General features: G+C 73.6%; 105 protein-coding genes, 2 pseudogenes and 1 riboswitch (2 of these 108 cut by a window edge). Of the genes and pseudogenes, 66 read left to right on the forward strand and 41 right to left on the reverse strand.

Features of this window, described 5'->3' with window-relative positions:
• Positions 1 to 961: the 3' portion of a dihydrodipicolinate synthase family protein gene (locus EV376_RS16690; protein ID WP_130324317.1), read on the forward strand. Its footprint begins 191 nt before the window's first position; only the last 961 of its 1,152 coding nucleotides appear in the window; its start codon lies beyond the left edge, outside the window; it ends in the stop codon at positions 959 to 961.
• Positions 958 to 1,761: a sugar phosphate isomerase/epimerase family protein gene (locus tag EV376_RS16695; protein WP_130324319.1), complete on the forward strand. Its 804-nt coding sequence runs from the start codon at positions 958 to 960 to the stop codon at positions 1,759 to 1,761. The genes EV376_RS16690 and EV376_RS16695 overlap by 4 nt, the downstream gene beginning before the upstream one ends.
• Positions 1,762 to 1,826: 65 nt before the next feature.
• Here the strand turns inward: EV376_RS16695 and EV376_RS16700 are convergent, their stop codons facing one another.
• The 3 genes and pseudogenes from EV376_RS16700 to EV376_RS16710 all read right to left on the reverse strand — a co-directional run bounded on the left by EV376_RS16700 (position 1,827) and on the right by EV376_RS16710 (position 4,645).
• Positions 1,827 to 2,147 carry a hypothetical protein gene (locus EV376_RS16700; protein WP_130324321.1) on the reverse strand — a complete coding sequence of 107 codons (321 nt, stop codon included), beginning with the start codon at positions 2,145 to 2,147 and terminating at the stop codon, positions 1,827 to 1,829.
• A gap of 367 nt (positions 2,148 to 2,514) precedes the next feature.
• Positions 2,515 to 3,027 (reverse strand): annotated as a pseudogene (locus EV376_RS16705) (FUSC family protein); the annotation flags it as partial.
• A 28-nt stretch (positions 3,028 to 3,055) separates the two neighbouring features.
• Positions 3,056 to 4,645: an LLM class flavin-dependent oxidoreductase gene (locus EV376_RS16710; RefSeq protein ID WP_130324323.1), complete on the reverse strand. Its 1,590-nt coding sequence runs from the start codon at positions 4,643 to 4,645 to the stop codon at positions 3,056 to 3,058.
• Between the two features lie 129 nt (positions 4,646 to 4,774).
• Between EV376_RS16710 and EV376_RS16715 the strand changes: the two genes are divergently transcribed.
• Positions 4,775 to 5,317: a MarR family winged helix-turn-helix transcriptional regulator gene (locus EV376_RS16715; RefSeq protein WP_486482657.1), complete on the forward strand. Its 543-nt coding sequence runs from the start codon at positions 4,775 to 4,777 to the stop codon at positions 5,315 to 5,317.
• A gap of 35 nt (positions 5,318 to 5,352) precedes the next feature.
• Here EV376_RS16715 and EV376_RS16720 read toward each other — a convergent pair whose 3' ends face one another.
• The gene (locus tag EV376_RS16720; protein ID WP_130324327.1) at positions 5,353 to 6,579 is read right to left on the reverse strand and encodes a PucR family transcriptional regulator; all 1,227 of its coding nucleotides are present in this window, start codon (positions 6,577 to 6,579) and stop codon (positions 5,353 to 5,355) included.
• Positions 6,580 to 6,663: 84 nt separating this feature from the next.
• Here EV376_RS16720 and EV376_RS16725 point away from each other — a divergent pair, with 84 nt between their 5' ends.
• Complete coding sequence (locus EV376_RS16725; protein WP_130324329.1) at positions 6,664 to 7,755, forward strand: ferredoxin reductase; 1,092 nt, start codon at positions 6,664 to 6,666, stop codon at positions 7,753 to 7,755.
• Positions 7,756 to 7,768: 13 nt separating this feature from the next.
• The gene (locus EV376_RS16730) at positions 7,769 to 8,911 is read left to right on the forward strand and encodes an acyl-CoA desaturase (protein ID WP_130324331.1); all 1,143 of its coding nucleotides are present in this window, start codon (positions 7,769 to 7,771) and stop codon (positions 8,909 to 8,911) included.
• 5 nt (positions 8,912 to 8,916) lie between these two features.
• On the opposite strand, the gene EV376_RS30205 is transcribed toward EV376_RS16730, so the two are convergent.
• Positions 8,917 to 9,111: a hypothetical protein gene (locus tag EV376_RS30205; protein ID WP_165437925.1), complete on the reverse strand. Its 195-nt coding sequence runs from the start codon at positions 9,109 to 9,111 to the stop codon at positions 8,917 to 8,919.
• A 44-nt stretch (positions 9,112 to 9,155) separates the two neighbouring features.
• Between EV376_RS30205 and EV376_RS16735 the strand changes: the two genes are divergently transcribed.
• Positions 9,156 to 9,335 carry a helix-turn-helix transcriptional regulator gene (locus EV376_RS16735; protein ID WP_486482658.1) on the forward strand — a complete coding sequence of 60 codons (180 nt, stop codon included), beginning with the start codon at positions 9,156 to 9,158 and terminating at the stop codon, positions 9,333 to 9,335.
• Positions 9,336 to 9,583: 248 nt separating this feature from the next.
• Here EV376_RS16735 and EV376_RS16740 read toward each other — a convergent pair whose 3' ends face one another.
• Positions 9,584 to 10,531 carry a helix-turn-helix domain-containing protein gene (locus tag EV376_RS16740; RefSeq protein ID WP_165438016.1) on the reverse strand — a complete coding sequence of 316 codons (948 nt, stop codon included), beginning with the start codon at positions 10,529 to 10,531 and terminating at the stop codon, positions 9,584 to 9,586.
• An 89-nt stretch (positions 10,532 to 10,620) separates the two neighbouring features.
• Here EV376_RS16740 and EV376_RS16745 point away from each other — a divergent pair, with 89 nt between their 5' ends.
• The 5 genes and pseudogenes from EV376_RS16745 to EV376_RS16765 all read left to right on the forward strand — a co-directional run bounded on the left by EV376_RS16745 (position 10,621) and on the right by EV376_RS16765 (position 17,091).
• A complete protein-coding gene (locus EV376_RS16745; protein ID WP_130324335.1) occupies positions 10,621 to 11,880 on the forward strand; it encodes an MFS transporter in 1,260 nt (419 codons plus the stop codon).
• 182 nt (positions 11,881 to 12,062) lie between these two features.
• A pseudogene (locus tag EV376_RS16750) lies at positions 12,063 to 13,444 on the forward strand (IS1380 family transposase).
• Positions 13,445 to 13,628: 184 nt separating this feature from the next.
• Complete coding sequence (locus EV376_RS16755) at positions 13,629 to 13,814, forward strand: hypothetical protein (RefSeq protein ID WP_486482659.1); 186 nt, start codon at positions 13,629 to 13,631, stop codon at positions 13,812 to 13,814.
• 101 nt (positions 13,815 to 13,915) lie between these two features.
• Positions 13,916 to 15,406 (forward strand): ATP-binding protein, encoded by a 1,491-nt coding sequence (locus tag EV376_RS16760; RefSeq protein ID WP_130324337.1) that lies wholly within the window; start codon positions 13,916 to 13,918, stop codon positions 15,404 to 15,406.
• A 50-nt stretch (positions 15,407 to 15,456) separates the two neighbouring features.
• The gene (locus EV376_RS16765; RefSeq protein WP_130324339.1) at positions 15,457 to 17,091 is read left to right on the forward strand and encodes a glycosyltransferase 87 family protein; all 1,635 of its coding nucleotides are present in this window, start codon (positions 15,457 to 15,459) and stop codon (positions 17,089 to 17,091) included.
• Here the strand turns inward: EV376_RS16765 and EV376_RS30210 are convergent.
• The 7 genes from EV376_RS30210 to EV376_RS16795 form a co-directional block, all read right to left on the reverse strand.
• Positions 17,048 to 17,224, reverse strand: a complete 177-nt coding sequence (locus tag EV376_RS30210) for a hypothetical protein (RefSeq protein ID WP_165438017.1) — start codon at positions 17,222 to 17,224, stop codon at positions 17,048 to 17,050. The two genes, EV376_RS16765 and EV376_RS30210, sit on opposite strands and share 44 nt — an antisense overlap.
• A 94-nt stretch (positions 17,225 to 17,318) precedes the next feature.
• The gene (locus EV376_RS16770; protein ID WP_130324341.1) at positions 17,319 to 18,038 is read right to left on the reverse strand and encodes a class I SAM-dependent methyltransferase; all 720 of its coding nucleotides are present in this window, start codon (positions 18,036 to 18,038) and stop codon (positions 17,319 to 17,321) included.
• Between the two features lie 201 nt (positions 18,039 to 18,239).
• Positions 18,240 to 18,839 carry a class I SAM-dependent methyltransferase gene (locus EV376_RS16775; RefSeq protein ID WP_130324343.1) on the reverse strand — a complete coding sequence of 200 codons (600 nt, stop codon included), beginning with the start codon at positions 18,837 to 18,839 and terminating at the stop codon, positions 18,240 to 18,242.
• A gap of 50 nt (positions 18,840 to 18,889) precedes the next feature.
• Positions 18,890 to 19,318 carry a carbonic anhydrase gene (locus EV376_RS30915; protein ID WP_486482660.1) on the reverse strand — a complete coding sequence of 143 codons (429 nt, stop codon included), beginning with the start codon at positions 19,316 to 19,318 and terminating at the stop codon, positions 18,890 to 18,892.
• A 1-nt stretch (position 19,319) separates the two neighbouring features.
• Positions 19,320 to 21,089, reverse strand: coding sequence for a sulfate permease (locus tag EV376_RS16785; RefSeq protein ID WP_130324345.1), 1,770 nt, complete (start codon positions 21,087 to 21,089; stop codon positions 19,320 to 19,322).
• A complete protein-coding gene (locus EV376_RS16790) occupies positions 21,086 to 21,676 on the reverse strand; it encodes a rhodanese-like domain-containing protein (protein ID WP_130324347.1) in 591 nt (196 codons plus the stop codon). The genes EV376_RS16785 and EV376_RS16790 overlap by 4 nt, the downstream gene beginning before the upstream one ends.
• A gap of 77 nt (positions 21,677 to 21,753) precedes the next feature.
• Positions 21,754 to 23,088 (reverse strand): MBL fold metallo-hydrolase, encoded by a 1,335-nt coding sequence (locus tag EV376_RS16795; protein ID WP_130324349.1) that lies wholly within the window; start codon positions 23,086 to 23,088, stop codon positions 21,754 to 21,756.
• A gap of 171 nt (positions 23,089 to 23,259) precedes the next feature.
• Between EV376_RS16795 and EV376_RS16800 the strand changes: the two genes are divergently transcribed.
• The 6 genes from EV376_RS16800 (at position 23,260) to eccB (ending at position 29,586) form a co-directional block, all read left to right on the forward strand.
• Positions 23,260 to 24,084, forward strand: a complete 825-nt coding sequence (locus tag EV376_RS16800; protein ID WP_130324351.1) for a GntR family transcriptional regulator — start codon at positions 23,260 to 23,262, stop codon at positions 24,082 to 24,084.
• 76 nt (positions 24,085 to 24,160) lie between these two features.
• Positions 24,161 to 24,427 (forward strand): metal-sensitive transcriptional regulator, encoded by a 267-nt coding sequence (locus EV376_RS16805; RefSeq protein ID WP_130328698.1) that lies wholly within the window; start codon positions 24,161 to 24,163, stop codon positions 24,425 to 24,427.
• Between the two features lie 259 nt (positions 24,428 to 24,686).
• Positions 24,687 to 25,079: a DUF302 domain-containing protein gene (locus EV376_RS16810; protein WP_130324353.1), complete on the forward strand. Its 393-nt coding sequence runs from the start codon at positions 24,687 to 24,689 to the stop codon at positions 25,077 to 25,079.
• A 256-nt stretch (positions 25,080 to 25,335) separates the two neighbouring features.
• Positions 25,336 to 26,721 carry an MBL fold metallo-hydrolase gene (locus tag EV376_RS16815; RefSeq protein WP_130324355.1) on the forward strand — a complete coding sequence of 462 codons (1,386 nt, stop codon included), beginning with the start codon at positions 25,336 to 25,338 and terminating at the stop codon, positions 26,719 to 26,721.
• Between the two features lie 90 nt (positions 26,722 to 26,811).
• A complete protein-coding gene (locus EV376_RS16820; RefSeq protein ID WP_207228180.1) occupies positions 26,812 to 28,089 on the forward strand; it encodes an MFS transporter in 1,278 nt (425 codons plus the stop codon).
• Between the two features lie 162 nt (positions 28,090 to 28,251).
• Positions 28,252 to 29,586 (forward strand): type VII secretion protein EccB, encoded by a 1,335-nt coding sequence (gene eccB, locus EV376_RS16825; RefSeq protein WP_486482661.1) that lies wholly within the window; start codon positions 28,252 to 28,254, stop codon positions 29,584 to 29,586.
• A gap of 9 nt (positions 29,587 to 29,595) precedes the next feature.
• Here eccB and EV376_RS16830 read toward each other — a convergent pair whose 3' ends face one another.
• Complete coding sequence (locus tag EV376_RS16830) at positions 29,596 to 30,201, reverse strand: class I SAM-dependent methyltransferase (protein ID WP_130324357.1); 606 nt, start codon at positions 30,199 to 30,201, stop codon at positions 29,596 to 29,598.
• Positions 30,202 to 30,402: 201 nt separating this feature from the next.
• On the opposite strand from EV376_RS16830, the gene EV376_RS16835 reads away from it, so the two are divergent.
• The 4 genes from EV376_RS16835 to EV376_RS16850 are packed head-to-tail and all read left to right on the forward strand — an operon-like array spanning position 30,403 to position 34,046.
• A complete protein-coding gene (locus EV376_RS16835) occupies positions 30,403 to 31,446 on the forward strand; it encodes a zinc-binding dehydrogenase (RefSeq protein ID WP_130324359.1) in 1,044 nt (347 codons plus the stop codon).
• Positions 31,443 to 32,261, forward strand: coding sequence for a sugar phosphate isomerase/epimerase family protein (locus EV376_RS16840; protein WP_130324361.1), 819 nt, complete (start codon positions 31,443 to 31,445; stop codon positions 32,259 to 32,261). Before EV376_RS16835 ends, EV376_RS16840 begins: the two co-directional genes overlap by 4 nt.
• A complete protein-coding gene (locus EV376_RS16845) occupies positions 32,258 to 33,607 on the forward strand; it encodes a trehalase domain-containing protein (protein ID WP_486482662.1) in 1,350 nt (449 codons plus the stop codon). Before EV376_RS16840 ends, EV376_RS16845 begins: the two co-directional genes overlap by 4 nt.
• A 37-nt stretch (positions 33,608 to 33,644) precedes the next feature.
• The gene (locus EV376_RS16850; protein WP_130324363.1) at positions 33,645 to 34,046 is read left to right on the forward strand and encodes a DUF2267 domain-containing protein; all 402 of its coding nucleotides are present in this window, start codon (positions 33,645 to 33,647) and stop codon (positions 34,044 to 34,046) included.
• 7 nt (positions 34,047 to 34,053) lie between these two features.
• On the opposite strand, the gene EV376_RS16855 is transcribed toward EV376_RS16850, so the two are convergent.
• Both EV376_RS16855 and EV376_RS16860 read right to left on the reverse strand, forming a co-directional pair.
• Complete coding sequence (locus EV376_RS16855; RefSeq protein ID WP_130324365.1) at positions 34,054 to 35,280, reverse strand: serpin family protein; 1,227 nt, start codon at positions 35,278 to 35,280, stop codon at positions 34,054 to 34,056.
• Positions 35,281 to 35,311: 31 nt separating this feature from the next.
• Positions 35,312 to 35,896: an NUDIX hydrolase gene (locus EV376_RS16860; RefSeq protein WP_486482663.1), complete on the reverse strand. Its 585-nt coding sequence runs from the start codon at positions 35,894 to 35,896 to the stop codon at positions 35,312 to 35,314.
• 49 nt (positions 35,897 to 35,945) lie between these two features.
• On the opposite strand from EV376_RS16860, the gene EV376_RS16865 reads away from it, so the two are divergent.
• Positions 35,946 to 36,428, forward strand: coding sequence for a type II toxin-antitoxin system PemK/MazF family toxin (locus tag EV376_RS16865; protein WP_130324367.1), 483 nt, complete (start codon positions 35,946 to 35,948; stop codon positions 36,426 to 36,428).
• Between the two features lie 424 nt (positions 36,429 to 36,852).
• Here the strand turns inward: EV376_RS16865 and EV376_RS16875 are convergent, their stop codons facing one another.
• On the reverse strand, positions 36,853 to 37,503 hold the full coding sequence (locus EV376_RS16875; RefSeq protein WP_130324369.1) for a GGDEF domain-containing protein: 651 nt from the start codon (positions 37,501 to 37,503) through the stop codon (positions 36,853 to 36,855).
• 182 nt (positions 37,504 to 37,685) lie between these two features.
• Between EV376_RS16875 and EV376_RS16880 the strand changes: the two genes are divergently transcribed.
• The 5 genes from EV376_RS16880 (at position 37,686) to EV376_RS16900 (ending at position 41,848) form a co-directional block, all read left to right on the forward strand.
• The gene (locus tag EV376_RS16880; RefSeq protein WP_130324371.1) at positions 37,686 to 37,925 is read left to right on the forward strand and encodes a DUF397 domain-containing protein; all 240 of its coding nucleotides are present in this window, start codon (positions 37,686 to 37,688) and stop codon (positions 37,923 to 37,925) included.
• A 111-nt stretch (positions 37,926 to 38,036) separates the two neighbouring features.
• The gene (locus EV376_RS16885; RefSeq protein ID WP_130324373.1) at positions 38,037 to 38,924 is read left to right on the forward strand and encodes a Scr1 family TA system antitoxin-like transcriptional regulator; all 888 of its coding nucleotides are present in this window, start codon (positions 38,037 to 38,039) and stop codon (positions 38,922 to 38,924) included.
• 98 nt (positions 38,925 to 39,022) lie between these two features.
• Positions 39,023 to 40,069: a LacI family DNA-binding transcriptional regulator gene (locus EV376_RS16890; RefSeq protein WP_130324375.1), complete on the forward strand. Its 1,047-nt coding sequence runs from the start codon at positions 39,023 to 39,025 to the stop codon at positions 40,067 to 40,069.
• Positions 40,070 to 40,071: 2 nt separating this feature from the next.
• Positions 40,072 to 40,275, forward strand: coding sequence for a hypothetical protein (locus EV376_RS16895; RefSeq protein ID WP_130324377.1), 204 nt, complete (start codon positions 40,072 to 40,074; stop codon positions 40,273 to 40,275).
• Positions 40,276 to 40,390: 115 nt separating this feature from the next.
• Positions 40,391 to 41,848, forward strand: a complete 1,458-nt coding sequence (locus tag EV376_RS16900) for a serine/threonine-protein kinase (RefSeq protein ID WP_130324379.1) — start codon at positions 40,391 to 40,393, stop codon at positions 41,846 to 41,848.
• Between the two features lie 38 nt (positions 41,849 to 41,886).
• On the opposite strand, the gene EV376_RS16905 is transcribed toward EV376_RS16900, so the two are convergent.
• Positions 41,887 to 42,579: a carbon-nitrogen hydrolase family protein gene (locus EV376_RS16905; protein ID WP_207228184.1), complete on the reverse strand. Its 693-nt coding sequence runs from the start codon at positions 42,577 to 42,579 to the stop codon at positions 41,887 to 41,889.
• Between the two features lie 96 nt (positions 42,580 to 42,675).
• Between EV376_RS16905 and EV376_RS16910 the strand changes: the two genes are divergently transcribed.
• From EV376_RS16910 to EV376_RS16925, 4 genes are all read left to right on the forward strand, one after another.
• Entirely contained in the window at positions 42,676 to 43,476 is an 801-nt protein-coding gene (locus tag EV376_RS16910) for a DedA family protein (protein WP_130324383.1), read from the forward strand.
• Positions 43,477 to 44,043: 567 nt separating this feature from the next.
• Complete coding sequence (locus EV376_RS16915; RefSeq protein WP_130324385.1) at positions 44,044 to 44,634, forward strand: hypothetical protein; 591 nt, start codon at positions 44,044 to 44,046, stop codon at positions 44,632 to 44,634.
• A 143-nt stretch (positions 44,635 to 44,777) separates the two neighbouring features.
• Positions 44,778 to 45,200: a protein-tyrosine phosphatase family protein gene (locus tag EV376_RS16920; RefSeq protein ID WP_130328702.1), complete on the forward strand. Its 423-nt coding sequence runs from the start codon at positions 44,778 to 44,780 to the stop codon at positions 45,198 to 45,200.
• 83 nt (positions 45,201 to 45,283) lie between these two features.
• The gene (locus EV376_RS16925; RefSeq protein ID WP_130324387.1) at positions 45,284 to 45,529 is read left to right on the forward strand and encodes a hypothetical protein; all 246 of its coding nucleotides are present in this window, start codon (positions 45,284 to 45,286) and stop codon (positions 45,527 to 45,529) included.
• Positions 45,530 to 45,758: 229 nt separating this feature from the next.
• Here the strand turns inward: EV376_RS16925 and EV376_RS16930 are convergent, their stop codons facing one another.
• From EV376_RS16930 to EV376_RS16940, 3 genes are all read right to left on the reverse strand, one after another.
• The gene (locus EV376_RS16930) at positions 45,759 to 48,032 is read right to left on the reverse strand and encodes an excinuclease ABC subunit UvrA (RefSeq protein WP_130324389.1); all 2,274 of its coding nucleotides are present in this window, start codon (positions 48,030 to 48,032) and stop codon (positions 45,759 to 45,761) included.
• Positions 48,033 to 48,244: 212 nt separating this feature from the next.
• Positions 48,245 to 48,973, reverse strand: a complete 729-nt coding sequence (locus tag EV376_RS16935) for a class I SAM-dependent methyltransferase (protein ID WP_130328703.1) — start codon at positions 48,971 to 48,973, stop codon at positions 48,245 to 48,247.
• Positions 48,974 to 49,122: 149 nt separating this feature from the next.
• On the reverse strand, positions 49,123 to 50,559 hold the full coding sequence (locus EV376_RS16940; protein WP_130324391.1) for a glycine hydroxymethyltransferase: 1,437 nt from the start codon (positions 50,557 to 50,559) through the stop codon (positions 49,123 to 49,125).
• 18 nt (positions 50,560 to 50,577) lie between these two features.
• Positions 50,578 to 50,669: riboswitch (ZMP/ZTP riboswitch) on the reverse strand.
• A gap of 145 nt (positions 50,670 to 50,814) precedes the next feature.
• Here EV376_RS16940 and EV376_RS16945 point away from each other — a divergent pair.
• A complete protein-coding gene (locus EV376_RS16945) occupies positions 50,815 to 51,684 on the forward strand; it encodes a metallophosphoesterase family protein (RefSeq protein WP_130324393.1) in 870 nt (289 codons plus the stop codon).
• A gap of 49 nt (positions 51,685 to 51,733) precedes the next feature.
• Here EV376_RS16945 and EV376_RS16950 read toward each other — a convergent pair whose 3' ends face one another.
• Together EV376_RS16950 and EV376_RS16955 are read right to left on the reverse strand one after the other, a co-directional pair.
• A complete protein-coding gene (locus EV376_RS16950) occupies positions 51,734 to 52,234 on the reverse strand; it encodes a hemerythrin domain-containing protein (protein ID WP_130324395.1) in 501 nt (166 codons plus the stop codon).
• A 112-nt stretch (positions 52,235 to 52,346) separates the two neighbouring features.
• A complete protein-coding gene (locus EV376_RS16955; protein WP_130324397.1) occupies positions 52,347 to 53,828 on the reverse strand; it encodes a S8 family serine peptidase in 1,482 nt (493 codons plus the stop codon).
• Positions 53,829 to 54,105: 277 nt separating this feature from the next.
• On the opposite strand from EV376_RS16955, the gene EV376_RS16960 reads away from it, so the two are divergent.
• The gene (locus EV376_RS16960; protein WP_130328704.1) at positions 54,106 to 54,336 is read left to right on the forward strand and encodes a hypothetical protein; all 231 of its coding nucleotides are present in this window, start codon (positions 54,106 to 54,108) and stop codon (positions 54,334 to 54,336) included.
• 95 nt (positions 54,337 to 54,431) lie between these two features.
• The gene (locus EV376_RS16965) at positions 54,432 to 55,406 is read left to right on the forward strand and encodes a non-homologous end-joining DNA ligase LigD (protein ID WP_130324399.1); all 975 of its coding nucleotides are present in this window, start codon (positions 54,432 to 54,434) and stop codon (positions 55,404 to 55,406) included.
• Positions 55,407 to 55,488: 82 nt separating this feature from the next.
• Here the strand turns inward: EV376_RS16965 and EV376_RS16970 are convergent, their stop codons facing one another.
• The 5 genes from EV376_RS16970 to EV376_RS16990 form a co-directional block, all read right to left on the reverse strand.
• Positions 55,489 to 57,363 carry a Xaa-Pro dipeptidyl-peptidase gene (locus EV376_RS16970; RefSeq protein ID WP_130324401.1) on the reverse strand — a complete coding sequence of 625 codons (1,875 nt, stop codon included), beginning with the start codon at positions 57,361 to 57,363 and terminating at the stop codon, positions 55,489 to 55,491.
• A gap of 73 nt (positions 57,364 to 57,436) precedes the next feature.
• A complete protein-coding gene (locus tag EV376_RS16975) occupies positions 57,437 to 58,483 on the reverse strand; it encodes a hypothetical protein (protein ID WP_130324403.1) in 1,047 nt (348 codons plus the stop codon).
• Positions 58,483 to 58,980, reverse strand: a complete 498-nt coding sequence (locus tag EV376_RS16980; RefSeq protein ID WP_130324405.1) for a SigE family RNA polymerase sigma factor — start codon at positions 58,978 to 58,980, stop codon at positions 58,483 to 58,485. Before EV376_RS16980 ends, EV376_RS16975 begins: the two co-directional genes overlap by 1 nt.
• Positions 58,981 to 59,252: 272 nt before the next feature.
• On the reverse strand, positions 59,253 to 60,818 hold the full coding sequence (locus tag EV376_RS16985) for a pectate lyase family protein (protein WP_130324407.1): 1,566 nt from the start codon (positions 60,816 to 60,818) through the stop codon (positions 59,253 to 59,255).
• 188 nt (positions 60,819 to 61,006) lie between these two features.
• A complete protein-coding gene (locus tag EV376_RS16990; protein ID WP_130324409.1) occupies positions 61,007 to 61,513 on the reverse strand; it encodes an Lrp/AsnC family transcriptional regulator in 507 nt (168 codons plus the stop codon).
• A 72-nt stretch (positions 61,514 to 61,585) separates the two neighbouring features.
• On the opposite strand from EV376_RS16990, the gene pdhA reads away from it, so the two are divergent.
• The 4 genes from pdhA (at position 61,586) to EV376_RS17010 (ending at position 66,829) form a co-directional block, all read left to right on the forward strand.
• Positions 61,586 to 62,776: a pyruvate dehydrogenase (acetyl-transferring) E1 component subunit alpha gene (gene pdhA, locus EV376_RS16995; protein WP_207228561.1), complete on the forward strand. Its 1,191-nt coding sequence runs from the start codon at positions 61,586 to 61,588 to the stop codon at positions 62,774 to 62,776.
• Positions 62,776 to 63,780, forward strand: a complete 1,005-nt coding sequence (locus EV376_RS17000) for an alpha-ketoacid dehydrogenase subunit beta (RefSeq protein ID WP_130324413.1) — start codon at positions 62,776 to 62,778, stop codon at positions 63,778 to 63,780. Before pdhA ends, EV376_RS17000 begins: the two co-directional genes overlap by 1 nt.
• 76 nt (positions 63,781 to 63,856) lie before the next feature.
• On the forward strand, positions 63,857 to 65,197 hold the full coding sequence (locus EV376_RS17005) for a dihydrolipoamide acetyltransferase family protein (RefSeq protein WP_130324415.1): 1,341 nt from the start codon (positions 63,857 to 63,859) through the stop codon (positions 65,195 to 65,197).
• A 369-nt stretch (positions 65,198 to 65,566) separates the two neighbouring features.
• Positions 65,567 to 66,829 carry an Ig-like domain-containing protein gene (locus EV376_RS17010; protein ID WP_130324417.1) on the forward strand — a complete coding sequence of 421 codons (1,263 nt, stop codon included), beginning with the start codon at positions 65,567 to 65,569 and terminating at the stop codon, positions 66,827 to 66,829.
• A 105-nt stretch (positions 66,830 to 66,934) separates the two neighbouring features.
• Here the strand turns inward: EV376_RS17010 and EV376_RS17015 are convergent, their stop codons facing one another.
• Positions 66,935 to 67,954: an SMP-30/gluconolactonase/LRE family protein gene (locus tag EV376_RS17015; RefSeq protein ID WP_130324419.1), complete on the reverse strand. Its 1,020-nt coding sequence runs from the start codon at positions 67,952 to 67,954 to the stop codon at positions 66,935 to 66,937.
• A 262-nt stretch (positions 67,955 to 68,216) separates the two neighbouring features.
• Here EV376_RS17015 and EV376_RS17020 point away from each other — a divergent pair, with 262 nt between their 5' ends.
• Positions 68,217 to 68,579: an STAS domain-containing protein gene (locus EV376_RS17020; protein WP_130324421.1), complete on the forward strand. Its 363-nt coding sequence runs from the start codon at positions 68,217 to 68,219 to the stop codon at positions 68,577 to 68,579.
• Between the two features lie 142 nt (positions 68,580 to 68,721).
• On the opposite strand, the gene EV376_RS17025 is transcribed toward EV376_RS17020, so the two are convergent.
• Together EV376_RS17025 and EV376_RS17030 are read right to left on the reverse strand one after the other, a co-directional pair.
• Complete coding sequence (locus EV376_RS17025; protein WP_130324423.1) at positions 68,722 to 69,099, reverse strand: FKBP-type peptidyl-prolyl cis-trans isomerase; 378 nt, start codon at positions 69,097 to 69,099, stop codon at positions 68,722 to 68,724.
• A 151-nt stretch (positions 69,100 to 69,250) separates the two neighbouring features.
• A complete protein-coding gene (locus EV376_RS17030; protein WP_130324425.1) occupies positions 69,251 to 69,826 on the reverse strand; it encodes a DoxX family membrane protein in 576 nt (191 codons plus the stop codon).
• Positions 69,827 to 70,039: 213 nt separating this feature from the next.
• Between EV376_RS17030 and EV376_RS17035 the strand changes: the two genes are divergently transcribed.
• A complete protein-coding gene (locus tag EV376_RS17035) occupies positions 70,040 to 70,738 on the forward strand; it encodes a CBS domain-containing protein (protein WP_130324427.1) in 699 nt (232 codons plus the stop codon).
• A 137-nt stretch (positions 70,739 to 70,875) separates the two neighbouring features.
• On the opposite strand, the gene EV376_RS17040 is transcribed toward EV376_RS17035, so the two are convergent.
• Positions 70,876 to 71,349, reverse strand: coding sequence for a universal stress protein (locus EV376_RS17040; RefSeq protein ID WP_130324429.1), 474 nt, complete (start codon positions 71,347 to 71,349; stop codon positions 70,876 to 70,878).
• A gap of 227 nt (positions 71,350 to 71,576) precedes the next feature.
• Here EV376_RS17040 and EV376_RS17045 point away from each other — a divergent pair, with 227 nt between their 5' ends.
• On the forward strand, positions 71,577 to 72,539 hold the full coding sequence (locus EV376_RS17045) for a TerC family protein (RefSeq protein WP_486482664.1): 963 nt from the start codon (positions 71,577 to 71,579) through the stop codon (positions 72,537 to 72,539).
• Here the strand turns inward: EV376_RS17045 and EV376_RS17050 are convergent.
• Positions 72,520 to 73,251, reverse strand: coding sequence for a helical backbone metal receptor (locus EV376_RS17050; protein ID WP_130324431.1), 732 nt, complete (start codon positions 73,249 to 73,251; stop codon positions 72,520 to 72,522). The genes EV376_RS17045 and EV376_RS17050 overlap by 20 nt on opposite strands.
• A 143-nt stretch (positions 73,252 to 73,394) precedes the next feature.
• Between EV376_RS17050 and EV376_RS17055 the strand changes: the two genes are divergently transcribed.
• Together EV376_RS17055 and EV376_RS17060 are read left to right on the forward strand one after the other, a co-directional pair.
• The gene (locus tag EV376_RS17055; protein WP_130324433.1) at positions 73,395 to 74,258 is read left to right on the forward strand and encodes a PDDEXK family nuclease; all 864 of its coding nucleotides are present in this window, start codon (positions 73,395 to 73,397) and stop codon (positions 74,256 to 74,258) included.
• Between the two features lie 250 nt (positions 74,259 to 74,508).
• The gene (locus EV376_RS17060) at positions 74,509 to 75,759 is read left to right on the forward strand and encodes a hypothetical protein (protein WP_130324435.1); all 1,251 of its coding nucleotides are present in this window, start codon (positions 74,509 to 74,511) and stop codon (positions 75,757 to 75,759) included.
• A gap of 184 nt (positions 75,760 to 75,943) precedes the next feature.
• On the opposite strand, the gene EV376_RS17065 is transcribed toward EV376_RS17060, so the two are convergent.
• Together EV376_RS17065 and EV376_RS17070 are read right to left on the reverse strand one after the other, a co-directional pair.
• Complete coding sequence (locus EV376_RS17065; protein ID WP_130324437.1) at positions 75,944 to 76,288, reverse strand: histone-like nucleoid-structuring protein Lsr2; 345 nt, start codon at positions 76,286 to 76,288, stop codon at positions 75,944 to 75,946.
• A 150-nt stretch (positions 76,289 to 76,438) separates the two neighbouring features.
• Entirely contained in the window at positions 76,439 to 77,080 is a 642-nt protein-coding gene (locus tag EV376_RS17070) for a response regulator transcription factor (protein ID WP_130324439.1), read from the reverse strand.
• A gap of 68 nt (positions 77,081 to 77,148) precedes the next feature.
• Between EV376_RS17070 and EV376_RS17075 the strand changes: the two genes are divergently transcribed.
• The 5 genes from EV376_RS17075 to lon all read left to right on the forward strand — a co-directional run bounded on the left by EV376_RS17075 (position 77,149) and on the right by lon (position 82,669).
• Positions 77,149 to 77,874, forward strand: a complete 726-nt coding sequence (locus EV376_RS17075; RefSeq protein WP_130324441.1) for a sensor histidine kinase — start codon at positions 77,149 to 77,151, stop codon at positions 77,872 to 77,874.
• An 85-nt stretch (positions 77,875 to 77,959) separates the two neighbouring features.
• Positions 77,960 to 78,829 carry a manganese catalase gene (locus tag EV376_RS17080; RefSeq protein ID WP_130324443.1) on the forward strand — a complete coding sequence of 290 codons (870 nt, stop codon included), beginning with the start codon at positions 77,960 to 77,962 and terminating at the stop codon, positions 78,827 to 78,829.
• 67 nt (positions 78,830 to 78,896) lie between these two features.
• Positions 78,897 to 80,003: a putative manganese transporter gene (locus EV376_RS17085; RefSeq protein ID WP_130324445.1), complete on the forward strand. Its 1,107-nt coding sequence runs from the start codon at positions 78,897 to 78,899 to the stop codon at positions 80,001 to 80,003.
• 48 nt (positions 80,004 to 80,051) lie between these two features.
• Positions 80,052 to 80,294 carry a hypothetical protein gene (locus EV376_RS17090; protein WP_130324447.1) on the forward strand — a complete coding sequence of 81 codons (243 nt, stop codon included), beginning with the start codon at positions 80,052 to 80,054 and terminating at the stop codon, positions 80,292 to 80,294.
• Positions 80,295 to 80,332: 38 nt separating this feature from the next.
• Positions 80,333 to 82,669 (forward strand): endopeptidase La, encoded by a 2,337-nt coding sequence (gene lon, locus EV376_RS17095; RefSeq protein ID WP_130324449.1) that lies wholly within the window; start codon positions 80,333 to 80,335, stop codon positions 82,667 to 82,669.
• A 295-nt stretch (positions 82,670 to 82,964) separates the two neighbouring features.
• Here the strand turns inward: lon and EV376_RS17100 are convergent, their stop codons facing one another.
• On the reverse strand, positions 82,965 to 84,767 hold the full coding sequence (locus tag EV376_RS17100) for a DEAD/DEAH box helicase (RefSeq protein WP_130324451.1): 1,803 nt from the start codon (positions 84,765 to 84,767) through the stop codon (positions 82,965 to 82,967).
• 111 nt (positions 84,768 to 84,878) lie between these two features.
• On the reverse strand, positions 84,879 to 85,742 hold the full coding sequence (locus EV376_RS17105; RefSeq protein ID WP_486482665.1) for a hypothetical protein: 864 nt from the start codon (positions 85,740 to 85,742) through the stop codon (positions 84,879 to 84,881).
• 136 nt (positions 85,743 to 85,878) lie between these two features.
• Between EV376_RS17105 and EV376_RS17110 the strand changes: the two genes are divergently transcribed.
• The 8 genes from EV376_RS17110 (at position 85,879) to EV376_RS17145 (ending at position 94,624) form a co-directional block, all read left to right on the forward strand.
• Positions 85,879 to 87,033: a histidine kinase gene (locus tag EV376_RS17110; RefSeq protein WP_130328707.1), complete on the forward strand. Its 1,155-nt coding sequence runs from the start codon at positions 85,879 to 85,881 to the stop codon at positions 87,031 to 87,033.
• The gene (locus tag EV376_RS17115; RefSeq protein WP_130324453.1) at positions 87,030 to 87,635 is read left to right on the forward strand and encodes a response regulator transcription factor; all 606 of its coding nucleotides are present in this window, start codon (positions 87,030 to 87,032) and stop codon (positions 87,633 to 87,635) included. Before EV376_RS17110 ends, EV376_RS17115 begins: the two co-directional genes overlap by 4 nt.
• Positions 87,636 to 87,884: 249 nt before the next feature.
• Positions 87,885 to 88,634 (forward strand): ABC transporter ATP-binding protein, encoded by a 750-nt coding sequence (locus EV376_RS17120; RefSeq protein WP_207228563.1) that lies wholly within the window; start codon positions 87,885 to 87,887, stop codon positions 88,632 to 88,634.
• The gene (locus tag EV376_RS17125; RefSeq protein ID WP_486482666.1) at positions 88,631 to 89,443 is read left to right on the forward strand and encodes an ABC transporter ATP-binding protein; all 813 of its coding nucleotides are present in this window, start codon (positions 88,631 to 88,633) and stop codon (positions 89,441 to 89,443) included. Before EV376_RS17120 ends, EV376_RS17125 begins: the two co-directional genes overlap by 4 nt.
• Entirely contained in the window at positions 89,440 to 91,332 is a 1,893-nt protein-coding gene (locus tag EV376_RS17130; protein WP_486482667.1) for an AMP-dependent synthetase/ligase, read from the forward strand. Before EV376_RS17125 ends, EV376_RS17130 begins: the two co-directional genes overlap by 4 nt.
• Positions 91,329 to 92,213 carry a branched-chain amino acid ABC transporter permease gene (locus EV376_RS17135; RefSeq protein WP_130324459.1) on the forward strand — a complete coding sequence of 295 codons (885 nt, stop codon included), beginning with the start codon at positions 91,329 to 91,331 and terminating at the stop codon, positions 92,211 to 92,213. The genes EV376_RS17130 and EV376_RS17135 overlap by 4 nt, the downstream gene beginning before the upstream one ends.
• Positions 92,210 to 93,310: a branched-chain amino acid ABC transporter permease gene (locus EV376_RS17140; RefSeq protein ID WP_130324461.1), complete on the forward strand. Its 1,101-nt coding sequence runs from the start codon at positions 92,210 to 92,212 to the stop codon at positions 93,308 to 93,310. The genes EV376_RS17135 and EV376_RS17140 overlap by 4 nt, the downstream gene beginning before the upstream one ends.
• Before the next feature lie 15 nt (positions 93,311 to 93,325).
• Positions 93,326 to 94,624: an ABC transporter substrate-binding protein gene (locus tag EV376_RS17145; RefSeq protein WP_130324463.1), complete on the forward strand. Its 1,299-nt coding sequence runs from the start codon at positions 93,326 to 93,328 to the stop codon at positions 94,622 to 94,624.
• 58 nt (positions 94,625 to 94,682) lie between these two features.
• Here the strand turns inward: EV376_RS17145 and EV376_RS17150 are convergent, their stop codons facing one another.
• Complete coding sequence (locus tag EV376_RS17150) at positions 94,683 to 96,899, reverse strand: glycoside hydrolase family 43 protein (protein WP_130324465.1); 2,217 nt, start codon at positions 96,897 to 96,899, stop codon at positions 94,683 to 94,685.
• A gap of 274 nt (positions 96,900 to 97,173) precedes the next feature.
• On the opposite strand from EV376_RS17150, the gene EV376_RS17155 reads away from it, so the two are divergent.
• The 4 genes from EV376_RS17155 (at position 97,174) to EV376_RS30920 (ending at position 101,888) form a co-directional block, all read left to right on the forward strand.
• The gene (locus EV376_RS17155; RefSeq protein WP_130324467.1) at positions 97,174 to 98,136 is read left to right on the forward strand and encodes a DUF5715 family protein; all 963 of its coding nucleotides are present in this window, start codon (positions 97,174 to 97,176) and stop codon (positions 98,134 to 98,136) included.
• A gap of 4 nt (positions 98,137 to 98,140) precedes the next feature.
• Entirely contained in the window at positions 98,141 to 99,751 is a 1,611-nt protein-coding gene (locus tag EV376_RS17160) for an asparagine synthase-related protein (RefSeq protein ID WP_130324469.1), read from the forward strand.
• Between the two features lie 51 nt (positions 99,752 to 99,802).
• A complete protein-coding gene (locus tag EV376_RS17165; protein WP_130324471.1) occupies positions 99,803 to 100,627 on the forward strand; it encodes a MerR family transcriptional regulator in 825 nt (274 codons plus the stop codon).
• A gap of 601 nt (positions 100,628 to 101,228) precedes the next feature.
• Positions 101,229 to 101,888: a linear amide C-N hydrolase gene (locus EV376_RS30920; protein WP_486482668.1), complete on the forward strand. Its 660-nt coding sequence runs from the start codon at positions 101,229 to 101,231 to the stop codon at positions 101,886 to 101,888.
• 59 nt (positions 101,889 to 101,947) lie between these two features.
• Here the strand turns inward: EV376_RS30920 and EV376_RS17175 are convergent, their stop codons facing one another.
• Positions 101,948 to 103,378, reverse strand: coding sequence for an LVIVD repeat-containing protein (locus EV376_RS17175; protein WP_130324473.1), 1,431 nt, complete (start codon positions 103,376 to 103,378; stop codon positions 101,948 to 101,950).
• A gap of 143 nt (positions 103,379 to 103,521) precedes the next feature.
• Positions 103,522 to 104,949, reverse strand: a complete 1,428-nt coding sequence (locus EV376_RS17180; protein WP_130324475.1) for an LVIVD repeat-containing protein — start codon at positions 104,947 to 104,949, stop codon at positions 103,522 to 103,524.
• Positions 104,950 to 105,089: 140 nt separating this feature from the next.
• Between EV376_RS17180 and EV376_RS17185 the strand changes: the two genes are divergently transcribed.
• The 5 genes from EV376_RS17185 to EV376_RS17205 all read left to right on the forward strand — a co-directional run bounded on the left by EV376_RS17185 (position 105,090) and on the right by EV376_RS17205 (position 111,188).
• A complete protein-coding gene (locus EV376_RS17185) occupies positions 105,090 to 105,773 on the forward strand; it encodes a DUF305 domain-containing protein (protein WP_130324477.1) in 684 nt (227 codons plus the stop codon).
• 28 nt (positions 105,774 to 105,801) lie between these two features.
• Positions 105,802 to 107,031, forward strand: a complete 1,230-nt coding sequence (locus tag EV376_RS17190) for a sensor histidine kinase (RefSeq protein ID WP_130324479.1) — start codon at positions 105,802 to 105,804, stop codon at positions 107,029 to 107,031.
• 76 nt (positions 107,032 to 107,107) lie between these two features.
• Entirely contained in the window at positions 107,108 to 107,773 is a 666-nt protein-coding gene (locus tag EV376_RS17195; protein WP_130324481.1) for a response regulator transcription factor, read from the forward strand.
• 146 nt (positions 107,774 to 107,919) lie between these two features.
• Positions 107,920 to 108,708, forward strand: coding sequence for an ABC transporter ATP-binding protein (locus EV376_RS17200; RefSeq protein WP_130324483.1), 789 nt, complete (start codon positions 107,920 to 107,922; stop codon positions 108,706 to 108,708).
• The gene (locus EV376_RS17205; RefSeq protein ID WP_130324485.1) at positions 108,705 to 111,188 is read left to right on the forward strand and encodes an ABC transporter permease; all 2,484 of its coding nucleotides are present in this window, start codon (positions 108,705 to 108,707) and stop codon (positions 111,186 to 111,188) included. The genes EV376_RS17200 and EV376_RS17205 overlap by 4 nt, the downstream gene beginning before the upstream one ends.
• 163 nt (positions 111,189 to 111,351) lie before the next feature.
• Here EV376_RS17205 and EV376_RS17210 read toward each other — a convergent pair whose 3' ends face one another.
• Positions 111,352 to 112,716, reverse strand: a complete 1,365-nt coding sequence (locus EV376_RS17210; RefSeq protein WP_130324487.1) for a serine/threonine-protein kinase — start codon at positions 112,714 to 112,716, stop codon at positions 111,352 to 111,354.
• Between the two features lie 539 nt (positions 112,717 to 113,255).
• Between EV376_RS17210 and EV376_RS17215 the strand changes: the two genes are divergently transcribed.
• Positions 113,256 to 113,300: the beginning of an RNA polymerase sigma factor gene (locus tag EV376_RS17215; RefSeq protein ID WP_130324489.1), read on the forward strand. The gene runs 576 nt beyond the window's last position; only the first 45 of its 621 coding nucleotides appear in the window; the start codon lies at positions 113,256 to 113,258; its stop codon lies beyond the right edge, outside the window.

Consider the following 113,300-nt stretch of genomic DNA (forward strand, 5'->3'; position numbering starts at 1 on the left):
CCGGCACCTGTGGTCATACGGCTTCGGCGTCGCCGAGGCGATGGACACCGCCCAGCGCGGCATGGGCATGGACTACGCCGCCGCGCGGGAGTTGGTCCGCCGCTCGGCGCAGGCGGCCCGGGCCGAGGGCGGCGCGATCTGCGCCGGCGTCGCCACCGACCAACTGCCGGCCGGCCCGGCCACCCTCGACGAGATCCGCAAGGCGTACGCCGAGCAGCTCGCCGACGTGCAGGACGCCGGCGCGCGGCCGGTGCTCATGTGCAGCCGGCACCTGGCCGCCACCGCCCGGTCCGCCGGCGACTACCTCGACGTCTACGGACGGCTGCTGGCCGACGCCGACGGCCCGGTGGTGCTGCACTGGCTCGGTCCGGCCTTCGACCCGGCGCTCGCCGGCTACTGGGGCGACGCCGACCCGGCCCGGGCCGCGGACACCGTGGTCGCGCTGATCGACGCGCACACCGCCAAGGTGGACGGCGTCAAGCTGTCGCTGCTCGACGAGGACTTCGAGGTCGCGCTGCGCCGGCGCCTACCGGCCGGGGTGCGCCTCTACACCGGCGACGACTTCAACTACCCGGCCCTGATCGGCGGCGACGCCGAGGGTCACTCCGACGCGCTGCTCGGCGTGCTGGCCGCGATCGCCCCGCCCGCGGCGACCGCGCTGCGCGCGCTGGACGGCGGCGACCTGGCGGCGTACGACCGGATCCTGGCGCCGACGCTGCCGCTGGCCCGGCACCTGTTCGGCGCACCCACCTTCTACTACAAGACCGGCATCGTGTTCCTGGCCTGGCTGGCCGGCCACCAGGACCACTTCACCATGGTCGGCGGTCTCCAGTCCGGCCGGTCCCCGGCGCACCTCGGCCGGCTGCTGCGGCTCGCCGACGCGGCCGGGCTGCTGCCCGACGCCGACCTGGCCGCCCACCGGGCGCGGGCGTTCCTGACCACGGCGGGGGTGGCGCAGTGAAGCGGTTCGCGCTGAACTCGGCGACGACCAAGCGGTGGCCGCTGCCGGAGCTCGTCGCGGGCTGCGTCGACGCCGGGGTCTCCGGGGTCGGGCTGTGGCGGGAGGACCTGGCCGCGTACGGGGTAGGGGCGGCCGCGGCGCTCGTGCGCGACGCCGGCCTGAACGTCACCTCGCTGTGCCGTGGCGGCTTCTTCGACCGGCCGGACTGGCTGGCCGACAACCGGCGGGCGATCGACGAGGCGGTGGCGGTGGGCGCGCCGGTCCTGGTGCTGGTCTCCGGCGGGCTGCCCGCCGGCAGCCGGGATCTCGACGGTGCCCGGGCACGCGTGCGGGAGGCGATCGGCGAGCTGGTGCCGTACGCCCACGTGGCGGGTGTCCGGCTCGCCGTCGAGCCGCTGCATCCGATGTTCTGCTCCGACCGGTGCGTCGTGGCGAGTCTCGGCCAGGCACTGGACCTGGTCGCCCCGTACCCGGCGGAGGCGGTGGGCGTCGTCGTCGACACCTACCACCTGTGGTGGGACGACCAGGTGTGGGCGCAGATCGCGCGGGCCGGCCGGGAGGGGCGCATCGCCTGCTTCCAGGTCGCCGACTGGGTGACGCCGCTGCCGGCCGGCGTCCTGCTCGGCCGCGGGCTGCCCGGGGCCGGCTGCGTCGAGCTGCGCCGGTTCCGCGAGGCCGTGGACGCCGCCGGGTACACCGGCCCGGTGGAGGTGGAGGTCTTCGCGGAGGAGGTCTGGGCCCGGCCCGGCCGCGAGGTGCTCGACGAGGCCGTCGCCGGCTACCTCCGGCACGTGGCCTGAGCGGTGTGCCGCCCGGCTGCCGGCCCACCTCGGGCCAGGCGGTCCGGGCGGCCGGCACGGCGCGCTCAGCAAGCCTGCTCGAAGACCTCGCGAACCGTGGCGTTGGCCTCCCGCTCGTCGTAACCGAGGCTGGTGAGCAGGTCCGTGGCCATGGACCGGAGCTGGGCCACCACCACGCCGCCGGAGAATCCCACCCCCTCGGCGTACGCCTCGGCGGCCCGACTGACCACCTTGCGCCCCAGCTGCTCGGACCGGTTCGTGCGGACGTTGGACTCCGCCTCGATCTGCACCTGGGCGAGGGCGTCGCTGAAGGAGTGCACCGCGGCCGGCAGTCCGGGCGGCATCGGTTCGCCGTCGCGCACGGCGGTGGCGGCCCGCCGCACCATCTCCTGACTGCTGTGGATGATCCTGGCCAGGTACCGCGCCCCCCCGCCGGTAATGCTCGAACTCCGCCCGGCTGTGCCAGCGAATCGGCGAGACGGCCACCGCCTCCTCGGCGCCGGAGAGGGCGTCGTTGAGCAGGGTGAGCTGGGACTCCACGTCACGCAGCCCGTCGCGTGCCTGGTTCAACCCGTCGGCGTCGCCGGCGGACATCGCCTCCGCCGTGGTCTGGAGCTGTTGGATCAGGTCCGCGAAGAGCGGACGGGCGGCCCGCTGGATGATCCGCAGCGGGTTGGCCGGCAGCACGGCCACGACCACGATGGCGGCCACCCCGCCGACGATGGCGTCGATGATCCGGGGCGTCTCCAGGCCGCTGCGCTGCGCGGGGGTGGCCGCGGCGATGAGCACCGCCGTGCCGCCGGCCTGGCTCACCACCTGCCCGCCCCGGCTCAGGGTGAGGCCGAGCAGGATGGCCGCGGTCACCACGACACCGGTCTGCCAGGGGCCGGTGCCCATGAACGCGATCAGGGCGTCGCCGACCACGATCCCGGCCAGCACCCCGAGCAGCAGCTCGACCGTGCGGCGGGTGCGGCGCCCGATGGCGGCGGCGATGGTGCCGACGGCGGCGGTCGGCGCGAAGATCGGCTGGTCGTGGTGCAGGATCTCGTGCGCCACCGTCCAGGCCAGCGCGGCGGCCACGCCGGCCTGCGCGGCGAGGATCGCGTACAGCTCGAGTGTCCGGCGCCGGTCACCCCAGCCGACCCGGCGGCTCAGGCCGCCGGTCACCCGGGCCACGGCGCTCACCAGTGAGTCGCCCGCGCCACGTACCCGGCCGCCCAGTCCGCCCGCCGCTGTCACGCCGCCTACTACCCCGGCGGGCTGCACTCATTCCCTACGCCGCCCTCCAGGGAGCTCAGGACAGGCCGAGGCGGGCGATCGGCTCGACCAGCTCGCGCTCCTCGTAGGCGAGGTGGGACAGCAGCGTGTCGCTGAGCAGGTCGACCGCGGCGCGCAGCTCGGCCATGCCGTCGGGCACCGACACGAACGCGACCAGGGCGCGGTCGAGGCGCTCCAGCACGTCGTGGATGAGGTGGTGCTCCTGCTCGAGCCGGTCGATCACCGGGGCGAGCCGGTCGTCGCCGGCCCGCAGGTGGGGGAAGAGCCCCCGGTCCTCGAGCGTGTGGTGGGTGGTGACGATCCGGCAGTACGACTCGCAGTACGTGCCGAGGGTCCACTTGTTCTGCCGCATCGTCATCGTGTTGATGTGGGACCGGGCCCGACCCGCGTCGATCGTGCCGGCGGCCACCTGCTCGATGAGGTCGTAGATCTGCGCCAGCTCGCCGCGCAGCCCGTCGTGGACCTCGACGAGGTGCTGGGCGGTGGCCAGGTCGTGCGCGGTGTAGGTGCGCTCGGGATCCGGTGCGGGGCCGGTGGGGCGCGCGGACTCGTCCCAGACCTGGACCTCGCCGCGGCGGACGCCGTCGTCGGGCGTCGGCACGACGGTGAACGAACTCCGCCCGGCCGCCGTGGCCCGGGCACCGGCCCCCTGTGGTGGTGTGTCGCCGGGCCGCTCCGCGGCTCGCGTCGCCGTGGTGGTCCCGCTCGCCGCCTCCGCCTTCCGCTCGGCGGCCACCAGCTCGCGGACGGCCGGCGCCACCTCCTCGGCGAAGCGGCGCAGGTCGTTGGGGCGGTCACTGCCGAGGATGAACGTGCTCACGCCCTCGGTGAGAGCGAGGTCGGCCAGTTCCTCGGCCCACTGCTCGGCCGGCCCGTTGAGGGGGCCGCGGGCGGCGTCGGTGAACTGGCCGTTGACGTTGAGCAGCCGCCGGATGTCGGCCGGTGCGCGGCCCGCCTCCCGCGCGGCCTCGTCGATGATGGCGTTGCCCCGGGCCAGGTCGCCCGGCTTCAGGTACGCCAGGCTGGGCAGCCAGCCGTCGGCGCGCCGCCCGGTCAGGGCGAGCATCCGCGGCTTGTACGCGCCGAGCCAGATCCCGACGTCGTGGGCCGGCGCGGGACCACGCTTGGCGCCCACCACCCGGTGGAACTCGCCGGCGACCCGGACACCGCCGCGCTCGTCGGCGGCCCAGAGCTGCCGGATGATCTCGATCGCCTCCTCCAGCGCCTGCACGGCCTGGCCGGGGGTGAGCCGCCGGCCGCCCATCGCCTCGATGGCGTCCCAGAACGCGCCGGCGCCCAGACCCAGCTCGATCCGGCCGCCACTGAGCAGGTCGAGGCTCGCCACGCTGCGGGCGAGCACGGCCGGCGGCCGCAGCGGCAGGTTGGTGACGTTGGCGGCCAGCCGGACGGTGCTGGTGCGGGCCGCGACGAAGCTCATCAGCGTCCAGGTGTCCAGGAACGCCGGCTGGTACGGGTGGTCCTGGAACGTCACCAGGTCCAGCCCGACCTGCTCGGCCAGCGCGGCGAGCGCCACGACCCGGTCGGGGGCGGCGTTGGCGGGCGTGAGGAACGCCCCGAATGTCAACGGGTGCCCGTAGTCGCTCATCCCCGATGTCTCCTTCCCCCGCGGGCGCTCACCGGCCCGGCGCCGACGACTACCCGCTGACCGACAGATAGTATGTCGCGCAGAACATCTATCACCAACAAAGTTGACATCTTCAGCTATTCTGTCGGTGTGACCGGCGCGACCATCGGGACGGACCCGTCCGAGGACGACCTCGGCTGGCTGCTGGGCGTGGTCTTCCGGGCCCACCTGAAGGCCGCCGAGCGGGCGCTCGAGGGGATACCCGGCGGGCCGCGCGGCTACCAGGTGCTCGCCGCGGCCGTTCGCGAGCCGGTCCGCAACCAGGGCGCCATCGCCGCCGAGCTCGCCATCGACCGGACCGTCCTCACGTACCTGATCGACGACCTGGAGCGGCGTGGTCTCGTCCTGCGCCGGGCCGACCCCGCTGACCGGCGCAGTCGCCTGGTCTGCGCCACCGACGAGGGCCGGGCCGTCTGGCGGCGGCGGCGGGAGGCGCTCCGGCACGTCGAGTCCCACCTGCTCGCCCCGCTCGACCGGGCCGAGGCGGCCACGCTCCAGGCGCTGCTGCGGCGCGTCGCCGGTGCGGCGCAACGCCGCGATCCCGTGGCCGACCTGTGCCAGGTGGTCGACGAGGTGCGGTCGACGGAGGGCGGGGCCGCGCCCGGGACAGGATCTTCAGGGTCGACCGCGTGACCCCGCGGGCGCGCGACGGCGACCCGGGGTGACGCTCACGGCGCGGCCGGAAGCGGCCCGGCCGCGAGGGCGATGGTGAGGTCGAGCACCGTACGCGGGTCGGTCAGCCGGTTGCCGTAGAGCTCGCGGAGCTGGCTCATCCGGTAGCGCACCGTCTGCGGGTGTACGAACAGGTCGGCGGCGACGTCGTCGCGCCGGCCGTGGTGCATCAACCAGGAGCGCAGCGTCTCGGCGAGCCGGGCGGCGGTGGCCGGCGGCAGCGACGCCAGCGGCTGCAGCACCCGGGCCCGCAGGTCGGCGAGCGCCTCGGTGTCGGCGCTGACCAGCAGACGCACCAGGTGGCACTCGGTGTCGAGCGGTTCGCCGGCCTCGGGGTACTCGGTGCCCAGCGCGACCAGCCGGGTGGCCCGCCGGTAGGAGGAGGCGGCCTGCGTCCACGGCCGCGCGGGCCCGAGCACCGCGCGCCGGCCGTGCAGCGTACGGGCGAGCAGCCGGCGCCGGTCGCCGTGCATGTCCGGCACGAGGAGCACCGCGGTTTCCGCGCCCGGCTCGCTCCCCGGCAGGTCGTCGCCGCTCTCCAGGGTCTGAGCCGGCAGCAGGGCGAGCGCGGCGCGCAGGTTCGCCTGGGGCAGGAGGACGACGGTGAGCGTCTGCGGTGGCGACCAGTCGGCACGTTCGGCGCTGCGCAGCAGCACGTCCTCGGGCTCACCGGCGAGCAACTGCTGGGTGAGGCGTTCCAGGTTGCGGCGGTGCGCCCGGCCGGCGCTGGCCAGCTCGTCGGCGTGCCCGGCGACGCTGGCGGCGGAGAGTTCGTCGATGTAGGCGAACATCAGCTCGGCGAACTCGGCGACCGTCGCCGCCGGCAGCCCGCCGCGCACCGCGATGGTCGACATCTCCCGCCAGGTGACCCGCGCCCCCACCCGGTACGCGGCCTGCAGCGCGTCCATGCTGCGCCCGGAGCGGGCCTCTCCGCTGCCCAGGGCGTACGCGGCATCGAGGGCGGGGACCAGGGGCGTGCTCGGGTCGGAACCGGAGGAGGGCTCGACCAGCTGGAGGAAGGTGCCGAGGGCGATCTGCACGGCGTTCTCGATCTTGTGCCGCATCTGGCCGGTCAGGGTGCCGGAGTAGCTGGGCACCTCGGCGGTGATCGCGGTCACGATCCGCTCGGCGAGCAGCGGCAGCCGATCACGCAGCTCGCCGGCCACCCGCTCGTCCAGATCGAGACCGGCGGCCCGCCGGGTCGCCTCGGACCGTTCCGGCACGTTTGTTCCTTCCGCACAAGTAGAGCAGCCCGGTTCACCTTCGCGGGCCAAGATTTTATGCCATTGTGCCGCGACCATCGGGGTATGACCACCACGGTGCCGCGCCCACCCGAGTCGACGCCCGTGCGGCGCCGGATCCTGCGGCTCGCCGCGGCGGTCACCACGCCGCTGCTGCCCGACGACTACCTCGACCTGGTCGCTCCGCTGCGCTCCGGCGCCGACCTGCGAGGCCGTATCGTCGCGGTGCGTCCAGAGACCCGGGACGCCGCGACGGTGGTGATCAAGCCCGGACGGGGCTGGCGGGGACACGTCCCCGGGCAGTACGTCCGGCTCGGCGTGGACGTCGACGGCGTACGCCAGTGGCGGGCGTACTCGGTGACCTCCGCCCCCGGCCGGCGCAACGACCCCATTGCGATCACGGTCAAGGCGATCCCGGACGGGGTGGTCAGCAACCACCTGGTCCGGCGCGTCCGGCCGGGCACGATCGTCCAGCTCGACCAGGCCCAGGGCGACTTCGTGCTGCCGCCCGCCGTTCCGCGGCGGGTGCTGCTGGTGACCGCCGGCAGCGGGATCACCCCGGTGATGGGCATGCTGCGCAGCGGCGTCCTCGCCGGAGCGGAGGTCACCCTGGTCCACTCGGCGCCCACCCCGGCGGACGTCGTCTTCGGTACGGAGCTGCGGGACCTGGCCGCCGCCGGCGCGCTGCGACTGGTGGAGCGGCACACCGACCGTGACGGCCAGCTCACCGCCGCCGACCTCGCCGGCATCGTCCCCGATCACCTCGACCGGGAGACCTGGGCGTGCGGGCCGATCGGGCTGCTCGACGCCCTGGCGGAACACTGGACCGCCGCCGGCCGCGCCGACCGGCTGCACACCGAGCGGTTCCGCCCGACGGTCATCTCTCCCGGCGAGGGCGGCACCGTCACCTTCGGCCGCACCGGCGTGACGGCGGACGCCGACGGCGCCACCCCGCTGCTCGACGTCGGTGAGGCGGCCGGCGTACTCATGCCGTCGGGCTGCCGGATGGGCATCTGCTACGGCTGCGTGCTGCCGCTGCGTCAGGGCGCGGTTCGCGACCTGCGCAACGGGGCACTCACCACGGCGGTGCCCGGCGACGGCGTACTCATCCAGACCTGCGTGTCGGCCGCGGCCGGCCCCTGCGACCTCGACCACTGACCCGGAGGCCGACGTGACAGTCATCCAGCGCAAGCCCGTCAACCCGATCGCCCACCTCACCGCCGAGGACATCGAGGTCATCGGCAAGGAGCTCGACGCGATCCGGGACCGGGTCCTCGCCGAGCGGGGCGAGCGGGACGCCCGCTACATCCGCCGGGTGATCAAGACGCAGCGGAGCCTGGAGATCGGCAGTCGGGCGGTGCTGCTCGTCTCGCTCTTCCCGCCCGCCTGGATCGTCGGGACCGTCGGCCTGTCGATCGCCAAGATCCTGGAGAACATGGAGATCGGGCACAACGTCCTGCACGGCCAGTGGGACTGGATGCGCGACCCGAAGATCCACTCCACGACCTGGGAGTGGGACCACGTCTCGCCGGCCGACCAGTGGAAGCACTCGCACAACGAGCTGCACCACCGCTACACCAACGTGATCGGCAAGGACAACGACCTCGGCTACGGGATCATGCGCGTCGACGAGGACCAGCCGTGGCACCCGATGCACCTGGGCCAGCCGCTGTGGAACTTCATCAACGCCTGCTTCTTCGAGTACGGCATCGCCGCGTACGACCTGGAGCTGGGCGAGAACCTGAAGAACGGGCGGCACAAGGACCCGGCGTTCCGGGCCCGGGCCCGGGCGGTCGGCCGCAAGATCCGCCGTCAGGTCCTCAAGGACTACGTGCTGCACCCGCTGCTGTCCGGCCCGTCCTTCCTCACCACGCTCGCCGCGACCTTCACCGCCAACCTGGTCCGCAACCTGTGGAGCCACTCGGTGATCATGTGCGGGCACTTCCCGGAGGGAGTCGAGACGTTCGCGAAGACCTCGATCGAGGGCGAGTCGCGCGGCGAGTGGTACCTGCGGCAGATGCTCGGCTCGGCCAACATCAGCGGCAGCAAGCTGATGCACATCATGACCGGGAACCTGTCCCACCAGATCGAGCACCACCTCTTCCCGGACCTGCCCAGCAACCGCTACGGGGAGATCGCCCCGGAGGTGCGGGCCCTGTTCGACCGGTACGGCCTTCGCTACACCACCGGCTCGCTGCCCCGGCAGGTCTTCTCCGCCTGGAAGAAGGTCTTCCGGCTCTCGCTGCCCAACCGCAAGCCGCGAGGACGGGTCGACGGCACGCCAGCCCCGGCTCTCGCCACGACGGGTGCCTGACCGCATCAGTCCCTGATCGTGACCGAAACCTGCCGTCGCTTCGCGTAGACGAACCGGACCAGCATGACCTCCAGCATCCCGTAGTCGACCTTCGTCAGCTCGGGAAAGCCTCGCTTGAGCAGTGCGGTCCGGACGTCCTGGAGCAGTTCGTCGTCGAGCCGCTGGTCGTCATCCCGGTAGGGGATCGGGTAGTTCGACATCCGGTGCCTCCGTTCAGGCTGCGATCACATACGGCAGCGCCGAGTTGCAGGAGCGCCTCGGTGTCTCCCGGGCGCGCATCGTGCAGATCGTCTCCCGGCCCGACTTCCCGGAGCCCTTCGACCGGCTGGCCGGGGGAGCGGTGTGGCTGGTGGAGGACGTGGAAGCCTGGATCACCGAGCACCGGCCGCACCAGGCTCGGGGCGCTGACCCGGACGAGCGCTGAGCCGGCACGAGCGGTTGTGCTTACGGTCGCGAGGTGAAACTGGTCGCCCTGTCCGACATCGCCGAGCTTCTAGGCGGGGTGTCACGTACCAGGGCGACCGAGATCGTCCGCCGGTCCGGGTTCCCCGAACCGATCGACGTCGTCGGCAACGGTCGGATACGAACCTGGGCGCGCTTGTCGGGCTCACTCCGCCAGGCCGTCTGCGACCTCGCCGGGGACGACGAGCAGCGCATCGCGTACGCGTCCGGTCAGTCGCCGAGAAGCGCGTCGCCGCGCGCGGTGCGCACGTAGAAGACGAGCCGACCGGCCCGTTGCCGAGTGACCAGGCCCGCGGCCGCGAGTCGCGAGAGATGGGCCGAGACTCCGCTCGGGTTCAGCCCGGTACGGCGGGCCAGTGTCGTCGTCGACGGGGTCGCCAGCTCGACCAGCAGGGTGGCACGAGCCTGGCCGAGCACCGGGGCGAGATCGGCCGCTGGTGGGCCGTCGATCCACATCGAACCCACGCCCCGGGCGGGATATCGCAGCACCGGAGCCCAGGGCTCGGTCGCCTTGACGAAGACGTTCGGCCACGCGAACAGCGACGGCACGAGCACCAGGCCGCGCCCGCCGAGTTCGTAGTGCAGGTCCAGGTTGGGCCGGTTCACCGACAGGACGTCGTCGGACCACGAGATCGCGGGATCGAGTTCGGAGAACATCCGGTGCGGGCCCGCGTCGGCCAGTTGCCGTGCGCGGAACATGACGTCGCTTTCCAAGATGCCGCGCATCTTCCCCCAGTGCGGCGCTAGCGCGAGGCCCCAGTAGGTCCGCATCTGGTTGACGATCATCGGAAGGGTGCGGCGCGGGGCGCGACGCAGCTCCGACAGCGAGGCCGGCAGCCGGTCGCCGTACACGGCCGCGAGTTCCTTGCGTATGACCGCCGCTGGCGTTTCCCGAACGGCCGCGAACTCCACCTCGGGCTCGGCGACGGGCGAGTGCGGCGCTGGCGCGAGGAAGCCCGGCAGCTTGCGTTCCGGCGTGATCACCAGGTCGTGCAGCTGGCGCAGCTCGGGTGAGGCCAGCACTGCCTGCCGGTGGCGGCTCACCCATGGCAGGTGTACGGCGTGCGCGCCGGGATCGCCGAGCACCCGGAGGCTCGCGACGACCTCCCAGGCAGGGGAGATCGCGAACCTGACGCTCGCGAGATCGGCCAGGGACAACGACATTCCAGCATCAGATCGGCTCCACGAGGATTCATCGTAGTCTGAATCGTTGGCACGGGTAGGCGGCCGGCACCGAGGGTTCGGGCATGTCGATCCAGCACGCCCCCCGCCGTGAGTCCGACGCCCGGACCTTGCCTCGTGACTTCACTCGCTACCTCGTCGCCGCCGTGGCGGCGAAGTGGGGCTTCAACATCGCCAAGGTCGCCGTCCCGCTCGTCGCGATCACGTCGCTCGGCGCTGGTCCGAGCGCGGTGGGCGCACTGGCCGCCGCCGGCACCGCTCCCTTCCTGTTGCTTGGACTGCCGGCGGGTGCGTGGCTTGAAAGCGTCGCTCGTCGTCCGGTCATGGTCGCCATGGATCTGGTCCGGTTCGCGCTCATCGGCTCGGTACCGGTCGCCGCCGCCTTCTCCGCCTTGACCATGACCCAACTGTGGATGGTGGTGTTCCTCAACGGCGTCGCGACCGTCTTCTTCGACGTCGCGATGCAGAGCCACCTGCCGGATCTTGTCGGCGGTGGGAACGGCGCACGCCTGGTCGCGGCCAACGGCCGGCTCGGCATCGTGGAGCAGGTGGCGTTGGTCGGCGGTCCCGCACTGGCCGGCTGGCTGGTCGGCCTGTCGACAGCCTCGGCGGTTCTGATCGCGACGGCACTCGGCTATCTCTGGTCGGCGCTGTGGATCCGGCGCATCGAGCAGCCGGAGCCACGACGGGTCGAGGTCGTACGACGCTCGCTCGCGATCGAGGTGCGGGAGGGCCTGTCGTTCGTCCGGCGCAACGACACCCTGCGCGCGATCGCCGTCGCTGGAGCGCTCGTGAACTTCGCGACCGCGGGCACGGTCGCGATGCTGCCGCTCATCCTGGTCCAGGAACTGCACTGGTCGGAGACCCATCTGGGTTTGTTCCTCGGTTCTGGCGGAGCCGGTGGCCTGCTCGGAGCGTTCTTCGGGCAGCGGGTGTCGAGGGTCCTGGGTGCCGGTCGCTCGGTGCTCCTGATCGGGCTGGTGATCGCCCCGGTCTCGTTCGTGCTACCGCTTGTCGGTCAGGCCGTTCCCGGGCCGGTCGCCGCGCTCGCGTGGGCACTCGTGATCTTCAAGGTCGGCTTCGACAGCGTGGTTCTGATGTCGTTCCGCCAGCACGTCACGCCTCCGCGGCTACTGGGACGCGTCAACGGCACTCTGCGCGTGATGTTCAGCGGTGCGCTCACGCTCGGCGCGGCGGCGGCGGCATCCGTCGGCGATCTCTCCGGCCCGCGTACCGCCACCTGGGTCGCCTGCGCCGCGCTCGCGCTGGTGTGGGTGCCGATCCTGCGTTCCCCGATGCGCCGGCAGACCCTCGACGGATCATGAACCTCCTGCCGACCCACGCCGATCATCCGCCCGCCATCCCCGGCAAGCTAGCCTCGGCCTTTCACGGCGGTCGTGATCTTGGATGGCTGGCGGGTGGGTAGATATGGCGAAGTGCCTGCCACGTAAGGAAAACTGCCCGGTGTCGAGTCGTGCAGGTTCCCCGTGTGAGAGGCACTTCGTAGGTGCAGATTACCGAGTGGTCCAAGGGCTTGTCCGTCGAGGCAGGTGGCCGTGGCGTGGTGTCGCACGTCGGAACGGCGCTGCTGCGGCTGCTGGCTGATCGCAGTGGGTTGACACAGGCGTTGTCGGCGGCGGTGGCCCGGCGGGGGTTCGCCCCGGGTCGGGACCGGGGCAGGGTGCTGGTCGACCTGGCGGTGATGATCGCTGACGGCGGTGAGGCGATCGCGGATATCGACGTACTGCGCCATCAGGGCGAGGTGTTCGGCCAGGTCGCGTCACCGGCGACGTGTTGGCGGGCCCTCGACGAGGTCAGCGACGTGCAGGTGCGGCGCATCAGCCGGGCACGGGCGAAGGTCCGGGCCCGGGTGTGGGCGTTGTTCGGGCAGGTCCCGGCTGCGTATGCCGCTGGCCGCAGCCTCGGCGACGACCTCGTCGTGCTGGACGTGGACTCCACGATCGTGCTCGCCCACAGCGACAAGGACGGCGCCGCGGCCACCTACAAGCACACCTACGGGTTCCATCCGATCTTGGTGACCTGCGACAACACCGGGAACTGCTCGCGATCCGGCTGCGGCCGGGTAACGCCGGGGCGAACACCGCCGCCGACCACCTCACCGTCCTCGCGGAGGCGTTCGCGCAGGTCCCGGCCGCTGACCGCAGGAACCTGTTGGTGCGTGGCGACTCGGCCGCCGCCACCCACACAGTCCTCGACTGGCTGACCGCGCAGAACGCCAAGCGTGGCCGGGTCGTGGAGTACTCGCTCGGCTGGTCGATCGGCGAGGCCGAACGCGCCGCCATCAGCGCGCTGCCGACCGCGGCCTGGTCACCGGCCCTGGCCGCCGACGGCGGCGTCCGCGACAGCGCCCAGGTCGCAGAGTTGACCGGCCTGCTCACCCTGGCCGGCTGGCCGCCCGACATGCGGGTGATCGTGCGTCGGGAACGACCACACCCCGGCGCCCAGTTATCGCTGTTCGAGGAACGCGACGGCTGGCGCTACACCGCGTTCGTCACCAACACCACCGTCGGCAACTTGCAGTGGCTGGAAGCCCGCCACCGCGCCCACGCCCGCGTCGAAGACCGCATCCGCTGCGCCAAAGACACCGGACTGGGCCGGCTGCCCTCCCGCGAGTTCGCGATCAACACCGCCTGGTGCCAGATCGCGGCCATGGCCTGCGACCTGATCGCCTGGCTACAACTACTCACCCTCGACGGCGATCTGGCCAAAGCCGAACCGAAACGACTGCGCTACCGCCTGCTACACACCGCCGCCCGCCTCACCCGAGGCCAACGCCGCCGCCGACTACGCATCCCATCGACCTGGCCCTGGGCCGACCAGATCACCGCCGCGTTCACCCGGATCGCGGCGATCCCCGCCCCCGGCTGACCAGCTCAGCCCCGTCCCAACAACCGGAGGAACCAAGGAGACCACGCCCACCGCCGCGACAGACGGCCCACCACCATGCCCTCGACCCAAACGCACCGAACAACAGCGACCAAAGACGCAGGGCCGAAACCGCCGACCTCAGCCGTGAACGATCGAGGCTAGTACTAGCGGAAATTGCCCGCAGGTGGCGGCCGCGCTGGGCATGAGCGACGAGGACCTCGCCAACTGGGTCGGCACCCTCGACCCCACCCGAGCGGTACGCATCCAGCAGGCGTACCCGCTCGCGTTCTTCGACCTGCACCTACGCCACCGGGGGCACCTGCTCAACGGCCCGAACCCGGCCTTCCCGGAAGTGCAATTCATCGTCTGAGGCGTTCCGAACAGCTCGAGCCTGGGCCGGTGATCGGTGGCGGTTGGTCGGTCCCGGTGTCAGACTCGGGCTGGTCACTGCCGCACGGAGGGCGTGGGATCATGCCGGACCAGCAGCACCGGCCGGGCGCGGACAGCGTGGAGCGGTTCGGCGCCCGGGTCACCATCGACGATCCGGTCGGCGCGTTGGCCGCCGCCCGCTACCGGCCGGTCGAGCTGCGGCTCACCGGGCCGCTGCCGTCGCCGATCCAGAGTGTCCGCCTCACCGCGCACACGGTGGACGGTGCCTGCCGGCTGTCCGCCGAGGTCCGCGCCACCGGTGTCCTCCCGGCGGGGGCCGTGCGCCTGCTCGCCCTGGGTGTGGCCGGCCCGGCCGGCTGGCTGCTCGCCCGGCACCTCACGGCCGACCCGGACGGGCCGCTGGCCCGTCGCGCGGGACGGCTCGTGACGGAGGCGTCCCGGCGGTTCGGCCGGCAGCCGGGCACCGCCGTGGCGGACCGGCCACGCCCGGTCGATCCGGCCGCCGCCGAGGTACGCGGTGAGGCGGCGGCGCTGGGCCTGCGCGCCGAGCCGGACGTGACGACCGTCGAGGACGGACGGCTGCTCACCCTCCGCGCCACCGTGCCCGCCGACGAGGTCGGCGTCGCGCACCTGCGCGCCCTGGTCGGGCTCGCCCTGCAGGCCGTCCGGGACCTCGCCGGCGACGACCCCGAGCCGCGGGTGCTGCGCGACCGGGCGTACGTGCTGCGCCGAGCCCGTGCCGCCGCGTCGGTCCGGCCGGCCGGCAGCGAGGCGGTGACGCTCGACCAGGTGGGCGGCCTCGACGACGTGGTGGCCCGGTTCCGGGAGATCGCCGTGTCGTTCCGGCACCCCGACGTGATGGCCCGCTGGGGCGCCCGCCGGCCGCAGGGCATCCTGCTGTACGGGCCGCCGGGCACCGGCAAGACCATGCTGGCCCGGGCGCTCGCGAACGAGATCGGCGCGGACTTCCGCGAGATCCGCACGCCGGAGATCCTCGACAAGTGGCTCGGCGGGTCGGAGCGCAACATCAAGCAGATCTTCCGCGAGGCGCGCCGCTACCGGCAGCCGACGGTGCTGCTGTTCGACGAGTTCGACAGCATCATCAGCTACGCCGGGGCCGGCGGCGACGCGGCCAGCCAGGCGGTCAACGCGGTGGCCGGCATCTTCAAGCAGGAGATGAACACCCTCTTCGAGGAGAACCCGAACGTCATCGTCGTGGCCACCACCAACTTCCCGCAGCGGGTGGACGCCTCGCTGGTCCGGTCGGGACGCTTCGACGTGAAGCTGTCGATCCCGCCGCCCGACGAGGCCGGCCGGGCGGAGATCATCACCAAGATGATCCGGGACCTCGTGGACCGGCACGAGCGGCCCGGCTTCCGGATGTTCGCCGACGACGTCGACCCCGCCGCCCTGGCCGCCGAGAGCCCCGGCCTGACCGGCGCGGACATCCGGGAGGCGCTGCGCCGGGTCCAACTCGCCAAGGCGATGCGGGAGGCCACCGGCGGCCGGCCCGCCGGCCCGATCCACCAGGCCGACCTCCGCGCGGCCGTCGAGGGCCTGCGGCGGGGCTGACCCGCGACGCCCGGTCCACGATCACCCGTCGCCGGCCGTAGACTGCGCCCGTGCGGGATCGACGGGCGGCTGCGCTCTGGTCGGCGTTCGCGCTGCTCGCCGCGGGGTCGTCGGCGCTGGTGGCGCTCCGCCCGGATCGCCTCTCCGACCTGCACATCTACCGGGGCGCGCTGCTGCATCTGCAGGGCGGCCGACCGCTGTACGAGTTCGTCGCCGACAACGGCGGCCCGTTCACCTACCCGCCGTTCGCGGCGCTCGTGCTCTGGCCGGTCGCCGCCGTGCCGGAGGGCGTGGCCCAGACCGCCTGGCTCGTGGTCACCTGCCTCGCGGTGGTCGCGATCGCCTGGCCGGTGGGCCGGATGCTGACCGGGCCCGGGGCGCGGCGCCGGCTCGTCGTACCGGCGGTCGCCTGCGTCCTGATGCTCTCCGCCCCGGTGCAGAGCAACCTGCGCTTCGGCCAGGTCAGCATCCTGATCGTCCTGCTCGCGCTGCTGGACGGGGCGGGCGTCGTTCCGGCCCGGTGGCGGGGCGTCCTCGTCGGCGTGGCCGCCGCGGTGAAGCTGACGCCGCTGCTGTTCGTCGTCCACTTCCTGGCCGCCCGGCGGTACGGCGACGCCGCCCGGGCGATCGCCGCGTTCGTGGCCTGCGGCGCGGTCGGTGCGGCGGTCCTACCGGCGGCGAGTTGGACGTACTGGACCGAGGCGGTGCGCAACACCTCCCGGATCGGCAACCTCGCCTCGCTGGGCAACCAGTCGGTGCACGGGATGCTGCTGCGGGTCGGTGTTGAGCCGGCGGCACTGCCGGCGGTCTGGCTGGCGCTGGTCGCGGCGATCTGCGCGGTGGCGCTCTGGCGGGCCCGGCAGTTGGTCGACGAGCACCGCACCGGGCCCGCCGCGGTGCTCGTCGGCTGCGCCACCGTCGCGGCCTCCCCGGTCTCCTGGACCCACCACCAGATCTGGCCGGTGCTGGCCGCGATGCTGCTGATCGGTGGTCACGGCCAGGCCCGCCGGGTCGGTGGCGTCGCCCTGCTGGTGGCCACCGTGGTCTCGCTCGGGGTGGTCCTGGCTCCCGTCTCGAGCCGGCCGGGGGTCCAGTTCCTGTTCGAGAACGCGCGGGCCATCGGGGTCGTCGTGCTCTGCCTGACCGGCTTCGGTGGCGTGGCCGTCGTGGCGGCACGCTCGCGGCGCCGGGCCGGCCGGGGGAGCGCCTGGGCCCGGGTGGGCGCCGTCGCGGCCGGGGCGCTGGCGATCTTCGCCGTGCAGCCGCTGCCGGCCGGCGCCGACCCCACCTTCAAGGCGTACACGATCTCCGACGTGGACAACCCGCGGTACTTCTTCGTCTGCCGCGGGCCGGCGCAGTGCGCGGCGTACGGGGGCGACACGCCGGTGACCTTCGGCACCCGGGCGGAGCCGACCAAGATCCGCGTCAACGGGGTGGTGTCGCCGGCGGTGGCCCGGCTGGAGTACCACTCCGCCCCGGGCGGCGCGCCTCGCGTCATCCCCCTGCTGGCGGCCTGGCCGGGCTCGCGGGTCTTCTCGTTCCGATCGGCCACGATGGCGCACGGCCGGTTGATCGCGTACGACGTGGACGGGCGGCCGCTCGCCGAGTACGCCGACGAGTTGACCGCGCCCCGCCACCGCGTCAGCGCCCCCGCAGTGACCCCCCGGTCGCCTGCCGTGCCTTGACGAACGCGAAGACGACGACCACCACCAGCGCGATCGCGCCGATGATCACCAGCCAGCGGACCGCCTCCAGGAGCAGCCCGAGCAGGACGAGCACGCCGGCGACGATGCCGACGGCCCACAGCACTGCCCGCATCTCGACCTCCCTCCCGCCACCCCGCGTACGCGAAGGGCACCGGCCACCTTCCCGGCCTGGCCGGCAACATGCCCGGCGAGCCGGAAATCGGCGCTCAGACCGGAGCGTGCGCGACGTAGACCGTGTTGGCGGACTCGCCGCCGGTCAGCGGGTTGGGAAACCGGACGACGTGGGACTCCGCCGCCGTGAACACCCCGGCGAGCACCTCCTCGAACGCCGGGTCCGGCGGGTCGTCGGACCAGAGCGCGAACACGCCCTCCGGGCGCAGCGACGCCGCGAGCCGGCGCAGGCCGGCCGGAGTGTAGAAGGCGGCGTGGCTCGGGTGCAGCACGTTGCGCGGTGAGTGGTCCACGTCGAGCAGCACGGCGTCGAACCGCCGCCCCGGGTGTTCCGGGTCGAGGCCGGCGTCGCCGGCCACCGCGGCGAAGAAGTCCGCGCGGGCGAAGCGGGTCCGCGGGTCGGCGGCGAGCCCGGCGGCGAACGGCAGCAGACCCCGCCGGTGCCAGTCGATCACGTCCTCGATCGCCTCCACGACCAGCATCGAGGCGACGCGGTCGTCGGCCAGCACCGTCCGGGCGGTGAAGCCCAACCCCAGGCCGCCGACGGCCACGTCGAGGGCGCGCCCGGTCAGGGGAGCGAGGCCCAGGCGGGCCAGTTCGATCTCCGCGACCGGGAAGAGGCTGGACATCAGGAACTCGTCGTCGAGCTTGACCTCGTACACCTCGACGTCGAGCGCCGGGTCGCGGCGCCGGCGCAGACTGATGGCGCCGATCGGGGTCTCCCGCCAGGCCAACTCCTCGAACCGTACGCCCATCGCCCGGATGCTACCGGTGCCGCGGGCCCGGGGCTCGCGCCGCGCGGCCGGCGTCGCCTTCGCGGTGGCGGCGGATATGAGCGGTGGTCCGGCGTCGCGCGACGGCGGGGCGGCGGGGAGTAGGCGCCCTCCGGCGAAACCCGGCATGGCGAACCCTGCCGGCTCATCCGGCGACCATGGGGCCCGGTCCCGGCGACGTTCTCAGGGCCTGGTCGCGGCGACCACCGTGTCCAGCGCGTCGACGGTGCGGCCGTCGACGGCGACCGGTCGCCGGGCCGTCTCCGCGCGGTGGATCCGGAGACCGGCGAGGCTTGCGACGACCGCCTCCGGGGTGAGCAGGACGGCGGGGTCCTGCGGCCCACCGGTGCCGCCGCTGAGGTTGGCCACGTCGTGCCCCACCACGAACACCGTCCCGCCGGGGCGGACCGCGTCCGTGGCGCGGGACAGCACGGCCGCGAGGTCGGGTGCCGGCAGGTGCAGGTAGGCGATGAGTACGAGGTCGAACCCGCCGGCCGGTGGCGCGTACGCGGTGACGTCGGCGACCTGCCACCGGACCGTCACGCCGCGCTGACGGGCCAACTCACGTCCCCGGTCGGCCGCGACCGCGGAGAAGTCGACCGCCGTCACGTCCCAGCCGCGTTCGGCGAGCCAGACGGCGTTGCGTCCTTCACCGGCGGCGAGGTCCAGCGCTTGGCCCGGCGGCAGGTCGGCCAGCTCCTCCACCACGAACCGGTTCGGCTCGGCGGTCCACACCAGGCCCGGTGCGGCGGCGTACCGGGCGTCCCATTCCTTGCTGTCCATCCTGCTGATCCTCTCCGGGCGACCGTGGCGATCACCCCATCTTCGCGGACCTACGGCACCGACTGGCCGTCGGCGGAGGCCGAGGCCACCTCAGCGACGAGGAGCGGAGCCCAGCACCGGTCGCCACACCGGTCGGCGTGGACGGCCAGGATCCTGGTGCCGGGTAGCCGCTCGGCCAGCCGGTGCAGGCTCCTCCTCAGCTGGTTCCGCTGCTCGTCGTCGGAGACCGGGTTCCCCGCGCAGTCGGAGTGGCCGGCGATGACGAGCGTGCCGCTGCCGTGCGCGCGCCGGGAGACCTCCACCTTCTCCAGCAGGACCTCCAGGCATCGCTCACCGGTCGCGGCCAGCAGGGCCTCCGGTCCCGGCTCGGTGATGGTGTCGATGTACTCGACGCCGAGGTGGTTTCGCATCCACTCGCTGAGAGGTTGCTGGATGCGCCCGTCGATGCAGGTGAAGATCGTCGCAAACCGATCAGGCATCTCACACCACCTCTTGGGGGACCGGCGGTCGGCCGTGCTCGGACGGCTCGGCACGCGACCGGTCGGGCGGCTCGATCCCCGCCGCCGCGAGCGCGGCGCTCACGTCGCTGTGCACGCGGCCGGCTTCCCGCATGGGACGCCACACGCCGGCCCGACCGAGCAGGTCGCGCACCGGCCCACGAACTGTGGCCAGATGCAGGGCCACGCCACGGGCGTCCAGGCGCTCACGCAGTTCCGCCAGGGCATGTGCGCCGTCGGCGTCGGTGTCGCTGATGGCGCTGGCGTCGAGCACGATCACCTCCAACCCGTCCCGGTCCTCGGCCAACGCGAGTAGCCGGTCTTCGAGGAGCTGGGCGTTGGCGAAGTAGAGCGGGCCGTCCACCCGGTTGATCGCCACCCGCGGATCGGTGACCAGGCCGGCGTACCGGACCACGTTGCGGTAGGTGTCCGTGCCCGGTACCCGCCCGAGTTCGGCGGTGTGCGGCCGGGCGGAGCGCCACAGGAAGACGCCGAGGCTGAACGCCACGCCGGCCGCGAGACCGGGCTCGACCCCGAACACCAGGGTGACCAGGAACGTCAGGCTCAGGGTCAGGCCGTCGGAGCGGCGGGTCCGCCACGTGGTGACCGCGCCCCTGCGGTCGACCAGACCGAGTACGGCGACCACCACGATCGCGGCGAGTACGGCCTTGGGCAGGTGGTAGAAGGCGGGCGTCAGTACGAGCGCCGTGACCGCCACCATCACCGCGGTCAGCACGGTGGCCACCGGGGTCCGGGCCCCGGCGGAGAAGTTGACCGCGCTGCGGGAGAAACCGCCGGCCACCGGGAACGCCTGGAACAGTCCGGCCGAGACGTTGGCCGCCCCGACCGCCACCAGTTCCTGGTTCGCGCCGACGTGCTGACGTGACTTCGCCGCGAGGGCCTTGGCCACGGCGATGCCCTCCATGTACGCCACCAGCGCGATGGCCACGGCGGCAGGCAACAGCGTCTGGATGTCCTGAGCGGACAGCGCCGGCAGCGCGGGCGCCGGGATCCCGCCCGGAACGTCGGTGAGGATCTTCACCCCGCGCTCGCCGAAGGACAGTGCGGCGCTGACCGCGGTGACACCCGCGACGACGAGCAGCGCCCCGGGCAGCTTCGGCACGTACCGGCGCAGCAGCACGAGTCCGGCGACACTGGCCAGGGAGACGAGGATCGTCAGTCCGTGCGCGGTGGTCGCCGAGTGCCAGACCGCCTCGACGATCTCCGGGAAGGTCTCCGCCCGGCCGGCCTTGAGTCCGAACAGGTCCTTGATCTGGCTGGCGGCGATGACGATCGCCGCGGCGGAGGTGAACCCGGACAGCACCGAGTGGGACATGAAGTTGACCAGCACCCCGAGGCGCAACACGCCCATCAGCAGCTGGATCGCGCCGACCAGCAGCGCGAGCAGACCGGCCAACGCCGCGTACCGGGCCGGGTCGCCGTCGGCGAGGGGAGCCAGTGCCGCGCTGGTCATCAGCGCGGTGATGGCCACCGGCCCGACGGCGAGGGAGCCGGAGGTCCCCAGCAGCGCGTAGACCAGCAGCGGCACGATCGAGGCGTACAGGCCGGTGACCGGCGGCATGCCCGCCAGCGCGGCGTAGGCCATGCTCTGCGGAATCAGCATGACCGCAACGGTCAGTCCGGCGATCAGGTCATGGCGCAGGGTCGCCCGGTCGTAGTTGCGCAGCCAACCGAGCAGCGGTACGACTCGCGCCAGGCCGGACCGGTCCTGCTGGATGTAGGTCGCGCTCATGCACCCCTCCCGCCGGTACGCAGTCGCGCGAGGGAGGTGTTGACGTCGCAGCCCGCCCCGCGGTTGTACGGCAGGCGGGACAGCATCGCGCCCATCGCGCAGGTGTTGGTCAGCGCCGCGAAGGTCAGTCCGGCGCCGATGAAGCCGGCCACGAACCGCGCCGACGGCACCCAGATGCTGGCCACGACCGAGAGCAGGACGATGCCGCCGGCGATCAGGCGGACCTGGCGCTCCAGGCTCCACCGTTCCCGGCCCCGCTCGACCGGCCCGCCCGCGGTGATCCAGGCGTTCATTCCGCCGGAGATCACGGTGGCGCCGGGGAGGCCGGCGTTGACCAGCTTGGTGCAGGCCTGGGTGGCGCGGTTGCCGGACTGGCACATGAGCAGCATCCGGCCGCCGGCGTCGTTGACGATCCGCCCCAGGTGCGCGTCGACCTGGTCCAGCGGCAGGTTGATCGAGCCGGGGACGTGGGCGGTCTCGAACTCGCCGGGCGTGCGCACGTCGACGATCAGGGTGTCCGGGTTGTTGGCGATCAGCGCGCGGGCGGTGGCGATGTCGACGGCGGACGATGCGTTCTTCGCGGTCACGTTGCACTCCTCGTGAGTTGTCGGGTGGTGGCCCGGCGGGGTGGTGCAGGCCACCCCGCCGGTGGTTGACGAGATGGTCAGGCGGCGCGGGCGGCGGCCACGTCGGCGACGCCGGCACCGGTCAGCACGACGGGCCGGTAGCCCGCACGGGCCAGCAGAGTGGCGGCGATGGCGGCGCGTCGACCGCTGCCGCAGGCGATCAGCACCGGACGCTCCGGATCGATCTCGGCGGGGACGCCCTCGGTGACCAGGTCGGGCAGGAAGCGTTCCACCGCCGCGTCCAGCCGCACGGCCGCGCGTTCGTTGGGCATCCGCACGTCGAGCACCTGGGCGGCGGGGTCGGCCAGCCGATCGACGAAGGTGCGAACGTCGACCAGTTCGAACTGGTCGGTCGCGGCTTCGCCCAGGTCGCGGACCACACCGCGGACGCTGTCGATGCCGATCTGGGCCAGCTGGGTGACCGGCTCGGTGAGGTCCTGGCCCGGCTCGGCCACCAGCACGATGGGCGCCTGGTACGGCAGTAGCCAGCCGGCCCAGCTGCCGAAGTCGTCGGCCACCTCGATCCCGACCGAGCCCGGCAGGAGACCAGCGGCCTGCACCGAGCGCGGCCGAACGTCGAGCAGCTGCGTCCCCTCCGGCTGATCGGACAGGTCCGTCAGGCCGATCTCGGGCACGGTCAGCTCGGGCATCGGCGGCACGCCCAGCGTGTTCGCCGGACCCATGTACTGGTAGAACGCCGGAATCGGCATCGGCTCGGCGAGCAGCCGGTCGGCGAACTGCTCCACGTCGCCGACGCCCAGCAGTGGGTTGCTCTCGAGTTCCTCCCCGATGGTGGAGGTGTAACGGCCGGCGCCGGTGGCGGTGCAGAACGAGCCCTCACCGTGGGTCGGAAGCAGGGCGATGTCGCGGGGCAGGCCCGCCAGCCGGTGCAGCGAGCCGTACTGCAACTTCGCCAGCGTGCGGGCACGGGCGGGGCCCAGCAGGTCCGGTCGACCAGCGGAGGCGACCAGCAGACTGCCGCCGGAGAACACCGCCACCGGCTCCCCGTCGATGAGGACCAGGTAACTGGTGTGTTCCGGCGTGTGGCCGGGGGTGTGGATCGGGCGGATCGTCAGGCCCTCGGCCTTGATGTCCTCGAGATGGAACGCGGCCGTGTGCGGATAGGCCGCAGCAGCCGCCGCCGGCAGCACCAGCTCGGCGCCGGTGCGCAGCGCCGCCTGTTCGCCCCCGGAGACGTAGTCGTTGTGCAGGTGGGTCTCCAGCACGAACCGCAACTCGACGTCGCGTTCGGCAGCTTCGTGCAGGAAGCGGTCGATGTCACGTTGCGGGTCGACCAGGACGCCCTTCCCCGCGTGGGTCAGCAGGTACGTCTGGTCGCCGAGGCCCGGCGTGCGGAATGACACGAGATCCACGGTTACCCCTCCTCTCGGACCCCCGGCATATACCCCCGGGGGTAATCGAGTTCGAGTATGTACGAATGAACGGACAACTGCAAACGGTGTGCCCGCGACCGCCATCCCAGCCCTGCGGCCCGCCCGCTAGGCTTGTCCGGTCAACCAGACAAGTCGTGTGAAAATGGCTAGGTGCCCGTGGCTGACCAGGACAGAGCGCGTCCCCTTGACCGCAGCAGCCCGCTCCCGCTCTGGGCGCAGCTGTACGACGACCTCCTGCGGCGCCTGGGGGCCCGCGCGTTCGGCCGGGCGTTCCCCGGCGAGCACCAGCTGGCTGACGAGTACGCCGTGAGCCGGCACACCGTGCGCGAGGCGCTGCGGCGCCTGCGCCAGGCCGGCTTCCTCGAATCCGGGCGCGGACGACGCACCGACGTGCGGACGGCCCGCATCGAGCAGCCACTCGGTGCGTTGTACTCGCTGTTCAGCGAGGTCGAGGCCCGCGGCATGCGCCAGCGCAGCGAGGTGCTCGCCCGGGAGGTGCGCCTGGATCCGGCGGTCGCGACCCGGCTCGGCATCGACCCCGACACCGAGTTCGTGTACCTCGAACGACTCCGCTACGCCGACGAGCAGCCACTGGCCTTGGACCGCACCTGGCTGCTGGCCTCGCTCGCGCGGCCGCTGCTGGGCGCGGACCTGACCGCGACGGGGGTCTACGCCGAGCTCGCCAAGCTTGGCGGCGTACGGATCACTGGAGGTCAGGAGCGGATCCATGCCGTGGCCCCCGCCGCGGATCAACGCCGCCTACTCGGCCTGGGCCGAGACGTGGCGCTGCTGGCCATCGACCGGATCGGCTCGGTCAACGGTGATCCGGTCGAGTGGCGTGAGACGCTCGTGCGCGGCGACCGCTTCAGCATCGTGGCCAAGTGGGCTCCCCACACCGCATACCAGATGGCTGTCGCCGACGGCTCCCCGCTCGGCTCCGTCCCGATGGGATCCGCATACCCCCTGGGGTATTAGGATAGATGATCTTGGCATGCCGCGAGCTATACCCCCCGGTGTACCCTTGAGCTGGAAAGATGGAGAGGGGTTGGAGATGCAGGTCGACGAGAATGCGGTCGGCGACGTGATTAAGCGGCTTCGCCGCGCCGAGGGCCAGATCCGGGGCGTCATCGGGATGCTCGAAGACGGTCGAGACTGCGCCGAGGTGGTCACCCAGTTGGCGGCGGTCTCCCGTGCCCTGGACCGGGCCGGCTTCAAGATCATCGCTAGCGGGCTGCAGCAGTGCGTGAGCGGTGCCCACGGCGAGGATCAGAAGGCCAATCTCGAGCAGATGGAGAAGCTGTTCCTCTCGCTCGCGTGACCAGTCCCACGCCTGCGCCGCCTGCTCGCCACCGACAGGATTCACTGCGCGGCTGCCCCTCTCGCCGCGGGAGATGAGCTTCCCGTTCCTTGACACCTGCCAGCCGCGCGACGACATGTGGCTGCTCAAGCGGTACGGCCTGCCGCCGCTGTGCTGGCACGGCATGCTGCGCGGCCTGGCCTGACGAGGCGGCGAAACGGCGGATCACCGGGTGTCGGTCGCCCGTGACCGGCACCATCTCAGCAAGAGGGGAGCGGAGATGGGTTACGCGATGAAGGTCCGACTGTCGGCCGCATTCGGCCCGACCGTCGAGCGGGTCCGTGCCGCGCTGAAGGCCCAGGGCTTCGGCGTGTTGACCGAGATCGACATGCGGGCGACGCTGCGGGAGAAGCTCGGGGTCGAGGTCGAGGAGTACGTCATCCTCGGCGCCTGCAACCCGCCCTTGGCGCACCGGGCGCTGGAGGCCGACCGGAGCGTCGGCCTGCTCCTGCCGTGCAATGTCGTGGTTCGTGCCGACGGGCCCGACGCCACGGTGGTGGAGGCGCTGGACCCGCAGGTGATGGTGCGGTTGAGCGAGGCGGACGAGTTGCGGGCGGTGGCCGACGAGGCGACCCGGCGGCTGAGCGCCGCCCTGGGTGAACTGTCCGGCTGACAGATGACCGGGGCGGGCGGCGGCCGGCCCCCTCGCCGCGGCGCGGTTTCTGGTGCGCGCCGGCGTCGACGCGTGCTCCGTCACGGGCGGTACCGGCGGATGGGTGTGCGCAGTGGCCGTCCCCTGGCGCGGGGCGTGCCCGCCTGACGCCGCCGAAAATCCCGCAAGCACGGCATTTTTGGGCGGGGGACATACCCCCCGGGGTATGCGCTACAGTAGGTGCATCGCCACCCAGCACAGCGAAGGAGTGCGGTACATGTTGTTCACGCAGTACTACCTGGACTGCCTGTCCCAGGCGTCGTACCTCGTCGCGGACGACGCGAGCGGACGGGCCGTGCTCGTCGACCCGCGCCGCGACATCGATGAGTACCTGGCCGACGCCCGGGCGCGGGGACTGACCATCGAGGGCGTCGTCAACACCCACTTCCACGCCGACTTCCTCGCCGGCCACCTGGAGGTCGCCGCCGCCACCGGCGCCTGGATCGGCTACGGGCAGCGGGCCGAGACCGAGTACCCGATCCGCAAGCTCGCCGACGGCGAGCGGATCAGCCTCGGCGACGTCACGCTGGAGATCATGGAGACCCCGGGCCACACCCCGGAATCCATCAGCCTGCTGGTGTACGAGCACGCCGACGACCCCGTGCCGTACGGCGTGCTGACCGGTGACGCCCTGTTCATCGGTGACGTCGGCCGCCCGGACCTGCTCGCCTCGCTCGGCGCCACCGCCGACGAGCTGGGTCGGATGCTCTACGACAGCGTGCAGCGCAAGCTGATGGGCCTGCCCGACGAGGTGCGGGTCTTCCCGGCCCACGGAGCCGGTTCCGCCTGCGGCAAGAACCTCTCCACCGAGCGGCAGTCCACGATCGGCGAGCAGCGCCGCACCAACTACGCCTGCTCACCGATGAGCGAGGAGCAGTTCCTCGCCCTGGTGACCGCCGGGCAACCGTCGGCACCCAGCTACTTCGCCTTCGACGCGGTGCTCAACCGCAAGGCCCGGGAGCTGTTCGACCACACCGGCGCACCGCGCCCGCTGGGCGTCGCCGAGTTCGTCGAGGCCCGGGCGCAGGGCGCGGCGGTGGTGGACGCCCGCGACCCGCAGGAGTTCGCCACCGGGCACGTGCGGGGGTCGATCAACGTCCCGGCCGACGGCCGGTTCGCCGAGACCGCGGGCAGCGTGCTCACACCGGACCGCCGGCTCCTCGTGGTCGCTCCGCAGGACCGGGAGGAGGAGGTCGTCGTACGCCTCGCCCGGATCGGCTTCGACCGGGTTGTGGGCTACCTGCGCGAGCCGGAGGGCGCGTTCCGGGAGATGGTCATGGACATCGCCCGGGCCAGCCGGGTGACCGCCACCGAACTGCGCGAGACCCTGGATCGGCCCGAGCCGCCGGTGGTCCTCGACGTGCGCAACGCCGGCGAGCGGGAACAGGGGACGGTCGAGGGCTCCCTCCACATCCCACTGGCCGAGCTGCCGCGCCGCCTCGACGAGGTGCCGGCCGACCGGCCGGTCGTGGTGCACTGCGCGGGCGGCTACCGCTCGTCCGTGGCGGCGAGCCTTCTGCGTAGCTCCGGCCGGGCGGATGTCTCCGACCTGCTGGGCGGGTACGGCGCCTGGCAGAGCAGCCTGGACCACGCCGCCGCCTGAGGCGGGTGGACGAGAGCAGGCAGGTGACCGAGGGCTGTCGCCCTCGGTCACCTGCCTGCTGATCGGAGCGGTTAGAGATCGGAGAGCACCGTGGTACTGAACGCGTCGGCCGCCGGGCCGCGACTCGGCCTGCGGGCGAACGCCGCCCAGTTCCTCCTCCTCGTCGCGGTCAACGCGCTCGTCGGCGGGCTGCTGGGAACCGAGCGCACGGTCCTGCCGCTCCTGGGCGAGCAGGAGTTCCGCCTCGCCGCGTACACGGCCGCACTGACCTACATCCTCGCGTTCGGCGCCACCAAGGCCGTGACGAACTTCTTCGCCGGCACCCTGTCCGACCGGTACGGCCGGCGCCCTGTGCTGCTGGCCGGCTGGCTGGTGGGCATTCCCGTACCCCTGCTGCTGATCTGGGCGCCGAACTGGAGCTGGGTGGTGGCGGCCAACGTCCTGCTCGGGGTCAACCAGGGCCTGACCTGGTCGACCACGGTCATCATGAAGATCGACCTGGCAGGTCCGCGTCGCCGGGGCCTCGCGATGGGACTGAACGAGGCTGCCGGTTACCTCGCGGTGGCGGTCACCGCGCTGGCGAGCGGCGCGTTGGCCGAGCGTTACGGCCTGCGCCCCGCGCCGTTCCTGCTCGGCGCCGCCTACGTCGCCCTCGGCCTGGGCCTGTCGCTCCTGGTCGTCAAGGAGACCCGGGGGCACGCTCACCACGAGGCGTCGACCCGGGTGGCGCACGCCGGCCTCGCCACCCGGAAGATCCTCGGTCTGGTCAGCTGGCGGGAACCCGCCCTCGCCTCGGCGAGCCAGGCCGGTCTCGTCAACAACCTCAATGACGGGCTCGCCTGGGGCCTGTTTCCCGTCCTGTTCGCCGCCGCACACCTCTCGCTGCCCCGGATCGGGCTCCTGGCGGCCATCTACCCGGCAGTCTGGGGTTTCGGCCAGATCCTGACCGGCCCGCTGTCCGACCGGATCGGACGCAAGCCGCTCATCGTCAGCGGCATGTTCACCCAGGCCGGGGCGCTCGGTCTCGTGGCGGGCGCGGAGACGTTCGAGGGTTGGGCCGTAGCGGTCGCCCTGCTCGGTGCGGGCACCGCCATGGTGTACCCCACCCTGCTCGCGGCGATCGGTGACGTGGCACATCCGGCCTGGCGGGCCCGCGCCGTCGGGGTCTACCGGCTCTGGCGCGACGGCGGCTTCGCGGTGGGCGCCCTGACGGCCGGGGTCGTCGCCGACCTCGTCGGCATCCGCGGCGCGACCTGGACCGTGGCCGTGGTCACCGCCGTCTCCGGCCTGCTCGTGGCGATGCGGATGTACGAGACGCACCCGCGCGGCACCCGGGGAACCGACGCCCGGCCGGTCCCGGCGGAGTGAGACGGCCGGCCGCCACTCGGGATGCGACCGCCCGCCCGCGACGCAGGGTCGTCGGTACATCGACGGAACGCTATCCTGTCCGCCGGGCCCGTCACCGGAAGGAATCCGATGCCGTCGCGGCAGGACCAGCTGCACTCGTACCAGTTCACCGTTTAGCGGGCGGTGGCCGCGCTGGTGATGCGGGAGACGGACCCGGCGCAGTCGCCGTTCCGGCGGCTGGCCGGCGCCGGCCTGGCCAGCGCCCTGGTGGCGGCGATCATCCTCGGCGGCTTCGCGCTGTACGGGTTGTTCGCCGGCGGCGGGAGCAAATGGCGAGACGAGGCGGCGGTGATCGTGGAGAAGGAGTCCGGCGCCCGGTTCGTCTACCGGGACGAGAAGCTGCACCCGGTGCTCAACTACGCCTCGGCGCTGCTCATCATCGGGTCGGAACGGCCGAAGACCGTGCTGGTCTCCCGGCGGTCCATCACCGGGGTGCCGCGCGGGCTGCCGCTCGGCATCGCCGACGCGCCGGATTCGCTGCCCGGGCCGACGGCGCTCTCCACCGCCCCGTGGACGGTCTGCTCGGTGACCGGCGGGGACGGTGTCCGGCCCGAGGCCCGGTCCGCCGTGCTGATCGGCGTGGACGTCCCCGGCGGCCGCCCGCTCGGCGACGAGGGGCTGCTGCTGCGCCATCCCGACGGCGGGCTGCACCTGGTCTGGCGGCAGCGCCGCCACGCGATCCGCGACCCCGACCGGGTGCTCGCCGCGCTCGCGGCCACCCGCGCGCGGGCCGTCCCGGCGGCGCCCGCCCTGCTGCACGCGCTGCCGGTCGGGGTCGACCTGAAGCCGCCGGCCCTGCCCGGCGAGGGGCAGCCCTCGGCCCGGGTGCCCGGCGCCCGGGTCGGCGACGTCTACCTGGTGCGCAACTCCGGCGGCGGCCGGCAGTACGCGGTCGCGCTGCGCGACGGCCTGGCGGGGATCACCGAACTCCAGGCCGGCCTGCTGCTGGCCAGCACCGGCCAACGGGAGCCCGAGCCGATCACGCTGGGCCGCTTCGCGGCGCTGCCCAAGGTGGTCGACCTGACGCCGACCGGGCCGGCGGCCCCGCCGGCCGTGCCGCCTCCGCTGGCCGCGCCGGAGGACGGGCTCTGCGCCCGGGTCGGCGAGGACGGCGGGGTGGCCGATGTCCGGCACGGCGTACGGCTGCCCGACCTGGCCGCCGCACCGCGGTCCGGGTCACCGGCGGCGGTCGGCGGCGTGCTCGCCGATCACGTCGTGGTGGAACCCGGGCGCGGCGCGGTGGTCGAGGCGGTCGCCGCGCCGGGCGCGACCGGCGGCGCGATCTGCGTGGTCACCGACCTCGGCCGCCGGTACGTGCTCGCCGGGGCCGAGGTGCTCGGCATGCTCGGTTACCGCGACGTGCGTCCGGTCCGGTTGCCGGCGAGCCTGGTCAGCCTGGTGCCGCCGGGCGCCACCCTCGACCCGGACGCCGCCCGGGTGGTCGCGACTCCGGCGTGACCGGGACGCTCACTCAGCGGGGCGGCGCAGCAGGGTGACGGCGAAGCCGCTGTCCTCGCGCCACGGGCGCAGGTCCCAGGTCGCGAAGCGGTGCTCGCGGCGCAACCCGGCGGCGGCCGTGTCGTCGTCGAAGTCGGCCAGCCGGTAGCCCCGGTCGAGGCCGAAGCCGACCGCCACCACACCGTCGGGTCGCAGGTGCGTGGCGACCCGGCGGAGCACCTCCGCCTCGGTGCCCGGCGCGACGAAGGCCATCACGTTGCCGGCCACCACCGCCGCGTCGAACGGTTCCGGAACGCCGGCGGCGGCCAGGTCCAGCTCGGCCAGGTCGGCGACGAGCCAGCGGGGACCGGGGTGGTCGGCCCGGGCCGCCTCGATCAGGGCCGGGTCGGCGTCGACACCCACCACGGTGTGGCCGCGCGCGGCCAGCGCCGCGCCCACCCGCCCGGTGCCGCAGCCGGCGTCGAGGATCCGCGAGCCCGGCGCCACCAGCGCGTCCACGAGCCGGGCCTCCCCGGCGAGGTCCGCGCCCTCGGCGGCGAGCCGCCGGAACCGGTCGATGTACCACTGCGAGTGCTCAGGCCCGGTCTCGGTCACCCAACGCGTCGGCTTCCCCATGCACCTGACCGTAACCACCCCTCGCGATCTTGCACTGCCGGCCCTCGTTCTGCGAGCTTTACGGCTTGTGTCGGGGCGGTAAGCGCAAGATCGCGGGGGAGTCGCGAGACATATTATAGATTCACCCGCATCGTGATCAATTACGCGACATATAAGTATTTTTTGCCTACGATGGAGCCCAGTGCTACCGGGATGTGACTCATGGTCAACTGGGTTGTCTCGCTGGCCGGGCCGCGACAGATCAGTCTCCAGCCCTGCCCCCCGGATCCGCTCGGTCCCGGTCAGGTCCGCGTCCGCACCTGCTACTCCGGCATCTCTGCGGGCACCGAGCTCACCCTCTACCGGGGCAGCAATCCCCGCCTCAGCAAGGACTGGGACGACGGCACGCGGATGTTCGTCCCCCGGCAGACCGCCGTGCCGTACCCGCTGGTCGGCTTCGGCTACGAGGAGGTCGGTGAGATCGTCGAGGTGGCCGGCGACGTCACCGGCCGCAGGCCCGGGCAGGTGGTCTGGGGCATCTGGGGGCACCGGGCCGAGGCCGTCGTGGCCGCCGGCGCGGTGCACCCGCTCCCCGCCGGGCTCGACCCCCTCGCCGCCGTCTTCGCCCGGCCCGGCGCGGTCGCGCTCACCGCCGTCCTCGCCGGCGACCTGCACCTGGGGGACTGGGTGGGCATCTTCGGGCAGGGCGTCATCGGGCTGCTCGCCACCCGGCTCGCGGTGCTCTCCGGCGCCCGGGTGGCCGCTGTCGACCGGGTGCCGACCCGCCTGGCGCACGCCACCCGCCACGGCGCCCGACTCGCCGTCGACGCCACCACCGAGTCGGCCGCGGCGGTTCTCCGCACGGCCACCGACGGCCGCGGCGCCGACGTCTGCCTGGAGCTGTCCGGGGCGTACCCGGCGCTGCACGAGGCGATCCGCGCCACCACCCACGCCGGCCGCGTCGTGGCCGCCGGCTTCTACCAGGGGCAGGCCGACGGGCTCGGCCTCGGGGAGGAGTTCCACCACAACCGCATCCAGCTGGTGGCGGCCCAGGTGTCCGGGCCGACCCCGGCGCCCGGCCTGGCCGGCCGGTGGACGGGTGCGCGGGTCGCACACACCTTCATGGACCTGGTGGCCGAGGGCAGCGTCGACCCGCTGCCACTGGTGAGCCACGTCGTCGACGCGGGCGCGGTGGCCGACGCGCTCGCGCTGCTCGACCGCGGTGACGGAGACGTCCTCCAAGTAGTCCTGAGGTTCCGACGATGACCATCCCGCTGGCCTGCCAGGAGCAACTCCTGCCGGGCGACGACCTGATCCGCAAGTACGCCCTCGCCACCGCGCTCGGCTACCAGGGCATCGAGCTGCGGGGGCGCGGCGACCTCGCCTTCGCGCGCCGGCTGCCCGAACTGCGCCGGGCCCGCGCCGCCGGCGTGGTCCTGCCCACCGTGTGCGTGGAGATGGACCACTTCATCGGCGACTTCGACCCCGAGCGGTCCCGCGACGCCGTCCGCAACCTCCGCTCCCAGCTGTCGGTGATCGCCGAGCTCGGCGGCGTCGGGGCCATGACGCCGGCCGCGTGGGGCATGTTCTCCCGCCGGCTGCCGCCGTTCGAACCGCCCCGGTCCCCGGCCGGCGACCGGCAGGTGCTCCTGGACGCCCTGGGCGAGCTGGGCGAACACGCCCGGGCCGCGGGGGTCACCCTCTTCCTCGAACCGCTCAACCGGTACGAGGACCACATGGTCAACCGGCTCGACGACGCGGCCCGGCTGTGCGCCGCCGTCGGACTGCCCTCGGTACGGGTGGTCGCCGACACGTTCCACATGAACATCGAGGAGGACGACGTCCACGCGGCCCTGCACGCGGTCGCGCCGTACCTCGGGCACGTGCAGATCAGCGACTCCAACCGGCACCAGCCGGGCGCGGGCCACCTGAACTGGCCGGCGCTGCTGCGTACCCTGCACGAGATCGGCTACGCCGGCTGGCTGGCCGTCGAGTGCCGCCTGCGCGGCGACCCCGTCCGGGCGCTGCAACAGGCCGCCACCGTGGTGCGCCGCGCCCAGCCGGGACGGACGGCGGCGTGAGCGCCGGGAACGCCTCCGGATCGGGCGTGGCGGCCGGGGCCGACCCCCGGGTCCTCCGGGCGGTCGCCGTCGCCACGCTCGACCGGAACTGGGAACACGACCACACCGTGCCCTCGCGCACCCTCTACCCGCACCAGTGGAGCTGGGACTCGGCGTTCACCGCGATCGGCTGGTCCCACGTCCGGCCCGCGCGCGCCTGGCGGGAACTGGCCAGCCTGTTCCGCGTTCAGTGGGCGGACGGGCGGGTGCCGCACATCGTGTTCAACCCGGCCCGGCGCGCCGGGTCGTACTTTCCCGGGCCCGAGTTCTGGGCCTCGGCGTGCACCGACGGGGCGCCGGACACCGCCACGTCCGGCCTGGTCCAGCCGCCGGTGCACGCGCTCGCCGCGTGGCTCGCGTACCGGCGCGCCCCGTCCCAGGCGGCCCGCGCGGCCCTGCGCCGGCTCTACCCGCGGCTGGTCGCCCAGCAGCGGTACCTGGCGGCGCTCCGGGACGTCGGCGGCGGCGGGCTCGCGTGCATCGTCCACCCCTGGGAGTCCGGGTTGGACAACAGCCCGGCCTGGGACGCCCCGCTGGCGGCGGTACGGGCCGACGCGGCCGTCATGCGCGCGTACCGCCGGCACGACACCGCCCACGCCGACGCCGCGCACCGCCCCACCGACCTGGACTACGCGCGGTACGTCGCGATCGTCGCCGCCTACCGGGAGGTGCGGTACCGGGACGGCCGACTCGCCGACCGGCACCCGTTCCTGGTGGAGTGCCCGCTGTTCAACGCGGCCCGGGGCGGTGCGGAGCACGCCCTCGCGCACATCGCCGAGGTCGTCGGCGGCGACCCCGGCCGGCACCGGGAGCGGGCCGCCGCGATCACCGAGGCCGTCGTCGACCGGCTGTACGACCCGGCGACCGGCCTGTTCCACCCGCGTGACCTGCGCACCGGGCGCCTGCTGCCGGCCCGCACGGCGCTCGGGCTGCTGCCGCTGGTCCTGCCCGGCCTGCCGGCCCGGCCGGTGGCCACGGTGCTCGCCGGGGCGTGCTCGCCCCGGTTCGGGCTCGGTGCCCGCATGGAGCGCCCGCTGCCCAGCCACGACCGGACCGCGCCGGACTTCGAGCCGCTGCGGTACTGGCGCGGCCCGAGCTGGCTGAACCTCGCCTGGCTGCTGCGCCGTGGCCTGGTGACGCACGGCCGGGCGGATCTGGCGGCCGGCCTGCGCCGGTCGATGATCGACCTGGTGGCGCGGGCGGGCTGCCACGAGTACTTCCACCCGGACACCGGCGCCGGGCTCGGGTCACCGGCGTTCGGCTGGACCGCCGCGCTCCTGCTCGACGTCCTCGCCGAGGAGGACTGACGCCGTTTGCGGCGGCCCGGCGCGGGTAAGCCGCGCCGTGCGGTTTCCCCTCTTCGTCGACGCGGTGGCCCGCCGCGCGGGACTGCCGACCAACCAGGCCGCGACCCTCTCCCGCGCCGTGCTGCAGACGATGGTGGAGCGGATGACCGGCGGGGAGGCCGCCGACCTGGCCGGGCACCTTCCGGACGAGGCGGGCGACTACCTCGCCGAGCCCGGCACCGCGAGCGGCCCGCCGCCGGCCATCGGCCCGGTCGAGTTCCTGCGCCGGGTCGGCGAGCGGGCCGGCGTGGACGACGAGACCGCCCGGCTCGGCACGGCGGCCGTGTTCGCCACCCTGCGCGAGGCGGTGACCGTCGACGAGTTCCACGACATGGTGGCGCAGCTGCCCCGCGACTTCGACGGCATGACCCAGCCGATCCCGCGCCCGCCCGACTGGTGAGCGCGCGCTACCAGGCCTCGGACGGGTCCGCGAGGTCGGCCTCGGGCAGCTCCTCGGGCTCGGCCACCCACGCGGAGAAGACCGGCAGGCCGTGCCACGGCCCGCCGGACCGTTCGTCGGTGGCGACGGCGACGACCGCGTACGGGTGGGCGAAGCGCAGTTCGGCGGTGCGCCGTACCCGCTCCGGCGGCAGGCCCGTCGCCACGGCGAACCCGGCGACGGCGGCGGCCTCGAAGCCGTACCGGCCGTAGCGGGCGGCAGCGGACTGCACGGCGTCGAACGGAAGGTCCGGCCGGCGTAGGAGGTCGCGTACGGCGTCCGCGGCGGCGGCGAACCCGAGCCCGGCCGGGGACAGGTCGTGCCGGCTCTCCGCCGACCAGCAGGGCAGCACCGCCGTCACCCGCTCCTCGCGGGTCTCGAACGTGTGCGCCGTCTCCTCCCGCAGAGTCCACAGCGGGGCGTCGCCCAGCGGCAGGTCGTAGAGGGACCGCCGGTCCTCGTGCCCGCCGGCTGCGCGCAGCGCCTGCTCGTGGGCCGCCGCGAGCACCTCCCCGGGCGCCACGTCGGGCGCCGCCGCCACCGACACGACGAGCAGCCCCGGCCCGTCCTCCCCGGCGGGACGGGCCGGCGCGGCGTGCCCGACCACGTCCCCCGCCGGGCCGGCGGCGATCCAGGCCCGATGGCCGGACGGGGGCGTGCGCAGCACCCGCCGTAGCCGGCCGGACCACGCGCTGCCCGGGCCGAGTGCGCTCGCGTCGGCGACCTCGAACGGGTCCACCCAGGACACCCGGGTCGCCAGCGCGCTGGCCAGCACCAGCAGCACGTCCGGCGTCAGGGTCAGCGGGAACGTCTCGATGAGCCCGAGGCTGTGCTCGCGCGCCCACGCGTCGGCGGTGGCCTGGTCGGGCAGGGGACCGGTCCGCGTCGACGGCGGCAGGCCGGCCCGCCAGGCGGCGAGGCCGGGCGTGTCGAGGGCGGCGTCCTGCCAGAGGGCGGTCGCGGCGCCCACCAGCGGGTGCGGTGCGGCCAGCAGTGCCCGGGCGGCGTCGGCGGCGGCCTCCGCGTCGGTGCCGAGGACCTCCTCCAGCCCGGCCCGGGTGGCGCCGGTGGCGGCGGGCGCGACCAGGGCCAGCAGCAGCCAGGCCCCCAGCGGGGAGGCGACGTGGTGCCCGCCGCCGGCGGTGGTGTGCAGGCGGTGGGCGTAGCGGGCGACGCAGGCGGGGATGTCGGTCATCGGTCCACTCTGCCCGCTGCGGGCGGTCGCGTCACGACCAGAGTTCGAACGGCTCGTCGATCTCGTCCCCGGCGAGGAAGGCGGCCAGCAGCTCCGGCAGCCGCCCCGGGTAGAAGCGGTCGCGGCCGGTCACCACCTCGGCCACCGGCCACCACCGGAAGCCGAAGTAGTCCTCCCGCTCGTAGTCCAGCCGGTCCGTCTCGTCGACGTCCGGGCCCGGCCGGTCCAGCCGGACCGCCATGATCACCTCGTCCTGCAGGTGCCGGCGCTGGCGGTGCCGGAAGCTGGCCCGCCGGCGCCAGGTGGGCGCGCCGATCAGCGCGGGGTCGACCACGATGCCGGTCTCCTCGCGCAGCTCGCGGATCGCGGTGTCCCGGTACGTCTCGCCCGGGTCCATCCCGCCGCCGGGCAGCTCCCACCAGGTGCCGAGGCCGGGATGCTCGGGGTCGCGGGTGTGGAACAGCAGCACCCGCCCGGCGGCGTCGAGCACGACCAGGCGTACCGCGCGACGCTCGACCACCGGGTAGTCATCCGGCAGTTCGATCACGATGCCCGGCCCCCGCGGGTGGAAACGGTCATGGTGCCGATCATGGCCGGTGCCGGGACTCGCGTCCACCCGGCTCCTCCCGGTGGTGCCGTCCCGGTCGAACGTTAGGCTGCCGGCCGTGGCAGGTCTTCTGAGGAACGTGGCCGCGCGACTCGGCGCCGCCATCCCGACCCCGCGGCGTCCTGGCCCCGCGCCGGCCCGGGTCGCGCGACCGCGCCAGGTCGCCGCGCTGCAGCGTCGTCAGCTCTCGTACGCGCCGGAGCTCGACGGGCACGCCGACCCCGGGGAGATCGTCTGGACCTGGGTGCCGTACGAGGACGACCCGCGGCAGGGCAAGGACCGGCCGGTGCTGGTGGTGGGCCGGCACAGCCGCACCCTGTACGGGCTGATGCTGTCCAGCCAGGCGGACCGGGACGGACAGCGGCACTGGCTCGCCCTGGGGCCGGGCGGCTGGGACCGGGACAGCCGGCCGAGCTGGCTCCGGCTGGACCGGGTGCTGACCATGCGGGAGGACAGCATCCGCCGCGAGGGCGCGGTGCTGGACCGGGAGCGGTTCGACCGGGTGGCCCGGGCGCTGCGCGCCGGCTACGGCTGGCGCTGACCGCCCGACTGCCGGTCGCCGCGCCGCACGGCGTCGGTGTCGACGGGCGAGATCGCACGCCCCCGCGCCGGCGGCGGGGTCAGGCCGGCTCGCGGCTGGGGCCGACGGCGGCGCCGGTGGTGTCCGGCGGCGGATACGGCCGCTCGGCCAGCAGCCGGGCCAGGTGCGCGCTGTTGAGGGCGAGCGCCTTGGTCGTGCGGCCGGTGGTGTCCGGCTTCGGCCGGGCGTCGATGTAGTCGACCTTGTGCAGCGCCTCGCCGACCCAGTACGTCGCCCCGGCGGCCGGGCAGGTGAACCCGAGTTCAGGACCAGGGCGCGGACGGTCGTCACGGCGGCTTCCTCCCGGCGGCGGTCGGGCGATCCCGCCGACATACCCCGGGCCGGGCGCGGGGACACCTCCTGCGTACGCTCGTCTGACCCTTGCTCAGCGGTCGCCCGCACCCGCGCTGTCGAGCAGTTCCCGGCGCGGGTGGGCCGACCCGATGCTCTTCGCCCGGTACATCGCCGCGTCGGCCCGGTCCAACGCTTCGGTGAGCTGGCTCGGGCAGGTGACCGGCGCCAGCCCGATCGAGGCCGTCACCCGCAGGCTCACCCCGCGCAGGGGGATCGGCGCGGAGACGACGTCGCGCAGCCGGTGACTGGCGTGCTCGAGCCAGCGCCGGTCGGCGCCGGGCGTGGAGAGCAGCCCGGCGAACTCGTCGCCGCCGAGCCGCGTCACCGGGTCGTCGCCGGCGAAGGCGGCGAGCCGCTGGGCGACGCTGATCAGCACCTGGTCGCCGGCGGCGTGCCCGTACCGGTCGTTGATCTGTTTGAAGCCGTCGAGGTCGAGGACCACGGCGATCAGCGGTCGCCCGTCGGCCCTGGTGAGCAGCGCGGCGGCGAGCCGCTGGAAGGCGCGTCGGTTGGGCAGGCCGGTGAGCGGGTCGTGGCTGGCCGCGTGGCGTTCGGCGGCGAGCTCGGCGTGGAGGACGGCGATCTCCGCTTCGGCGCGCACCGCCCGGCGGTGCAGCTGCCAGGACGTGGCCAGGGCGCCTGCGGCGCAGATGCCGGACGCGATCGTCAGCGGATCCGGCACGAGCCCTCCCGTCCCGACGCCCCCGGCACCGCCGGCGGTCACCGACCCCGTATTTCCCCTGGTCGCGGCCCAGGTTCAGGTGACACACAGTGAGCGGCTCGACACCGCTCATGTCCGCTATCATGCTCGCTGTCCGATGCAGATGCAATAGCAGATGCACGTGCAGAAAGCGAAGGACGCGCATGCAGCCGCCACCCAACGGCGTTCCCATCCACCACCTGCCGCCGCTGCGATGGCAGAAGAGCCGCCGCAGCAACCCCAGCGGCAACTGCGTCGAGCTGGCCGAACTCCCTGGCGGTGCGGGCATCGCGGTCCGTAACTCCCGGCACCCCGACGGTCCGGCGCTCATCTACACGGTGGACGAGATCGCGGCCTTCGTGCTCGGTGCCCGGGACGGCGACTTCGACCACCTGATCGGCTGATCCGCCGCCCCGCCGTCCAGAACGATTCCCCTCACTGACCGTTCATGGCATGCTTACACGTCGGTCGGGTAGCTGCCCGGCCGGCGAGGTCGGGCCTGCGGAGGGGCGGCGGTGGCGACGATTCCGGCCGAGAGCGGTCCGGCGACCGGCCCGACCGTCCTGCGCATGATGCTCGGCGCGCAGCTGCGCCGGCTGCGTGAGTCCCGCGGGGTGACCCGCGAGGGCGCCGGCTGGGAGATCCGCGCCTCCGAGTCGAAGATCAGCCGGATGGAGCTGGGCCGCGTCGGCTTCAAGGAGCGCGACGTCGCCGACCTGCTCACCCTCTACGGGGTCACCGACGAGCAGGAGCGGGAGGTGCTGCTCAAGCTCGCCCGGGACGCGAACAGCCCCGGCTGGTGGCACCGGTACGGCGACGTGCTGCCGTCGTGGTTCCAGGCGTACCTGGGGCTGGAGGCGGCGGCCGCGATGATCCGCACGTACGAGGTCCAGTTCGTGCCCGGCCTGCTGCAGACCCGGGAGTACGCGCGGGCCGTCGTGCTCCTCGGCCACGGCCGGGCGGCGCCGGCGGAGATCGAGCGCCGCGTGGCCCTGCGCATGCAGCGGCAGCGGCTGCTGCACCGGGAGGACCCGCCCCAGCTGTGGGCCGTCGTCGACGAGGCGGCGCTGCGCCGGCCGATCGGCGGCCCGCGGGTGATGCGCGAACAGTTGGCGGCGTTGATCGAGGCCACGAAGACGCCGAACGTGCGGCTGCAGGTGATGCCGTTCGCGGCCGGCGGGCACGCCGCCGCCGGCGGCGCGTTCTCCATCCTGCGCTTCGGCGACGCGGACCTGCCCGACATCGTCTACATCGAGCAGCTCACCAGCGCGATCTACCTCGACAAGCGCGAGGACCTGGAGCACTACGCGTTGGCGATGGAGCGGCTCTGCGTGGAGGCGGAGCCGCCGGAACGCACCCCCGAGCTGCTCGCCCGCATCCTGGACGACCTGCCCGCGCAGTGACGGGCGGCCGCACCCGCCCACTCTTTCGCATTGACGGGTGAGCCCCGTGTGGATAGGCTCTGGATCGATCCAGACTGAATCGATCCAGAGGATGTCCCGTGAAGCCGACCCTGCAGGCCGTGGCCGATGCGGTGGGAGTGTCCCGCAGCACGGTGTCCAACGCGTACGGCCGGCCGGACCAGCTCTCCACTGCACTCCGGGAGCGAATCCTGGCCACCGCCCGCGAGATGGGCTATCCGGGCCCCGACCCGACCGCCCGCTCGCTCCGGCGCGGGTACGTGGGCGCGATCGGGGTGCTGTTCACCTCCCGGCTCTCCTACGCCTTCACCGACCCGTTCGCCGTCCGCTTTCTGGCCGGCGTCGCCGGTGCCGCCGAGGGGCACGGGACCAGCCTGCTGCTGGTGCCGCTGTCGGGTGACGCGGCCGACGCCCGACGCGCCATCGAGAACGCCGCCGTGGACGGCTTCTGCGTCTACTGCGCCGGCCACGAGAGCTGGGCGCTCGACGCCATCCGGGCCCGCGGCCTGCCGTACGTCACCACCGCGCCCCGCCCCGACGCCGGTCCCGACGAGCGCTACGTCGGCATCGACGAGCACGCGGCCGCCCGGGAGATCGCCCGGCACGTGGCCGCCCTCGGCCACCGGCGGGTGGCCCTGCTCGGCGACTCGGTGCTGCCCGGCGTGCCCAGCGGGGAGCTGCGGCTCGCCCGCGTCGACGAGGTCCCGCACACCGCGACCCGGGGCCGGCTCGCCGGCTTCGCCGACGCGTTCGCCGAGGTGGGCGTCGCCTGGCCGGAGCTGACCGTGCTCAACGCGACCGACAACAGCCGCGCGGCCGGCGCGGCCGCCGTCGCCCCCCTGCGCGCCGCCGACCGGCCGCCCACGGCGGTGCTGGCCTGCTCGGACGTGCTCGCCCTCGGCGCGCTGGACGCCCTCGCCGACGGACCGCCGGTGTCGGTCACCGGCTTCGACGACGTCGCCGAGGCGGCCGCCGCCGGCCTCACGACCGTGCGCCAGCCCGCCGAGGAGAAGGGGCGGATCGCCGCCCGGCTCCTCCTCGATCCCCCCGCCGACCCCGCAGCCCGGCAGGTGCTGCTGCCCACCGCGCTCGTCGTCCGATCCTCCACCCGACCCGTTGGGAGTTGACCATGGAACAGCCCGCCGGATTCTTCCTCGCCGTCGACGCCGTGACCCGGCACGTCACCTCCGCCCGACCCGACGCGCCCGTCCAGCCCGAGCGCCGACGCGACCCCAGGCTCGCACCCACCCGGCGCGTCGCCGCCACCGCCCTGCGCCGGCTCGCCGACCGCATCCAGCCGGCCACCGCGCCCGCTCCGGCCCGCTGCGGCTGATCCCGCCGGCGGGCCGAGGGACATTCGGTGATCCGGGGTACGGACCGGTCACCCGCCTGACCGCCATGCGTCACCGGGTGGTGACACGCTTGGTCGGCCAGGCAGACTGGAGCTGATGTCCGCGTTCACGACCAGCCTCCGGCTGCACGACCGGTACGTCCTGCGCGAGCCCATCGGCCGCGGCGGGATGTCCGAAGTGTGGCGCGCCGACGACCAGGTGCTGCACCGGGCGGTCGCGGTGAAGGCGCTCGTCGCGGACCTGGCGGCCGATCCGCAACTACGGGCCACCATCCAGCGCGAGGCCCGCGCCGCCGCCCGGCTCAACCACCCGCACGTGACCCAGGTGTACGACTACGGCGAGGCGACCCTGCCCGGGGGCGTGGTCGTGCCGTACCTGGTGATGGAGCTGGTCGAGGGGCGCAACCTCGCCGACCGGCTCGCCGCCGGCCCGCTGCTCTGGCCCGACGCCGTCCGGATGGCCGGCCAGGTCGCCGGGGCGCTCGCCGCCGCCCACCACATCGGCGTGGTGCACCGCGACGTCAAGCCCGGCAACGTCATGCTCACCGCCACCGGCGCCAAGGTGCTCGACTTCGGCATCGCCGCGCCGGCCGGCCCCGACCACCCGCTGGCCGGGCAGACCGGCGACCTGTTGCTGGGCACTCCCGCCTACTTCGCCCCGGAGCGGATGCGACCCGGCCCGCCGAACCCGGCCAGCGACGTGTACGCCCTCGGCGCGCTGCTCTACCGCACCATCACCGGCCGGGGCCCGCTACCCGTGGACAACTGGCAGGACGCGGTCAGCGTGCACGCCCGGGCCGTACCGGTGCCACCGCCGGACGTTCCCGGCCTGCCGGCCGACGTCGCGCGCCTCATCCTGGCCTGCCTCGCCGCCGACCCGGCCCGCCGCCCCACCGCCGCGCAGCTCGCCGCCCACCTCCGCGCGGTCCGCCCGGCCAACCCGCCGACCGCGGTCCTGCCGTCCGGTTCCGGGCCGGCGGGCGCCCCGCCGACCGCGGTCCTGCCGTCCCGCCCGGCGCCGGCGGCGCCTGCTCACCCGACCCTGGTCGACCACCGCCCCGGGGCGGACCGGCGTGCCCTGCCACCGCCCCCGCCACGCGCCCGGCGACGGCCCGTCACCGCCCTCGTCGCCGTCGGTCTCGCCGTGCTCCTCGGCACGATCACCATCCTGACCCTCGGCGACCCGGGGACCCGATCACCCAACGCCGGCCCGGCCGGCCCGGTGGTGCCCGTCGAGACACCGTCCACCCCGGCGGCGCCCCGCCCCACCACGGCCGCCCCCGCCACCAGCCGCCCCGCCCAGGTCGCCCTGCGGGACCTGGCCGCCGAGTTCGCCGCCGTGCTCGCCCTCGCCGCCGCCACCGGCGACGTCGACCGCAAGACCGCCGAACAACTCGGTCGGGACCTGGCCGACCTGAACCGCCGGCCGAAGGATCGCGCCAAACGGGTCGAGAAGCTGCGCGAACGCCTCGCCGACGCGGTCGAGGACGGCAAGCTCGACCGGTCCGTCGCGACGCGCCTCGACGACCTCCTCGACGGAGCCGTCGCGGGCTGACCCGCTGACCCGCACCCGGGCCGGTCGCGACCGACGGCTCAGCGCAGGACCGCCCGGGCGAGCTCACCGGTCGCGGCCCCGGCCCGGACGAGCACCGTCCCGCCCGGCGACCAGATCGCCGAACGGCCGGCCGCGTCGGTGTAACCCTCCCCGGTCGCACCGGCGAAACTGGCGACTGCGACGTACACCCGGTGCCCCGTGGCGATCCGCAGTGCCCGCTCGTCGGTGACGGTCGCGTCCCGGGCGTCCTCCAGCACGGACGCGGCGTACACGTCGACGCTGTCGCCGACCGTGCGCCGGGCGTGCTCCGCGACACCGGTGTCCCGGCAGATCGCCAGGCCCAGCCGCCAGCCGTCCACGTCGAGCACCCTCGGCGCCGCACCCGGCGAGAAACGTCGTGGCTCGCTGCCCCCCAGCCACATCTTGCGGTACGCCACCCGCGCGCCCCGGCCGTCGACCGCGACCGTCGCGATGTGGTCCCCGGCCACCGGAGCGCCGGCCAGGGCCAGGGCACCCGTCGCCGCGCACGCCTCGACCAGCGGGGCCAGCGCCGGATCGGCCGGATCGAGGATCGGCGCGTCCAGGTGGTAGCCGGTCAGCGACAGCTCCGGGAAGACCACCACCCGCGCGTCCGCGGCGCGGACCGCGGCGGCGTGCCGGGCCGCGTTGACCGCGACGTCGTACGGCTCGCAGACCGGCTGGGCGGCGGCGATGCGTAGGGGCGCACGCACGATGCTCCTTCCCGAACGGCCGAAGCATAGCCCCGCGCCACCCGCGGGAGCCGCCCGCATGGTCAACTCCCAGGATCACTTCGTAGCGTGTAGCCCATGCTTGGAACCGCGCACGCCCTGCTCGCCGCCGGCACCACCGTCGAGAAGGCCGAACCACCCCAGGACGGCCTGGTCGGGCACGTCGTCGGTCTGGTGGAGCGGCTCGGCGGGCCCGGTGCCGGTCTCGCCGTCGCCCTGGAGAACCTGTTCCCGCCGATCCCCAGCGAGGTGATCCTGCCGCTCGCCGGGTTCGTCGCCGGGCAGGGGCGGATGAGCGTCGTCAGCGCGATCTTCTGGACCACGCTCGGGTCGCTGCTGGGTGCGCTCGCGCTGTACTACATCGGGGCGGCGCTCGGTCGGGAGCGGATGCGGGCCATCGCCGCCCGGCTGCCGCTGGTGAAGCTGAGCGACGTGGACCGGACCGAGGAGTGGTTCCTCCGGCACGGCGTCAAGGCGGTGTTCTTCGGGCGCATGATTCCGATCTTCCGCAGCATGATCTCCATCCCGGCCGGGGTGGAACGGATGCCGATACTGACCTTCGTCGTCTACACCACGCTGGGCAGCCTGATCTGGAACACCACGTTCATCCTGGCCGGGTACCTGCTCGGCGACAACTGGCACCTGGTCGAGGGGTACGCCGGCATCCTCCAGAAGATCGTCATTGTGGCCTGCGCGGTCGGTCTCGTCTGGTTCGTCGTGACGCGCCTGCGCCGGTCCCGGACAGCCGGGGGCGTCCTGCCCAACGGGCCCGAGGACGAGTTCCCGTCGTCGGTACCGCACCCGGAGAGCGTGCCGGACGCGTACGGGCGCGGGACGGTCTACCGGAGCACCTGGTCAAGGGGGTCTGACCTCGGCTGACCGGCCGCGGCGGCTCGTCGTTGGTCGCGGCGTGTTCGTCGGGGCCCCTTCTGGTGCTGTCTGGGCCGGATGTCCGGATCGGACGTCCTGTTCTGTGTCGGGGTGTCGGGTTTGGGGGTGTGGTCGGGGGCATCGTGGGGGCGGAATGGTCGCGGGCTCGGGGTCGTTACATCCACTGGACGATCGAGCAGGGCCGGCGGGCCGGGTGAGCCGGGCGGGTTCTGATGGGCCCGGGGCATGCGGGTCGGCGGCTGTGGACCTGACTCGTCTACGTCATCGCCCGGCTACGGCACGATCGCCCGGCTGCGGCACCGCAACCGAGCCCCGCCCCTGGTGGTGTGGGTTGCCTCTGGTGTCAGCCGGATGCGGCTGGCCTGGTGGGGCCGGAATGTTGGTGGCCGGTCGGTCGTTACACCTGGACCCGGCACCGTGAAGGGCCATCCCCCCGCCCTCGGATGCCGGTGGTCTTTCCCCCAAGTCTTTTGAGCGCCTCGGATGGTGCTTGCACCGCCTACGCCTGTCCCCCCTTTTGGGCTGGTGGTGTCGACCCCCGAATGGAGCTTCGTGATGAACACGATCATGCGTAAGAGCGTTCTGGGTATTGCTGGTCTGGCGTTTGCTGGTGGTCTGGTCGGTGGCCCGGTCGCCGCGCACGCCGCCCCGACCCTCGAAACCACCCCCACCACCGCTGCCGCTGTGGTGCGGGCTGACAAGCCTGATGCGGGCAAGCTGGTCCCGCATGGTGTGCAGGGCAAGCAGTCGCGCATCGACCTGTCCGATGAGCAGACCGCGAATGTGAAGGCGATCATCGCGGCGACGAAGAAGTCCGGCATGGACGAGCGGGCCGCCGTGGTCGCGATCGCGACCGCGCTGCAGGAGTCGAAGCTGGAGAACCTGGGTCACCTGGGTGAGCGCAACGACCATGACTCGCAGGGCCTGTTCCAGCAGCGCCCGTCCAGCGGGTGGGGCACGGTGGAGCAGATCACCGACCCCGAGTACTCGACCATGGCGTTCCTCAAGGGCCTCAAGCAGGTCGACGGCTGGCAGGACATGCCGCTGACCAAGGCCGCCCAGACCGTGCAGGTCTCGGCCTACCCGGACCACTACGCCCAGTGGGAACAGCAGGCCGCCGACCTGGTCGCCAAGCACTGGAACTGACCCACACAACCGCAGACCTTCCTCACAGGGGGAAACAAGTCGCTGGCCGGCACCCGAACCCGGGTGCCGGCCAGCGGCGTCCCCACCGACCGACGCGGGACGGGCGCGCGGACCGGGACCACGGAGTGGTGCAGGATGAGCGGGTGGCCGAGCGGGAGACGTGGGTCGGGCAGCCAGGCGTGGTCGTGCTGCCGAGTGGGGTGGCGGTACGCGGACGGCGCGTCGCGGATGTCCCGGCCTCGCCCGCCGACTTCGCCCTGTTGCTGGCGCCCGGCCCGGTGCCGGCGTGGCCGCACCGGCGGATCCGCTGGCCGGACTTCTGGGTGCCGGTCGACCGGGCCGACGCGCTCGACGCCCTGCGGGAGGCGCTGAGCCGTGCTCGCGGCGGCGAGCGGGTCGAGGTGGCCTGCAAGGGTGGCACCGGCCGCACCGGGACGGCGTTGGCCGCGCTGGCGATCCTCGACGGCCTTCCGCCCGAGGAGGCGGTCACCTGGGTGCGGACCGGCTATCGTCCGCGCGCCGTCGAGACGCCGTGGCAGCGCCGCTGGCTGCGCCGGCTCCGCTGAGAGCCTGGTCATAGGGGGTTCCGCGCTGCCAGGGCGGGGTACGGAGGACGCCTCGCCGAACCTTCGAGGCAGGTACCCGCACCATGGTTCCATCCCGCTCCACCGTCCGGCGCCGGGGCGTCCACCGGGCCGCCGCACCCAGCGTCCCCCTGTTCCTGCGCGCCGTCGCGATGCTGGTGATTCTCGTCGTGCTCGCCACCCTCTTCCTCGACGTACTGCTGATCGTCGTCGGGCTGCTCACACCGGCCGTCGCGGCGGCGGTCAGGTTCCGCCGGTGGCTCGGCCGGCTGGCGACGCCGCCGGCGCGCTCCGCACCGGCACCCGGCTGACGCAGCCGCAGGTCACTTGCCGGCCGCCGACGTCGATGCCGGCGGCCGGCCACGCCCTCAGCGGGCGACGTACTCGCACAGGTGGCGGCCGGCGACGCCCTCAGTGGGCGACGTACTCGCACAGGTGGCGGCCGGCGACGCCGTCAGTGGGCGACGTACTCGCACAGGTGGCGGCCGGCGACGCCGTCAGTGGGCGACGTACTCGCACAGGTGGCGGCCGGCGACGCCCTCAGTGGGCGACGTACTCGCGCAGGTGGCGGGCGGTCAGCGTGTCGCCGTGGTCGACCAGTTCGGCGGGGGTGCCGGCGAAGACGATCTGGCCGCCGTCGTGGCCGGCGCCCGGTCCGAGGTCGATCAGCCAGTCGGCGTGCGCCATCACCGCCTGGTGGTGTTCGATGACGATGACGGTGTTGCCGCCGTCGACCAGGCGGTCCAGCAGGGCGAGCAACTGGTCGACGTCGGCGAGGTGCAGGCCGGTGGTCGGCTCGTCGAGGACGTAGGTGCTGGTCCTCTCGGCCATCTGGATGGCCAGCTTGAGCCGCTGGCGTTCGCCGCCGGAGAGGGTGGTGAGCGGCTGGCCCAGCGTGACGTAGCTCAGCCCGACCTCGGCGAGCCGGTCGAGGATGACGCGCGCCGGCCCGCTGGGGAAGAACTCCCGCGCCACGCTGACCGGCATCGCGAGCACCTCGCTGATGTTCTTCCCGCGCAACCGGTACGTGAGTACCTGGTCGGTGAACCGCCGGCCCTCGCACCGCTCGCAGACCGATGCGACGCCGGCCATCATCGCGAGGTCGGTGTAGACGAGGCCGATGCCCTTGCAGGTGGGGCAGGCGCCCTCGGAGTTGGCGCTGAACAGCGCCGCCTTCACGCCGTTGGCCTTCGCGAAGGCGGTCCGGATCGGGTCGAGCAGGCCGGTGTAGGTGGCGGGGTTGCTGCGCCGCGACCCCCGGATGGGGGACTGGTCGACGATGACGACGCCGTCGCGGCGGCGCAGGGAGCCGTGGATGAGCGAGCTCTTGCCGGACCCGGCGACTCCGGTGACGACGGTCAGCACCCCGAGCGGGACGTCGACGCTCACGTTCCGCAGGTTGTGCAGGTCGGCGTCGCGGATCGGCAGGTGCCCGGTGGGCCGGCGTACCTGCGGGCGTAGCCGGGCCCGGTGGTCGAGGTGGCGGCCGGTGAGGGTGTCGGAGCGGCGCAGGCCGGCGACGTCCCCGGTGTAGCAGATCCGGCCGCCGGCGGTGCCGGCGCCGGGGCCGAGGTCGACGACGTGGTCGGCGATCGCGATGGTCTCCGGCTTGTGCTCGACGACCAGGACGGTGTTGCCCTTGTCGCGCAGGCGCAGCAGCAGGTCGTTCATCCGGGCGATGTCGTGCGGGTGCAGGCCGATGGTGGGCTCGTCGAAGACGTACGTGACGTCGGAGAGCGGGGAGCCGAGATGCCGGACCATCTTGACCCGCTGCGCCTCGCCCCCGGAGAGGGTGGCGGACGCGCGGTCCAGGCTCAGGTAGCCCAGCCCGATCTCGACGAGGGAGTCGAGCAGGTCACGCAGGTTGGCCACGAGTGGCGCGACCGCCGGGTCGTCGAGGCCGCGGGCGAACTCGGCGAGGTCGCTGATCTGCATGGCCGCGCAGTCGGCGATGGTGCGCCCGGCGATGCGGGACGAGAGCGCGGCGGCGTTCAGCCGGGTGCCGTCGCAGTCGGCGCAGGTGGTGAACGTGACGGCCCGGTCGACGAAGGCCCGGATGTGCGGCTGCATCGCCTCCCGGTCCTTGGCGAGGAAGGTCCGGCGCACCTTGACGATCAGGCCCTCGTACGTCCAGTTGTTGCTGCCCATCCTGATCTTCGTGGCGGGCTTGTGGAGGAAGTCCTCCCACTGCTGCGGGGAGTAGTCCTGGAGTTTCAGGTCGGGGTCGAAGAGACCCGAGCCGACGATGGTCTGCCAGTACCACGTGCCGACGGCGAAGTTCGGCACCTTGATGGCGCCGTCGTTGAGCGACTTCTCCACGTCGACCAGCTCGTTGACGTCGAGGTCGGAGACCCGCCCGAGCCCTTCACAGGTGGGGCACATGCCCTCGGCCAGGTTGAAGCTGAACGCCCCGGCCGCGCCGACGTACGGCTGGCCGAGCCGGCTGAAGACGATGCGCAGCATCGCGTACGCGTCGGTGGCGGTGCCGACGGTGGAGCGGGAGTTGACGCCCATCCGTTCCTGGTCGACGACGATGGCCGGCGTGAGGTTACGCAGGGAGTCGACGTCCGGCCGGGACCGGCTCGGCATGAACGACTGCAGGAACGTGCTGTAGGTCTCGTTGATCAGCCGCTGCGACTCGGCGGCGATCGTGCCGAAGACGAGCGACGACTTTCCGGAGCCGGAGACCCCGGTGAAGACGGTCAGCCGGCGCTTGGGGATGTCGACCGAGACGGCGGCGAGGTTGTTCTCCCGCGCCCCGCGGACCTCGATCATGTCGTGACCGTCGGCGGCGGAGCGGTCTGGCTGCTGCATGCGGACCCTTCACGTGGTCATGGGCAGGGCGGAACCCCGCCCGGCGTGCGTCGATCGGCCTGGCCGCATTCAATCGTCTCATTGAACCGCCCGTTGAAACTTCGTCGAACGGTCGCGTGCTCGCCGTGCCAGGAGGGGCGAGGAGGTCTCAAACGGCGGGCAAGCCAGCGCGGCGACGGAGAGGGGCCCGGTCCCGACGGCAGGGGCCCGGGTCAACGCAGCACGAGCAGGTCCAGGTGGTCGACCACCGGGCCGGAGGTGTGCGACGCGGCGGCGCGAAGCCGGGCCACGCCGGCCTCGTACGCGGCGTCGCTGATCAGCCGCAGCGGGGTGTGTGCCCGCCGGTCCAGGCGTCGCGCGAAGTCGGCGAGGGAGGCGGCGGTGGTCTGCGCCACCGCCTCCACGCTGCTGACCGGGAACCCGGCCGCGGCGAACACCGAGCGGACGCGGGCCAGGTGCGGGTAGCCCTCGAGGACCTGGACGGCCTCCGGGAAGAAGTGGAAGAGGTTGATCCGCTGGTGCCGGCCGGGGAACGGGGAGCGGATCAGCACCGGCGCGCCGGGCCGCAGCACCCTGCGCAGCTCGCGGGCGGCCGCGTCGAGGTCGGGGATGTGGTGCAGCATCGTCGACAGCCAGGCGGCGTCCACGCTGGAGTCCCCCAGCGGCAGGGCGCCGGCCTCCCCGGCCAGCAGCGGCCGGTGCGTGGCGTACGCGCGCATCGCCGGCGCGGGCTCCACGCCCACCACCCGGATGCCGAACCAACCGGTGAAGGCCCTCGCCCAGGCGCCGGTGCCGCTGCCGAGGTCGAGCAGCGTGGTGTCGGCCCGGGGCCGCAGGTGCTGTTGGACGGCGTGCCGCCAGCGGTCCAGGCTGGCCGGGGGCAGCTCCCGGGTGGCGGCGAAGGCCGCCGCCTCGGCGTCGTCGAAGGAGACCAGCGCCACGTCCATCACCTCGCCACCGTCGCCGGGAGGTCCGGGCGATCGTTGTTGAGGTTCTAGTCGCACGGTGAACCGGCGGGCAACACCTTGTGACGTAGCCCCCGACACGTTGACGGCCGGGCGGATGCCGCCCGGCCGTCGCACGGTGTTGGTCAGCCCAGGTCGACGGCAGGGTAGAGCGGGAACCCGGCGAGCAGCTCGCCGGCCTGCTTGCCGACCCGTTCGGCGGTCGACGGGTCCAGCACGTACTTCGCCTTGGACGGGGTGCCGTCGGCGTTCGCGCCCGGCGTGGTCTGGCTCAGCACGGTGTGGATCAGCTCGGCGGCGCCGTCCATCTCGGCGGTGCCGAGGCCCCGGGTGGTCAGCGCCGGCGTGCCGACCCGGATGCCGGAGGTGTACCAGGCGCCGTTCGGGTCCTGCGGCACCGAGTTGCGGTTGGTGACGATGCCCGAGTCGAGCAGCGCCTGCTCGGCCTGCCGGCCGGTGAGGCCGTACCCGGTGACGTCGATGAGCACGAGGTGGTTGTCGGTGCCGCCGGTGACCAGCTTCGCGCCGCGGCGCAGCAGCCCGGCGGCGAGCGCCTGCGCGTTCGCGACGACGCGCTGGGCGTAGTCGGCGAAGTCCGGCCGGCGGGCCTCGGCGAGCGCGACCGCCTTGGCGGCCATCACGTGCGGCAGCGGGCCGCCGAGCACCATCGGGCAGCCCCGGTCGACCTGCTCGGCCAGTTCCGGACCGCAGAGGACCAGGCCGCCGCGCGGGCCGCGCAGCGACTTGTGGGTGGTGGTGGTGACGATGTGCGCGTGCGGGACCGGGTCGAAGTCGCCGGTGAAGACCTTGCCGGCGACCAGGCCGGCGAAGTGCGCCATGTCGACCATGAAGGTGGCGCCGACGGAGTCGGCGATCTCGCGCATGATCCGGAAGTTCACCTTCCTGGGGTACGCGGAGTAGCCCGCGACCAGGATCAGCGGCTTGAACTCGCGGGCGGTCTCGGCGAGCTTGTCGTAGTCGACCAGCCCGGTCTCCGGGTCGGTGCCGTAGCTGCGCTGGTCGAACATCTTGCCGGAGATGTTCGGCCGGAAACCGTGGGTGAGGTGGCCACCGGCGTCCAGCGACATGCCCAGCATCCGCTGGTTGCCCAGCTCCCGGCGGAGCGCGAACCAGTCGGCCTCGGTGAGGTCGTTGACGTGCCGCGCCTGGGCGCGCTTCAGCGCCGGTGACTCGACCCGGTCGGCGAGGATCGCCCAGAACGCGACCAGGTTGGCGTCGATGCCGGAGTGCGGCTGCACGTACGCGTGGGGCGCCCCGAACAGCTCCCGGGCGTGCTCGGCGGCGAGTGCCTCGACCGTGTCGACGTTCTGGCAGCCGGCGTAGAAGCGGCGGCCGATGGTGCCCTCGGCGTACTTGTCGCTGAACCAGTTGCCCATGGCCAGCAGGGTGGCCGGGGAGGCGTAGTTCTCGCTGGCGATGAGCTTGAGCGACTCGCGCTGGTCGGTCAGCTCGGCGCGGATCGCGTCGGCTATGCGCGGCTCGACGGCGCCGATCACCTCGAGTGCGCTGCGGTAGGCGGTGGACTCGGCGTTCAGCGACATGCGACCTCCTGATGACGTGCGGAAGGCCCAGGCGCTCGGCATGCGTCCTCGTGACGGGGCCGCTCCCCGATGGTTCTCCATCCCTATCCGCGCCAGTCACGGCCCGAGGGGATCCTACCCGGACACGCTCCCGTAGCGGTGACAGTCCCCGCGCGGTCTTGCACTTGTGTCCCTCGCTCTGCCTCGAACGCCCCTTATGGCGGGGCGGGAAACAAGATCGGCGGGGGAGGGGGGTGGCGGCTAGGATCTCGGGTTATGGCGGGGGGCGATGGCACGGGGAAGTTGCTCGCCATCAGCGATCTGCATGTCCGGCACGCCGACAACCGGGCGGTGGTCGACGGCCTGGTTCCGGAGTCGCCGGCGGACTGGCTGCTCGTCGCCGGCGACGTGGGAGACACCGTCGCCCAGGTCGAGTGGGCGCTGCGGCTGCTGGCCGGCCGGTTCGCCAAGGTCGTCTGGTCACCCGGCAACCACGAGCTGTGGACCCCGCGCGCCGACCCGGTGACCCTGCGGGGTGTGGCGCGGTACGCGCACCTGGTCGAGCTGTGCCGCGAGCTCGGCGTGGTCACCCCGGAGGACCCGTACCCGGTGTGGGAGGGGCCCGGCGGTCCGGTCACCGTGGCGCCGCTGTTCCTGCTGTACGACCACAGCTGGCGGCCGGACGGCTTCGACACGCCGGAGGCGGCACTGGCCGAGGCGTACCGGACCGGGATCGTCTGCACCGACGAGTACCTGCTGCACCCCCACCCGTACGAGAGCCGCTCGGCGTGGTGCGCGGCGCGGGTCGCCGAGACCGCCCGGCGGCTGGCCGAGCGCGACCCGGCGCTGCCGACCGTGCTGGTCAACCACTGGCCACTGGTGCGCGAGCCGACCCGCGTCCTGCGTTACCCGATCTTCGCCCAGTGGTGCGGCACCGAGGCCACCGCCGACTGGCACCGCCGCTTCGACGCCGTCGCCGTGGTCTACGGCCACCTGCACATCCCCCGCACCACCTGGTACGACGGGGTGCGGTTCGAGGAGGTGTCGGTGGGCTACCCGCGGGAGTGGCGGCGGCGCAGCGTACCCCCGGGACAGCTGCGGCGGATCCTGCCGGCGCCGGACGGCGTGCCGCCGACGGCCTGGTGACACGCGTCGGGGCCCGGCCGGCGGCCGGACCCCGGGGTGGCGTTCGGGCCTACGCGCGCATCGCGTCCAGCGACTTCTTGAGCGCCTTCGGCGCGGCCGGCGAGCGGGGCGCCTTCGGCCGCATGTCGATCATCTTCTGGCCCATCTCCTGCAGTTCCTTACGGCCCATCTTCTCGCGCACCTTGGGGAACCACTCCTGCTCCTCCTCCTCGACGTGGTGCAGCACGTTCTCGATCAGCACCGTCGTCTTGGCGTTGTAGTGCTCGTCGTCCGGCTCCATCGTGAACAGCTCGAAGCAGAGCACGTCGGCGACGTGGTGTTCCTCGTACGACTCCAGGATGTGGTCCTCCAGCTCCGGCAGGCGCTCGCGGACCTCCGGGTACATGACCTCGTTCTCGAGGTAGGTGTGCACGGTCAGCGCCTCGAGGATCTGCTTGACCAGCTTCTCGCGCCTGCTCGCCGGCGCGTCCTCGCTGGCCTGGAACTCCTTGAACAGGCGGCGCATCTCCTTGTGGTCCTCTTTCAGCAGGACGATGGCATCGGTGGACACCGGCTGACCTCCTCGGCTCGGGGTGAGGCCTCCCTCCGTACCCGGGAGCCGGCGGGAGAAACGGGTGGGGCCCGGCGGTCACCGCGGGGCCCCACCACTGGTGTCGCCGCTGTTACCGCACCACGTTGTGGGCGTTGACCATGCCAGCGCCGTAGAACGAGTTGCGCTTCCCGCCGGAGCAGGTCGCCTCGTAGGTGTCGCCCAGCGCCGGCGTGGGGTTGTAGACCCCCGTCGGGCAGGGCTGCGCCACCGCGGCCCGCTCGAGCAGGGCGGCCAGCGCGCCGGGGCTGATGCCCGGGTGCGCCGAGGCGGCCAGGGCCGCGACGCCGGCCGCGTGCGGCCCGGACATCGAGGTGCCCTGCTTGTAGCCCCACCCGTTGGTGCGGGTGGCGGTGTTGAACGTGGTGGACAGGATGGCGTCCGCCGCGTTCGAGGTCGACCCACCGCTCCGGAACCGGGCGTCACCGCCCGGCGCCGTCACGTCCACCACTCCCAGGCCGTACGAGGAGTAGTAGCTCTTCTCCCCGGTCGGGCCGACCGCCGAGACGGTCACCACGCCCGGCGCCTCGCCCGGCAGGACGAGGCAGGCGCTGTTGACCTCGCGGTTCTCGACCGGGGCGCTGCCGTCGTTCGGGCTGCCCGCGTCGACGTTCTTGTGTGCCAGGTCGTAGTTGGAGTTGCCCGCCGACGCCACGTGCAGCACGCCCTTGGACTGCGAGTAGCGGAGGGCCCGCTGCACCGCCTTCCAGACCGGGCGCTGCCGCTCGTCGTTGCGGCAGTTCATCTCCCAGGGGTCGATGTAGTAGCTGTTGTTGGTCACCTGCATGCCGTGCTCGGCCGCCCACATGAACCCGCAGACCGCTGCCTCCGGGAAGATGTAGCCGTCGTTGTTGACGACCTTGACGGCGGCCACCCTGACGCCCGGCGCGACGCCGGTGACGCCGACGCCGTTGATCGCGGCGGCGATCGTCCCGGCCACGTGCGTGCCGTGGTCGGAGGTGGTCGGGTTCCAGGACACCTCGCTGGTGTCGGCCACACCGCCGAGGCAGGACGCGCTCTTGTCCTTGGCGATCTGGCTGGCCAGGTCGGGGTGGCTGCTGGAGATGCCGCTGTCCAGCACACCCACCACGACGTCGGCGCTGCCGGTGGTGACGGCGTGCGCCTCCGGCACGTCGATCATCGGCATGTCCCACTGCAGGCCGTAGAGCGGCTCGCCGGTGGGGTCACCGGCGGCAGCGGCGACGGCGGCGGCGTCGACCTCGACGGTCTCGCCCTCGTCGAGAGCGGTGCCGAGGCCGGCCGTCGACGCGACCGAGTCGACCCCGGCGCCCGCCACGTCGGTGGCGAACTCCGGGTTGGTGGAGCGGACGACCAGGACACCGATCTGGTCGTACCTGGCCACCACGGTGCCCTCGGCGGCGGCCACGCGGGCCGCCGCCTTGCTGGTCGTGGCGCCCTGCGGGGCCAGCACCAGGTACGTGGTGTCCGGCCCGGCGGCCGACGCGGCCGGCACCGTGCCACCGGCGACGGCCAGGCCGACACCGAGCGCCACGGCCGACGCGGCGGCCAGTGTCTTGCGACGGAGTTTCTTCACACAGACTCCCAGGGGCTGTTGTGCGGCCGGTGCGCCCCCTGGTGGGGAGCGACCGGTTGGTAACGGGCAGGTGCCCGTCATCGCACTCAGCGCCCGGGGCGGATGTGGCGTTACACACACCCTCCTCGCGGCGGACAAGGGCGTCAGACGTGGCGCGTCCCGCACCCGCCTCGGCGGGTCACCGCCCGGCGTCGGCGCCGCCGCGCGTGAACCGCCCGCCGACGGGTAAGCGCTGGCTCGACCTGAACACGCACAGGGGAGGTACGCCGTGGCGACCATGACCATGGAGCAGAAGAGCGCCCTCAAGGACAAGAACTACGACCTCATCCACGCGGTGCAGATGTCCCTGAAGAACGTCTACCGGATGGAGACGTACATCTCCGACGCGGAGGCGCGCGGGGACACCGAACTCGCCTCCTGGTTCCGGAAGATCCAGGAGAACAACCGCAAGGCGGGCGACCAGGGCAAGCAGATGCTGATGGCGCGTCTGCAGCAGGAAGGCCGCTGACGGGAGGCGACGCCGCCGGCCGGACCGCTCACCGCAGCCGCCCGGCCGGCGGCGTGTTCCTGCCCGGCGGGCAGCGTGCGGCTACGGTGTGAGGCGTGGCGACGACGGCGGCGGAGGAGATCCGGGTCGGCCCGCGCGTCGTTCGGGTCTCCAGCCCGGACAAGCCGTACTTTCCCGAGCGGGGGCTGACCAAGCTCGACGTGGTGCGCTATTTCCTGGCGGTCGGCGACGGCATCCTGCGCGCCCTGCGGGACCGGCCGACGATGCTGGAGCGCTGGCCGCGCGGCGTCTTCGAGGGCGCGAAGATCGCCACCCGGCAGGACAACCGGGGCGACGCGTTCTACCAGAAGCGGCTGCCGGCGGGGGCGCCCGACTGGGTGCGGACCGCCCACATCACCTTCCCGAGCGGGCGCACCGCCGACGAGGTCGCGCCGAGCGAGCTGGCCGTGGTGATCTGGGCGGTGAACCTCGGCACCCTGCGCTTCCACCCGTGGCCGGTGTCCAAGGGTGACGTGGAGCGGCCCGACCAGCTGCGCATCGACCTGGATCCGCTGCCCGGCGTCGGGTTCGACCAGGTGGTGCCGGTGGCGCACGAGGTCCGTGCGTTCCTCGACGAGCTGGGCCTGGTCGGCTACCCGAAGACGACCGGCGGCCGGGGCCTGCACGTCTATCTCACCATCGAGCCGCGGTGGAGCTTCGGTGACTGCCGCCGGGCCGTCCTGGCGCTGGGCCGGGAGATGCAGCGCCGCCGCCCGGACCTGGTGACCACCACGTGGTGGCGGGAACAGCGGGACCGGCCGGTCTTCGTGGACTACAACCAGATGGCCCGCGACCACACGGTGACGTCCGCGTACTCGATCCGGCCGACACCGGCGGCGCTGGTGTCGGCGCCGCTGGACTGGTCCGAGCTGGACGACGTCCGGCCGGAGGACTTCGACGTCACCACGATGCCGGCCCGCTTCGCCGAGCGCGGTGACCCGCACGCCGGGCTGGACGAGCGGGCGTTCTCGCTGGAGCCGCTGCTGGAGCTGGCCGACCGCGAGGGCCTGGAGGCTCCGCCGGAGCGGTGACCGCCCGGGCGGCACGGCCCGGCACCTGGTTCGACCGGCCACCGCCGGCCCGGGCGACGGGCGCCCGGACCGGCGGCCCACGTCAGAAGCCGAGTGCGGCCCGGCCGCCGACGACCGGCACGGTGAGGCGGCTGGCGCCGGGTTGGACGGTGAGCCGGGTCCCGTCGAGCGGCAGCAGGGTGTATTCCTGGTCGCTCGAGAAGACGACCACCCCGATGCGGTGCCCCGCCGGGAAGACGTAGTCCTTCGGCTCCAGCGTCCAGCGGTAGTCGTACCTGACGCCCGGCTTGACGGCGACGGTGTGCGACCGGCCCGTCCGGTTCTGCGGATCCATCCAGCCCCTGGTCACCACGACCGGCTGGGCGGTCGAGCCGGGCGCGCCGTAGTCGACCAGGTAGACCGTGAGGTTCGCGTCGGCGCGGTTGTCGATGGACATCCGCAGCCGCATCTCGGGCCGCCCGGACATGCGTACGTCCCGGGTCAGTACCGGGGAGCGGTAGACGAGCCGGTTCTCGCCGGCCGAGTCGGGGTCGGCCACCAGCGTGCGCGGGGCGATCGTGCGTCCCGCGTCCACGAAGGACTGCTCGGCGCGCCGATCAGCGGCGCCGGTGCTGAGCAGGCTGCCGGGCCCGGTCGCGCTGTCGGCGGCCAGGCGCAGTGGCACGTCCCGGGCGCCGGGGTCCGGCCAGTTGGGGTACGTGGTGTAGGACCGGTCCTCGCGCTGGACGACCGCCGTCGGCTCGTCCATGATGCCGTTCTGCACCCCCCACAGCCAGTGGTCGAACCAGCGGTTCTCGGTCTGCTTGTAGGTCCAGGCGCGTCCACTCGGCAGGGTCACCGTCGCGGTGTTGCCCGGCCCCCCGTGACCGCCCTGGTGCAGCCAGATCTTGCGTGGCACCTGGGCCGCGGCGAGCCGGTCCCACCAGCCGGCGAAGTGCTCCGTCTTGACGTTCCAGTCGTTGAGCCCGTGCACGACGAAGACGCTGGCGGTGACGTTCCGGGCGGCCGGAAGGTAGTCGCGGGCCCGCCAGAACCCGTTGTAGTCACCGCTGACCCGATCCTGATCCGCCGTGATCTGCGCGATCTCGTCGACGCACCGGCCCTCGGCACGCGCCCGGCCCGCGGTGTACCGCGCCAGGATGTCGGCGTCCTCGCCCTGGAAACCGCCGGGCGCGACGACCAGCCCGTTGGCCCGGTAGTAGTCGTACCAGTTGCTGATCGCGGCCACCGGGACGATCGTCTTGAGGTTCTCGACGCCGGTCGTGGCCACCTGGTTCGGCAGCGTCCCGTTGTACGACACCCCGGTCATCCCCACCGATCCGGTGGTCCAGTCGGCGGTGACCGGTTCGCCGGCGGCGTCGAACGCCCTCGCCCGGCCGGCCAGCCAGTCGATGATCGCCTTCGTGCCCAGCGTCTCCGCCATGTCCCCGGTGGTCGGACAGCCGTCGGAGTCCCCGGTGCCGATGCTCTGCCCGAGCACCACGGCGTATCCCCGCGGAACGTAGTAGTCGTCGAGGGCGCCGGGCAGGTTGGCCTCGGCCCGCTGGATCCCGATCGACTGGGACTGTGCCCGCGACTGCTTGGTGAGCCCGTTCTGCGGTAGCTCGTCGACCAGCACGCTCGGGTACGGCACGTCGTTCCAGGTGCCCTTGCGGTACGGGCTGTGCTCGAAGATGACCGGGACCTTGAAGCCCTCCGTGGCGGTTTCGCGGGGCCGGGAGATGTCGGCGACGACCCGGTCGAACACGCCGTCGTGGTCGGTGTCGAGGGTCGTCTCGACCCAGACCCGTTCCTCGATCGCGTCCGCGAACGAGAACACCGGTTGGGTGATCCCGTCGCTGACGACGATGCCGGGCGACGCTGCCGGCTCGGCGCCGGCCGGTGCCGCGGGCACGGTCAGGACCGACGTGGTGATCAGGGCGGCGGCGAGAAGGGTACGGCGACGCCGTCGGCGCATGGATACCTCCGGTGACTGGGCAGGTCAACGATGGTAGTTGCGCCACTCGTAACCGTCGATCCCTTGCCTGGCGTCACCAGCTGTCGGGGCGGTTCAGGTCCCGGGCCGGCCGGTACCCGCCGAGGACCGTCAGGCCGTCCGACTCCGGATAGCCGTTTCCCCAGCCGTCGAGGAAGGCCTCGACCACACAGGGCTCGACGACCATCTCCAGGACGTCGCTGCCCTGCCGGCGAGCGCGGTATGGCCCGGCGTCGAGATCGCCCGCCGATGCCTCGTAGCCGGGCCCGACGTACGACGCCCGGACCGTCAGCCAGCGACCGGATTCGTCCCCGACGACCAGCGACCCCTCCCGGAAGGCGCTGCCCGCCCGCTTGAACAGCGTGATCGAGCATTCGAGCAGCCGCCCGCCGGGCGGCAGCGACCGCAGGCGGAACGGCACCACGCAGCGCCGGGCACCGTCGAACCGGACCCGACCCGCCGTGTCGGCGGCGTCGTCGCGGGTGGTGGCGTAGATGTCGAGCTGGGCCCAGAGCCCGTCGACCGGTTGCCAGCGGACGAACCACAGTTTCTGGTCGCCGGACGGGTCGAACCAGGCCGTGCCGGGGCGGCCGTTCACCTGAACGTCGGTCGGTGGCTGGGGCCGGCCCGCCGACGACAGTGTCTGTTGCACCGCGTCCAGCGTCGCCGGGTCGCGCGCCAGCATGAACCGCGCCTGACCGGACGGGCCGCGGAACTCGACACTCTCGATGCCGCGCCCCGCACTCCAGGTGGCGACCTCGGCGCCGCTCACCAGAGGGTCGGTCGTGAAGTGCACGATGCCGGGATCGGCGCCGACGACCTCCGGGCGCGCGATCGCACCGGCCTGGCCCGGCGCCTCCGGCAGTGCGAGTGCGGCGGTCACGGTCGTACCGTCGGGTACCGGACCGGCCGGGAACACCAGCACCACCGCGGCCAGGGCCGCGCACGCCGCGGTCGTGCCCCCGGCGACCAGTCCGCGGCGGCGCAGCCGGAGGCGGCGCCCGCGACGCCGGGCATGCGCCACGATCGGCGCGGGGTCGACGTCCCCGCCCGCGTGGTGCTTGAGCGTCGCGGCGAGCCGCTGATCGAGATCGCTGGACATCAGTTCCCTCCGGTCCGGGCGGGGCCCGGTGTTCCCTGCCGCTCACGCAGCGCCGCCAGCGCCCGGCTCGCGTGCGTGCGGACGGTGACAGTCGAACAGTCCATGATCTCGGCGATCCTCGTGTCGTCGAGGTCCTCGTAGTAGCGCAGGACGATCACCGTGCGCTGACGTGGCGGGAGCGCACGGACGAGCCGCCACAGGGCGTCGCGTTCGTCGACGCGGGCGGCCTCGTCGCCGGCGCCGGCCCGATCGGTCATCACGTCGAGGGCGATCTCGCGGCTGCTGCGCCGGCGCCACCAGGAGTGGTGGGCGTTGACGAGCATGCGGCGCACGTACGCGTCGGGCCGGTCCGTCCGCGCGATGCGCCCCCAGCGGGCGTACGCCTTGGCGAGGACCTCCTGGACCAGGTCCTCGGCGCGGTGCTCGTCGCCGGTCAGCAACCGGGCGAGCCGCATCAGCGCGGGTGCGCGGGCGAACGCGTACTCCTCGAACGTCACGCCCTATTAGACGCGCCGGGTCGGCCGATCCGTGGACACGGACCGGCGCGTGGCGGCACGTCGGAGACTCTAGGGCGACCGCGCGTCGCGCGACGCCGCGGCCATCCCGCGGCGGCACGGCATACGTGACGAAGCGATATGCCTGGGAGGCATGATCATGCCTCCCAGGCATATCGCCGCACCGCGCGGTTGGTCCGCCTGCTGCCGGGGGTTCCCGGCTGCGTCCCGCACCGGCCCCGGATCGGTCCGCCGGGACGGCGGGCGGTTTGGCACTAGCTGGCGTACGTCTCGAACTCGGCGACGCGCGGCGTGCCGCTCGCGCCGGTGATCTCAAAGGTGATCTTCCGCAGCGAGGTCGCCCCGAAGGTGATGACGCCGGCGCCGCTGCCGGTCCGCAGGACCGCTCCGGTGTCGTGGTTGAGGACCCGCCAGGAGCCGATGTTCCCGACCGCGCCGGACGCCTCCCGGATGTTGATCCGGGACACCGTGGTGGCGGAGTCCCACTTGATCGAGATGGAGCCGGTTGAGCCGGCCGGCGACCAGTACGTGCTCATGTTGCCGTCCCGCACGTTGCCGTAGCTCGTGCCGCTGGCCTTGCTGGAGCCGTCGGAGCCGGCCCCGATGCTGAGGTTGGTGCCGCTGGGCTGGCTCGGCGTGGGGCTGGCCGGCGGGGGAGTGGTCGGCGGGGGCGTGGTGGGCGCGGGACCGGTCGGCCCCGGCGTCGGTGACTGCGGCGTGCAGTTGCCGTCCGAGACCCGCATGCCCTTGTTGGCACCGGCCGTCTGCCGGACGATGTCCGGCACGCAGCTCGCCCCGTCGAGGCGGTACGAGTACGGGATGCTGACGCTGGTGTTGGACTGGACGTTGGGGCCGGCGGGGTAGTTCTCGCTGCCGGGGCTGGACCAGGTCACGTTGCTGAAGACGTTGCCGCTGACCTGCCAGTAGCCGCGTTCGTTGGTGTAGAACGTGCCGAGGACGTCCGTGGAGTTCGCGAAGTAGTTGTTCTCCACCTTCGCCTGGGCTCCGGCCCGCGAGTTGATGCCGGACTCGTTGAGGCGCACGTAGTGGTTGTTGAAGATGTGCGCGACGCCGCCGCGCAGCAGGGGCGTACGGGAGTCGATGTTCTCGTACAGGTTGTGGTGGTAGGTGATGAACCCGTTGGAGAGGTCGCTCTCGCTGGACCCGACGAGGCCGCCGCGGCCGGAGTTGCGCAGGATGCTGTAGGACAGGGTCACGTACTGGGTGTTGTTCTTCATGTCGAAGAGGCCGTCGAAGCCCTCCGACTCCCCGCCCGAGGCCTCCAGGGTGACGTGGTCGACCCAGACGTTGCGGACGTTGCTCTCCATGCCGATGGCGTCGCCGCCGTTGGACGTCGGGGAGCCCGACTTCTTGACGTTCCGGACGGTCACGTTCTGGATGACGATGTTGCTGGCCTCGCGGATGTGGATGCCGACCTGGTCGAAGACCGCGCCGTTGCCGACACCGATGATCGTGATGTTGCTGATCTGCTTGAGCTCGATCACGCCGTCGGCGGTGTTGCAGCTTCCTCCGGACACCTTGCTGGTGTTGCCGTGGTTGATGGTCCCTTCGACCTGGATGATGATCGGGGTGCTGCTGCTGGCCCGGCCGCACAGGGCCGCGTGGATCGCGGTTCCGGTGGTGGCCCGCACCGTCTGCCCGCCCGTGCCGCCGGTGGTCCCACCGTTGCGGGTCGCGTAGCCGGTGGCGGTGCCGGTCGCCGCCGATGCCTGGGGCAGCGGCAGGGCCACCAGGATCGCGGCGCCGAGTGCGCCCGCGGCCAGCGCCGCGTGGAGTCGCAGCGCGACTGGTCGTCTCATCTCGTCTCACCTTCGTCTTCGGGCCCGGGAGGTTCCCGCGCCCACCTGGTCGTCCGCCCGGCACCAGAACGAAACATTGATGAAATGCAATGCTAGGAAAGCGGTTTCCCCGAAGGCAAGGACTGTGGTGTGCAGGTTTGTTGCAGCGGCCGACCCGCGCCGCCGGGGCGGACCCGCGGGCCGGCCGTTCACTCCCAGGGGCTGAGGTCGCCGTCGAACTCGTGGAACACCAGCCAGGTGCGGGTCGACAGCACCCCGGGGATGCTCTGCACCCGGCTCAGCACCACGTCGCGCAGGGTGGCGTTGTCCGGCGCGCGGACCAGGGCGAGGACGTCGTGGTCGCCGCCGAGCAGGGCGGCGTGCTCGATGTAGCGCACCCGCGCCAGCTCCGCGGACACCTCACGCCAGGTGTTCTGCTCGATGGTTATGGCGACGTACGCCGACGTGCCCAGGCCCGCCGCCTCCGGTGCGACCTGCGCGTGGAAGCCGGTGATCACGCCGTCGCGCACCAGCCGTTCCATCCGGGCGTACGCGTTGGTGCGGGAGATGTGGATCCGCTCGGCCAGCGTGCGTACCGAGGTGCGCCCGTCGCGCACCAGTTCGGCCAGGATGTGCCGGTCCACCTCGTCCAGGACGCGGGCCGATCGTCCCGTTCCGACAGCCCCGGTCATCTCCGGGCCGGACTCCTGGCTCATCCAGCCACCTCCTGTCTGCCAACCGTCCCACGTTCACGGCGAATCTTGAGTCAATCATCCGACGGCAGGAGCATAGGCGCACCAGATGTCCAGGAGGTTCCCGCCGTGACGACCACACCCCAGGTCCGCCGGGCGTCCCGGCGCGCTCCCCGGCCGGCCACCACGCCGGACCCGGCCGGCGCGCTGCTGCCCGCCGGTGAGCCGGTCCGCCTGCTCGCCCCCGACGGCACCCCGCTGCCGGCCCAGCCCGACTACCCGGAGCCGCCCCTCGAGGCGCTCCTGGAGATGTACCGGCGGATGGTGATCGGCCGCCGCTTCGACGTCCAGGCCACCGCCCTGACCAAGCAGGGCCGGCTCGCCGTCTACCCGTCCTCCCGCGGCCAGGAGGCCTGCCAGGTCGGCGCCGTGCTCGCCCTGCGCGACGACGACTGGGTCTTCCCCACCTACCGCGAGTCGATGGCGCTGACCGCCCGCGGCATCGACCCGGTCGAGGTGCTCACCCTGCTGCGCGGCGACTGGCACTGCGGGTACGACCCGGCCGCCCGGCGTACCGCCCCGCAGTGCACCCCGCTCGCCACCCAGTGCGTGCACGCCGCCGGCCTGGCGTACGGGGAGGCGTACCAGGGGCGGGACACGGTGGCGCTGGCGTTCATCGGCGACGGCGCGACCAGCGAGGGCGACTTCCACGAGGGGGTCAACTTTGCCGCCGTGTTCAAGGCGCCGGTCGTCTACTTCGTGCAGAACAACCGGTACGCGATCAGCGTCCCGCTGTCCCGGCAGACCGCCGCGCCGAGCCTCGCGTACAAGGGCGTCGGCTACGGCGTGCCCAGCGAGCAGGTGGACGGCAACGACCCGGTCGCCGTCCTCGCCGTGCTCACCCGCGCGGTCGAGCACGCCCGCGCCGGGCACGGCCCGTTCCTGGTCGAGGCGCACACCTACCGGATGGAGCCGCACACCAACGCCGACGACCAGACGCGCTACCGGGACGCCGACGAGGTGGCGGCGTGGCGGGACCGGGACCCGGTCGCCCGGCTGGAGACGTACCTGCGGGCCCGCGGCGCGCTCGACGACGCGGCCGCGGCCGCCGTCGCCGAGGAGGCCGAGGCGTACGCGGCCGACCTGCGGACGCGGATGCACGACAAGCCCACCGTCCAACCGCTGAGCCTGTTCGAGCACGTCTACGCGCAGCCGACCCCGCAACTGGTCGAGCAGCGCGAGCAGGTCCGCGCCGAGCTGGCCGCCGACCAGGAGGGGGACGCCTGATGGCCGCGCTGACCATGGCGAAGGCGCTCAACGCCGCGCTCGCCGACGCGATGCTCGACGACGAGCGGGTCGTCGTCTTCGGTGAGGACGTCGGCCAGCTCGGCGGCGTCTTCCGGATCACCGACGGGCTGCAGGCCCGCTTCGGGGACAAGCGGTGCTTCGACACCCCGCTCGCCGAGGCCGGCATCGTCGGCTTCGCGGTCGGCCTGGCCATGTCCGGCCTGCGACCGGTCGTGGAGATGCAGTTCGACGCGTTCGCGTACCCGGCGTTCGAGCAGATCGCGTCGCACGTGGCGAAGCTGCGCAACCGCACCCGGGGCGCGCTGAGCGTGCCCATCGTCATCCGTGTGCCGTACGCGGGCGGCATCGGCGGCGTCGAGCACCACTGCGACTCCTCCGAGGCGTACTACGCGCACACGCCCGGCCTGAAGGTGGTCACGCCGGCGACCGTCGCCGACGCGTACTCGCTGCTGCGCGAGGCGATCGAGGACCCGGACCCGGTCGTGTTCATGGAGCCGAAGAAGCTCTACTTCGCCAGCGCCGAGGCGGAGCTGCCCGCCCGGAGCGAGCCGTTCGGCCGCGCGGTCGTCCGACGTGCCGGCACCGACGCCACGCTCGTGGCGTACGGACCGGCGGTGCCGGTGGCGCTGGAGGCCGCCGAGGCCGCCCGCGCGGAGGGCTGGGACCTGGAGGTCGTCGACGTGCGCACGATCGTGCCGTTCGACGACGGCACCGTCACCGCGTCGGTACGCCGGACCGGCCGCTGCGTGGTGATCCAGGAGGCGCAGGGCTTCGCCGGCGTCGGGGCCGAGATCGCCGCCCGGGTGCAGGAGCGCTGCTTCCACGCGCTGCACGCCCCGGTGCTGCGGGTGTCCGGCCTGGACATCCCGTACCCGGCGCCGATGCTGGAGCACACCCACCTGCCGTCGGTGGACCGGGTGCTCGACGCGGTGGCCCGCCTCCAGTGGGACGACCGGCCGGACGAGCGGTGGGTGGCGGCATGAGCGAGCGTCAGCGAGCGAATCATCAGCTCAGCGCTGTGGTGCCGCAGGACGGCACGGAGCGAAGCGGAGTGCCGGCATGAGCGCTGTCGGAACCCGGGACTTCCTGCTCCCGGACCTGGGGGAGGGGCTGACCGAGGCGGAGATCGTCGAGTGGCGGGTCGCGGTCGGCGACACGGTGACGGTGGACCAGACCGTCGTCGAGGTGGAGACCGCCAAGGCGGTCGTCGACGTGCCGTGCCCGTACGCCGGTCGGGTCGTGGCCCTGCACGGCGCGGCGGGTGAGGTACGGCCGGTCGGCCAGCCGCTCATCACGATCGCGCCGCTGGACGACGTCCCCGCGCCCACGGAGCCGCCGGGGCATGCCACCTACCGCGAGGAGGAGCGGGCCGGCTCCGGGAACGTGCTGATCGGGTACGGAACCGGGCACGGTGGGTCCGGCCGGCGTCGCCGCCGGCCGCGTCCGGCGCCGGAGGCGGTCCCGGCGTCCAGCCCGTCGGCGCCCGTCGCCGCCGCGCCGCCGCCCGCCGGCCGGCACCCGGTGCTGGTCATCTCGCCGATCGTGCGGCGGCTGGCCAGGGAACGGGGCGTGGACCTGGCGACGGTGCGCGGCACCGGGCCGGGCGGTGTGATCCGCCGGGCCGACGTCGAGGCCGCCACCCCGGCCGCGCCGGCCCGGCTCGCCGCCGTGCCGGACGTTCCCGGCGCGCACGTCGGGCTCGGCGAGGGCGATGTGGTGGTGCCGCTGACCGGCATCCGCAAGGCGATCGCCGACAAGCTGTCCCGCAGTCGCCGGGAGATTCCCGACGTCACCATCTGGGTGGACGTCGACGCGACCGCCCTGCTGGAGACCCGTGCGGCGATCAACGCCGCCACGCCGGACGCCCCGGTGAGCGTCCTGGCGTTGCTGGCCCGCGTCTGCCTGTCCGGGCTGCGCAGGTTCCCGCAGCTCAACGCCCGGGTGGACGGCGAGGGGCAGCGGATCGTCCAGTCCGCCGGGGTCCACCTGGGCATCGCGGCACAGACCGAGCGGGGCCTGGTGGTGCCGGTGCTGCGGGACGCGCAGCGCCTCACCACCGCCGAGCTGGCCGCCGCGCTGAGCGAGACCACGGCGGCGGCGCGGGCCGGCACCCTTCCCCCGGCCCGGCTCACCGGCGGCACGTTCACGCTGAACAACTACGGCGTGTTCGGCGTGGACGGCTCCACCCCGATCATCAACCACCCGGAGGCGGCGCTGCTCGGCGTGGGGCGGATCGTGGACAAGCCGTGGGTGGTCGACGGCCAACTCGCGGTGCGGAAGGTGACGCAGCTCAGCCTCACCTTCGACCACCGGGTGTGCGACGGTGGGGTGGCCGGCGGTTTCCTGCGGCACGTCGCGGACTGCGTCGAACGCCCGGCGGTGCTGATCGCCAACCTCTGAACGGGACGCGTGGGCGCCCCTGACCGGCCGGATCCGGCCGGTCAGGGGCGCCCTTCGTTCGCGGCCCGACGACTGCTGCGGCGGCCGCCCGGGACGGGGGCAGCTCTGTCGTGCGGTTCGAGAACTCGCACCGCCGGCCGAAGGCCGAGCCGGCTGACGTTCGGACCCGGTTCCCGGCGAACGGGGCGGGGCGGGTCGAAGGCGGACGGTCGGCGGCGATCAGGCACGGTCGGTAGCGGCCGGCGCAGGGCGCGTGGGACCGGAAAATAGGGGCGATAATTGCAGCGGGGGATCCGCTGAAAATGCGTTATCCGGGGCGTGGGACGGAGAGAATGTGGCGGAGGGAAAGCAATAAACGGGGGGACGCTCATGGAATTCAGGCGGCGAATGACGCTGCTCGCGGTGACCGTCGTGGCGGCACCGTTGGCCCTTGTCGGATGCACCGCCGACGGCAAGTCGGGCGAGCGGGCGGGGGGCCGGGCCGCCCCACCGGAACTGACCGTCACACCGTCCGACCGGACCCGGGACGTGCCGGTCAGCGCCGAGGTGGGCACGGCCGTCAAGGGCGGCAAGGTGACCGCGGTCCGGATCGTCGACGACAAGGGCGCCGAGGTCAAGGCGGAACCACGGGAGGACGGCTCCGGGTGGGTGCCGAACGCTCCGTTGAAGCCGAAACGGACGTACACCGCCGAGGTGACCGCAACCGGGGACTCGGGTGCCACGACCACCCGCAGGACGACGTTCACGACAATGCCGAAATCGACCAAGCCGCAGATCACCAGCACGTTGTATTTCGCCGACAAACAGACGTACGGAACCGCCATGCCGGTTACCGTCGCCTTCGACCCGCCCATTCCGAAAGAGGCCAGGGCGGACGTGCAGCGGCGATTGTTCGTGAAGACCAACCCGCCGCAGCCGGGCGTGTGGTCGTGGGTGTCCGACGGCAGCCAGGTCTACTACCGGGCGCCCGACTTCTGGCGGCCGGGCACCAGCATCAGCGTCCGCGCCGGCCTGGAGGGCCTGCCGATCGGCAAGCAGTACGTGGGTGACGCCGACCGGAGGGCGACCTCGAAGATCGGCCGGCAGGTGTCGCTGGAGATCGACAACGCCACCAAGCAGATGTCCGTGCTGCGCGACGGCAAGCTCGTCCGCAAGATCCCGGTCAGCATGGGCAAGCCGAGCACGCCGACCTCCAGCGGCAAGATGGTGATCATGGAGAAACACCAGTTCACCACGTTCGACACCCGGGGTTCGGCCGACCCGTACGTCGTCGACGTCGAGGACGCGCAGCGGCTCACCTGGGGTGGGGAGTTCATCCACGGCGCGCCGTGGTCGGAGGGGGACCAGGGGAACATCAACGTCTCCCACGGCTGCACCAACGTCTCCGCGGCCGCGGCGGACTGGCTGATGAACATCACCCAGGTCGGTGACCTGGTGACGATCAAGGGCACCGAGGTGGAGCTGACCGAGGGCAACGGCTGGACCGCGTGGAACGTGAGCTGGGACCGGTACGTCAAGGGCAGCGCCCTGCCCGTACCGGCCGGTCTCGGCCCGAGCCCCACGCAGGCGCCGCACCCCGGCGCGGTGGCCGGCGGCTCGCCCGAACCGGTGCCGTCCGTCCGCGGTGGCTGACGGTCCGGTACGCGGGGCCCGGGTCCGAGCTGGCCCCGGGCCCCCGGCGTACGGCCGGACGCCCGAGGGGCGGTCCGGGCCGGGCGTCGTCGACCGGGTCGGTGGTCAGTGCAACGGCACCCGGGCCACCCCGGCGCCGGTCAGGCTGCCCAGCCACAGCTGGTCGCCGTCCTGGCGGACCCCGGTGACCATGTCGTACGTCCCGCTCGGACCGTGCAGCGTCCGCAGCACGCGGCCGGCACCGTCCACGAGGGCCACCAGGCCGTAGCGCAGCGGCTTCGGTTGCACCGCCGCCGGCAGCACGGCGACGAGCTGCCGCAGCCGGGGGTGCGGCAGCAGCCGCTCGGCGATCGGCACGCGGGGGCTGGGCAGCGCGATCCAGTACGTCCCGTCGCCCACCGCGGCCACGTTGTCCGGGTACGCGGGCAGGTCCGCCAGGACGGTGACCGCCCCGTCCGGCAGGCCGACCCGGACCAGCCGGTGGATCGTGGTCTCGACCAGCAGCAGAGCGGACTCGTCCGGGGTGAGCGCGATCCCGTTCGGGAAGTAGAGCCCGGCGCAGACCACCTCGGTGCGCCCGCTGCCCGGGTCGTACGCGAGCACCCGCCCGTTGGGGCGGTGCTCCAGCAGGTCCCGCTTCCAGTGCGACACCGGGAACCGGCTGGACGAGTCGGTGAAGTAGACCGTGCCGTCGCGGGCGACCGCCGCGTTGTCGGCCAGGTGCGGCCGCGCCCCGGGACCACCCAGCTCCCGGACCGTTCCGTCCCAGGTCACCCGCAGCAACCCCCGGTACGCGTCGCAGACCACCAGGCTGCCGTCGCGCGGATCGATCTCCACGCCCAGCGGCCGGCCCCCGGTCTCGGCCAGCAGCTCCGGTCGGGTGCCCGCCGGCGCGTCGACCGGCCACCACCAGATGCTGCCGTCCTCCGACCCGCTGACCACCCGCCCGGCCGGATCGACCACCACGTCCTCCGGCCCGGACACGCCGTCGGGCAGGGGGAGCAGCTCGACGGCGTCGAGCCGGCGGTCGGTGGGCGCCCAGGGCCCGTCGAGCGGTGGCGGCACCGTGGCCGGCTCGCGGACGGGACGGATGAGCCACGGGGCGCGGGGACGGGGGATGGCCATCCACCCATTCTCACCCGCCGATCCGCCGCGCGTCGCCCCCCGAGCGACTCCGGCCGGCGCCGATCGCCGCGCCGTCGTACCCGAGGTCGCGACCCCGTCCGCCCAGCGGCCGGTCACGGAACGCCCGGCGGTGCCTTCCGGAACGTCCCCGAGGTCGCCCGGAAGGGGGATCCCCGACCCCACCCGGTGCGACCCTGGTCGTACCCGGATTCCGTCCCGCGGCAGGACGGAACTGTCGGTGGTGCGGGCTAGATTCGTGGGCATGGGACAGCGGGACGAGCGGTTCCACCTCGAGGTCACGATGGGCGACCGGGTGGTGGACGTGCGAGCGACGGGCGAGGTCGACATCGCCACGGTCGGCGCTCTGCGGTCGGCCCTGTGGGCCGCGCCGGCCCGTTCGGCGCTCCGGCTCGACCTGTCCGGCGTCCGCGTTCTCTCCGCCGCCGGGGTCCGCGCGCTGGCCGCCGCGCATCTGCGGTTCCGCGCCGGCGGCGGCGAGCTGGTGCTGGTCGGTCCCGACCCGGTGGTGGCCCGGGTCCTGCGGGTGACCGGCCTGCACCGGGTGGTCCGCGTCGTCGCCGACGTGCCCGACCAGGCCGCCAGCGGCAGCCTCGTCGCCGCCTGACGACCGAGCCCGGTCAGGCCCGCGCCGGGCGAACCCGGTCAACCGGCCGCGGCAGGTCCCCCTGCCGCGGCCGGTTCGCGGCGGTGCCCGGCGGGCGCGCCAGCAGGGCCGGTGCGACCACCGAAGGGCCGAGAAGGGCCGGTCAGCGGACGCCGAGCAGGTCGACGACGAAGACCAGGGTCTCGCCCGGCTTGATGACGCCGGCCGCGCCCCGCTCGCCGTACCCGAGGTGCGGCGGGATGGTCAGGCGGCGTCGGCCGCCGACCCTCATGCCGACCACACCCTGGTCCCAGCCGGCGATGACCCGCCCGCCGCCGAGCGGAAACTCGAAGGGCTCGCCCCGGTTCCACGACGCGTCGAACTCGCCCCCGGTGGAGTGCGCGACGCCGACGTAGTGCACGCGGGCGACCTGCCCGGCCCGCGCCTCGGGTCCGTCCCCGACGGTGATGTCCTCGATGACGAGGTCGGCCGGAGGCGCCCCCTCGATCGGGCCCACCTCGGGCTTGCCTGCCTGGTTCATCCGGGCCTCTCCTGCCGTGTCCGTCATTGCGTCCTTCGTACCGTGATCCTGCCGGATCGCGACCGGTCGATGCCCGACGGGCGGCGGCCCGGACGCGCGAAGCGGGCGCCACCGGTGGTGGCGCCCGCTGCCCGGGGTGTCGCGGGATCGGTCAGCGCAGCCAGGGGAAGCGCTGGACGAGGGGGAGCTTGGCCCAAGCCTTGCCGAGGCCCCAGGTGTCGCCGGCGTTCAGCAGGGCGATGACGGCCAGCACCGCGGCGTAGACGAGGTGGTCGTCCATGAACGGGTTGTTCTCGGGGGGCAGGACGGCCGTCCACATCATGACCAGGAGCAGCCCGCCGGTGACGGCGGCGACGCGGACGCCGATGCCGAGCAGGAGGGCGGTGCCGATGGCCGCCAGCCCGATCATGAAGAGCCAGTCGGCCCAGGCCGCGCCGGCGATGCCGTTGTAGAAGCCCTGGAACGGGCCGGCCGCGCCGAAGGTCAGGAACCCCTTGGTCGGGCTGCCGCCGTCGATCCAGGCGTTCTTGGCCTCGGTCGCCATGCCCAGCCCGAACAGCTTGTCGAGGAAGGCCCAGAGGAAGACCCAGCCCAGGGCCAGGCGGGTGCCGGCCAGCACGTAGCGGGCGGCCCGCTCCCGGCGGGTCTCGGTCTGCCGCCGCTTCGCGTCCGCCGGGTTGATGGTCTCGGCGGTGTTCCGCTTGATCGCCGCGGTCATCGTCTCCACGTCCCTTCCTGCGCTCGCACCGCGCTTCCCGGTGGCAGTTCCATTGGACGCTCCGGCGCGCCCGCCCGTCAGGGCCGACCGGGCCCTCCCGGACCGGGACCTTGGACCCTTTCCGACCCGGTCCGCACGGCCGTGTCGATCCGGTCCCGCGGCCCTGACGGCGCCACCCTCCGCCGCCATACCGTCCGAGGTGGAAACGGCGAGGAGGTCGTGATGAGGACGTGGCAGGTAGGCGACGTGATGACCCGGGACGTCGCGACGGTTGGCGAGGAGACCCCGTACCGGGAGATCGTCGACATGCTGGTCCGGCGCGGCATCAGCGCCGTGCCGGTGATCGACGGGTTCCGTCGGGTGCTCGGCGTGGTCTCCCAGGCGGACCTGTTGCACAAGATCGAGCGGGCCGGCCACCCGGACCAGCGCCGGATCTTCGAGGGCCGGCGCCAGCGCACCGCCCGGGAGAAGGCGGACGCGCTGCTGGCGCGGGACCTGATGACCGCCCCGGCGGTCACGACCTGGCCGACGGCGACGATTCCCGCCGCGGCCCGGCTGATGGACCAGGAGTCGGTGAAGCGGCTGCCGGTGCTCGACGACCTCGGCCGGCTGGTCGGCATCGTCACCCGCGGCGACCTGCTCCGGGTGCACCTGCGCACGGACGCCGAGATCCGCGAGGACGTCGTGCAGGAGGTGCTGCGCCGGGTGCTCGCCGTGCGGGACGGCCTGGTGACCGTCCAGGTCCGCGACGGCGAGGTCACCATGGACGGGCGGGTCGACCGGCGCAGCGCGGCCGAGCTGGCGGCCCGGCTCGCCGGGCAGGTCAGCGGCGTCGTGCGCGTGGTGAGCACGATCGCCTACGACGTCGACGACACCGGCCTGGTCGAGCTGGGCGCCGACCAGGTCACCCCGGTCGCCTGAGCCCACCGGCAGCGGGCCCCGCCGATGCGGCGGGGCCCGCTGCCGTCCCGCCGTTGCGGCCGCGGCGCGGCGCCCGTCCCGCCGTGGCCGAGCGGCGGGTGGCCGTCCCGGGTACGGAACGGCCATCCGCGGCCGGATCAGGCGCGCAGCGCCGGCTCGCCGGTGGTCCGTGGAGCCGCGACCGGCGCCGGTACCACCACCACCGGACAGCTCGCCTTGCGGACGCACTCCTCGCTGACCGAGCCGAGAACGGTGTGCCGGAACCGGCTGTGCCCGTGACTGCCGAGCACCAGCAGGTCCGCGGTCCGGGCGGCGGCGGTCAGCGCGTCGGCGGGCCGTCCCTCGACCACCTCGCCGGCGACCGGGTGGCCGGGCCCCTGCCAGGTGGCCAGGTCGGCCATCGCCCGCCGGAGCACCTCGTACGCGTGCCCGCGCTCGTCGGTCGGGTTGGTCGCCGTCGTCGGGCCGGTCTCGATGCCGTCCCACCGCCAGGCCACCACGACCTGCACGGTGCCGCCCCGGGTCGCCGCCTCGCCGGCCGCCCACCGCAGGGCACGGCGGCCACCCTCGGAGCCGTCGACGCCCACCACGATCAGTCGGTTGCCCTCCATCGCCTGCCTCCTTTCTCCTGACCGCAGTGCACCTCCGGGCAGGGGCGGCGCGCCAGGCGCGAAGGACCCGTGGTGGCGGGCCCTTCGGCGGGTGCCGAGTTCCCGGAGCGCCGACAGCGGGCCGGGCGGTTCCCCTAGGCTCGGAGGCGACGTGGTCCAGCGACGGCGCGGCCGTGGCCGACGCCCGTCGCCAGGGGACCAGGCGTCACGGATGCGGGGGGCGCCGGGTGGACGAGGCGGCGTTCTCGGTGCCGTTGTGGGGCTGGGCTGCGGTCGGCGCCGTCATCGCCGTGATGCTCGCGGTCGACGTGCTCTCGCACCGGGACAACCACGTCATCGAGCTGCGCGAGGCGCTCGCCTGGTCGGCCGTGTGGATCACCGCCGGGTTGGCGTTCGGCCTGGTGGTCCTGTTCTGGCTGGGCGGCGAGCCGGCGGGCGCGTACTACTCCGGCTATCTGCTGGAGAAGGCGCTGTCGGTGGACAACGTCTTCGTGTTCGCGCTGCTCTTCCGCTACTTCCGGGTGCCGGCGGAGTTCCAGCACAAGGTGCTGTTCTGGGGGGTGGTCGGCGCCCTGGCGTTCCGGCTCGCCTTCATCCTCGCCGGCGCGCAGCTGCTGGACCGGCTCGCGTGGGCCGGGCTCGTCCTCGGGGCGTTCCTGATCTGGACCGGCTGGCGCCTGGCGGTGCGCGGCGAACCGGACGTCGATCCCGAGCGCAACCTCGCGGTCCGGCTCTTCCGCCGGCTGGCCCGGACCGACGCCCACTACCACGGCGGTCGCTTCACCGCCCGGGTCGACGGCCGGCGGCACGCCACCCTGCTGCTGGTCGCGCTCGTCGCGATCGAGGGCACCGACGTGGTGTTCGCGGTCGACTCGGTGGCGGCGATCCTCGCCATCACCACCGACACGTTCCTGGTCTGGACGGCCACCGCGTTCGCCGTGCTCGGCCTGCGCAGCCTCTACTTCTGCCTGGCCGGCCTGTTGCGGCACTTCGGGTGCCTGCGTTACGGGCTCGCGGTGGTGCTCGCCTTCGCCGGGGCGAAGCTGATCCTCGCCGAGACGCCGGTGGGAAAGGTGCCGGTCTGGCTCACCCTGGCGGTGGTGGTGGTCGCCCTGTCCACGTCGGTCGTGTGGAGTGTGGTGGACGTGCGGCGGGGGCGGGTCCGCCGGGTCACCCCGCCGGGTAGGTGACCGGCGCGGCGAGCTGGGCCGCCAGGACGGCGGGGGCCTCCGCCAGCGACGGCCCGTACCAGGTCAGGTGCCGCCCGGAGACCAGGGCGCACGGCACGCCCGGGAACGCCTCCGGCCCGTCGTCCACGGTGAACCGGTACGGCTCGTCGGGCAGCACCGCCAGCTCCGGCGCGCGGCCGCGCAGCTCGTCCAGCGGCGGCCGGGGGTACCGCTCGGCGTGCTCCGCGTAGCGGTTGGCGACGCCCAGCCGGCGCAGGACGTCCCCGGCGAACGTGTCGCGGCCCAGCACCACCCACGGCCGCCGCCACACGGGCACCACCGCGCGACGGGGCGTGCCGCGGGCGGGCAGCGCGGCCCAGGCGCCGCGGGCGTCCGCCAGCCATGGCGGCTCGGCGGGCGCGCCCAGCTCGGCCAGGAGAACGGCCAGCTCGGCCAGCGCCTCGTCCACGGTGCGCGGGTAGGTGACCCGCACCGACACGCCGGCCGCCCGCAGGGCGTCCGCGTCCTCGCGCCGGTTCTCCTCCACATTGAGCAGGACCACGTCGGGCCGCAGGGCGCGGACGCGGTCCAGGTCCGGGTACTTGCTGCCGCCGACCCGCGGCACCTCCAGCCCGGCCGGGTGGGTGCACCAGTCGGTCGCGCCGACCAGCGTCCCGGGCAGCGTCACCGCCACGGCCTCGGTCAACGACGGCACCAACGAGACCACCCGCATGAAACGCCTCCGGTAGCGGAAGGGCCCCTTCCTATCACGGCACCGCCGGAACGCCGGACCGCCGGGACGCCGGCGATCATCGGGGTCCTACACTCGGCCGGTCGCCGGCGGGAGCGACGGGACGGGCGAACGGCACAGGGGCGATGACGAGCGACGGCGGGGCGGACGGCGGCTGGCTGCGGGCGGTGCCCGCGGGCGGCGGGTCGGTGCTGGCCCGGGGCGGCCAGATCGTGTACGGCCCCCGTCGGTTGAGCGACCTGGTGCACCGGCGCCCGCCGGGCGTCACCGGCCACCAGTGGACCACCGCCCTGCGCGAGAGCTACGACCTCGTCGTCTGCGGGGCCGACACCGGGCAGCCGACGGTGGCGGTGGAGATCGGCCCGCCGCCGCCCGCCGGCTCGTCGGCGCAGCGGGTGGAGCGGATGAAGGACGCCGTCAGCGCCGCCGTCGGCCTGCCCGTGCTGCGGATCGGTTCGCCCACCCTGCGGGCCGCCGACCACGGCGTCGCGATCGTCGCGTACGTGATCGACGCCCGGGGTTACGCCGAGCGCTGGGCCGGCGAGCCGGAGGTGACCGGGTTCCGCGACATCCCCGGGCGGCTCCCGGACGGGCGGACGGGCGCCGTCAACGACCTCGGCGCACTGACCCGTGCAGCGGCGGTCGAGGCGTACGTGTCGCGGCGGCTGGCCGACCCGATCGTGCGCGGGCTGCACGTCCGGTGGTCCACCGGGCCGGCCGAGGGGTGGAGCTGGGTGACGGTCCGCCCCGGCGCGCTCCTGGTGGAGCGGGTGACCGTGACCGAACACCGCTTCGCCACCGGGGTGGACCCGGCCCGGCTCGCCGAGGACGTCGCCACCCTGGCCGTCGGCGAGCGGCTGCGCGCCCTCGACGCCGCGACACCGCCTTTGACCTCGCCCGAGGAACTGCGCGAGGCGATCCGCGGGTTGGCCGCGCGCCGCGACGAACTGGCCGGCGGCTTCGCCTTCGACCACCTCTGCGCCGACTGATCGCCCGGCCGCCGGATCCGCCGAGAAAAATTTCTCCGCCCCGTTGAACCATCGTCCGGGCCCTCCCGTACTCAAGCGGGAATGGACAGGATCTCCCCGACCGCGTCGCCAGACGCGGAAGACGGTGCGGAAAGGGCATCGTCGCTCGTCGACGTGCCACCGGCTACGTCCCGATGCGGCGTGCCGTCTCAATTCCGTCGGTCCGCCGAGGTCTCGAATCAAATACCGGATCGAGAAGGAGAGCAATTCAATGCGCAGGTCCACACGGGCGCGCCGGTCATCCGGTAACGCGCGGAGCAAGCGGCTGGTGGCCGCGGTCGGCACGCTGGTGGTCTTCGGCGGCGTGGTCGCCGTGACCCAGATCTCGTCGGCCGGGGAGGGACGCAACGAGCGAACCCGCCCGGCGGCCGCCGCCTGCGTGGAGCCCAGCCCCGGTGCGACCGCGCCGGCCGGGACCGAGACGACGACCCGCACCTGGCAGAACGGCCGCTGGGTACGCAACCACTGGGGCGACGGCCAGCAGTCGGTCGAGGAGTGCCAGCAGACGCGGGACGGCGAGGCGCCGGCGAACAACGGCGGGTCGGCGGTGGCCTGCCCGGATGTCGCCAGTCAGCTGCCGGAGATTCCCGAGCGCGCCCGCGCCGAGGTGGACCGTAACCTCGCCCAGCTGCAGAACCAGATCAACGAGGCCGACCGGCGGCTCGCCGCCGACGGCAGCCGCGGTGAGGCCTTCGTCCGCAACGCCATCCTGCGGCCGCTGGCCGACCGGCGGCGGGCGACGCTGCAACGGATCACCAACGCGATCGACCGGTTCGGTCCCCGACCCCGGGGTCTGGCGGAGCTGGCCCAGTGTCAGGTCGCCCCGACCGGCAACCCCAACGACGGCGACGACAACGGTGGCAGCGACGGCGGTAACGACGGCGACAACAACGGCGGTAACGCCCCGGGCGCCGGGCTCGGCGTGCTCGCGAACAACTGCGACGAGAGCCGCCTGGAGGCGCATGACGGTTTCCAGAACGGCAACCGCTGCGTCAGCACGGCCTTCGGTGAGGTGGGTGCCGCCGAGAACAACCCGTCCCTGCTGATCACCGACTTCCCGCAGCAGGTCGGGGCCAACCAGCCGTTCACCCTGCGGGTGAGCACCCGGAACCTGATCCGGGACCGGTTCCTCGCCGCCGGCCAGGGCGGGTACTACGTCGAGAGCTCGCTGCTCAACGAGGACGGGCTCACCCGTGGTCACTTCCACACCGCCTGCCGGATGCTGCAGAGCACCGACGAGGCGCCGGCCGACCCGGAGGCCGTGCCGGCGTTCTTCGTCGCCACCGAGGACAGCCAGGGTGGCCGCGACGCGGACGAGGTGACCATCCAGGTCCCGGGCCTGCCCGAGGCGGGCCTGGCGCAGTGCGCGGTCTGGGCCGGTGACGGCTCGCACCGCATCCCGATGATGGCGCGGGCCAACCAGACCCCGGCGTTCGACGCGGTGCGGATCGAAGTCAACTGAGTGACGGGTGCGGGGCCGTCCGGGGTGTACGACCCGGACGGCCCCGCACCGTGTCGGCGTCCGGTCGCGACCGCCGGGGCACCGGGGCGGCCGCGGCGATCACGATCGCGATAGGCGGAATGGCCGGTGGCGCAAATGCCTGCGGGGCCGCGCCGAATGGCACGGCCCCGCACACGGGCGACGCTCAGCGGTTCTTGTACGCCTCGACGACCTCGACCGGGATCCGGCCCCGCTCAGAAATCTTGTAGCCGTTCTTCGCGGCCCATTCCCGGATGGCGCGGTTCTGCTCCCGATCCATTCCCGCGCCGGTGCCGGCTCCCCGGCGGGGCGCCCGCGACGCCTCCACCCCGCCGCGCCCGATCCGGCGGCCGGCCGTGATGTACGGGTCCAGTGCCTTGCGCAGGACACCCGCATTCTCGTCGGAGACGTCGATCGTGTACGCCACACCGTCCAAGCCGAACTCGACGGTCCGATCGGCCTTTCCGCCGTCGAGGTCGTCGGTCAGGACCGTGATTACTTTTCTTGCCATCGCCGATTACTCCCTGTGTGGGGGCGGGGTGTGGTCAAAGTTTGACGTATCCCGTGGCATAACCGCAAGAAAACGCGTCGTACTCATTTAGGTTCGGCTCCGTAATCCTCCGCCGAAATCGATGGGCGGCCGGTCGGAAAGCGCCGCTGATCAGTCCGCGAGCAGGCCGGCGTGTCCCGCGAGCGCGGCGGCCTCGGCCCGACTGGATACCCGGAGCTTGCGCAGCAGGGCGGCGGTCATCCGCTTGGCGGTGCGTTCGGAGACGTGCATCCCGAGGGCGATCTCGACCGTGCTGCGCCCGGCGGCGATCGCGCGGAGCAGGTCCCGTTCGTCCTCGTCGAGGTCGACCGGCGGGATCCGGGCCGGACGGAGCAGGGCCCGCAGCAGTTCCCCGGGGAGCACCGCCCACCCGTCGAGGATGGCGAGCAGCGGCGGCAGCAACTCCTCCGGCTCGGCGCTCTTGGGCAGGTAGCCCTCGGCGCCGGCGCGCAGCGCGTCGAGGGCGGGCGCGGAATCGGTGCCGCCGGACATCGCCACGACCCGGACCCGGGGGGTGGTCCGGCGGATCGCGCCGACCGCGCGTACCCCACCCGGCGGCGGCATGTGCAGGTCGACCAGCGCCAGGTCCGGCAGGCAGCGGCTGACCAGCGAGGCCGCCCCGGCGGCGTCACCGGTGGAGCCGACCACCGTCGCGCGCCCGTTCGTCGTCACCGGCAGCAGCAACTCCAACCCCCGGACGAAGAGCGGGTGGTCGTCGACGACGGCGATCCGGACGGGGGGCGCGTGGAGCATGCCTGATCCCTTCCCGAGCGGGTACCGATCATGCCGGCGAGCGCACCGGACGAAGGGGAGTCGAACGGATGCAGGCATGGCTGGGGATGCTCCGAGGATTCCGCCGGTTCCGCCCGGCCCGTACCGCCGAGCCGATGGCCGATCTCCCCCCCGAGTTGCTGCTGCGCGTCCTCTGCCACGAGTTCCGTACGCCGGTCAGCACCCTCACCTCGGTGACCCGGGCCCTCGCCGACGAGCGGCGTACGCTCACCGGCGACGACCGTCGGGCGCTCAGCGCGCTCGCCCGGGACCAGGCCGCGCACCTGGCGGACCTGCTCCAGGACGCGGCCGCGGGCACCGGCGCGCTCGTCCTGGCGGCCCAGCCGGAGACGACCGTCGCGCCGCTGGCGGAGATCCTGCGCGGGGTGGCCGTGCTGGTCCCCGGGCACCGGCGGCGGACCAGGGTGACCCGCCGGGCGGGGGAGTGCGCCGTCCCCGAGCGGCGCACGCGGCAGGTGCTGGTAAACCTGGTGGAGAACGCGCTGCGGCACGGGCCGGCCGGCGGGGCGGTCGGCATCTACGCCGCACTGCGCCGCGACGGGCTGAGCATCGTCGTCACCGACGAGGGGCGGGTCGACCCGGCGTTGGTGGCCGCGGTACGGCGGCCGGCCCCGGCAGCGGGCCTGCACGGCCTCGGGCTGTGGATCGTGCGGCGGCTGGTCGCCGCGGACGGAGGAGACCTGCGCGTGCACCGCCTGCGGCCCCGCGGGGTGGCCCTGGAGGTCCGGCTCCCCGGCTTCCATCCGGCCGGTTGACCCGGCGGGGCCACGGGCTGGCCCCGGCGGGCCGGCACCGCGGGAAGTGTCCTCGGTACGCACTCATGGCGACCGAGGAGGACGCATGTTCAGCCATATCAAGGACCTGCAGTTCGAGGCCAAGCCGGACGGCCCGGACGCGGCGTTCGCCCGCCGGCTGCAGGAGATCCTGGGCGGCAAGTGGGGCGAGATGACCGTCGCCAACCAGTACCTCTACCAGGGCTGGAACTGCCGGCTGCCGGGCAAGTACAAGGACCTGCTGCTGGACGTGGGCACCGAGGAGATGGGCCACGTCGAGATGATCGCCACGATGATCACCCGGCTGCTGGAGAACGCGCCGCTCGCCCTGCAGGAGGCGGCCGACGACAACCCGATGGTCGGTGCGGTCTACGGCGGGTCCAACCCGGCGCACTTCATCCACGGCGGCGGCGGTGCCATGCCGGTGGACAGCGCCGGCGTTCCCTGGAACGGCAACTTCGTCACCGCCAGCGGCAACCTGATGGCCGACTTCCACCTCAACGTCACCGCCGAGGCGCAGGGGCGGCTCCAGGTCGGCCGGCTGTTCAACATGACCGACGACCCCGGCGTCAAGCAGATGCTGCGCTTCCTGCTGGCTCGCGACACCATGCACCAGAACATGTGGCTGGCGGCGATCGAGCAGCTCAAGGAGGACGGCCTCGAGGAGATGCCGGTGCCCGACGCGTTCCCGGACTCGAAGGAGTTCACCGACCAGTTCAGCTACACGTACCTGGACTTCTCGCCGGGACAGGACGCGGCCGAGGGGCGCTGGGCGTCCGGGCCCACGCCGGACGGCAAGGGCGAGTTCCGCTACGACCACAGCCCGCGGGCGCACGCACCGGAGCCGGTGCTGCCGCCGGGTGACCCCCGTCTGTACGGCACCAACCCCGGCGTCGCCGGGTCGGTCGCCACCAAGGTCAAGAGCAAGCTCACCTGACGCCGCCCCGCCGGGCCGCCCGCGCGGCGGGCGGCCCGGCGGTGCCCGTACCGCACGGAGGTGTGCCGTGACCGACCTCGTCCTGCGTCCGCTCGCCGACGCGTTCATGCAGGTGGGTGTCTACGTCGCCGTGATGGTGGCGCTGTTTGGCTGGCTGCGCTGGCGTTACGGGGACCGGATCACCGACGGGCTGACCCGGCGGCGCCGGCTGGGCCCGCTGGTGGGTGCCCTGCTCGGGGTGAGCCCCGGCTGCGGCGGCGCGATCATCCTGATGCCGCTGTACGCCCGGCGCAAGGTGTCGTTCGGGACCGTGATCGCCGCCCTGGTCGCCACCATGGGCGACTCCTCCTGGGTGGTGCTCGCCTGGAACCCGGTGTTCGCGCTCCAGATCCACGCGCTGCTCTTCGCGGTCGGCCTGGCCACCGGGTACGTCGTCGACGCCCTCGGGATCGACCCGGCCCGCGCCGCGCGCCGTACGCCCGCCGCCGCGACCGCCCCGGCCGGGCTCGCCGCCGTCGGTGGCCCGGACCTGGCCGGCGCCCGGCGGCTGCTCGGCGGGCTGCTGCCCCGGGTGCCGGCCTCCACCGCGTTCTGGGGGCTGACCACGCCCGCGTTCGCCGTGTCGGTGCCGGTGGTCTTCCAGCTGGTCGACGCCGAGGCGCTGGCCCGGCCGCTCGGCGGCGTGGACCCGTACCTGGCGCTCGGCGTGGCGGGCACCCTGGTCGCGGTGCTGATCTTCGCCGCGGGGCGCGGACGGCTGGCCGACGACTCGCTGGAGACGGCGCATCCCCGATCGTTCGGCGCCACGTTGCGGCACAGCGCCCACGAGGCGTCGTTCGTCACCGTCTGGGTGGCCGTGGCGTACCTGGCCTGGCAGCTCGTCACCAGCACGACCGGCTTCGACGGCTCACAGATCGCGCTGGGCGGCCTGCTCGGCGTGCTGGTCGGGGCGGGCGTCGGCCTGATCCCGGGCTGCGCGGTGCAGATCGTCTTCACCGGTCTCTACGTCAGCGGCGGGCTGCCGCTGCCGACCCTGGTCGCGAACGCGATCAGCCAGGACGGCGACGCGCTGATCCCGCTCGCCGCGCTGCGCCGGCAGTCCGCGGTGCTGGCCACGGTCATCACCACGATCCCGGCGGCCGCGGTCGGTGCGGCCCTGGTCGTCCTGCTCTGACCGTCGCCGGCCCGGCCGTCGGCGCCACCCCAACTCGAGGAGGAACGCATGTCCGTCCCGCGCGTACGCCGCAAGTTGATCGCCTTCGCGGCCGTCGCGGTTCTCGCCGTGCTCGCCGGGCTGCCCGGCCCCACGGTCGCCGCCCTGGTGCTGACCACTCTGGCGATCCCGGTCGCCGTGGCGGCGGTGGGTGGGCGCGGGTCGCTGCGGGAGCTGCTGTCCCCGCGCCCGTCCCGCGCCCGACGTGGCCTGGGTCACACAGCGGAACAAGGGGAACGATTTGTTACTTGAGTTGAACACGCTCAACTCAACGTGATGGCAGGTGTTCGATGGCAACTCTTCCGGTCCTTCCCCTGACCGACGCCGTGCTACTGCCCGGCATGGTGATCCCGGTGACCCTCGACCCGACCACCCAGGCCGCCGTCGACGCGGCCCGCGCCACCGGCGACCGGCGGCTGCTGGCCGTGCCGCGCATCGACGGAGAGTACGGCCCCGTCGGCGTCGTCGCCACGATCGAGAAGGTCGGCCGGCTGCCCAGCGGCGAACCGGCGGCCGTCGTCCGTGGCCTTGGCCGAGCCCGTATCGGCTCCGGCGTGCCCGGGCCCGGCGCCGCGCTCTGGGTCGAGGCGACCGAACTCACCGAACCCGCTCCCGGCGGCCGCGCCCGGGAACTCGCCCGCGAGTACCGGGCCCTGATGACCTCGGTGCTCCAGCAGCGCGGCGCCTGGCAGGTCATCGACGCGATCGAGCGGATGACCGACCTCGCCGAGCTGGCCGACTCGGCCGGCTACGTGTCCTGGCTCAGCCTCGCCCAGAAGACCGAGCTGCTCGCCGCCCCGGACGTCACCACCCGCCTCGAACTGCTCGTCGGCTGGGTCCGGGACCACCTCGCCGAGCAGGAGGTCGCCGAGCAGATCAACACCGACGTGCGCGAGGGGCTGGAGAAGTCCCAGCGTGAGTTCCTCCTCCGTCAGCAGCTCGCCGCGATCCGCAAGGAGCTCGGTGAGGACGAGCCCGACGGATCGGCCGACTACCGGGCCCGGGTCGAGGCCGCCGACCTGCCGGACAAGGTCCGCGAGGCGGCGCTGCGCGAGGTCGGCAAGCTGGAACGGGCCAGCGACGCCTCGCCGGAGGCCGGCTGGATCCGTACCTGGCTGGACACCGTGCTCGAGATGCCGTGGAACACGCGTACCCAGGACAACACCGACCTGGCCGCGGCGCGTGCGGTGCTCGACGCCGACCACGCCGGCCTGGCCGACGTGAAGGACCGCATCCTGGAGTACCTCGCGGTGCGCAACCGGCGCGCCGAGCGCAACCTCGGTGTCGTCGGCGGACGTGGCTCCGGCGCCGTGCTCGCCCTGGCCGGCCCGCCCGGCGTCGGGAAGACCAGCCTCGGCGAGTCCGTCGCCCGGGCGCTCGGGCGTACCTTCGTGCGGGTCTCCCTGGGTGGCGTCCGCGACGAGGCGGAGATCCGCGGCCACCGGCGTACCTATGTGGGTGCGCTGCCCGGCCGGATCGTGCGGGCCCTGCGGGAGGCCGGTTCGATGAACCCGGTCGTGCTCCTCGACGAGGTGGACAAGCTGGCCGTCGGCTACTCCGGCGACCCCGCCGCCGCCCTGCTGGAGGTGCTCGACCCGGCGCAGAACCACACCTTCCGGGACCACTACCTGGAGGTCGACCTCGACCTGTCCGACGTGCTGTTCCTGGCCACCGCCAACGTCGTGGAGGCGATCCCCGGCCCGCTGCTGGACCGGATGGAGCTGGTCAACCTCGACGGCTACACCGAGGACGAGAAGGTGGCCATCGCCCGCGACCACCTGCTGCCCCGGCAGCGGGAGCGGGCCGGGCTGACCGCCGACGAGGTGACGATCACCGATGAGGCGCTGGCGCGCGTCGCCGGTGAGCACACCCGGGAGGCCGGCGTACGGCAGTTGGAACGCGCCCTGGCGAAGATCCTGCGGAAGGTCGCCGTCGCGCTGGCGACCGACCCGGCGCCGGTGCACGTCGACAGCGACGACCTGGCCCGCTACCTGGGCCGGCCGAAGTTCACGCCGGAGTCGGCGGAGCGGACGGCGGTGCCCGGCGTGGCGACCGGCCTGGCCGTCACCGGCGCCGGGGGCGACGTGCTGTTCATCGAGGCGACCGGCATGGAGGGCGAACCCGGACTGACCCTCACCGGCCAGCTCGGCGACGTGATGAAGGAGTCCGCGCACATCGCGCTCTCCTACCTCCGCTCGAACGGTCGGCGGCTCGGGCTGGACCCGAACGCGCTCGCCGGGCGGCGGATCCACCTGCACGTCCCGGCCGGCGCGGTGCCCAAGGACGGCCCGAGTGCCGGCATCACGATGGTGACCGCACTCGCGTCGCTGGCCAGCGGACGGCCGGTCCGGCCCGAGTTCGGGATGACCGGCGAGGTGACGCTCTCCGGGCGGGTGCTGCCCATCGGCGGTGTCAAGCAGAAGCTGCTCGCCGCCCACCGGGCCGGCCTCACCGAGGTGATCATCCCGAAGCGCAACGAGCCGGACCTGGACGACCTGCCCGGCGAGGTGCGCGCGGCGCTCACCGTCCACACTCTCGCCGACGTCGCCGACGTGCTCGCCCTGGCACTGCGGCCGGCCGACGTCGACGCGGACTCGCTCGACGGCGAGGCCCTCGCCGCCGCCTGAGCGGGGGACCGGCCCGATCGGGGGCGTGGGAGCATCCCGCGCCCCCGACGGTTCGTCGCCGGTCGGTCAGGACACCGGCCGGCCGAGCCCGATCGCGCGGGCGCCGCGTGCCATCGCCCGGGAGAGGCGGGCGGGCGCCGAGCCGGGGGCGGGAATCCGGACCGGGCGCACCTGGCCGTGCAGCAGGGGTACGCCGGCGGCTGGTTGCCCGCTCGCGCCAGCAGCACTGAGGCCGACCCGGACCCGGGCCGGGCCGCACCGATGCCCGCGATCCCCGGGCGCCGGTGCGCGTACCTCAGCGACGCTCGCGGCGCTCCCGTCGGTCGCCGTCGAACTCCCGGTCCCGCCGTTCGCGCCGGTCACCGCCGTCGAAACGGCTCTCGCCCCCGGCCCGGTCCCGGCGTACCGTCGCCCGGCGACCCTTGATCGTGCTGCCGCGCAGCCCGGCGATCACCTCGTCGGCCAGCCCGACCGGCACCTCCACCAACGAGAACCGGTCGGCGATCTCGATCGAGCCGATGTCCCGCCCGCTCACCCCGGTCTCACCGGTGATCGCACCCACCAGGTCCTGCGGCCGGACGCCGGCGCGCCGGCCCAGGCCGACAAAGACCTGGGTGGTGCCGGCGGCCCGCGGGCGCCCCGGCGGCCGGCGCTCGCCCCGGCCCTCGTACCCCGGGCGCCCCTCACGCGGCGGACGGACCCCGACCTGCGGGATCTCCTCCTCCTCGTCGTCCGAGGTGCCCGGCAGGGTGGCCTCGTGCGCCAGCCGGACCGCGGCGAGCGCCACCTCCATCAGGTCGAACTCGTCGCTGAGCGACTCGACGATCGCCCGGAACGGTTCGAGGTCGTCCTCCAGCAGGCTCTCCCGCAGGGCCGCCTGCGTGAGCTCCAGGCGACGGGTCCGCAGGTCCGCGACGGTGGGGATCTTGTCGACGACGATGCGCTGCCCGGTGACCCGCTCGATCGTCTTGAGCATCCGGTGCTCGCGCGGCTCGGCGAGAGTGATCGCCACGCCCTCCCGGCCGGCCCGGCCGACCCGGCCGATCCGGTGCACGTACGACTCCGGGGCCGACGGCACGTCGTAGTTGACGACATGGCTGAGCTGCTCGACGTCCAGGCCCCGGGCCGCCACGTCGGTGGCCACCAGCAGGTCCGCCGTGCCCGCCCGGAGCCGGCCCATCACCCGGTCCCGCTGCTCCTGGCTCATCCCGCCGTGCAGCGCCTCGGCCCGGTAGCCCCGCCCGTTCATCGTCTCGGTGAGCCGGTCCACCTCCTCGCGGCTGCGGCAGAACACGATCGCCGCGGTCGGCGACTCCACGTCCAGCACCCGGCCCAGGGCCGCCGGCTTGTGCCCGCGCGCGACGATGTACGCGCTCTGCCGCACCCGGGGCGCCTGGCCGGCCACCGGCTGCTCGCCGGCGATGAGGATGCGCACCGGGTCGCTCAGGTGCTGGCGGGCCAGCCCGTCGATGCGCGACGGCATGGTGGCCGAGAACAGCACCGTCTGCCGCTGCTCCGGCGCGTGTTCCAGGATCGCCTCGATGTCCTCGGCGAAGCCCATGTCCAGCATCTCGTCGGCCTCGTCCAGCACCACCGTGGCCAGCCCGCCCAGGTTCAGCGTGCCCCGGGCGATGTGGTCCAGGGCCCGGCCGGGCGTGGCCACCACCACGTCCACACCGGCGTCCAGGGCCCGCAGCTGCCGCCCGATCGGCTGACCACCGTAGATCGGCAGCACCCGGGCGCCGAGGTCCTTGCCGTACCGGTGGAACGCCTCGGAAACCTGCACCGCCAGCTCCCGGGTGGGCACCAGGACCAGCGCCACCGGGTCCCCGCCCGGACGGTCGTCGGGCATCCGCTGCAGCAGCGGCAGCGCGAACGCGGCCGTCTTCCCGGTGCCCGTGGCGGCCTGGCCCAGCAGGTCCCGGCCGGCCAGCAGGGGAGGGATCGCCTCCCGCTGGATCGGCGTCGGCTCCTCGTAGCCGAGCGCGGAGAGCGCGGCCAGCAGCTCGTCGCGCAGGCCGAGGCTGGCGAAGGGACTCGTCCCGTCGGTGGACGGGTCGGTGGGTGGGGGGTCGTGCCGTACGGGTGCGGAACTCATGCGTCAAGCCTTTCATCACGGCCATCGGCCCGCTTCGCCGACCGGCACATCGCGCCGCCCCGGGGGCGCCCGCCGCCCGTGCCCGGTGGGTGCGGACGCCCCCGGCGGCGGTCACGGGGCGGTGAGGATGAACAGGATCATCGTGGCGCCGAGGGCCGCGTCGAGGACGCCACACCACTCCGCGTAGCCGCGCGGCACGACCTCGCCGCGGCGGTGGTGGACCGCGTCCCAGACCGCGTGGGCGAGCCAGCCGACGGCCACCAGCCAACGGGCGGCGTCCCCGCCGAGGACCATCGCGGCCACGGCCAGCGCCGTCCATCCGAGCAGGCCGGCCAGCTGCGACGCGAGGACCCGGCGGTCACCCAGCCGGCGCCGCCCCGCCCCGATCACCAGGTAGCTGACGCCGAGGCCGAGCAGGGTCCACGGCGGGAGGACCGCCGGCGTGAACCAGTTGTCGAAGCTCATCAGCAGCGCGAGCCCGGTGGGCCAGCGGTGTGCCAGCACCCGGACCAGCGGGTGCGCGTCCGGGGCGGGCCGGACGGCGTGGTGCGCGGCGTACTCGTCCCGGCGCCGCAGCAGCGCCGCCACCATGGCCGGCAGCATCAGCAGGTGACCGCCCAGCAGCAGGCCGTCGGCGCCGAGCAGACCGGCGGAGTACGGCACGAGTAGCAGCACCACCGGCACGTACATGGCGACGACCATCTCGCCGATCGCCGACCTCGAATGCCCGCGGTACCACATCCACACCGCCATCCCGATGCTCATGTCGGTGGCCATCAGCAGCGCGCCGGTGCCGGGTGCTGATGGGCCCAGCCCGACAGCGCCGGCCAGCGCGCCGCGCGCCGGGCCGAGCAGGAGCATCCCGGCCATCATGGCGAGGACCATCTCCAGCAGGTGCCGGGCGAGTGCCGGGACGCGTCGTACCGGCCGGTCGCCGTGGGTCGTCGCGGCGTGGGCCGCCGTCAGTTCGGTCATGCGACGAGCGTCCGGGCCGGAGGCGCCCGGAAACCAGGCGCGCGTCGTCACCGGCCGACCGTGCGGAACGCACGGTCGGAGCGTGCGCGCCGGCGGGTCCACCGCTGCGGCGCCGGCCTCTACCCTTCAGACCGTGATGGCGGAGGCGGCGGTGCCGGGCGGCGGGCGGACCCTGTCCCGGGCCCGCACCGCGACCGTGGTCTCGCTCGCCTCCGGTATGGCCGCCACCCTGCTCCTGCCGGCGGTCGGGCTGTCCCGCGAACCGGACCCGTGGCGGGTCGCGTCGGGGGCGGCCGGGCTGGCCGCGTTCGCAGTCGTGCTGGCGGTCGCCCTGCGTACGGTGGTGACGCCCGCGCCGGCCGACCGCGCCCGCCGCCGGCTGCGGCTCGCGTACGCCGCGGTGGCGGTGCTCGGGGTGCCGCTCGTCGCGCCGGTCGCCGTGGGTGTCTGGCCCACCTGGGCCTGGCTCGGCGCGGCCGTCGTCGGCGGGGTGCCGTTGCTGGGTTCGTTCCGCCTGGTGGTGCCGACAGTCGCCGCCGCCCTCGCCGTTGCCGGGCTGCTGGCCGCGGTGACCGGCACGTCGGTCACCCGGTCACTGCTGGTCACCGGTGTGGTCGGCCTCGGCGTCGCCGTGGTGACCGGCTTCCAGGTGTGGTTCTGGGAGCTGCTCGTGCAGGCGGGGCAGGGGCGGGCGGCGCGAGCCCGGCTGGCGGCGGCGCAGGAGCGGCTGCGCTTCGCCGGGGACGTGCACGACCTGCTCGGGCACCACCTGACCGTCATCGCGCTGAAGGCCGAGCTGGCGGCCCGTCTCGCGCCCACCGATCCCGCGCGCGCCGGCCGGGAGGCGGGGGAGGCGCAGCGACTGGCGGCCACCGCGCTCGCCGAGCTGCGCCGGACCGTGCACGGGTACCGGACGGTCGACCTCGCCGAGCAGCTCGCCGCGATGGGCGAGGTGCTCCGGTCGTCCGGAGTGCGGTGCACGGTCGTGCCGCCACCGGGGGAGCTGCCGCCGGAGGCGGCGACGCAGCTCGCCGCCGTGCTCCGGGAGGCCGGCACCAACGTGTTGCGGCACAGCCGGGCCGGCTGGTGCCGCATCGAGATCACCCGTGCGGAGGACGTGGCGCGGATGACCGTGACCAACGACGGGGTGCCCGCCACGGCGGCACCGGACCGGCACAGCCAGGGCCTGCCCGGGCTGGCCGACCGTCTCGCCGGGGTCGGCGGGCACCTGCACACCCGCTGCGCCGACGGGGTCTTCACCCTCGAAGCGACCGTGCCGGCCGCCGCATGATCCGCGTCCTGCTCGCCGACGACGAGGAGCTGATCCGGTCGGCCCTGGCCGCCCTGCTCGACCTCGAGGAGGACCTGGTGGTGGTCGCGCAGGCGGCCGACGGGGAGGCGGCGGTGACCGCCGCGCTCGCGCACCGGCCGGACGTGGCCGTCGTGGACCTGACCATGCCGCGACGGGACGGCTTCCAGGTCGCGGCCGAACTGGCCCGGGCACTGCCGGACTGCGCGGTGGTCATCCTCACCGGCCAGGGCCGGCCGCCGCACCTGGCCCGCGCACTCGCCGCCGGAGCCCGGGGTTTCCTGCCCAAGGGCGCACCCGGAGGTGCGCTCGCCGACGTGATCCGGCGGGTGCACGCCGGTGGTCGATACGTCGACCCGGCGCTGGCCGCCGACGCGCTGCTCATCCCGCCCTGCCCGCTCACCCCGCGGGAGCTGGAGACGCTGCGGCTGGCCCAGGACGGGTCGCCGGCGGCGTCGATCGCCCGCCGGGCGCACCTGTCCACCGGCACGGTCCGCAACTACCTGGCGGCGGCGGTGCAGAAGCTCGGCGTCGAGAGCCGGGCCGAGGCGATCCGGGTGGCGCAGGAGAACGGCTGGCTCTGACCGCCCCTGGCGATCCGCCGGGTGGCCGGTCGCCGCCGACGTCCCGACCGTGCCGCGCCGGTCGGGGCCGGCGAGAGTCACTTCCGCCACCGAGTGCCGGCGGTGACGCCGAAGATCCACCCGATCCGATCTTTTGCGGGGGCGTTCCAAGCGGTTTAATGCTCGGTAACTTGTGGCGCACGCCACAGGTAATCCCTTGGGGGCGCCGTGCTGCAGGTACGGAATCTCGAGGTCGTCTACGACGACGTGATGCTGGTCCTGCGCGGCCTGAGCATCACCGTCCCCCCGGGCGCGATCGTCGCCCTGCTCGGCGGCAACGGCGCCGGCAAGACCACCCTGCTGCGGGCGATCACCGGCCTGCTCGACATCCACCACGGCGAGGTGGCCCGGGGCGAGGTCACGCTGGACGGCGAGCCGCTGCACCGCCTGCGGCCGGCGGCGATCGTCCGGCGGGGCGTCGCCCAGGTGATGGAGGGGCGGCGCATCTTCGGCGAGCTGACCGTCGAGGAGAACCTGCGGCTGGGCGGTCACACCGACCCGCGCCGGATCCCGGGCCGCCTCGACGAGGTGTTCGACCTTTTCCCGGTGCTCGCCGAGCGGCGCCGGCGGACGGCCGGCTACCTGTCCGGGGGCGAGCAGCAGATGCTCGCGATGGGGCGGGCCCTGATGGCCGGTCCACGCTACCTGCTGCTGGACGAGCCCAGCCTGGGCCTCGCGCCCCGGCTCGTGGAGCAGGTCCGGGAGCTGATCCTGCGGATCAACGCCGCCGGCACCGCCGTGCTGCTGGTGGAGCAGAACGCCGCCATGGCGCTGTCCATCGCCGCGCACGGGTACGTGCTGGAGACCGGCCGGGTGGTGCTGGACAAGCCGGCGGCGCAGCTGCTCGCCGACGACGACGTCCGCGAGTTCTACCTCGGGCTGCACGCCGGCGACTCCTCCGCCCGGAGATCGTTCCGGGAGGTCAAGCACTACCGGCGACGAAAGCGGTGGCTGTCGTGACGGGACAGACCGGGACCGGCGAACCGGTCACGACCCACGAGCCGATCCTGACCTTCGAGGACGTGCGGCTCGCGTTCGCGGGCGTACGGGCGATCGACGGGGTGAGCTTCACCGTCGGGCGGCAGGAGCTGTTCGCGGTCATCGGGCCGAACGGAGCCGGCAAGACGTCCATCTTCAACGTGCTCTCCGGCGTCTACCGACCGCAGGCCGGGCGGGTGGTCTTCGACGGCGTCGACCTGGTCGGTCGCCGGCCGCACGAGATCGCCGCCCTCGGCCTGGCCCGCACCTTCCAGAACGTCGAGCTGTTCGCCAACCTCACCGTCCTGGAGAACCTGCTGCTCGGGCGGCACCACCACATCCGTTACGGACCGCTGGCGGCGGTGCTGTGGCGGGGCCGGGCCCGCCGGGCGGAGCTGGCCGCCCGCGCGGCGGTCGAGGAGATCGTCGACTTCCTGGAGCTGGAGCAGTGGCGGCGGATGCCGGTCGGGCTGCTGCCGTACGGGGTGCAGAAGCGGGTGGAGCTCGGCCGGGCGCTGGCCATGGAGCCGAAGCTGCTGCTGCTCGACGAGCCGGTGGGCGGGATGAACCTCGAGGAGACCGAGGACATGGCCCGCTACATCCTCGACGTCCGCGAGGAACTCGGCATCCCGATCGTGCTCGTCGAACACGACATGGGCCTGGTCATGGATCTCGCCGACCGCGTGCTCGTGGTCGATTTCGGACAGCCGGTGGCCACCGGCCCACCCGCCGAGATCCAGCACCACCCCGACGTGATCCGCGCCTACCTGGGGGAGGTGAGCAGGACGTGAGCAGCACCACCGCGCCGTCGGGGACGGCCGTCGCGGACACCGCCGGCGCCGCCGCCACCACGATCGCCGCCCGGGTACGCGACCGCGCCCGCGCCACGCCGGGCCGGGTGGCGATGCGGGAGAAGGTCCGGGGCGTCTGGGCCGAGGTGACCTGGGCGTCCTACTGGGACACCGCGACCACCGTCGCGCACGCCCTGCTCGCGCTGGGCGTACGGCCCGGGGACCGGGTGGCCGTGCTGGCGGAGAACCGGCGCGAGTGGCTCTGGACCGACGTGGCGACCGTCGCCGTCCGTGGGGCGACCGTCGGCCTCTACCCGACCAACCCGGCCGGCGAGATCGGCTACCTGCTGGCGCACTCCGGCGCACGGGTGCTCGTCGCCGAGGACCAGGAGCAGGTGGACAAGGTCCTCGACGTGATCGCCGACTGCCCCGACCTGGAGCACGTGGTCTACCTGGAGCCGCGCGGCGTACGCGGCCACTACGACCACCGCGCCCTGCTGCACTGGGACGACTTCGTGGCGCTCGGCGAGGCGCACCGAATCGCCCACCCGGGCGAGGTCGAGCAGGTGATGGCCGCCGCGACCGGCACCGACGTGGCCACCGTCATCTACACCTCGGGTACCACCGGCCGGCCCAAGGGGGCCATGCTGACCAACGCCAACATCGACTTCGCGGTGCGTACGGTCACCGAGGGCCGGGGCCTGTCGGACCCGCCGCCCGGCCCCGGCGACCTGATCCTGTCGTACCTGCCGCTGTGCCACGTCGCCGAGCGGGTCTTCACCACCTGGGCCAACGCGGGAGCGGGCGTGCAGGTCAACTTCGCCGAGTCGATCGCCACCGTGCCGGCGAACCTGCGCGAGGTGCAGCCCACCCTGCTGTTCGGGGTGCCGCGGATCTGGGAGAAGATCCTCGCCACGGTCACCACCCGGGTCGCCACCGCGTCGCCGCTCAAGCGGGCGGTCGCCCGGTTCTGGCTGCGGGTCTCCGACCGGATCGGGGCGCGGCTGGTCGCGACCGGCGGGCGGCACACCGCGGCGACCCGGCTGGGGTACGCGATCGGGTGGGTCTTCTGCTACCGCGCCCTGCGCGAGCGGATCGGCGTGCGCCGGGTCCGCTACGCCGCCTCCGGCGCCGCCCCGATCGCCCCCGAGGTGCTGCGCTTCTTCATGGGCATCGGCGTGCCGATGCACGAGGTGTACGGCATGACGGAGAACTCCGCCATCGCCACCGGCAACCGCCCGGGCCGGGTGCGGCTGGGCACGGTCGGCGAGCCGCAGTCCGGGGTCGAGTTGCGGATCGACGAGGCCACCGGGGAGATCCTCACCCGCAGCCCCGGCGTCTTCGCCGGCTTCCTCGACGACCCGGCTGCCACGGCGGCGGTGCTGGAGCCCGACGGCTGGCTGCACACCGGGGACGTGGGGGAGTGGGTCGACGGCACGCACGTCCGGATCACCGGCCGGGCCAAGGACATCATGATCACCGCGGGGGGCAAGAACATCGGCCCGGCCGGCATCGAGAACGAGCTGAAGGCGTCCCCGTACGTCAAGGAGGCCGTGCTGATCGGCGACCGCCGCCCGTACCTGGTGGCGCTGATCGGCATCGAGCCGGACACCGTCGGGCAGTGGGCGCAGGCCCGCCGCCTGCCCTACACCACCTACCGCGACCTGACCACGAAGCCGGAGGTGGTCGAGCTGGTCCGCGGCGTCGTCGACGAGGTGAACCGCCGCCACCCGCCGGTCGAGCAGGTCAAGCGGTTCCGGCTGCTGCCCAAGGAACTCGACGAGGACGACGGCGAGCTGACCGCCACCCAGAAGGTCCGCCGGGAGGCCGTCGGCCGCGCCTTCGCCGACCTGGTCGACGAGCTGTACGCCCCGGGTGGTGACCGGTGACCGAGCTGATCGAGAGCCTGCTGCGCGGGCTCGGTACGGGCAGCGTCTACGCCCTGCTCGCGCTCGGATTCGTCATCATCTACAAGGCCACCCGCGTGATCAGTTTCGCGCAGCCGGCGTTCATGCTCGCCGGCGTCGTCGCGGTCACCTACCTCACCCCCGAGGTCGGCTTCTGGGCGGCCGTGCCGCTCGCGGCGCTGGGCACCGCGCTGCTCGCGCTCGGCGTGGAGCGCACCGCCGTGCGCCCGATGGTGGGGCGGCCCGCGTTCGTCGTCGCCATCATCACCCTCGGCGTGGACGTGGCGGTGCGCGTCGTGGTCAACGCGTTCATCGGCCTCGACGTGCGGCACGTCGGCGACCCGTGGGGGCTGCGCACCCTCGCCCTCGGCCCGGTCGAGATGCAGCAGCGGCACCTCGCCGCGGTGGTCGCGGCCGCCCTGCTCGTCGCCGGGCTGTTCGCGTTCTTCCGGTTCACCCGCACCGGGCTGGCGATGCGCGCCGCCGCCCTGGACCAGGAGGCCGCGCTCGCGCACGGCGTCTCGGTCGGCGCGGTGTTCGCGGTCAGCTGGGCGCTGGCCGGCGGGTTGGCCGCGGTCGCCGGGACGTTCGCCGCCGCCGGCGCCAGCGTCGACGCCGCACTGTGGCTCATCGCGCTCACCGCCCTACCGGTGATCATCCTCGGCGGGCTGGACTCGCTGGCCGGCGCGGTGATCGGCGGGCTCGCCGTCGGCGTCCTGCAGGAGTTCGTCGCCACGTACGCCAACGACGTCGCCTGGCTCGGTGGCAACGTCTCGGTCATCACCCCGTACGTGCTGATGCTGGTGGTGCTGCTGGTCCGCCCGTACGGGCTGTTCGGGACCCGGGAGGTGGAGCGGGTATGAGGCACCGGCCGCTGCTGCGCACGTCGTACGCCGAGGAGCTGGCGCTGCTCGACACCCCGGCCAAACGGTGGTGGACCGGCGGGCTGCTCGTGCTGGCGTTCGCCCTGCCCTTCCTGCTCACCGACGACCTGCTGCAGCTGCTCGCGGTGTGCTGCGTCGCCGCGATCGGCGCGATCGGCCTCGGCCTGGTCACCGGGTACGCCGGGCAGGTTTCCCTCGGGCACGCCTTCTTCCTCGGCATCGGGGCGTACACCGCCGCGGCGCTGAGCGGCGACCCGGACGGTCGGGTGATCGGCTTCGGCGTCACCGACGTCGCGCTCTGGCTGCCCGCCGCCGGGCTGGTCGCCGCGGTCGCGGGCGTGCTCGTCGCGCCGCTCGCGACCCGGCTGCGCGGGCTCTACCTCGCCATCGTCACCCTCGGTCTGGTCTTCATCGGCCAGCACATCTTCAACGAGTGGTCGTCGCTGACCGGCGGCGCCGGCGTCGGCCGGCCGGCGGCCACGCTGGAGTTCCTCGGCCGCCCCCTCGCGGTCACCGGCGAGGCGGGCACCCGGGACCAGAAGCTGTACTGGCTGATGCTGGTGCTCCTGCTGGTCTTCGCGCTGGCCGCCCGCAACCTGGCCCGGTCCCGGATCGGGCGGGCGTTCACCGCGATCCGGGACCGGGACATCGCCGCCGGCGTGATCGGCGTGAACCTGCCCCGGTACAAGACGATCGCGTTCGCCGTGTCGTCGTTCTACGCCGGCTGCGCCGGTGCGCTCCTCTACACCATCACCGGCTACTTCGACCCCGGATCCTTCAGTCTCCTGCTCTCCGTGCAGTACATCGCCATGGTGCTCATCGGCGGCGCGGGCACCATCTCCGGCGCCATCGCCGGGGCGTTCTTCATCACCCTGCTGCCCCGGCTCACCCGGGAACTGCAGGCGTGGGTGCCGTTCATCAGCACCCAGCCGAACGAGGTGCCGAACGTCTTCCAGGTGGAGACGATCCTCTACGGCGCACTCATCATCGTCTTCCTCATCTTCGAACCACGCGGGCTGTTCGGCATCTGGGTCCGGGCCCGCGGCTACTGGAAGGCGTGGCCGTTCTCCTACTGACCAAGCGAGGAAGCCATGAGAAGAGCGACGTCACGGATCGCCCTGGGGGCGGCCGTGCTCCTGCTGGCCGGCAGCGTCACCGCCTGCCGGGGTGGTGACACCGAGACCGACGCCGCCGGCCTGAAGACCGACGTGGGCGTGACCGCCGAGCCGTGCCCGGAGGCGGTGGACAAGAACAAGGGCTGCATCTACCTGGGCATCATCTCCGACCTGACGGAGGGCCCCTTCCGGGCGCTCGCCGTGCCGATCACCGACGCGCAGAAGGCGTTCTGGAAGCGGGCCAACACGGCCGGCGGGATCGGCGACTACGAGGTGGACGTCACCCGGTACGTGCGCGACAACAAGTACAACCCACAGACCCACAACCAGGTCTACCAGGAGATCAAGCCGAACGTGCTGGCGCTGGCGCAGAGCCTCGGTTCGCCCACCACGGGCGCGATCCTGGGCGACATGAAAGCGAACAACGTGATCGCCGCGCCGGCCGCCTGGACCTCGGGGTACGCGTTCGAGGACGTGATCATCGAGTCCGGCGCCAACTACTGCATCGAGTCGATGAACGCCCTCGACTACGCGCGGGAGGCGTACAGCCCGAAGTCGGTGCTGGCGGTGCACCTGGCCGGCGACTACGGCGACGACGCCGCCGCCGGGGTGAAGCTCGGCGCCGAGGCGCTCGGCATGACGTTCACCGACGTCAAGACCGACTCGGGTGCGGACAAGCAGGCCGGTGCCATCCAGGCCATCCTCACCGGCAAGCCGGACCTGGTGGTGCTGACGATGGGCCCGGCGGACGCGGCCACGATCGTCGGCCAGGCCGCCGCCCGTGGTTTCGCCGGCCGGTTCATCGGCACGAGCCCGACCTGGAACCCGGCGCTGCTGCAGAGCCCGGCCGCCCCGGCGCTGCTGGCGAAGTACGAGCAGTCCGCGCCGTGGAACGCCTGGGCCACCGACACGCCGGGGCACCGGGCGCTGCGGGAGGCGTTCCCGGGCATCGCCCCGAACGACGGCTACACGGCCGGCTGGGTGTGGTCGTACCCGATGAAGGCGGCGCTGGAGAAGGCCGTCGCCGACGGTGACCTGACCCGGGCCGGGCTGCTGAAGGCGGTCAAGTCCCTGACCAAGGTCGACTACGAGGGCATGCTGCCCGACGGGGCCGGCAACTACGCCGCCGGGCCGAACGACGGTGCGGTGCGGGTGACCGCCATCTACAAACCGGACCAGGCCGCCCCGACCGGGGTCAGCCAGGTCCGGGACCTGTTCACCGGGCCGACCGCGGCGGCCTACACGCTCGACCGGCCCTGCTACGAGAAGCTCTGACGATGTGTCGGGAGGGGTCCCCGGAACAACGCCAGGCGTTGACCGGGGACCCTTCGTCTCACCGGAACCGGAGGTAGTCGAAGGTCGCCGTGACCGCGGGCTGGGAGCCGCCGTGGGCGACCAGGCCGATCCGCGGCGTGGTGTCGGCCGGGAACGTCCACACCGCACCCCAGGTCCACGAGCGACCGTCGCGGCTCGCGCCGGCGCGGAACTCGTATTCGCCGGTGGCCGGGTCCACCCGGTGGGCCAGCCGTAGCCAGGTGGTGGTGGCCGGGGTGCCGACGATGCTGCCGCCGTACACCGGCTGGCCGGCGAAGGGCAGTTCGTAGCCGTACTCGACCTGGCGGGTGTTCCAGATCGCCACCTGGGCGAGCCGGGCGAACCGGTCGTCGTCGACGTACGCGACGAGCCCGGCCTGCTGGTAGTTGCGGACGGTCTCCTCGCCGAGGTCGAGGGTCACCTTCGTCTCGACCACGTAGTCACCGGCCGGCGCGTCGCGCAGCAGGACGCCGGCAGTGCCGCCGGCGCCGACCAGGTCGCCGTCCTGCACCGGCCAGTGCAGGGCGCCACCGCCGACCGTGGCGGCCGGGTCCGGGCGGACCCACGTCCAGCGGCCGTCGAGCCCGTCGTCGAACTCGTCGGAGTAGCCCGGTGTCGGCGCGCCGGCCCGGGGCTCGGGCACGGTGCGGGTGACCGGCCGGTGCAGGCGGGCCACGCTGGCGTTGTCGAACTCCGCGTCGCCGCCGGCGGCGGTCAGGGCGAGCCGGGCCGCCACCGGGCGATCGAGGCGCAGCGCCACCGTGGCGAGCTGGTCGCCGAGGCGGGCCGGGCTCAGCTCGGCGACGAGCTGCCGGCCCCGTACCTCGACGGCGAGGTTGGCCGGGTCGGACGCCCGCCACCCGGCGGGCAGGGGCGCGGCGGCGACCCGCGTGCCGTCCCGGGCGACCAGGCGGCGGGTGGCCGCGTCCACGGTGACCTCCACCCGGTGGCCGAGCCGGAGCCCGGCGCTGGCCGCGTTCGCCACCCGCAGGTCGGTCTCCGCCCGGACGTCCCCGCCGAGGGTGCTGCGGCTGGTCAGCGTGCCGCTGCCGACCAGACGCCCGTCGACGGTCCGCCAGTGCCCGGCGCCCCGCCAGCCGGCGAGACCGGCGTCGAAGCGCTCGTCGAGGCGGCCGGTGGTGACCGGCGCCGGGCGGGGGCCGTCGGAGGGGCCGGCCCCGGCGTTCACCGTCGGCCAGCCGTCCACCCAGTCCAGCCGGTCGAGCAGCATCGGCCGCTCGTTGATGCCGAACGGCTCGTCCAGGTACGGGTCCGCCCGGTCGAGGCCGTGGTAGACGATCCAGTCCTGGCCGGACAGGTCGGTGAGGAATCCGTTGTGGCCGGTGCCGATCCAGCGGTTGCCGTTCTGGGTGAGCACCGGGGTGCCGCCGGCCCGGGAGGCGACCAGCGGCAGGCCGTCGCGGTCGACGAACGGGCCGCGCGGGCCGCGGGAGCGTCCGACGTGCACGGAGTAGCCGGTGGCCGGCCCGGCGCAGCAGTTGGCGGTGGACGCGAAGAGGTAGTACCAGCCGTCGTGCCGCAGCACGTAGCTGCCCTCGAACTTGTTGTCGATGGCGACCAGGGTCGGCTCGCCCACCGCGCGCAACCCGTCCGCCGAGAGCGCGGTGACCGAGACTCCGCCGTAGTAGCTGCCGTAGTAGAGGTAGTGGGTGCCGTCGAGGTCGGTGAACCCGCTCGGGTCGATGGTCCACAGCCAGCCGCCGCCCCCGCCGGGGCGGGGCGCGACGACGGGTTCGTCGGCGAAGGTCCACGGGCCGGTGGGGGAGGGCGCGGTCGCCGCGCCGATGGCGAAGTCCCCACCCTCGGGTGCGACGGTGGTGTCGGTGACCGTCACGTACATGACCCACCGGTCGCCGATCCGGCGCACGTCCGGCGCCCAGAAGCCGGCGCCGTCGGCGGCGTACGGCGGGCGCTGGTCGGCGCCGAAGGCGTCGCCCACGTACGTCCAGTCGACCAGGTCGGCCGAGCGGGCCATCGGCACCGGGTGGAACCGCTTTTCGCCCTCGCGCAGCGGGTCGGTGGTGCCGTACGCGTACCAGTAGCCGTCCTCGCCGCGCACGATTACCGGGTCGGCGAAGGTGTCGGCGAACCCGGCGGAGACCGGGTTCCGGTAGCGGTCGCCGGCGGCGGTGGCGGTGGCCGCGGTGGACGGCGCCGCGGCGACCAGCAGAGCGAGCACGGTGGCGAGCGCGCCGCCACGTCGGAGTCGTCTCATCAGACCTGCCTCGGGGGTGGGGAATGTCGACGAGGATCACTCCGTCCGTTTCTACAACGTTGGATACAACGATGTAAAGACTCGCCGACCTGGCCGGTGATGGACCACGCTGAGCCGGCTGTCCCCGGGCGACGCGGTTGGTCCCTCCCGGGCCGGGCTGAATTCGTGTGGGTGGGATAGGAGGATTGTTCGGACTCCTGCCGCTGCGCGTGATTACCGTGTCACGCAGGGTGACGTACGCCGTGATGCCGCGACGGGAGAGAGGACCCGACCAATGCGTGTGCCCAGCCGAAGCCCGGGACAGCAACCCGGTCCGTTCTCGCCCTCCGCCCCGCCCCGGCGACGCGTCTCCGCCCTGTCCCGGCGTGCCCCGGCCGTGGAGCCCGACCTCGACGCGTACCGGGCGGCCGTCGACGAACTGCTGATCGAGGTCGGCGCCCTCGCCGGTGCCCCCGGCACCGCGGCCCGCCAGGTGCTGATCGACCAGCGGCTGCGCGAGCCGGCCATCGCCGCGGTGCTGAACGCCACGCCGCAGGGCCTGGTCGGCGCCCGGGAGACGCTGCTGCTGGAGATGGCGCGGTACCAGCCGAACGAGCGCAGCTCGGCGGCGGACCTCACCGCCCTCGTCCGGATCTACCTGCTTTCGCGAATCGACGTGATGTGGTGGCGCGACGCGCCCACGTACCTCACCGACGAGCAGGTGAACGGCAGCCCCGACCTGGTCGACCTGGAGTGGCTGCGCCGGCGCGACCTGCTGCGCTTCCGCTACCAGGAGCAGCCGGCCACGCTGCTCGGCCGCGGGGTGCGGGCGCTGCGGCGCCGGCTCCGGCCCGCCGCCACCCCCCGCACGGCCGGCCTGCTGTTCCGCCGTGCCCGCCGGGAGGTCGTGGCGCTGCTCAACGACATCGGCCGGGAGTTCGCCGCCCGGACCCCGGTCGGCACGCCGCCGCTGTGGGTGACCAGCCTGGTCCGCAGCGCCGAGCACCAGCACCGGTTGCGGCGGCTGGGCTACTCGGCGATGGTGCCCAGCGGCCACTGCCTCGGCTGGGCGGTGGACGTGGAGCTGGAGTGGTTCGGCCGGTTCGGGGCCCGGGACACGCTGGCCGACCTGCTGCTCGCCCGGCAGCGGACCGGCGAGGTCAACGTCATCGACGAGGGGCAGGCCTGGCACCTGTGCCTCGCCCCGGGGGCACGCCGCCGGCTGCGGCGCGCGTACGAAGCCGAGATGGGGGTCTGAGCCGATGTGCGGCATCGCCGTCAGCCTCGGCCCGGAGGCCGATCCCGCCATCTTCCGGCGGATGCTCGCCACGCTGGACACCCGTGGCGAGGTGACCGAGACCCGGTACGAGAACGGCCTGCTCACCGGCGTACGCCGGCTGCGGGTGGTGGACCGCGAGCGGGCGGTCCAGCCCTGGGTCTCCGCCGACGAGCGCTGGGTGCTCTGCTACAACGGCGAGGTCTTCAACCACCACGAGCTGCGGGCGGAGCTGACCGCGCTCGGACACCGCTTCCGCAGCGTGAGCGACACCGAGGTGGTGCTCGCCGCGTACCTGCGCTGGGGCGAGGGGATGGTCTCCCGGCTGCGCGGCGAGTACGCGTTCGCCATCCTGGAGCGGGCCAGCGGCCGCGCCTACCTGGTCCGCGACCCGCTCGGCGTCAAGCCGCTGTACTGGACCCGGACCCCGGGCTGCCTGCACGTGGCGAGCGAGGTCAAGGCCCTGGTCGGCTTCGGCACGCCGATCGTCGAGGTACCGCCCGGACACCACGGCTGGGCGGACGCCGACCGGCCGGTCCGGCTGCGCCCGTACGTCGACCTGCTCTCCCTGGGTCAGGGACTGCCGACGGTGGACGACCCGGACGAGGCCGCCCTGCTCGTCCGTGCCGCCCTCACCGACAGCATCCGGGCCCGGGTGGACACCGACCTCACCGTGGGCGTGGTGCTCTCCGGCGGACTGGACAGCTCGCTGGCCCTGCTGCACGTACGCGAGATGCACCCGGACTGCGTCGCCGTCACCGTCGGCGTGCCGGAGAGCCCCGACCTCGCGTACGCGCGGCGGCTGGCCCGGGATCTCGGCGTGCCGCACGAGGTGGTGGAGCTGCGCCCGCGCGACATCCGGCTGGCGGAGATCCGGGAGGCCATCCGCATCTCGGAACTCACCGAGTACGGCGACATCATCAACGCGGTGGTCTCGGTGCCGCTGTTCCGCCGCGTGCGGGAGCTGGGCGTGAAGGTGGTGCTCACCGGCGACGGCTCGGACGAGCTGTTCGGCGGCTACCCCATGTACCACCAGGTCGGCCCCGAGGCGGCCCGCCGGCTCTTCCTCCACAAGATCCGCAACCTCTGCCGTACGGAGTTGCAGCGGGTCGACCGGGCGAGCATGGCGTACGGGGTGGAGGCCCGGGTGCCGTTCCTCGACCCGGCCGTGGTGGAGCTGGCGATGCGGCTGCCGGTCGGGTTGAAGATGCGCGAGGGCCAGGAGAAGTGGATCATCCGTCGGGCGTTCGCCGACCTGCTGCCCGACTACATCCGGCGGCGGCCGAAGAACCCGATGTCGTACTCCTCGGGCCTGCACGAGCGGGCCCGGCTCTACAAGCCGCTCTTCGCGCGGCTGCACCGCTGGTTCGGCTACGACCTGCTCGAGCCGGTGCGGCGCGACTTCGACAGCGTGCTGACCCGCTGCGGGAACGACCTGGACCGGGCGATCGCCGCCGGGCGGGCCCGCCGCGACTACACGCTCCTGGAGCACGCCCGGGACCTGGTGGGCGCGGCGAGGTGGAATGCGGTGCCGGTCGTCCGCCGGCTGGTCGGGCCGCGGCGGACCCGCGGGGACGGTGCGCCGCTGCCGGGGTGACACGGCCCTGGTTGACTCTGACACGGTGTCAGGGCCGACCGTGGAGGAACCATGTTCACCATCGGAGACTTCGCCCGGCTCGGTCGGGTGTCGGTACGCATGCTGCGCCACTACGACAGCATCGGCCTGCTCCGGCCGGCCGCCGTCGACCCGCACAGCGGGTACCGGTACTACACCGCCGAGCAGCTTCGCCGGCTCAACCGGGTGATCGCGCTCAAGGACCTCGGCCTCACCCTGGCCCAGGTGCAGGCGATCCTCGACGAGGTGCTGGACGTCGCCGAGCTGTGGGGCATGCTGCGGCTGCGCCGCGCCCAACTGGAGGCGCAGCTCGCGGCCGACACCGCCCGGCTGGCCGGGATCGAGGCGAGGCTCCGGGCCATCGAGACGGAGGGTCGCATGACCACCCAGGACGTCGTACTCAAGGAACTCCCGCCGGTCCGCGTCGCGGAGCTGACGGCCGTCGCCGCCGGCTACGAGACCGCCGACATCGGCCCGGTGATCCAGCCGCTCTACCCGGAGCTGTTCCGGCGGCTGGAGGCGGCGGGCGTGCCGCCGACCGGGCCGGGCCTGGCCTACTACGAGCCGGCCGGCGACGGCGAGAAGGTCGTCGTCCACGCCGGCGTCGGCGTGGCCGTCGACCCGGACCGGCTCCGGGACGTCGCGGTGGTCGACCTGCCGGCGGTGCCGGCCGCCGCGACCGTCATCCACCACGGGCCGATGGACGAGGTGGAGGGCACGATGCAGGTGCTCGCCCGGTGGATCGAGGAGAACGGCTGGCGAGCGGACGGCTACGCCCGCGAACTGTACGTCGAGTACTGCGCGGACGATCCGTCCGGCGGCGTGACCGAACTGCAGTTGCCGGTGCGCCGCCGCTGACGGGGGTGTCGGGTCCCGGCCCCGCCGGCCGGGACCGGCACGGCTCAGCCGGCGCGCGATCTCGTGCGGCTGGTCGACGAGGTGGCGGACACCGGTGGGACGGCAGCGGCGGCGGCCGGCGCCACCGTGGGGCAAGCCGGTGGACGGCCGGCGCTGTGCCCCGAGGCGATCCGCGGCCAGCTCGACCGGATTCACCGGTAACCGCTGACAACCGGCGGCGCGGGCCGGCGCGTCGAACGGGTATGCGGAGGAAGCTTCCGGGCGCCGGCGTCGCACTCCTGATCGCCGTCACCGCCTGTTCCACATCGTCCGCCCCGGCAGCGACGACCGGGCCGTCCGCGCCGGCGGGCGCCGCGACGACCGGGCTCCCGGGCGCGTCCCGTCAGGACGCCGGCGAGGTCACCCGGACCCTGGCCAGCCTGCGCCGGGTCGACGACCTTCCGCTGTACGAGATGACCTACGTCGGGGCGTACGACGCGACGGCCGGCACCGACGCGAGCCGCTCCGCCGAACCGTTCGGGTGTTCCCTCTTCGTGGCCGCGGGCGACCCGGCCCGGCCCCTGTTCGCGCGCAACTTCGACTGGGACCCAACCCGGCGCTGGTGCTGCGTACCGACCCGCCGGACGGGTACGCCTCGATCTCCCTGGTCGACATCTCGTACCTCGGGGTGGGCGCCGACCCCGCGGGCGACCGGCGGCTGCTCGACGCGCCGCTGCTGCCGTTCGACGGCATGAACGAGCGCGGTCTGGCGATCGGCCTGGCGGCCGACGACGGGGCGCGGGCGGACCCGGTACCCGGGCGGACGACCGTGGGGTCGGTCCGGATCCAGCGCCTCGTGCTGGACCGGGCGGCCACCGTCGATGAGGCGGTCGCCGTCTTCCGCCGGCACAACCTGGACTTCTCGGGCGGCCCGCCACTGCACTATTTGATCGCCGACGCGACCGGGGCGAGCGCCGTGGTCGAGTTCGTGGACGGCCGGATGCGGGTGGAGCAGGGGCACACCGCCTGGCGCGCGCTGACCAACGAGCCGGTCGTCGGCGTGCCCGAGCAGCGCCGCCGCGCCGACCACCGGTACGGCCGGATCGCCGCCGCCCTGGACGGGGCCGGCGGTGCGGTCGACGTCGCGGCGGCGGCGCGCCTGCTCACCGAGGTGCGCCAGGCGCACACCCGGTGGTCGGTCGGCTACGACCTGCGCGGTGGCGAGATCCGGTTGACCACGGCGGCGGGCGGCGCGCGGGCGTACCGGGTGTCGACGGCCTGACCGCGACACGACCCGGGCCCGGCCCCGCGCGGGAGGAGCCGGGCCCGGTGGTGCGGTGGTCAGCCGAGGTAGCTGGGCTGGGTCTGCACGTTCAGCTCCCGGTAGCGGACCAGGTTCGCTGTCCACGTACGCCAGTCGGTGAGCTTGAGGACGTCCAGGCCCTTCGCGATGTCGTTGGAGTAGATGTAGCCGTTGTACCAGTACGCGGACCAGCTGCCGCCGCCGACGAGGCGCTCCGCGTTGAGCGGTCCCCGCTCCCAGTACGCGATCTCCCGCGGGTTGGCCGAATCGGTGAAGTCCCAGACCGAGATGCCGCCCTGGTACCAGGCCTGGACCATGATGTCCCGTCCGAACACCGGCACCAGCGAGCCGTTGTGCGCCACGCAGTTCTCGGTGTCGGCGTTGGCCCGGGGGATCTTGAAGTAGCTGCGGAAGACCATCGCGCGGTTGTTGCCGCGCCCGACGATGTCGTAGATCGCGTCGGCGCCGCGGTTCGGCCCGACGGTCTCGTTGCAGGTGGCGGCGCCGCCGCCGCCGAGCTCGTCGGTGAAGACCACCTTGGTGCCGGCGTTGTTGAACGTGGCCGAGTGCCAGAACGCGAAGTTCTCCGTGTCCCGGACCCGGTTGATGATCCGGGGTGCCTCCCGGTTCGAGATGTCCATCAGGATGCCGTCGCCCATGCAGGCCCCGGCGGCAAGGTTCCGGCTGGGGTAGACGGTGATGTCGTGGCAGCCGCTGGTGGCGGACTTCTGCCCCGGCACGCCCGCGAAGCCGCCGTCGGGGAAGAGGTTCGGCACGGCCACCACGGCCGCGTCGGTGGGCGACTTCACCGGCACCTTGATGATGGAGATGGAGTCGTGCGGCTGCGGGCAACCGACGTACGTGTCGGAGGGGCCGTACGAGGAGACGTAGACGTACACCGTCTTGTGGTTCTTGCCCGGCACCAGGGTGTGGGTGTGCGAGCCGCAGGCGGTCTGCACGCTCTTGACGTAGCGCGGGTTGGCCTTGTCCCGGATGTCGAAGATCTTGATGCCCTCCCACCGGGTCTCGCTCGACGGCACCGCGGTGCTGGCGCAGGAGTCGTCGCTGCGGGGCGAGTCGGTGGAGAGGAAGAGCAGGTCACCGTGGACGGAGATGTCGTTCTGCGACCCCGGGCAGAGCACGCGCGACACGACGGTCGGCGCGGCCGGCCTCGAGACGTCGTAGATGACGAAGCCGTTGTAGTTGCCGGCGAACGCGTACCGGCCCTGGAAGGCGAGGTCGCTGTTCGTCGCGTCGAGCGGGGCCTCCTTCGGCAGGCTGGCGACCTGCGTGAGGTTGGGACTGCTCCGGATCTCGTCGACGCCCGGGATGGTGTCGGCGGTGCCGGACGGGGCCGCCACCCCGGCGCTGCCGGGTGCGGCGCCGACCAGGCTGGCGACGAGGAGGCCGGCCGTGGCCAGGCTCAGGGTGGCGAGCCGTCGGGACCGCGGCGTGCGGAATCTGATCATCGGCGGCGCCCTTCGCAAGGGGATGATGACTGGTCACACCTTACCGCCGACTGATTGTCATCGATAGGTCCAAGCGTGGTCGGGGCCCGGCCTTCCGGGGAAGGCCGGGCCCCGGGGGCGCTCGGGTCAGCTCCGCCCGAACGTCAGTAGCTCGGTTGGGTCTGGACGTTGAGCCGCGTGTAGTGGTGGGTCTTCGCGCCCGGGATCGACGACTCGTCGATCTTCAGGACGTCGAAGCCCTTCTGGATGTCGCTGGAGTAGACGTGGCCGTTGTAGTAGTACGCGGACCACGAGCCGCCGAGGATCAGCTGGGTGTCGGAGAGCGGGCCCCGCTCCCAGAAACCGATCTCCTTCGGCTGCGCCGAGTCGGTGAAGTCCCAGACCGAGATGCCACCCTGGTACCAGGCCTGGACCATAATGTCGCGGCCGGGCACCGGGATCAGCGAGCCGTTGTGGGCGACGCAGTTCTCGGTGTTGGCGTTCTCCCGCGGGATCTTGTAGTAGCTGCGGAAGACCAGTTTCCCGTCGACGATGTCGTAGACGGCGTTCGCGCCCCGGTTCGGCCCGACGGCCACGTTGCAGGTCGCCGCGCCGCCGCCACCGAGCTCGTCGGTGAAGACGACCTTGGTGCCGGTGTTGTTGAACGTGGCCGAGTGCCAGAACGCGAAGTTCACCGTGTCGCGGACCCCGTGGACGACCCGGGGGGCCTCCCGGTCGGAGATGTCCATCAGGATTCCGTCACCCATGCAGGCGCCGGCCGCCAGGTCCTTCTCCGGGAACACCGTGATGTCGTGGCAGCCGCTGGTGTTCTGGTAACCACCGTCGGGGAAGAGGTTCGGCGTGGCCACGACGGCCGCGTCGGTCGGCGACTTCACCGGCACCTTCACGATCGAGATCGAGTCGTGCGGCGGCTGGCAGTCCGGGAAGGACGCCGACGGGCTGTACGACGAGACGTACAGGTAGACGGTCTGCTTGTCCTTGCCCGGCACCAGGGTGTGGGTGTGCGACCCGCAGTTCGTCTCGACGGACTTGATGTACCGCGGCTTCACCGGGTTGCTGACATCGAAGATCTTCATGCCCTCCCACGAGTCCTTCTCCCGGGCGGACTGCGACGTGCTCGCGCACGAGTCGTCGCTCCGCGAGGAGTCGGTGGAGAGGAAGAGCAGGTTGCCGTAGACCGAGATGTCGTTCTGCGAACCCGGGCAGTGCACCGTCGACATGATCTTCGGTGCCGCCGCGTTCGCGATGTTGTAGATGGTGAAGCCCTCGTAGTTGCCGACATACGCGAACGGTCCCTGGAACGCGATGTCGGTGCCGTACGCCGACATGGTGTCGAACGGGGCCTGCTTCGGCAGGCTGGCGATCTGCCGGATGTTGGGGCTGCTGGCGACCTCGTCCACCGCGAGCTGGGCGGCGGCGGAGTCCACAGTGGCGCCCCGGTCGACGGTGGCCTCGACCGGCGCCGCCGAAGCGCCGGTCGGGACGCCCGCGACGGTTGCCACGAGGAGGCCGGTGGCGGCGATGCCGGCGAGGCGGCGCCAGGCCGGTCTGGATGAGGTGGATCTGATCATCGGCGAGTCCCTTCGTAAGGGGATGATGATTCAGGTCACATTACTGTTTGCTTGAGCAACATCGATGTGACCCAGGTCACATTTTTCGATCGTCGCCAATGGATACGATCGCCACGACCTCGACCTGCAGGGGGTGTCGGATGACCGTCCGAGGCAGATGGGTGCTGGCGACCGTCACAACGGTTGCCCTCCTGCTGATCGTCGCCACCGTGCTGCTCCGGTCGGGGTCGGAGGCGGACCGCACGCCACCCGAGCCGAAGGCCGCGACCCCGTCGAGCGGCGGCGCCGGCCCGTCGGTCATCGTGCCCGGCCGCCCGGGGGAGTCCGCCCAGGTCCGTCCCGCCGAGGAGGTACGCGCGACCGCGTCGCCGACCCACAACTCGCTGGACGCCTGGTACGTGCGGATGATGATCCCGCACCACGAGCAGGCCCTGGAGATGGCCGCGCTCGCCCCGGAACGGGCCGCCGACCCGAAGGTGAGGGCCCTGGCCGACCGGATCCGGGCGGCGCAGGCACCCGAGATCGGCGTCATGCGGGCCTGGCTGCAGGCCCGGAACCTCTCCGCCGACGTCGCCGGGCACGACCACGGCACCATGCGGGGCATGCAGTCGCCCGAGGCGATGCGGCGACTCGCCGACGCCCGCGGCGCCGAGTTCGACCGGCTCTTCGTGCAGATGATGAGCGAACACCACGCCGGCGCCGTCGAGATGTCGAGCAACCTGCTGAAGGTGGGCGCCGAGCCGATCCTCCAGGAGTTCGCCAACTCGGTCGCCGTCGAGCAGCACGTCGAGATCAACCGGATGCGGGAGCTCCTCGGTTCCTGACCGGCCCGGTCACCGGCGCGTACCCTGGGTGACCGTGAACCGGACGATCTTCGGCCGCCCGCTGCGTGGCGTCGCCTTCGACCTCTTCGTCTCCGGTGCCGTGCTGCTCCTCGGCCTCGCCGGGGCGGTGGCCCAGCCGGGCGGCTGGCTGGCCACCCTGGTCGGCGTCGGGATGGCCGTTGCGCTGCTGTTCCGCCGCACCCACCCGTCCGCCGTCGCCGCCGTCGTGGCCGTGCTCGCCCTGGTGCAGGTGGTCGCCGGGTGGGGGCCACTGCCGTACGACATCGCCGTGCTCGTCGCCCTCTACAGCGTGGTCAAGTACGCCGAGCGGCTCCGCGACGGCGTGCTGGCCGGCCTGGCCGCCGCGGTCGGCGTGGTGCTGGCCTCCCTCCAGACCGAGGGTCCCGTCTGGTGGGCCAGCGCCATCTACCTCGGGCTGGTCACCGGGGCGGTCTGGCTGGTCGGGCTCAACGTGCGTACCCGCCGGCTCTACGTGCTCAGCCTGGAGGAGCGGGCCGCGACCCTGGAGCGCGAACGGGAGGCCGAGGCGCGCGCCGCCGTGGCCGGCGAGCGCGCCCGGATCGCCCGGGAACTGCACGACGTCGTCGCGCACAGCATGGCCGTGATGATCGTCCAGGCCGACGGTGCCCGCTTCACGATCGACCGCGACCCGGCGGCCGCCCGCGACGCCGTCAAGGTGGTCGCCGACACCGGCCGCCAGGCGCTCGAGGAGATGCGCCGGCTGGTCGGCGTACTCCGGGAGCCGAGCCCGCCGGCGACGGCGGCCGGGCCCGAGGCGGCGGTCGGCCCGGATGGCGCGGTGGTCGAGCCCGCGCACCGCCGCCCGGCCCTCGCCGAGCTGCCCGCCCTGCTGGACCGCTTCTCCGACGCCGGCCTGCGGGTGCGCTGGACCGTCGCCGGCGAGCCCGCGCCGCTGCCACCCGGCCTGGAACTGACCGTCTACCGGGTGCTGCAGGAGGCGCTCACCAACGCGCTCAAGCACGCCGGGGTGGGCGCGACCGTCGAGGTCACCCTCGAACACACCGCCGGCGCCGTCGGCGTGCGGGTGGTGGACGACGGTCGTGGCCGGCCGCCGGTGCGGCCCGCGCCGTCCGGCGGGCACGGCCTGGTCGGCATGCGGGAGCGGGTCGGCGTGTACGACGGGCAGCTCACCGCCGGCCCCCGGCTCGCCGGCGGCTGGCAGGTCCAGGCGCGGCTGCCGCTGCCCGCGGCGACCACCGAGGCGGTGGCGGCATGAGCGGGCTGGTCGAGCGGACCATCAGGCACGGCACCGTGGCGCGTCGGGTCGCCGCCGGGCGCGGCGAGGTGACGGCGTGACCGTCCGGGTGGTGATCGTCGACGACCAGGCGCTGGTCCGGGCCGGCTTCCGGATGGTGCTTGACTCCCAGCCCGACCTGGAGGTGGTCGGCGAGGCCATCGACGGGGCCGACGCGCTGCGCGTGCTGGCCCGCGTCGAGGCCGACGTGGTGGTGATGGACCTGCGGATGCCCACCATGGACGGCGTGGAGGCGACCCGCCGGCTGTGTGCCGGCCGGCCCCCGGGGCCGCCGCGCGTGCTGGTGCTCACCACCTTCGACACCGAGGCGGACGCGTTCGCCGCGCTGCGCGCGGGAGCCAGCGGGTTCCTGCTCAAGAACGTCCCGCCCGAGGAACTGCTCACCGCGATCCGGGTGGTCGCCCACGGCGACTCGGTGGTGGCGCCACCGATCACCCGCCGGCTGCTCGACCGGTTCGCCGGCCAGCTCGGGCCCGGCCCCGCCGAGGACCCGCGCCTGGCCCAGCTCACCGACCGGGAACGGGAGGTCCTGCTGCTGGTGGCCCAGGGCCTGTCCAACGCCGAGATCGCCGACCGGATGCACGTGGCCGAGGCGACCGTGAAGACCCACGTCGGGCGGATCCTGGCGAAGCTGCGGCTCCGCGACCGGGTCCAGGCGGTGGTGCTGGCGTACGAGAGCGGCCTCGTCACCCCCGGCGGCTGACCCGGCGTACGCCTCAGGTCGTACCCGCCCGCCCCGCCGCACCGCCCCGGGGGGCAGCGGGGTCGAGCGTGCGGGTGGACGCCGCCCCGCCGGGTGCGCCCATAGCGTCGGAGACGTTCCGTTTCCGATCGTCACGGGGAGCACGCATGCCCGTCGCACCGCCCGCGCCCGCCACCGCCGGGGTCGCGGTGACCGCCCACGGCCTGACCCGCCGCTACGGCACCGGCCCGGCCGCCGTCGTCGCCCTCGACGGCGTCGACGTCGACTTCGCCGCCGGGGCGTTCACCGCCATCATGGGCCCGTCCGGCTCCGGCAAGTCGACCCTGCTGCACTGCCTCGCCGGCCTGGACCGCCCGGACGCGGGGACGGTACGGGTCGGCGACGCCGACCTCGGCCGCCTCGACGACCGGGGACTCACCCTGCTGCGACGGGACCGGATCGGGTTCGTCTTCCAGTCGTTCAACCTGCTGCCGGCGCTCACCGCCGAGGAGAACGTCGTCCTGCCGATGTCGATCGCCGGGCGGCGCCCCGACCCGGCCTGGCTGCGCCAGGTGGTCGCCGCCGTCGGACTCGGCGACCGGCTGCGACACCGCCCGGCCGAGCTGTCCGGCGGGCAGCAGCAGCGGGTGGCGGTGGCCCGCGCCATCGTCACGAAGCCGTGGGTGATCTTCGCCGACGAGCCCACCGGCAACCTCGACTCCCGCTCCGGCGCGGAGGTCCTGCGGCTGCTCCGCGAGGCCGTCGACACCCTCGGCCATACCGTGGTCATGGTGACCCACGACCCGGTCGCCGCGAGCCACGCCGACCGGGTGGTGTTCCTGGCCGACGGCCGGTTCGTGCGGGACCTCACCGAGCCGACCGCCGAGCGGGTGCTCGACGCACTGGCCGGCCTCGACCCGGCCCGGCACCCCGGCGACCCGGCGGTGGTCCGGTGATCCGGCTGACCCTGCGCTCGCTGCGGGCGGAGGCGCTGCGCCTGCTGCTGTCCGCCCTGGCCGTCGTGCTCGGCGTCGCGTTCGTCGCCGGCACGCTGATGTTCGTCGACGGCATGCGGGCCGGCGCGTACGACCGGGCGGGCGCCTTCGACCGCCACACCGACCTCGGCGTCTACCCGGCCGGCGAGAAATCGCTGCCGGCCGCGCTGGTCGAGCGGGTCCGCGCCGTGCCCGGCGTGGCCGCCGCCGAGGGGGAACTGCTCGGCTCCGGAGGTGTCGTCGGGTCCGACGGCCGGCCGGTGCTCGGCTACGCGGTGCTCGCCGCGATCCCCACCGACCCGGTGCTCCAGTCGTACGACGTGGTGGCCGGCCGGCTGCCCGAACGGCCCGGTGAGGTGGTCCTCGACGCGCCGACCGTGGCCGCGGAGGGCTTCACCCTCGGCGCCCCGGTCCAGGTCGGCGGCGCGAGCGGCGCCGCTCGCCCGTACACCCTCGTCGGCACCGTCGACGTGGACGGCACCCCGCGGGACGTCGGCGGCCCGTTCATCGGACTGGCCGGCGCGGACGCGCTCGCCGTGACCGGGCAGCGCGGCTACGACCGGATCCTGGTCGCCGCCGCGCCCGGTGCGGACCACCCGGCCCTGGCTGACGCCGTGGCGGCCGTCGCCGGTCCCGCCACGACCGTGCAGGCCCGGGACCGCATCCTCGACGAGGCGGTCGAGGACGCCGTGCGCGACCTGGACCAGTTCAACCTCGTCCTGCTCACCTTCGCGGCCGTGGCGGTCGTGGTGGCCGGCTTCGTCATCGCGAACACCTTCGCGATCGTCCTGGCCCAGCGGACCCGCCGGACCGCGCTGCTGCGGCTCGTCGGCGCCACCCGGGGCCAGTTGTTCCGGGCCGCGGTGCTGGAGGCCGCCCTGGTCGGGCTGGCCGCCTCGGCGGCCGGCGTACTGCTCGGCGCGGGACTGGCCGGCGGCCTGAACCAGCTGATGTCCCGGCTCGACGCGCCCGTGCCCGGCGGGCTGACCGTCACCGTCACCACCGTGCTGGCCAGCCTCGCGCTGGGTACGGCGGTCACCGTGGGCGCCGCCCTCGCACCGGCCTGGCGGGGCACCCGCGTCGCCCCGGTGGCGGCGCTGACCGACGCGGCGGTCCAGCCGACCCGGCGGGCCGGGCGGTTCCGGCTGGCCGCCGGCGCGCTGGTCCTGGCCGCCGGGACCGCCGCGCTGCTCGGCGCCGCTCCCATGGCCCAGGTCCCGCTGGTCGCCGCCGGCGGAGTGCTCGCCTTCTTCGGCATCGTCCTGTTCGGGCCGGTCCTGGTCCCCGCGCTGGTGCGGGCGTTCGGCCTGCCGGCCCGGCGGCTGCTCGGCGCGACCGCCGCCCTGGCGGTGGCGAACGCCGTCCGCAACCCTCGCCGGATCGCCGCGACCGCCACCGCCCTGGTCCTCGGCATCGGTCTGGTCTCCGCGTTCGTGGTCGGCGCGCAGAGCGCCAAGGTGAGCATCGAGCGCGGCGTGGACCACGAGATCGGCGTCGACTGGCTGGTCACCGGCATCGGCGGAAGCCTGCCGGCGACGGTCGTGGGGGAACTGCGTTCCCGGCCCGAACTCGCGATCGTCCACGAGCAGCGCAGCGCCGTCTGGTCCGATCTGGAGATCCGGGCCGCGCACCCCGCCCTGGTCGGCCGGACCCTGACCGGCGTGCGGGCGGGCGACCCGGACCTCCTCGGGCCGGGCACGGCGCTCGTCGGCGGTGAACTGGCCGCCGAGCGCGGCTGGACGCCCGGCACCACCATCACCGTCCGCGACCGGCCGCTGCGGGTGGCCGCGGTGGTCACCGACGACGGGCCCGCGCGGACCGGCGGCCCGGTGCCCGCGGGGCACGTCGTGCACGTGGTCGACGCCGACTTCGCCGCCCTCTTCCCCGCCGAGCGGGGCTACCTCGCCGAGATCGAGCCGGCCGCCGGTGTCGGCCCGGACCAGGCCCGGGCGGCGATCGAGGCGGTGGTCACCCGCTACCCGACGGTCAACCTGATGGACCAGGGCGCGTACAAGAAGATGCTCACCGGCACGGTGGACATGCTGCTGGCCATCGTCACCGGGCTGCTCGGCCTGGCCGTGGTGATCGCGCTGGTCGGGGTCGCGAACACGCTCACCCTGTCGGTGGTCGAGCGCACCCGGGAGAACGCCGTGCTCCGCGCGGTCGGGCTGACCCGGGGCCGGATGCGGCTGATGCTGGCGGTCGAGGCGGTGCTGACCGCGTTGGTCGGAGCCGTGCTCGGTGTGGGGTTGGGCACGGCGGTGAGCGCGGCGGCGATGGCCCTGCTGGGCCGGCTCAGTGGTGAGTTCGTGGTGGTGCTGCCCCTGGGCCGGCTCGGCCTGGTGCTCGGTGTGGCGGTGCTCGCCGCGCTGGCCGCCTCGGTGCTGCCCGCCCGGCGGGCGCTGTCCCGGCCGGTCGTGGCGGCGCTCGGCGCGCAGTGAGACCACCTCTGCGGGACCTGATCCCGGCGCTGCCCGGCCCGCCAGGGCGGCGGGCCGGGTAGCGCCACAGCTGGCAGACCGGCAGCGCACGAGCCGCCCGGGCGGCGGCGGATGCCGGGCGCGGTGCCGGGTCGGTGTCGTCGGCGCCCGGGGGGCGCTGCGGTCAGGCGCCGCCGGGGATGTCGGAGCCGGTGCCTGGGCCGGTCGGTGGATCCTCGGGCGCGGTGGTGGGTGGCGTCCCGGGCTCCGTGGTGGTGGTGCCCGTGGGAGCCGCCGACGTCGGGGCCGGGCTGGTCGGCGAGGTGGACGGCTGCTCGCTCGGAGTCGGTGACCCGTCCGGCGTCACCGACGCCGACGGCGACGGGCGGCCAGTGGACCCGGCCGGCCGGTACGAGCGCTGCGGTGTGGGGCTGTCCTCCACCGGCAGTACCGGCACCGCCTCCGCACCGGTCGTGTCGTCGGCCGGCGTGCTGCTCGCCGGCGGCACGTTGACCGCCGGCGCTTCCGCCGCCCCGCTCATCGCGATCGCGGTGCCCAGACCGGCGACCGCCACCAACACGGCCGCGGCCGCCCCGACCAGCGGCCCGCGGCGGGCCCGGCCGGGCGCCTCGGCCATCGCGGCGTCGGTGCGCGTGGTCGGATCGGCGCCGCGCAGCGACCCCGGCGCGGCGGCTGCCACCATCGCGGTCGCCGCCGCCGGATCGGACACGGCGGCACGGGCCGCGGCGGCCATCGCCGCGCCGCTGCTGAACCGGGCCGCCGGATCCTTCGCCAGGGCCCGGCCGACCAGCGCCCGGACCGCCTCGGGAATGTCGTGCGGCAGCTCGGGCGGCTCGTCGTCGAGGTGCCGGACGGCGACCTGGAGGGGATTGTCGCCGGTGAACGGGGGACTGCCACTGAGGCAGCAGTACGCCACCGCGCCCAGCGCGTAGATGTCGGTGGCGCCCGAGACGGGCCGCCCGGCGGCCTGCTCCGGCGCCATGTAGAGCGCGGTGCCCGGCACGGCGTTGGTGCTCGTGATGCTGGTGACGTTTGTCGACCGGGCGACCCCGAAGTCGACCAGCACGACGCTGCCGTCCTCCTGCACCAGCAGGTTGCTCGGCTTGACGTCGCGGTGCACGATGCCGCGCCGGTGCGCGGCGTGCAGGGCCTGCGCGACCTGCGCCACGATCGACATCGTCTCGGCGACGTCGAGCCGGCCGGCGGCCTCGATCCGCCGGGACAGCGGTTCGCCCGTCACGAACTCCATGACCAGGTAGTCGGCGCGGCTGCCGTCGGCGAGCACGTCCGCACCGCTGTCGAAGACCTGCACGATGCCGGGGTGCCGCAGCGCGGCCATGATCCGGGCCTCAGCCCGGAAGCGGGCGATGAAGTCGGGGTCGGAGACCAGGGCCGGCAGCAGCACCTTGACCGCCACCGGCCGGCCCAGGACCAGGTCGGTGCCCCGCCAGACGTCGCCCATGCCGCCGGTGGCGACACGTTCGTCCAGGCGGTACCGCCCACTGAGCACGACACCCGAAGCCAACACGCCAATACCGTACCCAGGCCGGGCACGCGTGACGCGTCTCGACCGAGCCGCCGTCGGCCACCCGGCCGGTCAGCACGTGGCCCCCGGTGAGGACGCGGCTCCGATGTGGTGTGATGGACTGGCGACGGAGCGTGAAGCGACTCGCCTAGCTGTGTCGTAAGCTGGGCGAACACCCCGCCGGTTGGGGCCGGACGCGCGGGTAGCGTCGCCGACGCCGGCCACGTTACGGCGACACGCCGTCCGAACGGCTTGATAATTCTCACTCTTTTCTTGAGTACGGCCGACTTGTCCGATCGGCCCGGCGCTCCTACCGTTAGCCCGACTCGGGCCCGCGTGAGGCCGTCGGCGGTGACCGCCGGTGGCCGGGCCGTCCTGGTGGGGGCCAGGCGAAACGGTCGGGCCGGTGGGCCCCGGCGTGAGCAGGGCAGCGGGGGGCTGAGGGTGCGGGATCAGGTCCGGTGGACGGACCGGTTCGTGGTCACGCCCGACCGTGCCGGCGGGCGCCGGTCCGCTACGGCCACGGGACGGAAGCGGGCGGCGTGACGGGAGAGCTGAACGAGGCCGTCATCGCGGCGCAGGCCGGG

The sequence above is a fragment of the Micromonospora sp. CNZ295 genome (assembly GCF_004217535.1).

Bases quoted from the DNA above. Each gene is read 5' to 3' on its own strand.
- EV376_RS16700 (WP_130324321.1), bottom strand. From the start codon at position 2,147: ATGGTGCGGCGGGCCGCCACCGCCGTGCGCGACGGCGAACCGATGCCG.
- EV376_RS16710 (WP_130324323.1), bottom strand. From the start codon at position 4,645: ATGAGCGACTACGGGCACCCGTTGACATTCGGGGCGTTCCTCACGCCC.
- EV376_RS16725 (WP_130324329.1), top strand. From the start codon at position 6,664: ATGACCACCACGGTGCCGCGCCCACCCGAGTCGACGCCCGTGCGGCGC.
- EV376_RS30205 (WP_165437925.1), bottom strand. From the start codon at position 9,111: ATGTCGAACTACCCGATCCCCTACCGGGATGACGACCAGCGGCTCGAC.
- EV376_RS16745 (WP_130324335.1), top strand. From the start codon at position 10,621: ATGTCGATCCAGCACGCCCCCCGCCGTGAGTCCGACGCCCGGACCTTG.
- EV376_RS16760 (WP_130324337.1), top strand. From the start codon at position 13,916: ATGCCGGACCAGCAGCACCGGCCGGGCGCGGACAGCGTGGAGCGGTTC.
- EV376_RS30210 (WP_165438017.1), bottom strand. From the start codon at position 17,224: ATGCGGGCAGTGCTGTGGGCCGTCGGCATCGTCGCCGGCGTGCTCGTC.
- EV376_RS16770 (WP_130324341.1), bottom strand. From the start codon at position 18,038: ATGGGCGTACGGTTCGAGGAGTTGGCCTGGCGGGAGACCCCGATCGGC.
- EV376_RS16775 (WP_130324343.1), bottom strand. From the start codon at position 18,839: ATGGACAGCAAGGAATGGGACGCCCGGTACGCCGCCGCACCGGGCCTG.
- EV376_RS30915 (WP_486482660.1), bottom strand. From the start codon at position 19,318: ATGCCTGATCGGTTTGCGACGATCTTCACCTGCATCGACGGGCGCATC.
- EV376_RS16785 (WP_130324345.1), bottom strand. From the start codon at position 21,089: ATGAGCGCGACCTACATCCAGCAGGACCGGTCCGGCCTGGCGCGAGTC.
- EV376_RS16805 (WP_130328698.1), top strand. From the start codon at position 24,161: ATGCAGGTCGACGAGAATGCGGTCGGCGACGTGATTAAGCGGCTTCGC.
- EV376_RS16810 (WP_130324353.1), top strand. From the start codon at position 24,687: ATGGGTTACGCGATGAAGGTCCGACTGTCGGCCGCATTCGGCCCGACC.
- EV376_RS16815 (WP_130324355.1), top strand. From the start codon at position 25,336: ATGTTGTTCACGCAGTACTACCTGGACTGCCTGTCCCAGGCGTCGTAC.
- EV376_RS16830 (WP_130324357.1), bottom strand. From the start codon at position 30,201: ATGGGGAAGCCGACGCGTTGGGTGACCGAGACCGGGCCTGAGCACTCG.
- EV376_RS16835 (WP_130324359.1), top strand. From the start codon at position 30,403: ATGGTCAACTGGGTTGTCTCGCTGGCCGGGCCGCGACAGATCAGTCTC.
- EV376_RS16840 (WP_130324361.1), top strand. From the start codon at position 31,443: ATGACCATCCCGCTGGCCTGCCAGGAGCAACTCCTGCCGGGCGACGAC.
- EV376_RS16855 (WP_130324365.1), bottom strand. From the start codon at position 35,280: ATGACCGACATCCCCGCCTGCGTCGCCCGCTACGCCCACCGCCTGCAC.
- EV376_RS16880 (WP_130324371.1), top strand. From the start codon at position 37,686: ATGCAGCCGCCACCCAACGGCGTTCCCATCCACCACCTGCCGCCGCTG.
- EV376_RS16895 (WP_130324377.1), top strand. From the start codon at position 40,072: ATGGAACAGCCCGCCGGATTCTTCCTCGCCGTCGACGCCGTGACCCGG.
- EV376_RS16900 (WP_130324379.1), top strand. From the start codon at position 40,391: ATGTCCGCGTTCACGACCAGCCTCCGGCTGCACGACCGGTACGTCCTG.
- EV376_RS16910 (WP_130324383.1), top strand. From the start codon at position 42,676: ATGCTTGGAACCGCGCACGCCCTGCTCGCCGCCGGCACCACCGTCGAG.
- EV376_RS16915 (WP_130324385.1), top strand. From the start codon at position 44,044: ATGAACACGATCATGCGTAAGAGCGTTCTGGGTATTGCTGGTCTGGCG.
- EV376_RS16925 (WP_130324387.1), top strand. From the start codon at position 45,284: ATGGTTCCATCCCGCTCCACCGTCCGGCGCCGGGGCGTCCACCGGGCC.
- EV376_RS16930 (WP_130324389.1), bottom strand. From the start codon at position 48,032: ATGCAGCAGCCAGACCGCTCCGCCGCCGACGGTCACGACATGATCGAG.
- EV376_RS16940 (WP_130324391.1), bottom strand. From the start codon at position 50,559: ATGTCGCTGAACGCCGAGTCCACCGCCTACCGCAGCGCACTCGAGGTG.
- EV376_RS16945 (WP_130324393.1), top strand. From the start codon at position 50,815: ATGGCGGGGGGCGATGGCACGGGGAAGTTGCTCGCCATCAGCGATCTG.
- EV376_RS16960 (WP_130328704.1), top strand. From the start codon at position 54,106: ATGACCATGGAGCAGAAGAGCGCCCTCAAGGACAAGAACTACGACCTC.
- EV376_RS16970 (WP_130324401.1), bottom strand. From the start codon at position 57,363: ATGCGCCGACGGCGTCGCCGTACCCTTCTCGCCGCCGCCCTGATCACC.
- EV376_RS16975 (WP_130324403.1), bottom strand. From the start codon at position 58,483: ATGTCCAGCGATCTCGATCAGCGGCTCGCCGCGACGCTCAAGCACCAC.
- EV376_RS16985 (WP_130324407.1), bottom strand. From the start codon at position 60,818: ATGAGACGACCAGTCGCGCTGCGACTCCACGCGGCGCTGGCCGCGGGC.
- EV376_RS16990 (WP_130324409.1), bottom strand. From the start codon at position 61,513: ATGAGCCAGGAGTCCGGCCCGGAGATGACCGGGGCTGTCGGAACGGGA.
- EV376_RS17000 (WP_130324413.1), top strand. From the start codon at position 62,776: ATGGCCGCGCTGACCATGGCGAAGGCGCTCAACGCCGCGCTCGCCGAC.
- EV376_RS17005 (WP_130324415.1), top strand. From the start codon at position 63,857: ATGAGCGCTGTCGGAACCCGGGACTTCCTGCTCCCGGACCTGGGGGAG.
- EV376_RS17010 (WP_130324417.1), top strand. From the start codon at position 65,567: ATGGAATTCAGGCGGCGAATGACGCTGCTCGCGGTGACCGTCGTGGCG.
- EV376_RS17015 (WP_130324419.1), bottom strand. From the start codon at position 67,954: ATGGCCATCCCCCGTCCCCGCGCCCCGTGGCTCATCCGTCCCGTCCGC.
- EV376_RS17020 (WP_130324421.1), top strand. From the start codon at position 68,217: ATGGGACAGCGGGACGAGCGGTTCCACCTCGAGGTCACGATGGGCGAC.
- EV376_RS17025 (WP_130324423.1), bottom strand. From the start codon at position 69,099: ATGAACCAGGCAGGCAAGCCCGAGGTGGGCCCGATCGAGGGGGCGCCT.
- EV376_RS17035 (WP_130324427.1), top strand. From the start codon at position 70,040: ATGAGGACGTGGCAGGTAGGCGACGTGATGACCCGGGACGTCGCGACG.
- EV376_RS17040 (WP_130324429.1), bottom strand. From the start codon at position 71,349: ATGGAGGGCAACCGACTGATCGTGGTGGGCGTCGACGGCTCCGAGGGT.
- EV376_RS17050 (WP_130324431.1), bottom strand. From the start codon at position 73,251: ATGCGGGTGGTCTCGTTGGTGCCGTCGTTGACCGAGGCCGTGGCGGTG.
- EV376_RS17055 (WP_130324433.1), top strand. From the start codon at position 73,395: ATGACGAGCGACGGCGGGGCGGACGGCGGCTGGCTGCGGGCGGTGCCC.
- EV376_RS17060 (WP_130324435.1), top strand. From the start codon at position 74,509: ATGCGCAGGTCCACACGGGCGCGCCGGTCATCCGGTAACGCGCGGAGC.
- EV376_RS17065 (WP_130324437.1), bottom strand. From the start codon at position 76,288: ATGGCAAGAAAAGTAATCACGGTCCTGACCGACGACCTCGACGGCGGA.
- EV376_RS17070 (WP_130324439.1), bottom strand. From the start codon at position 77,080: ATGCTCCACGCGCCCCCCGTCCGGATCGCCGTCGTCGACGACCACCCG.
- EV376_RS17075 (WP_130324441.1), top strand. From the start codon at position 77,149: ATGCAGGCATGGCTGGGGATGCTCCGAGGATTCCGCCGGTTCCGCCCG.
- EV376_RS17080 (WP_130324443.1), top strand. From the start codon at position 77,960: ATGTTCAGCCATATCAAGGACCTGCAGTTCGAGGCCAAGCCGGACGGC.
- EV376_RS17090 (WP_130324447.1), top strand. From the start codon at position 80,052: ATGTCCGTCCCGCGCGTACGCCGCAAGTTGATCGCCTTCGCGGCCGTC.
- lon (WP_130324449.1), top strand. From the start codon at position 80,333: ATGGCAACTCTTCCGGTCCTTCCCCTGACCGACGCCGTGCTACTGCCC.
- EV376_RS17100 (WP_130324451.1), bottom strand. From the start codon at position 84,767: ATGAGTTCCGCACCCGTACGGCACGACCCCCCACCCACCGACCCGTCC.
- EV376_RS17105 (WP_486482665.1), bottom strand. From the start codon at position 85,742: ATGACCGAACTGACGGCGGCCCACGCCGCGACGACCCACGGCGACCGG.
- EV376_RS17110 (WP_130328707.1), top strand. From the start codon at position 85,879: ATGGCGGAGGCGGCGGTGCCGGGCGGCGGGCGGACCCTGTCCCGGGCC.
- EV376_RS17115 (WP_130324453.1), top strand. From the start codon at position 87,030: ATGATCCGCGTCCTGCTCGCCGACGACGAGGAGCTGATCCGGTCGGCC.
- EV376_RS17120 (WP_207228563.1), top strand. From the start codon at position 87,885: ATGCTGGTCCTGCGCGGCCTGAGCATCACCGTCCCCCCGGGCGCGATC.
- EV376_RS17140 (WP_130324461.1), top strand. From the start codon at position 92,210: ATGAGGCACCGGCCGCTGCTGCGCACGTCGTACGCCGAGGAGCTGGCG.
- EV376_RS17145 (WP_130324463.1), top strand. From the start codon at position 93,326: ATGAGAAGAGCGACGTCACGGATCGCCCTGGGGGCGGCCGTGCTCCTG.
- EV376_RS17150 (WP_130324465.1), bottom strand. From the start codon at position 96,899: ATGAGACGACTCCGACGTGGCGGCGCGCTCGCCACCGTGCTCGCTCTG.
- EV376_RS17155 (WP_130324467.1), top strand. From the start codon at position 97,174: ATGCGTGTGCCCAGCCGAAGCCCGGGACAGCAACCCGGTCCGTTCTCG.
- EV376_RS17160 (WP_130324469.1), top strand. From the start codon at position 98,141: ATGTGCGGCATCGCCGTCAGCCTCGGCCCGGAGGCCGATCCCGCCATC.
- EV376_RS17165 (WP_130324471.1), top strand. From the start codon at position 99,803: ATGTTCACCATCGGAGACTTCGCCCGGCTCGGTCGGGTGTCGGTACGC.
- EV376_RS17175 (WP_130324473.1), bottom strand. From the start codon at position 103,378: ATGATCAGATTCCGCACGCCGCGGTCCCGACGGCTCGCCACCCTGAGC.
- EV376_RS17180 (WP_130324475.1), bottom strand. From the start codon at position 104,949: ATGATCAGATCCACCTCATCCAGACCGGCCTGGCGCCGCCTCGCCGGC.
- EV376_RS17185 (WP_130324477.1), top strand. From the start codon at position 105,090: ATGACCGTCCGAGGCAGATGGGTGCTGGCGACCGTCACAACGGTTGCC.
- EV376_RS17200 (WP_130324483.1), top strand. From the start codon at position 107,920: ATGCCCGTCGCACCGCCCGCGCCCGCCACCGCCGGGGTCGCGGTGACC.